Annotated in this window: 103 protein-coding genes and 4 pseudogenes (1 of these 107 cut by a window edge); 44 read left to right on the forward strand and 63 right to left on the reverse strand. The window is 63.1% G+C overall.

Translation table 11 applies throughout. From position 1 onward, the window contains the following. From NCS02_RS22045 to glgX, 6 genes and pseudogenes are all read right to left on the reverse strand, one after another. Positions 1-245: pseudogene (locus NCS02_RS22045) on the reverse strand (hypothetical protein); the annotation flags it as partial. A gap of 21 nt (positions 246-266) precedes the next feature. Continuing rightward, a pseudogene (locus NCS02_RS36490) lies at positions 267-494 on the reverse strand (DUF2950 family protein); the annotation flags it as partial. A gap of 88 nt (positions 495-582) precedes the next feature. Further along, positions 583-1254, reverse strand: a complete 672-nt coding sequence (locus NCS02_RS22050; RefSeq protein WP_008348510.1) for a VIT1/CCC1 transporter family protein — start codon at positions 1252-1254, stop codon at positions 583-585. Positions 1255-1264: 10 nt separating this feature from the next. Beyond that, positions 1265-2260 carry a 2-hydroxyacid dehydrogenase gene (locus NCS02_RS22055; RefSeq protein ID WP_008348512.1) on the reverse strand — a complete coding sequence of 332 codons (996 nt, stop codon included), beginning with the start codon at positions 2258-2260 and terminating at the stop codon, positions 1265-1267. Positions 2261-2302: 42 nt separating this feature from the next. Continuing rightward, complete coding sequence (locus NCS02_RS22060) at positions 2303-3892, reverse strand: aspartate-alanine antiporter-like transporter (RefSeq protein ID WP_250503335.1); 1590 nt, start codon at positions 3890-3892, stop codon at positions 2303-2305. A gap of 89 nt (positions 3893-3981) precedes the next feature. Continuing rightward, positions 3982-6081 (reverse strand): glycogen debranching protein GlgX, encoded by a 2100-nt coding sequence (glgX, locus tag NCS02_RS22065; RefSeq protein ID WP_008348515.1) that lies wholly within the window; start codon positions 6079-6081, stop codon positions 3982-3984. A 196-nt stretch (positions 6082-6277) separates the two neighbouring features. Here glgX and NCS02_RS22070 point away from each other — a divergent pair, with 196 nt between their 5' ends. Next, on the forward strand, positions 6278-8014 hold the full coding sequence (locus NCS02_RS22070; RefSeq protein ID WP_250503337.1) for a SulP family inorganic anion transporter: 1737 nt from the start codon (positions 6278-6280) through the stop codon (positions 8012-8014). On the opposite strand, the gene NCS02_RS22075 is transcribed toward NCS02_RS22070, so the two are convergent. The 3 genes from NCS02_RS22075 to NCS02_RS22085 form a co-directional block, all read right to left on the reverse strand. Then, positions 7996-9672, reverse strand: a complete 1677-nt coding sequence (locus NCS02_RS22075; protein WP_250503338.1) for a fatty acid--CoA ligase — start codon at positions 9670-9672, stop codon at positions 7996-7998. The two genes, NCS02_RS22070 and NCS02_RS22075, sit on opposite strands and share 19 nt — an antisense overlap. Before the next feature lie 16 nt (positions 9673-9688). Further along, positions 9689-10813 carry a porin gene (locus NCS02_RS22080; protein ID WP_175981191.1) on the reverse strand — a complete coding sequence of 375 codons (1125 nt, stop codon included), beginning with the start codon at positions 10811-10813 and terminating at the stop codon, positions 9689-9691. A gap of 162 nt (positions 10814-10975) precedes the next feature. Further along, on the reverse strand, positions 10976-13651 hold the full coding sequence (locus tag NCS02_RS22085) for a winged helix-turn-helix domain-containing protein (protein ID WP_250503339.1): 2676 nt from the start codon (positions 13649-13651) through the stop codon (positions 10976-10978). A gap of 136 nt (positions 13652-13787) precedes the next feature. Here NCS02_RS22085 and NCS02_RS22090 point away from each other — a divergent pair, with 136 nt between their 5' ends. Genes NCS02_RS22090 through NCS02_RS22105 form a run of 4 tightly spaced genes read left to right on the forward strand, consistent with a single transcriptional unit; the run spans position 13788 to position 16966 of the window. Then, the gene (locus NCS02_RS22090; RefSeq protein ID WP_008348524.1) at positions 13788-14519 is read left to right on the forward strand and encodes a universal stress protein; all 732 of its coding nucleotides are present in this window, start codon (positions 13788-13790) and stop codon (positions 14517-14519) included. Between the two features lie 38 nt (positions 14520-14557). Then, positions 14558-15538 carry a quinone oxidoreductase family protein gene (locus NCS02_RS22095; RefSeq protein ID WP_175981196.1) on the forward strand — a complete coding sequence of 327 codons (981 nt, stop codon included), beginning with the start codon at positions 14558-14560 and terminating at the stop codon, positions 15536-15538. 10 nt (positions 15539-15548) lie between these two features. After that, positions 15549-16397: a TauD/TfdA dioxygenase family protein gene (locus NCS02_RS22100; RefSeq protein WP_008348529.1), complete on the forward strand. Its 849-nt coding sequence runs from the start codon at positions 15549-15551 to the stop codon at positions 16395-16397. Positions 16398-16408: 11 nt separating this feature from the next. Further along, positions 16409-16966, forward strand: coding sequence for an RBBP9/YdeN family alpha/beta hydrolase (locus tag NCS02_RS22105; protein ID WP_175981198.1), 558 nt, complete (start codon positions 16409-16411; stop codon positions 16964-16966). Here the strand turns inward: NCS02_RS22105 and NCS02_RS22110 are convergent. Beyond that, the gene (locus NCS02_RS22110; protein WP_175981200.1) at positions 16963-18195 is read right to left on the reverse strand and encodes a Zn-dependent hydrolase; all 1233 of its coding nucleotides are present in this window, start codon (positions 18193-18195) and stop codon (positions 16963-16965) included. The genes NCS02_RS22105 and NCS02_RS22110 overlap by 4 nt on opposite strands. Before the next feature lie 21 nt (positions 18196-18216). Then, entirely contained in the window at positions 18217-19164 is a 948-nt protein-coding gene (locus NCS02_RS22115; RefSeq protein ID WP_250436924.1) for a GlxA family transcriptional regulator, read from the reverse strand. Between the two features lie 118 nt (positions 19165-19282). Here NCS02_RS22115 and NCS02_RS22120 point away from each other — a divergent pair, with 118 nt between their 5' ends. After that, positions 19283-20095, forward strand: coding sequence for an SDR family NAD(P)-dependent oxidoreductase (locus NCS02_RS22120; RefSeq protein ID WP_250503340.1), 813 nt, complete (start codon positions 19283-19285; stop codon positions 20093-20095). Here the strand turns inward: NCS02_RS22120 and NCS02_RS22125 are convergent. Together NCS02_RS22125 and garD are read right to left on the reverse strand one after the other, a co-directional pair. Next, a complete protein-coding gene (locus NCS02_RS22125) occupies positions 20081-21292 on the reverse strand; it encodes an MFS transporter (protein WP_250503341.1) in 1212 nt (403 codons plus the stop codon). The two genes, NCS02_RS22120 and NCS02_RS22125, sit on opposite strands and share 15 nt — an antisense overlap. 164 nt (positions 21293-21456) lie before the next feature. Beyond that, positions 21457-23049 carry a galactarate dehydratase gene (gene garD, locus NCS02_RS22130; RefSeq protein WP_250436816.1) on the reverse strand — a complete coding sequence of 531 codons (1593 nt, stop codon included), beginning with the start codon at positions 23047-23049 and terminating at the stop codon, positions 21457-21459. Between the two features lie 204 nt (positions 23050-23253). Between garD and kdgD the strand changes: the two genes are divergently transcribed. Both kdgD and NCS02_RS22140 read left to right on the forward strand, forming a co-directional pair. After that, positions 23254-24171, forward strand: coding sequence for a 5-dehydro-4-deoxyglucarate dehydratase (gene kdgD, locus NCS02_RS22135; protein WP_008348545.1), 918 nt, complete (start codon positions 23254-23256; stop codon positions 24169-24171). Positions 24172-24290: 119 nt separating this feature from the next. Then, the gene (locus tag NCS02_RS22140) at positions 24291-25643 is read left to right on the forward strand and encodes an MFS transporter (protein ID WP_008348547.1); all 1353 of its coding nucleotides are present in this window, start codon (positions 24291-24293) and stop codon (positions 25641-25643) included. A gap of 60 nt (positions 25644-25703) precedes the next feature. Here NCS02_RS22140 and NCS02_RS22145 read toward each other — a convergent pair whose 3' ends face one another. Next, positions 25704-26036 (reverse strand): DUF2322 family protein, encoded by a 333-nt coding sequence (locus tag NCS02_RS22145; RefSeq protein WP_008348548.1) that lies wholly within the window; start codon positions 26034-26036, stop codon positions 25704-25706. 82 nt (positions 26037-26118) lie between these two features. Next, entirely contained in the window at positions 26119-26565 is a 447-nt protein-coding gene (locus NCS02_RS22150; RefSeq protein ID WP_008348550.1) for an SRPBCC family protein, read from the reverse strand. 164 nt (positions 26566-26729) lie between these two features. Between NCS02_RS22150 and NCS02_RS22155 the strand changes: the two genes are divergently transcribed. The 6 genes from NCS02_RS22155 (at position 26730) to NCS02_RS22180 (ending at position 32825) form a co-directional block, all read left to right on the forward strand. Next, entirely contained in the window at positions 26730-28214 is a 1485-nt protein-coding gene (locus NCS02_RS22155) for an MmgE/PrpD family protein (protein WP_250523290.1), read from the forward strand. Positions 28215-28428: 214 nt separating this feature from the next. Further along, positions 28429-29304: a glycine betaine ABC transporter substrate-binding protein gene (locus tag NCS02_RS22160; protein ID WP_175981212.1), complete on the forward strand. Its 876-nt coding sequence runs from the start codon at positions 28429-28431 to the stop codon at positions 29302-29304. A gap of 154 nt (positions 29305-29458) precedes the next feature. Beyond that, complete coding sequence (locus NCS02_RS22165; protein ID WP_250503343.1) at positions 29459-30820, forward strand: MFS transporter; 1362 nt, start codon at positions 29459-29461, stop codon at positions 30818-30820. Positions 30821-30833: 13 nt separating this feature from the next. Next, entirely contained in the window at positions 30834-31805 is a 972-nt protein-coding gene (locus NCS02_RS22170; RefSeq protein WP_008348557.1) for a dipeptidase, read from the forward strand. 75 nt (positions 31806-31880) lie between these two features. After that, positions 31881-32441: a PAS and helix-turn-helix domain-containing protein gene (locus tag NCS02_RS22175; protein ID WP_250523291.1), complete on the forward strand. Its 561-nt coding sequence runs from the start codon at positions 31881-31883 to the stop codon at positions 32439-32441. Positions 32442-32642: 201 nt separating this feature from the next. Continuing rightward, on the forward strand, positions 32643-32825 hold the full coding sequence (locus tag NCS02_RS22180) for a hypothetical protein (RefSeq protein ID WP_008348560.1): 183 nt from the start codon (positions 32643-32645) through the stop codon (positions 32823-32825). A 77-nt stretch (positions 32826-32902) separates the two neighbouring features. Here the strand turns inward: NCS02_RS22180 and NCS02_RS22185 are convergent, their stop codons facing one another. After that, positions 32903-34882 (reverse strand): PhoX family protein, encoded by a 1980-nt coding sequence (locus tag NCS02_RS22185; RefSeq protein ID WP_250503345.1) that lies wholly within the window; start codon positions 34880-34882, stop codon positions 32903-32905. Between the two features lie 88 nt (positions 34883-34970). Continuing rightward, positions 34971-35249, reverse strand: a complete 279-nt coding sequence (locus tag NCS02_RS22190; protein WP_250523292.1) for a hypothetical protein — start codon at positions 35247-35249, stop codon at positions 34971-34973. 22 nt (positions 35250-35271) lie between these two features. On the opposite strand from NCS02_RS22190, the gene NCS02_RS36330 reads away from it, so the two are divergent. Next, on the forward strand, positions 35272-35406 hold the full coding sequence (locus tag NCS02_RS36330) for a hypothetical protein (RefSeq protein ID WP_284504372.1): 135 nt from the start codon (positions 35272-35274) through the stop codon (positions 35404-35406). Between the two features lie 108 nt (positions 35407-35514). Here NCS02_RS36330 and NCS02_RS22195 read toward each other — a convergent pair whose 3' ends face one another. After that, positions 35515-35847 (reverse strand): double zinc ribbon domain-containing protein, encoded by a 333-nt coding sequence (locus NCS02_RS22195; RefSeq protein ID WP_250441091.1) that lies wholly within the window; start codon positions 35845-35847, stop codon positions 35515-35517. Between the two features lie 27 nt (positions 35848-35874). Further along, on the reverse strand, positions 35875-37938 hold the full coding sequence (locus tag NCS02_RS22200; RefSeq protein WP_250503347.1) for a heavy metal translocating P-type ATPase: 2064 nt from the start codon (positions 37936-37938) through the stop codon (positions 35875-35877). A gap of 202 nt (positions 37939-38140) precedes the next feature. Between NCS02_RS22200 and cadR the strand changes: the two genes are divergently transcribed. Further along, positions 38141-38572, forward strand: coding sequence for a Cd(II)/Pb(II)-responsive transcriptional regulator (cadR, locus tag NCS02_RS22205; protein WP_250519985.1), 432 nt, complete (start codon positions 38141-38143; stop codon positions 38570-38572). A 20-nt stretch (positions 38573-38592) separates the two neighbouring features. Here cadR and NCS02_RS22210 read toward each other — a convergent pair whose 3' ends face one another. From NCS02_RS22210 to NCS02_RS22220, 3 genes are read right to left on the reverse strand one after another with little or no spacing between them, the layout of a single operon-like run. Beyond that, positions 38593-39621: an alpha/beta fold hydrolase gene (locus NCS02_RS22210; protein WP_250457516.1), complete on the reverse strand. Its 1029-nt coding sequence runs from the start codon at positions 39619-39621 to the stop codon at positions 38593-38595. A gap of 39 nt (positions 39622-39660) precedes the next feature. Next, entirely contained in the window at positions 39661-41166 is a 1506-nt protein-coding gene (locus NCS02_RS22215) for a M81 family metallopeptidase (protein WP_250503349.1), read from the reverse strand. 30 nt (positions 41167-41196) lie between these two features. Then, positions 41197-42522: an MFS transporter gene (locus NCS02_RS22220; RefSeq protein WP_008348574.1), complete on the reverse strand. Its 1326-nt coding sequence runs from the start codon at positions 42520-42522 to the stop codon at positions 41197-41199. Positions 42523-42657: 135 nt separating this feature from the next. Here NCS02_RS22220 and NCS02_RS22225 point away from each other — a divergent pair, with 135 nt between their 5' ends. Together NCS02_RS22225 and NCS02_RS22230 are read left to right on the forward strand one after the other, a co-directional pair. After that, positions 42658-43617: a LysR family transcriptional regulator gene (locus NCS02_RS22225; RefSeq protein ID WP_250519986.1), complete on the forward strand. Its 960-nt coding sequence runs from the start codon at positions 42658-42660 to the stop codon at positions 43615-43617. Between the two features lie 50 nt (positions 43618-43667). Further along, positions 43668-43925, forward strand: coding sequence for a hypothetical protein (locus tag NCS02_RS22230; RefSeq protein ID WP_033536295.1), 258 nt, complete (start codon positions 43668-43670; stop codon positions 43923-43925). A 5-nt stretch (positions 43926-43930) separates the two neighbouring features. Here NCS02_RS22230 and NCS02_RS22235 read toward each other — a convergent pair whose 3' ends face one another. From NCS02_RS22235 to NCS02_RS22255, 5 genes are all read right to left on the reverse strand, one after another. After that, entirely contained in the window at positions 43931-44554 is a 624-nt protein-coding gene (locus NCS02_RS22235; RefSeq protein ID WP_250519987.1) for a YajG family lipoprotein, read from the reverse strand. A 152-nt stretch (positions 44555-44706) separates the two neighbouring features. Continuing rightward, complete coding sequence (locus NCS02_RS22240) at positions 44707-46986, reverse strand: putative bifunctional diguanylate cyclase/phosphodiesterase (protein WP_250503351.1); 2280 nt, start codon at positions 46984-46986, stop codon at positions 44707-44709. A gap of 76 nt (positions 46987-47062) precedes the next feature. Next, positions 47063-49183 carry an ATP-binding protein gene (locus NCS02_RS22245; RefSeq protein ID WP_250503352.1) on the reverse strand — a complete coding sequence of 707 codons (2121 nt, stop codon included), beginning with the start codon at positions 49181-49183 and terminating at the stop codon, positions 47063-47065. A gap of 97 nt (positions 49184-49280) precedes the next feature. Continuing rightward, positions 49281-49919, reverse strand: a complete 639-nt coding sequence (locus tag NCS02_RS22250) for a Vgb family protein (protein ID WP_250503353.1) — start codon at positions 49917-49919, stop codon at positions 49281-49283. Positions 49920-49955: 36 nt separating this feature from the next. Next, entirely contained in the window at positions 49956-51176 is a 1221-nt protein-coding gene (locus NCS02_RS22255) for a helix-turn-helix domain-containing protein (RefSeq protein WP_250503354.1), read from the reverse strand. Between the two features lie 90 nt (positions 51177-51266). On the opposite strand from NCS02_RS22255, the gene NCS02_RS22260 reads away from it, so the two are divergent. Continuing rightward, on the forward strand, positions 51267-51578 hold the full coding sequence (locus NCS02_RS22260; protein ID WP_250503355.1) for a hypothetical protein: 312 nt from the start codon (positions 51267-51269) through the stop codon (positions 51576-51578). Here NCS02_RS22260 and NCS02_RS22265 read toward each other — a convergent pair. Continuing rightward, a complete protein-coding gene (locus NCS02_RS22265) occupies positions 51520-52518 on the reverse strand; it encodes an FUSC family protein (RefSeq protein ID WP_250523293.1) in 999 nt (332 codons plus the stop codon). The genes NCS02_RS22260 and NCS02_RS22265 overlap by 59 nt on opposite strands. A 287-nt stretch (positions 52519-52805) precedes the next feature. Here NCS02_RS22265 and NCS02_RS22270 point away from each other — a divergent pair, with 287 nt between their 5' ends. The 4 genes from NCS02_RS22270 (at position 52806) to NCS02_RS22285 (ending at position 57469) form a co-directional block, all read left to right on the forward strand. Further along, a complete protein-coding gene (locus tag NCS02_RS22270) occupies positions 52806-54362 on the forward strand; it encodes a methyl-accepting chemotaxis protein (RefSeq protein ID WP_033536236.1) in 1557 nt (518 codons plus the stop codon). 232 nt (positions 54363-54594) lie between these two features. Continuing rightward, a complete protein-coding gene (locus NCS02_RS22275; protein WP_250503357.1) occupies positions 54595-55890 on the forward strand; it encodes an MFS transporter in 1296 nt (431 codons plus the stop codon). A gap of 353 nt (positions 55891-56243) precedes the next feature. Beyond that, complete coding sequence (locus NCS02_RS22280) at positions 56244-56822, forward strand: PAAR domain-containing protein (RefSeq protein ID WP_250436837.1); 579 nt, start codon at positions 56244-56246, stop codon at positions 56820-56822. Beyond that, on the forward strand, positions 56822-57469 hold the full coding sequence (locus NCS02_RS22285; RefSeq protein WP_250503358.1) for a M35 family metalloendopeptidase: 648 nt from the start codon (positions 56822-56824) through the stop codon (positions 57467-57469). The genes NCS02_RS22280 and NCS02_RS22285 overlap by 1 nt, the downstream gene beginning before the upstream one ends. 677 nt (positions 57470-58146) lie before the next feature. On the opposite strand, the gene NCS02_RS22290 is transcribed toward NCS02_RS22285, so the two are convergent. Next, positions 58147-59070 (reverse strand): LysR family transcriptional regulator, encoded by a 924-nt coding sequence (locus NCS02_RS22290; protein WP_008348596.1) that lies wholly within the window; start codon positions 59068-59070, stop codon positions 58147-58149. A gap of 153 nt (positions 59071-59223) precedes the next feature. Between NCS02_RS22290 and NCS02_RS22295 the strand changes: the two genes are divergently transcribed. Genes NCS02_RS22295 through NCS02_RS22315 form a run of 5 tightly spaced genes read left to right on the forward strand, consistent with a single transcriptional unit; the run spans position 59224 to position 64676 of the window. Then, entirely contained in the window at positions 59224-60399 is a 1176-nt protein-coding gene (locus NCS02_RS22295; protein ID WP_250503359.1) for an L-rhamnonate dehydratase, read from the forward strand. A 46-nt stretch (positions 60400-60445) separates the two neighbouring features. Next, positions 60446-61744: an MFS transporter gene (locus tag NCS02_RS22300; RefSeq protein ID WP_175981250.1), complete on the forward strand. Its 1299-nt coding sequence runs from the start codon at positions 60446-60448 to the stop codon at positions 61742-61744. Between the two features lie 24 nt (positions 61745-61768). Next, positions 61769-62770 (forward strand): 4-hydroxythreonine-4-phosphate dehydrogenase PdxA, encoded by a 1002-nt coding sequence (locus tag NCS02_RS22305; RefSeq protein ID WP_250503360.1) that lies wholly within the window; start codon positions 61769-61771, stop codon positions 62768-62770. A 4-nt stretch (positions 62771-62774) separates the two neighbouring features. Further along, positions 62775-63731: an amidohydrolase family protein gene (locus tag NCS02_RS22310; RefSeq protein ID WP_008348604.1), complete on the forward strand. Its 957-nt coding sequence runs from the start codon at positions 62775-62777 to the stop codon at positions 63729-63731. Between the two features lie 24 nt (positions 63732-63755). Next, a complete protein-coding gene (locus NCS02_RS22315; protein WP_250457527.1) occupies positions 63756-64676 on the forward strand; it encodes a dihydrodipicolinate synthase family protein in 921 nt (306 codons plus the stop codon). On the opposite strand, the gene NCS02_RS22320 is transcribed toward NCS02_RS22315, so the two are convergent. Continuing rightward, the gene (locus NCS02_RS22320) at positions 64677-65588 is read right to left on the reverse strand and encodes a LysR family transcriptional regulator (protein WP_250436926.1); all 912 of its coding nucleotides are present in this window, start codon (positions 65586-65588) and stop codon (positions 64677-64679) included. A 94-nt stretch (positions 65589-65682) separates the two neighbouring features. Between NCS02_RS22320 and NCS02_RS22325 the strand changes: the two genes are divergently transcribed. Beyond that, positions 65683-66783, forward strand: coding sequence for an NADH:flavin oxidoreductase/NADH oxidase (locus NCS02_RS22325; protein WP_008348610.1), 1101 nt, complete (start codon positions 65683-65685; stop codon positions 66781-66783). A gap of 42 nt (positions 66784-66825) precedes the next feature. Here the strand turns inward: NCS02_RS22325 and NCS02_RS22330 are convergent, their stop codons facing one another. The 19 genes from NCS02_RS22330 to mdlC form a co-directional block, all read right to left on the reverse strand. Next, positions 66826-67512, reverse strand: a complete 687-nt coding sequence (locus NCS02_RS22330) for a substrate-binding domain-containing protein (protein WP_250503361.1) — start codon at positions 67510-67512, stop codon at positions 66826-66828. Between the two features lie 5 nt (positions 67513-67517). Further along, complete coding sequence (gene ligK, locus NCS02_RS22335; RefSeq protein ID WP_008348612.1) at positions 67518-68201, reverse strand: 4-carboxy-4-hydroxy-2-oxoadipate aldolase/oxaloacetate decarboxylase; 684 nt, start codon at positions 68199-68201, stop codon at positions 67518-67520. Between the two features lies 1 nt (position 68202). Then, entirely contained in the window at positions 68203-69228 is a 1026-nt protein-coding gene (locus NCS02_RS22340) for an amidohydrolase family protein (RefSeq protein ID WP_008348613.1), read from the reverse strand. Positions 69229-69243: 15 nt separating this feature from the next. Beyond that, positions 69244-70593: an MFS transporter gene (locus tag NCS02_RS22345; RefSeq protein WP_034472432.1), complete on the reverse strand. Its 1350-nt coding sequence runs from the start codon at positions 70591-70593 to the stop codon at positions 69244-69246. 74 nt (positions 70594-70667) lie between these two features. Then, positions 70668-71969 carry a gallate dioxygenase gene (locus NCS02_RS22350; protein WP_250503362.1) on the reverse strand — a complete coding sequence of 434 codons (1302 nt, stop codon included), beginning with the start codon at positions 71967-71969 and terminating at the stop codon, positions 70668-70670. 278 nt (positions 71970-72247) lie between these two features. Next, a complete protein-coding gene (gene dhaK / locus NCS02_RS22355) occupies positions 72248-73237 on the reverse strand; it encodes a dihydroxyacetone kinase subunit DhaK (protein WP_250503363.1) in 990 nt (329 codons plus the stop codon). Between the two features lie 14 nt (positions 73238-73251). Continuing rightward, positions 73252-73887 (reverse strand): dihydroxyacetone kinase subunit DhaL, encoded by a 636-nt coding sequence (gene dhaL, locus NCS02_RS22360; RefSeq protein ID WP_250503364.1) that lies wholly within the window; start codon positions 73885-73887, stop codon positions 73252-73254. Next, entirely contained in the window at positions 73884-74903 is a 1020-nt protein-coding gene (locus tag NCS02_RS22365; protein ID WP_250441112.1) for an ABC transporter ATP-binding protein, read from the reverse strand. Before NCS02_RS22365 ends, dhaL begins: the two co-directional genes overlap by 4 nt. Further along, positions 74896-76011, reverse strand: a complete 1116-nt coding sequence (locus NCS02_RS22370; protein ID WP_034472427.1) for an ABC transporter ATP-binding protein — start codon at positions 76009-76011, stop codon at positions 74896-74898. The genes NCS02_RS22365 and NCS02_RS22370 overlap by 8 nt, the downstream gene beginning before the upstream one ends. Positions 76012-76014: 3 nt before the next feature. Further along, positions 76015-76209, reverse strand: coding sequence for a hypothetical protein (locus NCS02_RS22375; RefSeq protein ID WP_008348936.1), 195 nt, complete (start codon positions 76207-76209; stop codon positions 76015-76017). Next, a complete protein-coding gene (locus tag NCS02_RS22380; protein ID WP_175982596.1) occupies positions 76206-77159 on the reverse strand; it encodes a carbohydrate ABC transporter permease in 954 nt (317 codons plus the stop codon). The genes NCS02_RS22375 and NCS02_RS22380 overlap by 4 nt, the downstream gene beginning before the upstream one ends. Continuing rightward, complete coding sequence (locus NCS02_RS22385) at positions 77156-78112, reverse strand: carbohydrate ABC transporter permease (protein WP_008348939.1); 957 nt, start codon at positions 78110-78112, stop codon at positions 77156-77158. Before NCS02_RS22385 ends, NCS02_RS22380 begins: the two co-directional genes overlap by 4 nt. A 72-nt stretch (positions 78113-78184) precedes the next feature. Then, positions 78185-79516 carry an ABC transporter substrate-binding protein gene (locus NCS02_RS22390; RefSeq protein ID WP_175982597.1) on the reverse strand — a complete coding sequence of 444 codons (1332 nt, stop codon included), beginning with the start codon at positions 79514-79516 and terminating at the stop codon, positions 78185-78187. Positions 79517-79630: 114 nt separating this feature from the next. After that, positions 79631-80650, reverse strand: a complete 1020-nt coding sequence (locus NCS02_RS22395; RefSeq protein ID WP_175982598.1) for a LacI family DNA-binding transcriptional regulator — start codon at positions 80648-80650, stop codon at positions 79631-79633. Between the two features lie 254 nt (positions 80651-80904). Then, on the reverse strand, positions 80905-82050 hold the full coding sequence (locus NCS02_RS22400) for an alpha-hydroxy-acid oxidizing protein (RefSeq protein ID WP_250503365.1): 1146 nt from the start codon (positions 82048-82050) through the stop codon (positions 80905-80907). Positions 82051-82207: 157 nt separating this feature from the next. After that, positions 82208-83584 (reverse strand): MFS transporter, encoded by a 1377-nt coding sequence (locus NCS02_RS22405; protein WP_250457533.1) that lies wholly within the window; start codon positions 83582-83584, stop codon positions 82208-82210. A 188-nt stretch (positions 83585-83772) separates the two neighbouring features. After that, positions 83773-84708 (reverse strand): ketopantoate reductase family protein, encoded by a 936-nt coding sequence (locus NCS02_RS22410; RefSeq protein WP_284502584.1) that lies wholly within the window; start codon positions 84706-84708, stop codon positions 83773-83775. 74 nt (positions 84709-84782) lie between these two features. After that, a complete protein-coding gene (locus tag NCS02_RS22415) occupies positions 84783-86234 on the reverse strand; it encodes an aldehyde dehydrogenase (RefSeq protein ID WP_175982602.1) in 1452 nt (483 codons plus the stop codon). A 37-nt stretch (positions 86235-86271) separates the two neighbouring features. Beyond that, the gene (gene mdlC / locus NCS02_RS22420) at positions 86272-87885 is read right to left on the reverse strand and encodes a benzoylformate decarboxylase (RefSeq protein WP_250503366.1); all 1614 of its coding nucleotides are present in this window, start codon (positions 87883-87885) and stop codon (positions 86272-86274) included. A gap of 242 nt (positions 87886-88127) precedes the next feature. Between mdlC and NCS02_RS22425 the strand changes: the two genes are divergently transcribed. The 5 genes and pseudogenes from NCS02_RS22425 to NCS02_RS22445 all read left to right on the forward strand — a co-directional run bounded on the left by NCS02_RS22425 (position 88128) and on the right by NCS02_RS22445 (position 92933). After that, positions 88128-89054: a LysR family transcriptional regulator gene (locus NCS02_RS22425; protein ID WP_250436857.1), complete on the forward strand. Its 927-nt coding sequence runs from the start codon at positions 88128-88130 to the stop codon at positions 89052-89054. Positions 89055-89493: 439 nt separating this feature from the next. Further along, on the forward strand, positions 89494-90039 hold the full coding sequence (locus NCS02_RS22430) for a fimbrial protein (RefSeq protein WP_175982605.1): 546 nt from the start codon (positions 89494-89496) through the stop codon (positions 90037-90039). Positions 90040-90138: 99 nt separating this feature from the next. Further along, positions 90139-90528, forward strand: a pseudogene (locus NCS02_RS22435) (fimbria/pilus periplasmic chaperone); the annotation flags it as partial. 141 nt (positions 90529-90669) lie between these two features. Next, a pseudogene (locus tag NCS02_RS22440) lies at positions 90670-91599 on the forward strand (ATP-binding cassette domain-containing protein); the annotation flags it as partial. 38 nt (positions 91600-91637) lie between these two features. Further along, a complete protein-coding gene (locus tag NCS02_RS22445) occupies positions 91638-92933 on the forward strand; it encodes a TolC family outer membrane protein (RefSeq protein ID WP_250519991.1) in 1296 nt (431 codons plus the stop codon). Between the two features lie 241 nt (positions 92934-93174). Here NCS02_RS22445 and NCS02_RS22450 read toward each other — a convergent pair whose 3' ends face one another. Further along, complete coding sequence (locus tag NCS02_RS22450; RefSeq protein ID WP_250503369.1) at positions 93175-93414, reverse strand: hypothetical protein; 240 nt, start codon at positions 93412-93414, stop codon at positions 93175-93177. Between NCS02_RS22450 and NCS02_RS22455 the strand changes: the two genes are divergently transcribed. After that, positions 93413-93718, forward strand: a complete 306-nt coding sequence (locus NCS02_RS22455) for a hypothetical protein (protein ID WP_008348961.1) — start codon at positions 93413-93415, stop codon at positions 93716-93718. The genes NCS02_RS22450 and NCS02_RS22455 overlap by 2 nt on opposite strands. Positions 93719-93723: 5 nt before the next feature. Here the strand turns inward: NCS02_RS22455 and NCS02_RS22460 are convergent, their stop codons facing one another. The 3 genes from NCS02_RS22460 to NCS02_RS22470 form a co-directional block, all read right to left on the reverse strand. Continuing rightward, entirely contained in the window at positions 93724-94815 is a 1092-nt protein-coding gene (locus tag NCS02_RS22460) for an NAD(P)H-dependent flavin oxidoreductase (protein WP_250523294.1), read from the reverse strand. Between the two features lie 25 nt (positions 94816-94840). Next, positions 94841-95755 carry a LysR family transcriptional regulator gene (locus tag NCS02_RS22465; protein ID WP_008348964.1) on the reverse strand — a complete coding sequence of 305 codons (915 nt, stop codon included), beginning with the start codon at positions 95753-95755 and terminating at the stop codon, positions 94841-94843. A 166-nt stretch (positions 95756-95921) separates the two neighbouring features. Next, entirely contained in the window at positions 95922-97433 is a 1512-nt protein-coding gene (locus NCS02_RS22470) for a CoA-acylating methylmalonate-semialdehyde dehydrogenase (RefSeq protein WP_008348966.1), read from the reverse strand. Positions 97434-97545: 112 nt separating this feature from the next. Between NCS02_RS22470 and NCS02_RS22475 the strand changes: the two genes are divergently transcribed. Then, the gene (locus NCS02_RS22475; protein ID WP_175982612.1) at positions 97546-98487 is read left to right on the forward strand and encodes a LysR family transcriptional regulator; all 942 of its coding nucleotides are present in this window, start codon (positions 97546-97548) and stop codon (positions 98485-98487) included. Positions 98488-98548: 61 nt separating this feature from the next. On the opposite strand, the gene NCS02_RS22480 is transcribed toward NCS02_RS22475, so the two are convergent. Then, the gene (locus NCS02_RS22480) at positions 98549-98851 is read right to left on the reverse strand and encodes a DUF4148 domain-containing protein (RefSeq protein ID WP_033536520.1); all 303 of its coding nucleotides are present in this window, start codon (positions 98849-98851) and stop codon (positions 98549-98551) included. Positions 98852-99108: 257 nt separating this feature from the next. Here NCS02_RS22480 and NCS02_RS22485 point away from each other — a divergent pair, with 257 nt between their 5' ends. Next, a complete protein-coding gene (locus NCS02_RS22485; protein ID WP_175982613.1) occupies positions 99109-100344 on the forward strand; it encodes an NAD(P)/FAD-dependent oxidoreductase in 1236 nt (411 codons plus the stop codon). A gap of 7 nt (positions 100345-100351) precedes the next feature. Here NCS02_RS22485 and NCS02_RS22490 read toward each other — a convergent pair whose 3' ends face one another. Together NCS02_RS22490 and NCS02_RS22495 are read right to left on the reverse strand one after the other, a co-directional pair. Then, positions 100352-101248 (reverse strand): fructose bisphosphate aldolase, encoded by an 897-nt coding sequence (locus NCS02_RS22490; RefSeq protein WP_250503372.1) that lies wholly within the window; start codon positions 101246-101248, stop codon positions 100352-100354. Positions 101249-101422: 174 nt separating this feature from the next. Beyond that, a complete protein-coding gene (locus NCS02_RS22495; RefSeq protein WP_250436863.1) occupies positions 101423-101821 on the reverse strand; it encodes a hypothetical protein in 399 nt (132 codons plus the stop codon). A gap of 305 nt (positions 101822-102126) precedes the next feature. Here NCS02_RS22495 and dacB point away from each other — a divergent pair, with 305 nt between their 5' ends. Continuing rightward, positions 102127-103779, forward strand: a complete 1653-nt coding sequence (gene dacB / locus NCS02_RS22500) for a D-alanyl-D-alanine carboxypeptidase/D-alanyl-D-alanine endopeptidase (protein ID WP_250519994.1) — start codon at positions 102127-102129, stop codon at positions 103777-103779. Between the two features lie 12 nt (positions 103780-103791). On the opposite strand, the gene NCS02_RS22505 is transcribed toward dacB, so the two are convergent. Beyond that, positions 103792-104661: an alpha/beta fold hydrolase gene (locus NCS02_RS22505; RefSeq protein ID WP_008348981.1), complete on the reverse strand. Its 870-nt coding sequence runs from the start codon at positions 104659-104661 to the stop codon at positions 103792-103794. Positions 104662-104765: 104 nt separating this feature from the next. On the opposite strand from NCS02_RS22505, the gene NCS02_RS22510 reads away from it, so the two are divergent. After that, positions 104766-105614, forward strand: coding sequence for a LysR substrate-binding domain-containing protein (locus tag NCS02_RS22510; RefSeq protein WP_008348983.1), 849 nt, complete (start codon positions 104766-104768; stop codon positions 105612-105614). Here NCS02_RS22510 and NCS02_RS22515 read toward each other — a convergent pair. The 3 genes from NCS02_RS22515 to NCS02_RS22525 all read right to left on the reverse strand — a co-directional run bounded on the left by NCS02_RS22515 (position 105592) and on the right by NCS02_RS22525 (position 108149). Continuing rightward, positions 105592-106653: a phytoene/squalene synthase family protein gene (locus NCS02_RS22515; RefSeq protein WP_250523295.1), complete on the reverse strand. Its 1062-nt coding sequence runs from the start codon at positions 106651-106653 to the stop codon at positions 105592-105594. The two genes, NCS02_RS22510 and NCS02_RS22515, sit on opposite strands and share 23 nt — an antisense overlap. Positions 106654-106745: 92 nt before the next feature. Beyond that, complete coding sequence (locus NCS02_RS22520) at positions 106746-107462, reverse strand: DUF899 family protein (RefSeq protein WP_250503375.1); 717 nt, start codon at positions 107460-107462, stop codon at positions 106746-106748. Between the two features lie 27 nt (positions 107463-107489). Continuing rightward, positions 107490-108149 carry a glutathione S-transferase family protein gene (locus tag NCS02_RS22525; RefSeq protein WP_250503376.1) on the reverse strand — a complete coding sequence of 220 codons (660 nt, stop codon included), beginning with the start codon at positions 108147-108149 and terminating at the stop codon, positions 107490-107492. A gap of 226 nt (positions 108150-108375) precedes the next feature. Between NCS02_RS22525 and NCS02_RS22530 the strand changes: the two genes are divergently transcribed. Continuing rightward, positions 108376-108879 carry a response regulator gene (locus NCS02_RS22530; protein WP_250503377.1) on the forward strand — a complete coding sequence of 168 codons (504 nt, stop codon included), beginning with the start codon at positions 108376-108378 and terminating at the stop codon, positions 108877-108879. Here the strand turns inward: NCS02_RS22530 and NCS02_RS22535 are convergent. Together NCS02_RS22535 and NCS02_RS22540 are read right to left on the reverse strand one after the other, a co-directional pair. Further along, positions 108854-109213, reverse strand: coding sequence for a hypothetical protein (locus NCS02_RS22535; RefSeq protein ID WP_250503378.1), 360 nt, complete (start codon positions 109211-109213; stop codon positions 108854-108856). The genes NCS02_RS22530 and NCS02_RS22535 overlap by 26 nt on opposite strands. A gap of 77 nt (positions 109214-109290) precedes the next feature. Further along, positions 109291-109569 carry a hypothetical protein gene (locus NCS02_RS22540; RefSeq protein ID WP_175982621.1) on the reverse strand — a complete coding sequence of 93 codons (279 nt, stop codon included), beginning with the start codon at positions 109567-109569 and terminating at the stop codon, positions 109291-109293. Between the two features lie 133 nt (positions 109570-109702). Between NCS02_RS22540 and NCS02_RS22545 the strand changes: the two genes are divergently transcribed. The 4 genes from NCS02_RS22545 to NCS02_RS22560 are packed head-to-tail and all read left to right on the forward strand — an operon-like array spanning position 109703 to position 113548. Next, positions 109703-110542, forward strand: coding sequence for an ABC transporter permease subunit (locus tag NCS02_RS22545; RefSeq protein ID WP_250523296.1), 840 nt, complete (start codon positions 109703-109705; stop codon positions 110540-110542). Then, positions 110539-111255: an ABC transporter ATP-binding protein gene (locus tag NCS02_RS22550; protein WP_008349001.1), complete on the forward strand. Its 717-nt coding sequence runs from the start codon at positions 110539-110541 to the stop codon at positions 111253-111255. Before NCS02_RS22545 ends, NCS02_RS22550 begins: the two co-directional genes overlap by 4 nt. A gap of 30 nt (positions 111256-111285) precedes the next feature. Then, entirely contained in the window at positions 111286-112290 is a 1005-nt protein-coding gene (locus tag NCS02_RS22555) for an NrtA/SsuA/CpmA family ABC transporter substrate-binding protein (RefSeq protein ID WP_033536495.1), read from the forward strand. 16 nt (positions 112291-112306) lie between these two features. Further along, positions 112307-113548: an acyl-CoA dehydrogenase family protein gene (locus NCS02_RS22560; RefSeq protein WP_250503379.1), complete on the forward strand. Its 1242-nt coding sequence runs from the start codon at positions 112307-112309 to the stop codon at positions 113546-113548. Positions 113549-113595: 47 nt separating this feature from the next. On the opposite strand, the gene NCS02_RS22565 is transcribed toward NCS02_RS22560, so the two are convergent. Next, on the reverse strand, positions 113596-114538 hold the 3' portion of the coding sequence (locus NCS02_RS22565; RefSeq protein WP_008349006.1) for an LLM class flavin-dependent oxidoreductase. Its footprint extends 113 nt past the window's final position; the window shows 943 of its 1056 coding nt (coding positions 114-1056); its start codon lies beyond the right edge, outside the window; it ends in the stop codon at positions 113596-113598.

Genomic DNA, 114538 nt, shown 5'->3' on the forward strand with positions numbered 1-114538 from the left:
CCGCCGACGCGCTCGCCGCCGCCCACAGCCGGTCCGCCTTGCGGTGGCGGCGCCGCCGATGCCGTCGCCGGGTCGATGCCCGTGTTGCTCTTCGCCCAGCTGTAGCACGCGCCGTCGTCGCTTTGCTGCTTCTGCGCGCTCTGTCCCTTGGCCGGATAAGCGATCGGCTTGCTCTGCGCAATGGCGTCGAGCGCCATCACGGCGATCACGATGGCGCAGCCGGCACGCAATCTCGTTGCATTCATGGCGACTCCTTGCCTGATTTCCAGAGTTGGCGATTCAAGATTCTTTTGATACACGACGCCGTCGTTATTGACAATGAAAGTCATCGCGCCGCTTGCGCCGGATTGCACGCGATAGTCTGCAATACAGACCACTCCGGATTCAGGAAGCGAACGCGTGAAGAACCTCTGACCAGAACAGCAAATTTGTATTCTCGTGTTGCCGTTTGTAGCTTGATGCGCGCCGGACGCAGCGCCGCGAAAAACATGCATATTCGAAGATATGCGAACGTCCTGGCGAATTCAAGAATCGCCGCATAGGTGTTTGTTCGCTGATTTGTCGAACGACTCGGGCTTTTAATTACCCGCCTAAAGCGATGATCGCCATCGTCAGAAGCACGCCGAGCGCCATCATCGCGAGACCGGCTTTCCAGCCGCGCCAACCCGCATAACCGCCCAGCGCGAAGCCGCAGCAAAACAGCATCGCGAGCGTGAGCACGCGCGATATGAAGAGCGCGGTCGGAACGTGCTTGACGAGAACAAAAGGCGCGGCGACCGGAAAGGTCGACAGTACGATGATGATGAAGATGCCCAGCGCCGCGAGAAAATCGTCGCGCACGAAGCGCGCGCGTTCCGGCAGGCTGTCGCTCGCGGCGATGCGCTTGCGGATGGATTCGAGATCGTCGTCGGAGATGAACGGATCGAGCGTCGCGGATACTCTCTCGCGCAACATGCGCACGCCCGCCGCCGCGTCGCGCTCGCGCTGGATCGCAAGCGCGAGCGCGTGCCTGCGCGCGCGGTCCGCGATCGTGCGAACGAGATACATGACGGCATCGGCGAGACCCCACGCGAGATTGCAGCCGAGCGCCGTGTAGAGCATCTTGTGTCCCGCCGCCTCGCCGCCCGTCGCCGCCGATACCGTGCCGACAAACGTCAGCGCCATGAAGAGGCCGAAGCACAGCTCCGACACGCGATCGACGGTGTCGAGCACCGGCGCTCGCGTGCGTTTGCCCGGCGAAGTCTCCTCGTGCATGAGCGCGCGGCTATCCGACCTTCACCTCGTTTTCCAGGGGTTGATTGTTCTCGAAAGCCGTGATGCTCTGCAGCGTGGTTTCGCAGATCGTCGTCAACGCTTCGCGCGTCAGATAAGCCTGATGCCCCGTCACGATCACATTCGGAAACGACACGAGCCGCTGGAAAACGTCGTCGGTGATGATTTCGCTCGAGAGATCGCGGAAGAAGAGATCGGCTTCCTGTTCGTAGACGTCGATTGCGAGGCCGCCCAGTTGTCCCGTCTTCAGCGCTTCGATCACCGCTTCGGTGTCGATCAGTCCGCCGCGGCTCGTATTGACGAGCAACGCGCCGTGCTTCGAACGCTTGAGCGATTCCGCGTTGATGATGTGATGCGTCTCTGGCGTCAGCGGGCAAAAGAGCGCGACGATGTCCGCCTTCTCGCCGATCTCGCCGGACGTCGCGTAACGCAACCCGAGCGCCTCGAACTGTTTCGACGGATACGGATCGTAGCCGATCACGTTGCAGCCGAAGCCCTGCATGATCTTCGCGAACACGCAGCCGATCTTGCCCGTTCCCACGACCGCGACGGTTTTGCCGTACAGATCGAAACCGATGAGGCCGTCGAGCGAGAAGTTCGAATCGCGCGTGCGGTTGTATGCGCGATGCACTTTGCGATTGATCGCGAGCAAGAGCGCGACCGCGTGCTCCGCGACCGAGTTCGGCGAATAGTTGACGACGCGAACCACCTTGATGCCGAGCTTCGCGGCGGCCGCGAGATCGACGTTGTTGAAGCCGGTGCAGCGCAGCGCCACGAGACGCGTGCCGCCTTTGTGCAGCGCTTCGAGCACTTCGGCATTCGCCGTATCGTTGACGAAGATGCAGACCGCGCCGTAGCCCGCCGCGAGCTCGACGGTGTCCATGTCGAGCGACATGTCGTGGTACCGGAGCTTGTGGTTTTCCTTCTTGTTCGCCTGGTCGATGTACTGACGCTCGTAAGGGGTCGAACTATAGATCGCCACTTCCATGATGCACTCCTTGAAAATTGTATTGACGGGCCGGTCAAGAGCCTAACCCGCGGCCAGCGATATGGCGATCTGCACGAATAACACCTTGACGATGGTCATCGACGGAAAAATCATCGCGTACATGATGTCCGGCTGATCCGTCGGCGCGACGCGGTTCGCGAACGCGAGGATCGCCGGATTGCCGGTCGCGCCGCAGATCACGCCGATCGACGTGTCGAACGGCAGCCTGAAAATCCACAGGCAGCATATCGCCGTGACCGCCACGAGCACGAATACCGTGATGATGCTGAAGACGAGCAGAATCGGCCCGGCGGTGCCAACGGTGTCGACGAACTTCGGCCCGCACGAAATGCCCACTTGCGCGAGAAAAATCGTGAGGCCGAGATTGCGCAAGACGAGATTCGCGGACAGCGGCATCACCCAGACGAACGGCCCGTTGCGGCGCGCCTTGCCGAGACACAGCGCGACCAGGAGCAGCGCGGCGAGACCAAGACTGAACGCGCCGAGGCCGGGAATCGGCAGCGGAATCGCGCCGGCAAGCAAGCCCAGCGCCGCGCCGATGCCGAGGCAGATGAAGCTCAGGTCCGCCGTGCCCTTGATCGAATCGCCGAAGAACGTCCGCATGGTCGCCTGATGCGCGCGATTGACGAGCAGCCCGACGCGATCGCCCGCTTCGAGGATGAGATCGGGCGTCGAGAGCATGTCCGCGTCGCCGCGCCGCACGTGCGCAATGGCGCAGTTCACGCCATCGGGAAAGCGGATGTCGCCGAGCGCCATGCCGACGACCGCCGGATTCGACGCGAACACGCGCATGTAGTCGAGGTCCTCGCGATGGCTCGTCATGCGGCCCGGCTGCATTTCGCCGCAGAGCGCGGCGGCTTCTTCGAGCAGACGGCGATCGGTGCTCGTGGCGAGCAGCACGTCGTCAGCGCGCAGCGTGAGGTCGGCGGCGGGCAACTGATTGTGATGCGCGCGCCGCACCGCCGCGATCGCCACGCCCGAGGGCAGCCGGCTCGACAGCTCCGACAACCTGAGGCCGATGAGGCCCGCGTTTCGCAGCGCGATTTCGGCCGTTTCGAGTATCTTCGCGGGCGGCTTCTGAATCTTTATCTTCAGCGCAACGTTGAGCAGATAGATGAGCAGGATCGGCCCGGCGACGCCGAACGGATAGGAAATGCTGTACGCGACGGCCGCATCGTTGCTTTTCATCGATGCGATCGCGACCTGCAGGCTCGCCGTGCTGGTTCCGCTGCCGGCGAACATGCCGAGCGCATCGGCGAGCTTGATGCCGAAGTGGATGAAGCCGCACGCCACGAGGCCCGCGACGATCACGCCGACGCACGCGGCGATGTTCGCCTTCATGCCCTCGCGGCTCGTCAGTCCGCGAAAGAACTGCGCGCCGTACTGAATGCCGATGCCGTATAGGAACAGCAGCAGCCCCAGCGTGCCGAGCAACGGCGGCGGTGCGGACTTCGGCGCGAACGCGCCGATTGCGAGCCCGACGAACAGCACCGCGCCGGAGCCGAGGGCCACGCCTTTGATGTTGATTTCACCGATCAGATAGCCCAGCGCGATCGTCAGAAAAAGCGCGAACAACGACTGATTCTCGAGGAAGGTTCTGACTGCATCCATGCCGCCTCCTGTGGGTGGACAAAGCAACTCGGCAGTACACGAACATTAAAGGCGCTTTGCGTCGCACAGTCCAGCACCGCCGTGCGCATTCAACGGGACTGAAGCACGACGACGCTGCGCGCCTCGACGCGGCACGCACCGCGCTCGACGAGCGCCGTTTCGACATTCGGAACAATGTCGTTCGGCGATTCGGCAGATGTATCGACGACGCGCAGCCAGCTCGAATTGTCCACCGCCGGCAGCGCGGCCTCGCGCGCATCGTCGTTCATGTTGAGGACGATGTGCAGCATCGGCTCGCCCGGCGCGTGGCCCGCGAGCGTGAACGCCACGAAGCGCGCGCCGGGGTCGTGCCACGCGGGCGCATCGAGACGTTCGCCGTGCCATGCGACATCGGGATGCGTCTGTCCGTTCGCCGGACGTCCCGTCAGAAAGCGTCGGCGGCGCAGGCTCGCGTGACGCTTGCGCAGCGCGATCATCTCGCGCGTGAAACGCAACATGTCGCGCGCGTCGTCGGAAAGTTGCCAGTCCATCCACGAAAGCGCGTTGTCCTGACAGAACGCGTTGTTGTTGCCGCGCTGGCTGCGCAGGAGCTCGTCGCCGGCGAGAAGCATCGGCACACCTTGGCTCAGCAGCAGGATCGCGATGAAGTTGCGCGCCTGCCGAAGCCGCAGTTGGATGATCGCGGGATCGTCCGTCTCGCCTTCCGCGCCGCAATTCCACGACAGATTGTCGTTGCTGCCGTCTCGGTTGTCCTCGCCGTTCGCCTCGTTGTGCTTCGCGTCGTAGCTGACGAGATCGGCGAGCGTAAAGCCGTCATGGCACGTCACGAAGTTGATGCTGTTCGCGGGCAGCCGGCCATCGTCCTCGTAGAGGTCCGCGCTGCCCGCGATGCGCGTGCACACTTCGCCGACGACGCCCGGCTCGCCGCGCACGAAGCGCCGGATCGCGTCGCGATAACGCCCGTTCCACTCGGACCAGTCCATGCCGGGGAACGTGCCGACGTGATAAAGGCCGCCCGCATCCCAGGCTTCGGCGATCAACGGCACGCGCGCGAGGATCGGCGATGCTTCCATCGCCCAGGGTAACGGCGGCGTGCGCAGCAATTCGCCGTGCTCGCCGCGAGCAAAGACGCTCGCGAGATCGAAGCGAAAGCCGTCGACGCCGAGTTCGCGCACCCAGTATTCGAGGCAACGCATGATGAACGCCGACACCAGCGGATGATTGCAATTGACCGTATTGCCGCAGCCCGTGTAATCGAGGTATCGCCGCGAATCGTTCGGGTCGGACTGATAGAAGGCGTCGTTGGCGAAGACCTTGAAGTGGATCAGCGGGCCGTTGTTGCCCGCCTCCGACGTGTGATTGAACACGACATCGAGCAGCACGCGAATGTCCGCCGCGTGCAATGCGTCGACGAGTTCGCGGAATTCCTGCGGCGCCCGCGCGGGCTCGACGCAATAGCGCGGATGCGGGCTATAGAAGCCATATGTGCTGTAGCCCCAATAGTTGCGAAGTCCGCGCTCGGCGGCGAAGGCGGGAAGGTCCTGTTCGTCGAAGGCCATCACGGGAAGCAGTTCGACATGCGTGACGCCGAGCGCCTTCAGATAGGGAATCTTTTCGATGAGACCTGCGAACGTGCCCGGATGACGCACGCCGCTCGACGCATGCCGCGTGAAGCCGCCGACATGCAGTTCGTAGATGATCGCGTCGTCGAGGGTGCGGATGTCCACGTCGTCGACGGGCCGATTCAACGGCTCCGTCACGATGCCTCTGAGCGACGCGTGTTCGGCGGCGTGCACAGCGGCGGCCTGCGCGCGATCGTAGAAGCGGTCGCTCACGCCGCGCGCTTGCGGATCGAGCAGTTCCTTCCGGCTCGCGGCTTCGTCGCTCATCTGGGGCACGTCGAGCGGGCCGTATGCGCGCCACGTATAGCAGCAACGCAGCGGCAGATCTTCGACGAACACATGCCAGAAGAAATACGTGCGGTTCGTTTCGCTCGTGAGCGCGATGACCTGAAACGGTTCGACGCTCTCTTCCGATGCGTACAGCAATAGTTCGACGCGCGTCGCGCGCCGGCAGAACGCGCAGAAGTTGACGCCGCCCGGCATGACCGTCGCGCCGAGCGGGAAGCGCGAGCCGGTCCGCGTGCGATAGCCCGCGTGATCGTGCGCGACTGCAGGAACATCGCTCATGGTCGTCTCCCGCTTCGCTTCGTCACACTGAGCAAGGATATGTGAGGCGTCGCGGATTACAAGTGGACGGCTCGGGCGCGCGTCGCATCGGCGGGTGTTAAGCGTTTCAATATTTCTGTCGGATCGTTTCATCCGCTTGACCCCATTCGGATTCCGGCTACAACGGAATCAGTGCACACGTTGCGTGGAATCGGTCATGCCATCCGAACAAACGTTACAAGAAGGCTCGAGCGGCGGCGGCGTGCAAGGCTGGTCGCGTCATGTGCCGTTGATCGCGTTGCTGCGCGACTATCGCGTGGGGTGGCTGAAGAACGACATCATCGCCGGACTCGTGCTGACGACGATGCTCGTGCCCGTCGGCGTCGCATATGCGCAGGCGTCGGGCGTGCCGGGCGTGTGCGGCCTCTATGCGACGATCGTCCCGCTACTCGCCTACGCGATCTTCGGCCCGAGCCGCATTCTCGTGCTCGGCCCCGATTCCGCGCTCGCCGCGCCCGTGCTCGCGGTCGTCGTGCTGAGCGCATCCGGCGATCCGTCGCGCGCGATCGCCGTCGCGGGCATGATGGCGATCGTCTCCGGTATGGTGTGCGTCGTTTTCGGCTTGCTCAAGCTCGGCTTCGTCACCGAGTTGCTCTCGAAGCCGATTCGCTACGGCTATATGAACGGCATCGCGCTGACCGTGCTGATCAGCCAGTTGCCGAAGCTCTTTGCGATATCCATCGAAGATCACGGGCCGTTGCGCGATCTCGCGACTCTCGCCAAAGGCATCGCCGCTGGCCAGTCGAACTGGTACAGCTTCGCCGTCGGCGCGGCGAGCCTCGCGCTCATTCTCCTGCTCAAGCGCTTCGACAAGGTGCCGGGCATTCTCATCGCCGTCGTGCTCGCGACGCTATGCGTGAGCGTGTTCCATCTCGACCAGCGCGGCGTGAAAGTGCTCGGGACCATCCCGCAAGGACTGCCCGCGTTCTCGCTGCCGTGGCTGAGCGATGCCGATTTCGTGCGCATCGTGCTCGGCGGCTGCGCGGTCGCGCTCATCGCTTTCGCCGATACCAGCGTGCTGTCCCGCACCTTCGCGGCGCGCGCCAATACGCGCGTCGATCCGAATCAGGAGATGATCGCGCTCGGCGTCGCCAATCTCGCGACCGGTCTGTTTCAGGGCTTCCCGGTCAGCAGCAGTTCGTCGCGCACGCCTGTCGCGGAAGCGGCGGGCGCGCGCACGCAGGTGACGGGCATCGTCGGCGCGGTGGCGGTGGCGGCCGTGCTGCTCGCCGGGCCGAATCTGCTGCGTCATCTGCCGAGCAGCGCGCTCGCGGCCGTCGTGATTGCCGCGGCCATCGGACTATTCGAGTTCAGGGATCTGAAGCGCATCTATCGCATTCAGCAATGGGAGTTCTGGCTGTCGATCTGCTGCTTCGCCGGCGTGGCGGTGTTCGGTGCGATTCCCGGCATCTGCATCGCCGTGGTGATCGCGGTCATCGAATTTCTATGGGATGGATGGCGGCCGCATTACGCCGTGCTCGGGCGCGTGGAAGGACTGCGCGGTTATCACGACACGATGCGATACCCGCAAGCGGAACAGGTTCCGGGCCTGCTGCTGTTCCGCTGGGACGCGCCGCTTTTCTTCGCGAACGCCGAGCTGTTCCAGCAGCGCGTGCTCGAAGCGGTGAAGCAGGCGCCGACGCAAGTCAAACGCGTCGTCGTGACGGCCGAGCCGGTCACGAGCGTCGATGTCACGTCCGCCGACATGCTGCGCGAACTGCATCGCGCGTTGCAGGAACGCGGCATCGCGCTGCATTTCGCCGAGATGAAAGACCCGGTTCGCGACAAGCTCAGGCGCTTCGAACTGACGCCGATCTTTCCCGATGCGTGCTTTCATCCGACGATAGGCAGCGCCGTCGACGCCTGGCTCGCCTGTCAGACGCCCGCCGCCTGAATGTCGGCGAAGCGCGCCCGGAGCGTCTTCTTGTCGATCTTGCCGACGCTCGTCTTGCTGATCGCGTCGATGAAGCGCACGTCGCGCGGCACCGCATAGCGCGAGATGCGTCCGGTTTCGGCGATGCCGCGCAGATATCGCGTGATCATTTCCTCCGTGATCGGCGCCGCGCAATCCGGCTTCTGCACGACGAGCGCGAGCGGGCGTTCGCCCCACTTCGCATCGGGCACGCCGATCACCGCGACCTCGGCCACGCCCGGCAACTGCGAGATCAGGCTTTCGACTTCGAGCGACGACACCCATTCCCCGCCCGACTTGATGACGTCCTTCGCGCGATCGGTGATGCGCAGATAGCCGTCGGCATCGACGTTGCCGATGTCCTGCGTATGCAGCGCGCCGCCTTCCCACAACGTCGCGGATGCCTCGTGATTCTTCAGATAGCCTTGCGTGAGCCACGGCGCGCGCGCGACGATCTCGCCGCACGTGCGGCCATCGCGCGGCGCTTCGCGCAGTTCGTCGTCGACGATGCGCAAGTCGACGAGCGGAATCGCGCGGCCCGTCGTGCAACGCAGGCGCACTTGCTCGTCGGCGTGGAGCGTGTCCGCGTGCGGGGGCAATTGCGCGAGACTCAGCAGCGGACCGCTCTCCGACATGCCGTATCCCGAGAACACGTCGATGCCGCGTCCGAGCGCCGCGCGCGCGAGTCCTTCGGTCAGCGCGCCGCCGCCGATCACGACCTTCCATCGGCGCAAATCGACGGCTTCGGCATCCGGGCACGTCAGAAGCATATGCAGGATCGTGCCGACGCAATGCGAGAACGTCACGCCTTCTTCCTCGATCAGACGCATGATGTTCTGCGGCACATAGCGGCCGGGGTACACCTGCTTCACGCCGAGCATCGTCGCGATGTAGGGCATGCCCCACGCGTGCACATGGAACATCGGCGTGAGCGGCATGTAGACATCGCCGCGATGAAAGCGCTGGCCGCTCGCCGGGCTCGCGAGCGCGGCCATTCCGGCAATCGTATGCAGCACGAGCTGGCGATGCGAAAAGTACACGCCCTTGGGCTTGCCGGTCGTGCCGGTCGTGTAGAACGTCGTGGCGCGCGTGTTCTCGTCGAAATCGGGAAACTCGCGCACGGGATCGGCGGCGGCGAGCATCGCTTCGTATTCGCGCGCGAACCCGATGCCGTGCTCCGGAACCGCGACGCCTTGCTCATCGATCCAGATGAAAGTACGCACGGTTTCGAGGCGCGTTCTGATCGCGTCGATCACCGGCAGGAAATCGGTATGCACGATCAGCATGTCCGCGCCCGCATGATTGAGCGTGTACAGAATCTCGTCCTGCGAAAGCCGCACGTTCACCGATTGCAGGACCGCGCCCATCATCGGCACGGCGAAATAGCATTCGAGATAGCGATGGGTGTCCCAGTCCATCATCGCGACGGTGCTGCCATGCTTCGCGCCGAGCGCGTCGAGGGCATTCGCGAGGCGCGCGACGCGCTCCGTCATCGTGCGATACGACTGCCGCACCGCGCCGCGATAGACGATCTCCTGATCCGGCGAATTCGCGAGCGGCGTGTGCAGCAACTGCTTGATGAGCAACGGGTACGAATACGCGTCGGGCGCGGCGTGCGGGTCGAAATACGTGTCTTGCATCCTTGTCTCCAAATATTCAGAAGTTGTGGCGCAGGCCGAGCATGGCCGCGGTCGTCGACTTGCCCGGCGCGGTCGGCTGGCCGTAGGCGATCATCTGGTTCATCGTGCCGTTGTTGTCGACGTGGCCGACTTCGGCATACGCGAGCGTGCGCTTCGACAGGTTGTATTCCGCGCCGATCGCGAATTCCAGCGAGTGATTCGACGACTGGTTCTTGTCCTTGATGTAGTAGACGCCGGTCGTCACGTTGAGATTGGGCGCGAAGCGATAGCCAAGACCGCCCGAGTACATGTCGAAGTTCGCGCGATCCGAATCGGCGGGGTTCTTGCCGTTCGCGTAGGACATCGAGATCGAGAAGCCGTGCGTCGTGTACAGGCCGCCGAAATACATCATGCGATTGTTGTTGAGTCCGGTGGGCACGGAGCCGGGCGCGGGATTCGCGTCGTGGCCGTTGTAGTAGACAGCCGTCAGCGTCAAGCCGAAGTTCGAGTACTTCAGCACCGCCGATTCGCGCGTGCCGCCCTGAAACTGTCCCGCCACGCCGCCGGGCGCATATTCGAGCGATGCCGACAAACCCGCATACGTCGGCGACTGATACACGAGCGCGTTGCTGTCGTAGAGCGCGCCGATCGAGCCGTTGGTGCTCGTGCCGGGCCAGCCGGCCGCCGTGTTCATGCCGAGCCATGCGGTCAGCACGCTGCCGAAATACTGCGCGCGGCGCACGTCGGTGTCGTACATCGCCCAGATCATCGGCACGATCTGGCGGCCCGCGTTGAAGGTGCCGAACGGGCCGGACACGCCGATCGTCGCGTATTGATTGAACATCGCGGTGGCGCCGGGCGTATCGGAGAGGCCGGTCTTGCCGGTGCCCGAATCGAACGAGCCTTGCAGCTTCACGTTGATGAAGTAGCCGCCGCCGAGATCTTCGCTGGCCTTCAGGCCCCAGACGCTCGAATAGATGCCGCCGTCCTTGAAGCGATACACCTTCCCCGTGTCCCGCGCGTTGCGCGCGAAGCTCGCCGCCGACGTGCTCTGATACATGAGGCCGGCGTCGAGCACGCCATAGAGCGTCACGGTGGATTGCGCATGCGCGCCGCCGGCGGCCAGCACGAGCCCTGCGGCAGTGGCGAATCTGAGCTTCATCGAGTCTCCTGATCTTGTTCTGGATGCGCCGCGCACCGATAGGGTCGCGGCGTCAGGAGGCAAGAATACGCATCGGCCAAGTGCCGAACCCCTCTCACGGAGAGAGGGGTAGGGATTGCGAGAGAGGCGGGAAAACCCTGCTGAAAACGCTTGAAAAAGGCGCTATTGCACGCCTTCGAGCAGGCCGAGCGCGATGGCGCGGCGCACCGCGTGCTTGCGCGAACTGGCGTCGAGCTTGCCGAAGAGATTCTTCAGATGCCACTTGACGGTGCCCTCGCCGACCGCCGCCGCGAGCGCGATTTCCTTGTTGCTCAAGGTGCGCGCGAGCAGTTCGAGAATCTCGCGCTCCTTCGGCGTGAGGATCACGCTCGGCAACGCGCGCGGCCCGCCTTCGCCCGAACGCGGCGGCACGCGCACGACATGCGGCGGCACGACCGGGCGCTCGCCGGCATCCACGCCGCCCGCTTCGCTCACGCGCCGCGCCCAGTCGGCGAGACCGGGATGCGCGTCGATCAACACGCGCCCGAGGTGATACGTGCGCGCGAGGTTCAGCGCTTCGAGAAACGGCGCGTGGCCGTCGCCCGTCGCGCGTTCCTGGGCGAACGCGCGCAACGCCATCAGCTCGATGCGCTCGCGTCCGCGCTTCATCGTCGCGGCGATCTGTTCCGCGCGCGCGAGCGGTTCGACCGCAGCCGGCCAGTCCTGACGCGCGAGCGCCGCGCCGCCGTGCGCCATCGTCTGCAGCATCTGCACGGAGCGGCTCCAGATCGGCCCGCGCGTGGCGATGTGTTCATCGACGATCGCGTCGATACGCTCGACGAGCGCATCGCAGGTCTGCGCGCGATAGCGTCCCGCATGCGCGCTCACCTGCTCCGCGAGGCTCGTCACGCAAAGACGCGGCAGATTGCGCGCGACGCCCATCGTGTAAAGCATTTCGAGCAGATCGAGCGCGCGATGCTCGTCGCCGCGCAACGCCGCGATGCGCGCCGCCGTGCGATATGCGAGCACGACGGTCTCCGGCAACGCCGCGCGTTCGAGCACGTCGAGACGGTTGGCGAGCAGCGCGGCGGCCTCGTCGATGCGATCGTCCTCATACGCGATCGACGCGCACGTCGCCGCGAACATGCACGTCAGCGGATGACGCCGCCCGAGGTCTTCTTCGGCGCTCGCGAGCGCGGGCAGCAGGACGCTTTCGGCGAGCTTCACCTGTCCTTCCTGAAGCCACGTCAGGCCGACCATGTGATCGCCCCAGCGCACGACATAGCCGAGCCCCTTGCCGATCTGCGCGCGCGTCACCGCCTGTTGCAGACGCCGCGCCTGCGCCGGCTCGCCGAGCAGCATCGCGCGGGCGGCGAGGCGGTTCGCATGCGACTGCGCGAGCCACGAGTCCTTGGGCGGCGGCGTCTGCGCCCACGGCTCGAAAAGCTTCAGGAAGCGGTCGGGATCGTCGGCGTACCACGCGGCCGCGCTCAGGATCAACGCGCATTCGTAACGCAAGGCGTCGTCCGCACCCGGCGATGCAAGCACGCGCTCGACCTGACGCTGCGCCTCGTGATGACGTTCGCCCAGCGCGAGCGCCCACGCGACCGCCAGACACAGGCGCGGACGCTTTTCCAGTTCCGCTTCCGGCAGACGTTCCAGCCACTCGAGCACGGTGCCGAGCTGGCCTTGCTTCACGGCGTCGTGCAGCGACTGCTCCGCGAGTTCGTACGCATGTTCGCGCTCGCCCGCCGCATGCGCGTGGCGCGCCGCCTGTTCGAGCATGCCGCGCGCGCCGAGCCAGCGGGCCGCGCGCCGATGCAGTTCCGCGCGCGCATCGTCCGCGAGCGCGGCAAAGCGCGTCTGCAGCACGTCGCGCACGAGCGGATGCAGGCGGCACCAGTCGCTCTCCTCCGCCGTCACGAAGACGGGCGTATCGCGCGTGAGACGTGCGAGGCGTTGCGGCGCGTCGGCGTCGCCGGTCAGGGCTTCGCACAAGTCGGGATGCAGCACGTCCACGACGCTGATGTCGACGAGCAGGCGTTCATCGGCGGATGACAGCTCGCTCAACAGCGCCGCGACGAGCGGTTCGCGCAAGCCGCGCGGGCCCGCCGCGAGATTGTCGAGCGCCGTGCGCGGGTCCTGCGCGCGCGCCATCGCGGTGAGCGCGAGTTGCAGGCCGAGCGGCCAGCCGCCGGTGATTTCGAAGAGGCGCGCGGCGGCATCGGCGTCGACGCGCGCGCCGAAACGCTGCGTGACGAGCGCGATGGTTTCATCGACGCGAAAACGCAGCGCGTCCGGCGCGACGAGTTCGGCCTGTCCGTAGGCGAGCAGTTCCGCCGCGGGCTTGTCGAGCCCCTGCCGGCCCGCCGCGACGATGCGCAGATTCTGCGGCGCGTTGTGCATCACGTAATCGAGCAGTTGCGCGCCGGGTTCCGGCAGACGATCGGCTTCGTCGACGATCAGCACGACATCGAGCGATAGCTGCGCAAGCTCGGCCAGCCACGCGGTGGCGAGATCGAACGCGCCGGCGGGCACGCCCGGATTTTCCGCGATGAGACGCCCGAACGAGGGCCGCGCGCAGCATGTCCGGATCGCGTGGACGAGCGCGCGCAGGAAGCGCTCCGCGTCGTCGCGATCGTCGGCGAGCAGCCACGCGACCGCCGCGCCGTGCGCCAGAAACTCGCGCCGCCATTGCGCGAGCAGCGACGTCTTGCCGTAACCCGCGCCGGCCTGCACGAGCACGATCTGGCTGCGTGCGGTGTCGGCGTTCAAACGGGCGCGCGCGAGCAGCCCGGACGGCGCGCGCGGCGCCATCGTCTTCAGAACGAGCTCGGTGGATGGGGAGTCGGTGGGCATCGGTAATTTTTTGTCTTCCATCTAGGATGGTTCGGATCGCGCGCGTGCGTCAAGCCCCTCCCGCCGCGAGAGGGGCGCTCGGCCGCCGCCCGCACTACGATTCGATCAACCGTGCAATTGAAACCGAAGGATCACCATGTACCGACATCTGCTCGTGCCCGTCGAGCGCAACGACGCCAGCGTCGAGGCGACTGGCCATGCGGCCGAGCTCGCGCGCTCGCTCGGCGCACGCATCACGTTCGTCAGCCTGCATGCGGGCGCGAGCGACGATGCGGCGCAGCATCGCCGGATCGCGGCCGCCCTCGCCCGCGCCGAAGCCGCCGCTCGCGCGCACGGCGTGCCGGCGACGGTGCTCGGCGTGCAGGGCATCGATTCGGCGGCGGCGAACGATTACGACCTCGTGTGCATCGCGCAAGGCAGCGCGGTGCCGCCCTTGCCGGGCGTGGCCGTGCTGATCGCGCCGAGCGACGCGCGCCCGATGGTCACGAAGGCGGCGGGCGCGCTGCTCGCCGTGCATCGGATGCGCTCGGACGCTTACGACGATGCATTGCGCACTTCGCGACCCGATGCGCGGACGATCGAGCGTCTTCGCGAAACACATCACGAAGAAACCGCGCTGACCACGGCATTGCGCGAGCGCACATCGACGCTCGATGCCGAACTCGACGAACTCGCGCGCCTCGCCGAACGCGAAGCGGCGCTGCTCGCGCGCGTCGCGGCATCGATCGCGAATGGGGAGGTCATCGACGACACATTGCTTGCGAGCGCGCGCTTCGCGTGCGAACGCATGGGACGCATCGAAGGCGTCGTGCTGCCGGCCGCGCGCCGCTATCTGCGCGACGCCGACTGGAACGCGCTCGCGCGCTGAACGCCATACAGGAAACAGAGACTCAAGGAGACGAAACAATGGCACATGCAATCCGCTTTCACGAAACCGGCGGTCCGGAAGTGTTGCGCTGGGAAGAAGTCGCCGTGGGCGAACCCGGCCCGTTGGAGGTCCGTCTGCGTCACGAGGCCGTCGGGCTCAATTTCGCGGACACGTATTTCCGCTCGGGCCTCTATCCGGTGCCGCTGCCTTCGGGCATGGGCGTCGAAGCGGCGGGCGTCGTCGAGAAGGTCGGCGCGAACGTCACGCATCTGAAGGAAGGCGATCGCGTGACCTACACTGGTTTCATCAACACGCTCGGCGCGTACAGCACGGAGCGCATCATTTCCGCCGCGCCGCTCGTCAAGCTGCCCGATGCGATCGACTGCACGCGCGCCGCCGCCATGACGATGCGCGGCCTCACCGCCGCCTATCTGATGACGCGCATCCGCCGCTTCGAGCGTGGCGACACGCTGCTTTTGCACGCGGCGGCGGGCGGCGTCGGGCTGATCGTGTCGCAATGGGCGAAGCTGCTCGGCGTGACGGTGATCGGCACGGTATCGAGCGAAGAGAAAGCGCGCGTGGCGCGCGAGCATGGCGTGGCGCACACGATCGACTACAGCCGCGAGGACGTGGCCGCGCGCGTGCGCGAACTGACCGATGGCAAGGGCGTGAACGCGGTATTCGACAGCGTCGGCAAGACCACTTTCAACGCATCGCTCGATTCGCTCGCGCGCCGCGGTCTGATGGTGTGCGTCGGCACCGCATCGGGTCCGATTCCGCCGTTCGATCCGCAATTGCTCGCGATGAAAGGCTCGCTCTATCTGACGCGCCCGGCGCTCGCGGATTACATCGCCGATCCGGCCGAGAAGAATGCGCTCGCCGCCGAACTCTTCGATCACGTCGCGAGCGGGCGCATTCGCATCGAGATCAACCAGCGCTATGCACTGCGCGACGCGGCGGACGCTCATCGCGATCTCGAAGCGCGCAAGACCACGGGTTCGTCCGTGTTCGTCGTCTGAGGAGACATTCATGCGTATCGAACAACTTACTTGCGCGATCGGCGCGGAACTCACCGACGTCAATCTCGCCGACGCCATTCACGACGACGCCCTCTTCGCCGAAATCCGCGCCGCGTTGCTCGCGCATCGCGTGCTTTTTCTGCGCGATCAGGAAATCACGCGCGCGGAGCACGTCGCGTTCGCGCGGCGCTTCGGCGAACTGGAGGATCATCCGGTCGCGGGAAGCGATCCGGACCATCCGGGGCTCGTGCGTATCTACAAGTCGCCCGATCAGCCGAACGACCGCTACGAAAACGCGTGGCACACGGACGCGACCTGGCGCGTCGCGCCGCCCTTCGGCTGCGTGCTGCGCTGCGTGGAAACGCCGCCCGTCGGCGGCGACACGATGTGGGCGAACATGGTGCTCGCGTATGAGAAGCTGCCCGCGCACGTCAAGGAACAGATCGCGGATTTGCGCGCGCGGCACAGCATCGAGGCGAGTTTCGGTGCGGCGATGCCTATCGAGAAACGCCTCGCGCTGAAGGCGCAGTTTCCCGATGCCGAGCATCCCGTCGTGCGCACGCATCCGGAAACGGGCGAGAAGGTGCTGTTCGTCAACGCCTTCGCGACGCACTTCACCAACTATCACACGCCGGAGCGCGTGCGCTTCGGGCAGGACGCGAATCCCGGCGCGGGGCAGTTGCTCGCGTATCTGCTGAGCCAGGCGTATATCCCGGAATATCAGGTGCGCTGGCGCTGGAAGAAGAACAGCATCGCCATCTGGGACAACCGCAGCACGCAGCATTACGCGGTGATGGACTATCCGCCGTGTCATCGCAAGATGGAGCGCGCGGGGATCATCGGCGACGTGCCCTTCTGATGGATCGACGCATGAACGCACCGACGATACTCATGGTCCCCGGCCTGCGCGATCACGTCGAGGACCACTGGCAGACGCATTACGCCAACGCGCATGACAACGTGCGTACCGTGCCGCCGCTGCAACGCGACAAGCTCGATCGGAGCGCGCGGGTCGCCGCGCTCGACGCGGCGCTCGCGCAGATCGACGGACCGGTCGTGCTCGTCGCGCACAGCGCCGGCGTGATGATTTCCGTGCACTGGGCGCAGCGGCATCGTCGCGAGATTCAGGGCGCGCTCTTCGTCACGCCGCCCGATTTCGATTCGCCGCTGCCGGAAGGCTATCCGTCAGTCGATGAACTCGAGCTGCACGGATGGCTGCCCACGCCGCGCGAACGCCTGCCGTTTCCGTGCGTCGTCGCGGCGAGCCATGACGATCCGCTCGCGCGCTTCGAACGCGTCGCCGGCATGGCGCACGACTGGGGCGCGCGGCTCGCCGATCTCGGCCGCGTCGGGCACATGAATCCGGCGTCGGGATTCGGCCTCTGGCGCGACGCCGGGCGATACATCGCGGAGATCACCGAGCGTTAAGCCGACAAGCTCGCGAGGATATTCGCCGCTGCCCGCGCCGCCACTTCGCAGCCGAGCACGATGTGCGACTCCGCCGTGTCCTCGATGAAATCGTGACTCACTCCGCCGATGCTCGGCACGAACAGCATGCACGCCGGCACATGATGCGCGATCACCTGCGCATCGTGCGACGCGCCGCTCGGCATGCGTTCCCACTGACCCGGCGCGAGCGCTTCGGCGGCCTCCGCGATATGCGCCTGCAAGGCGGCGTCCATCACGACGGGCGCTTCGGGCGGCTCGCTGTCCGTCATCGCGACACCGATTTTCCCTTCGGCATTGAAGTCGCGGATCAGCGCGGCGAGCGCGGCTTCCATCGCGCGCAAACGCTCCGCGCTGGCGTCGCGGAATTGCAGATACATGTCCGCCGCGCCCGGCACCACGCTGAACGAACCCGGATCGAGCTCGATGCGCCCGACGGTCCAGACGGTATCGGCATCGGCGATCGCGCGAAACGCTTCGTCCATGCGCGCGATGAACGCAACGAGCGCCGCGCCCGCATCGCGCCGGATCGACATCGGCGTCGTGCCCGCGTGATTGCGCTGCCCGGTGAAGCGCAGCTTCAGCTCGCGTATGCCGACGATCGTCGTCACCACGCCGATCGACTTGCCGTGCGCCTCCAGCCGTCCGCCCTGCTCGATGTGCGGTTCCAGATACGCCTTGTGCCGCGCCCTGTCGATACGCACGCGCGCCGCGCCGATGAGTCCGGCTTGCGCGAGCGCATCGCCGAGCAGGACGCCTTCGCGATTGCGCGCGTGGCGCAGGGCTTCATCGACGGCTTCGCCGACGAAACTGCGGCTGCCGAGAAAGCCCGAGAACGTGCCTTCCTCGTCGATCCACGATGCGACGTCCACCGCGAAATGACGCGTCGTTTCGCATTCGGCGAGCGCCCGCGCGATTTCGAGGCCGTAAATGACGCCGAGCGCGCCGTCGAGCCAGCCGCCGGTCGGTTGCGTGTCGGTGTGCGAGCCGATCAAAAGCGCCGGGCCGGCGTTGCGCGAGCGGCCGAACACGGTGCCGACGCCGTCGATCGTCGCGGCGAGTCCCGCTTCGTTCATGCGGCCCGCGAGCCAGCGGCGCGCGTCCATATCGACCGATGACAGCGAGAGGCGCACGACGCCCGGACCGGTTGCGCCGAACGTGCGCAGATGACGGAGGTCGTCGAGCAGGCGGGCGGGATTGATCTTCAGCACTGTTTGTCCTTGATGTAGTCGTTACGTTTGAGTGCGCGCCTCGCGCCGCACTTCCTGCGGCGGCACGCCGAAGCCGCGCATGAATGCTTCGCGCATGTGACGGCGGTCCCTGAAGCCCGTTTCCTGCGCGATCGTTTCGAGCGAATGCCGGCTTTTCTCGATCATCAGACGCGCCGCTTCGAGCCGCAATCCTTCGATGGCTTTCGCCGGCGACTGCCCCGTCTCCAGCGTGAAGACGCGGCTGAACTGACGCGGGCTCAGATGCGCCTCGCCCGCGAGCTCCTCGACCGTCAGCGGCCGGTTCAGATTCTTGCGCGCATAGTTCAGCGCATTCTGGATGCGATCGGACTTCGGCGCGAGATCGAGCATTTCCGAATGCTGCGACTGCCCGCCCGCGCGACGCTGATGCATGACGAGCTTGTGCGCGACCGAACGGGCGATATCGGCGCCGAGATCCTTCTCGACCATCGCGAGCGCGAGATCGAGCCCCGCGGTCATGCCCGCCGACGTCCAGACCGGGCCATCGACAATGAAGATGCGGTCTTCTTCCACTTGCACATCGGGATAAAGCCGCTGCATGTCGCGCGCGTAGGCCCAATGCGTGGTCGCGCGGCGATTCGCGAGCAGGCCCGCTCCGGCCAGCACGAATGCGCCCGTGCAGATGCCCGCGATACGCCGCGTGCGCTTCGCCGCGCGGCGCAGGAACGCGAACACGTCGGCGGGCGGCGCGATCGTGAGCGGCGTGGTGACGCCGACGGCGATCCAGGTGTCCATCTGCGTGCGCGCGGTGATCGCTCGCGTGTCGATCTTCATGCCGAGCGACGAGCGCACTTCGCCGCCCGCCGTCGAATAATTTTCGATGCCGTAGAACGCCTCGCCCGATACGTCGTTCGCCATTTCGAAAACCGTCTGCGAGGCGAGCGCCATGATCTGGAAGCCGTCGCTCAATAAATAGCCGATGCGGTGCATGTCGTTTTCCTGCCGCGCGATGTCACGAATCACTACCCTATACGTCATTTGCGTCACGGTCAAATCCGGCCAGAATTCACTCACGCAATCAACCACTTGTTTTCTGACGGAGTGAAACATGACGCAGACACACCTCGGCACCGCGCTCGTCACGGGCGCGTCTTCCGGAATCGGCGCGGTCTATGCGGACCGCCTCGCGCGGCGCGGCTACGACCTCATTCTCGTCGCGCGCAATCGCGACAAGCTCGCGGCGCTCGCCGAACGCATCACGAACGAGACGCGCCGCAGCGTCGAGATTCTCGATGCCGATCTGAACGACCGCAGCGCGCTCGCCACTGTCGAAGCGAAGCTGAAGAATGACGCGAGCATCACGCTGCTCGTGAACAACGCGGGCATCGGCACGCATACGCCTTTGCTCGACAGCGACGTCGACGCGATGACGCGCATGATCGATCTCAACGTGACCGCGCTCACGCGCCTCGCTTACGCGGCGGTGCCCGGCTTCGTCGCGCGAGGCCGTGGCGCGATCATCAACATTGCGTCGATCGTCAGCATTGCGCCGGAGATCCTCAACGGCGTGTATGGCGGCACCAAGGCGTTCGTGCTCGCGTTCAGCCAGTCGCTGCATCGCGAACTGGCGGGCAAGGGCGTGCGCGTGCAGGCCGTGCTGCCCGGCGCGACGGCCACCGACTTTTGGGAAACGGGCGGCCTGCCGATCGAGAATCTCGACAAGGCGATCGTGATGTCGGCGGGCGATATGGTCGATGCGGCGCTCGTCGGCTTCGATCGCGATGAGCTCGTGACGATTCCGTCGCTGCACGACGGCGCGAAGTGGGACGCGTACGAAGCGGCGCGGCAGGCGATGGCGCCGGAGTTGTCGGCGAACAAGCCGGCTGCACGGTATGTATCGGGCGCTTCAAGCCTTTCGTGACGCGGAATCCGCTCGCCGTGGCGCGAAGCACATGACGAGCGGTATCAGCGCGAGCGCGGCGCCGGTGTAGAAGGTCGCCGGCGCGCCATGGCGATCCCAGATCCATCCGGCGATCGCGCTCGCCAGCACCATGCAGACGCCGCTCGCGAGATTGAACACGCCGAATGCGGTGCCGCGCAGGGAAGGCGGCGCGGATTCGGCGACCATCGCCGCGAGAATGCCTTGCGTGAAGCCCATGTGCAGTCCCCACAAGGCGACGCCCGCGAACAGCGTGAGCATCGACGATCCCGCGCCGAGCAGCACATCGGCCGCGATCAGCAGCGCCAGGCCGCAGGCGAGCAACGCGCGCCGGTCCCATCGATCGGACAGCACGCCCGCCGGATACGCGCTCGCCGAATACGCGAGGCTCATCACGACCATCACGGCGGGAATCCACCCGATATCGAGTCCTGTCTGCTGCGCGCGCAGTACCAAGAACGCCTCGCTGAAGCGCGCGAGCGTGAAGGTCGCGCCGATCGCGACGACATACCAGTAGCGCCCAGAAAACTCGCGCATCGACCGCCAGTGCAGCGGCGAGCGGAAGCTCTCGCCTCGTGCGGACGCGCTTTCCGGCTCACGCACGCCGAACAGAATGATGATGACGGCGATGAACGCCGGCACCGTCGCGAACCAGAGCACCGTGCGGATGTGATCGGAGAACGCGAGCATCAGCACGATGGCGAGCAACGGCCCGGCGAACGCGCCGATCGTGTCCATCGACTGCCGCAGGCCGAAAGCGGCGCCACGGATTTCCGGCGGCGCGACATCCGCGACCAGCGCATCGCGCGGCGCGCCGCGAATGCCCTTGCCGAAGCGATCGACGAGACGCGCGGCCACGACCAGCGCGGGCGTTTCGGCGAGGGGGAACAGCGGCTTTGTCAATGCCGCGAGGCCGTAGCCGAAGAGCAGCAGGCCCTTGCGGCGTCCGAGCCAGTCGCTCAGCGCGCCCGAAAAGACTTTCACGATCATCGCGGTTGCTTCGGCTGCGCCTTCCAGCGCGCCGAGTGCGGTGACGCTCATGCCCATGGTCGTCACGAGGTAGATCGGTAGAAGCGCATGCACCAGCTCGGAGGACAGGTCCATGAACAGGCTGACGAGGCCGAGCGCCCAGACGGTGCGTGGGATCGGCGGGCGCGGTGTGGCGAAAGGAGATGGCATGGGCTCGATTCGTGTCATCGATTCGATGTCATCGTGCCAAAGAATGGCCCAGCGTGGCGGTCCGATCGCGCATTCCGCTCGCTCATCCGCCTCACACCGCGCCCGCAAAAAAAATCGCCCCGCTCAAAGCGGGGCGATTTCGTTTCCGGCGAGCGCGCATCGAATCACGTCACCGGCGCCGGATTGAACAACACAAGCGCGTTGTGCAGCTTCAACGCCTCGGCCTTCGTCTGCTTCTTCCCGCTCGCGACATCGAGCATCAGCCGGAACAGTTCCCAGCCCACATCGGCGATGGTCGCCTCGCCCGTCGCGATGGTTCCCGCGTTCACGTCCATCAGATCGTGCCAGCGGCGCGCGAGATCGGAGCGCGTCGCGACCTTCAGCACCGGCACTTCGGCGAGGCTGTACGGCGTGCCGCGCCCCGTCGTGAAGACATGAAGGTTGATGCCCGCCGCGAGCTGCAGCGTGCCGCAGATGAAATCGCTCGCAGGCGTCGCCGCGTAAATCAGACCCTTCTGCTTCACCTTCTCGCCCGGCGACAGCACGCCCGAAATCGTCGATGACCCCGACTTGACGATGGAACCCATCGCCTTCTCGACGATGTTCGACAGCCCGCCCTTCTTGTTGCCCGGCGTCGTGTTCGCGCTGCGGTCCGCGCCGCCGCGCTTCAGATAATCGTCGTACCACTGCATCTCGCGGATGATCGCCTGCGCCACCTCACGGTTCGCCGCGCGCGCCGTCAGTTGCGCGACGCCGTCACGCACTTCCGTGACCTCCGAGAACATGACGGTCGCGCCCGCGCGCACCAGCAGATCGGTCGCGAAACCGACCGCCGGATTCGCCGTCAGCCCGGAAAACGCATCGCTGCCGCCGCACTGCACGCCGACGACGAGATCCGCCGCCGAACACGTCTCGCGACGGCGATTGTTGAGGCGCTTCAGATGCGTCTCGGCCATCCGCATGATCGACTCGATCATCGAGCCGAAGCCGACGTGCGCCTCGTCCTGCAACACGACCGTGCCGCCGTTGTCGTCGTGCGTGTTGTCGCCGATATCGGCCACGTCTTCCGTTTCCGCCGATGCCGCCGCGATCGGAATCGTGCCCGGCGGCATCAGGCGTTCCGGTTGGAGCTTCTCGCAGCCGAGCGACACCATCATCACTTCGCCGCCGAAGTTCGGATTCAGCGCGATGTTGCGCACCGTGCGGATCGGCACCATCGCGTCGGGCGCGTCGATGGCCACGCCGCAGCCGTATGTGTGACCGAGGCTCACGACGTCATCGACATTCGGATACCGCGGCAGCAGTTCCGCCTTGATGCGCGTCACGGCGTGCTGCACGACGTCCGCGACGCATTGCACCGTCGTCGTGATCGCGAGGATGTTGCGCGTGCCGACCGAGCCGTCGGCGTTCCGATAACCCTCGAACGTGAAGCCTTCCAGCGGCGATTCGTCCGGCGCCTTGATCGTCGCAATCGGCAGGTCGTGCAGCTCGGGCGGCGTCGGCATGCGCGTGACGTGCTCGTTGATCCAGCTTCCCTTCGGGAGCGCCTTCGTCGCATAGCCGATCACGACGTTGTAGCGGATGACCGCATCGCCTTCCGCGAGATCCTTCAGCGCGACCTTGTGGCCCTGCGGCACGCGTTCGCGCAGCACGAGGCCATCGGCGAACGTGGCGCCTTCGCCGAGACCGCCGTCGTTCACGACGATCGCGACGTTGTCGTCCGGGTGGACGCGAATATAGAGAGGGGACTGATTCATTCTGACGAATCCTTGAGCAAACATACCGCGCGGCTGCGGCTTGAGTTATGTCATCCTACAACATAGACAATCACAATTGGTTAGTATTTACCCGTATCCATTGATTTTGCACGCGTAAATAGATTGTCTGACGTCAGTCTATGTTGTACGATGACTTACGAGATCGGCAATCGGCCGGTCGCCGAACATCGAGACTTCATCACCATGACGACACCGCAAGAACTGAAGCAAATCGTTTCCGAAGGCCTGCTCTCCTTCCCCGTGACGGATTTCGACCAACAAGGCAACTTCCGCGCGAACACGTACGCGGAGCGCCTCGAATGGCTGGCTCCTTACGGTGCTTCAGCGCTGTTCGTCGCGGGCGGCACGGGCGAGTTCTTCTCGCTGACGCAACCCGAATATTCGCAGATCGTGAAGACGGCCACCGAAGTGTGCCGCGGCAAGGTGCCGATCCTCGCCGGCGCGGGCGGCCCGACGCGCACGGCCATCGCCTTTGCGCAGGAAGCGGAGAAGCAAGGCGCGCAAGGCGTTCTGCTGATGCCGCACTATCTGACCGAAGCGTCGCAGGAAGGCATCCGCGCGCACGCCGAGGAAGTCTGCCGCGCCGTGCCGAACATGGGCGTCATCATTTACAACCGCGCGAATTCGAAGCTCAACGCCGACATGCTGGAGCAACTCGCGGATAGCTGCCCGAACCTGATCGGCTTCAAGGACGGCGTCGGCGAAATCGAGAACATGGTGACGATCCGCCGTCGCCTCGGCGACCGCTTCTCGTACTTGGGCGGCCTGCCGACGGCCGAAGTCTACGCAGCCGCGTACAAGGCGCTCGGCGTGCCGGTGTACTCGTCGGCGGTGTTCAACTTCATCCCGAAGACCGCGATGGAGTTCTATCGCGCAATCGCCGCCGACGACCACGCGACCACGGGCCGCCTGATCGACGAATTCTTCCTGCCGTACCTGAAGATCCGCAATCGCCGTGCGGGCTATGCGGTGTCGATCGTCAAGGCGGGCGCGAAACTCGTCGGCCACGATGCGGGCCCGGTGCGCGCGCCGCTGACCGATCTGACCGAAGACGAGCTCGAGCAACTCGACGTGCTCATCAAGAAGCTCGGCGCGCAGTAAAGGCACAGGCAGGAGACGGGCGAAGCGAGGACGCACGACGCCGTGTGACGCTTCGCCGATGAGGGCCGCGCGAGCGGCCCTCCGTGCATCTCGCACGTACGGAAAGAAAGGGGAAGTCCATGTCGATGAGCCGCACCGCGAATCCCGCGGACGTCATGAAGCGCACCAAGGTGCGCTATCTCATTCTGTTGCTGATCTTCGTGATCACGACGTTCAACTATGCGGACCGCGCGACCTTGTCGGTGACGGGCTCCGCGATGCGCGCCGAATTCGGTTTCGACGCGATCCGCATGGGCTACATCTTCTCGGCCTTCAGCTGGGCGTATGTGCTCTCGCAAGTGCCCGCGGGCTGGCTGCTGGATCGCTTCGGCGCGCGGCGCGTGTATGCGGCGAGCATTTTCCTGTGGTCGCTGTTCACGTTGCTGCAAAGTTCGATAGGCCTGCTCGGCAGCGCGGCGACCGCCGTGACCGCCCTCTTCGTGCTGCGCTTCGCGATGGGCGCGGCGGAAGCGCCCGCGTTTCCGGCCAATGCGAAGGTCGTCGCGAGCTGGTTCCCGACGAAAGAACGCGGCACGGCATCGGCGATCTTCAACTCGGCGCAGTACTTCGCGGCCGTCGTTTTTACGCCGTTGATGGCGTGGCTCACGCATGCTTTCGGCTGGCATCACGTCTATATCGTGATGGGCGTTGCGGGTCTCGCGCTCGCGCTGACGTGGCTCGCCGTGATGAAGAATCCGGCGGATCATCCGCGCGTGAACCGGCAGGAGCTGGAGTACATCGAGGAAGGCGGCGGTCTCGTGCGCGGTCATCAGCGCGCGGGCGGCGTGGCGCGTGGCACGTCCCACAGCGTGGGCTGGCCCGTCGTCAAGCAGTTGCTGACCAACCGGATGCTGCTCGGCGTGTATCTCGCGCAGTACTGCATCAACGTGTTGACGTACTTCTTCCTGACGTGGTTCCCGATCTATCTCGTGCAGGCGCGTCACATGACGATTCTGCAGGCAGGCTTCGTCGCGTCACTGCCGGCGATCTGCGGCTTCACGGGCGGCGTGCTGGGTGGCGTGATCTCCGATGGCCTCATCCGTCGCGGCAAGTCGCTCACTTTCGCGCGCAAGGTGCCGATCGTCGGCGGCATGCTGCTGTCGTCGTGCATCATCGGCTGCAATTACGTCGACACGGACTGGATCGTCGTCGCGCTGATGTCGCTGGCGTTCTTCGGCAAGGGCATCGGTGCTTTGGGATGGGCCGTGGTCGCGGATACGTCGCCGAAGGAAGCCATCGGGCTTTCGGGATCGATCTTCAACATGTTCGGCAATGTCGCGGGCATCGTGACGCCGATCGTCATCGGCTATCTCGTCGCGCAGTCGGGCTCGTTCAATGGCGCGCTGGCGTTCGTCGGGATCAATGCGCTGATCACGGTGTTCAGCTATCTCGTGATCGTGAAGGACATCAAGCGGGTGGAGTTGAGGGTCTGATCCGCTGCAAGCGATGAATCGGAAAAGCCCGTTCTGCTCATGGCAGAACGGGCTTTTGCTTTACTGCGCCCGAACCACGTCGACCCGCAACGCCTCGCCGCCATCGACGATCGCAATCAGCCGATCCACATTCGGATGCGCGCCCGGGCGATTGCGCGCATCGGCCGTATGTTCGGCGAACACGGCGAGACCATGCTCGGCGGCTTGCGCGTCCAGCGCGCCGAACGCCTGCTTCAGATAGTGATAGACCGCGAGCGAGCCCTGCTTGCCCGGCTTGTTCTCGATGCTCGCGACCACGTCACCTTTGCCATCGACCAGATCGATGCGCTCGATGCCGTCGATGGCGGGCAATTGGGCGAGGTTATCCTTGAATACGTTGCTCGGCTGGATCACGAAAAGCACTCCACGTTTTGAGTTGATGTTGCGGGGCGCCGTATCTTATCCGATCAACGAAAGGGCTCGATCGCGCGCATCGTCACTCGGGGATCACAGGCTCGACGAGCCGCGCGAGTTGCTCCAGCGACTCTTGCCAGCCGAGATAGCACATCTCCACCGGAATGACTTCGGGCACGCCCTCCTGAACGATGCTCAACTCGGTCCCGCACACGACCTGCTTCAAAGAAACGGTGACCTGCATTTCGCCGGGCAGGTTCGGATCGTCGAAGCGGTCCGTGTAGCGAATCTTCTCGAACGGCACCAGCTCGACGTACTCGCCACCGAACGAGTGACTATTGCCCGTGCCGAAATTGCGGAACGACATCTTGTGCGTGCCGCCCTGGCGCGCATCCATGTGATGGACCTGACATGTGAAGCCGTAAGGCGGAAGCCACTTCGCGATCGCATCGGGTTCGAGGAACGCGCGATAAAGACGCTCGGGCGTCGTACGCAAGACACGGTGAAGGCGGATGGTTCCGGTGGCCATGGTGTGCTCTCCTTTCGCGGAAAAATTGGACACATCTCTACGACGATGCATCGAAGCGTGAATCGACATGCAAGGGAATCGGGAAAACCCTTGGTTCGCCTCGTTGCCGCGGAATGATACTTGCGCGCGGTTTCCCACTTGTGCCATTTCAAGGAAACGACTCCATGCCCAACATCGATCGCCGTAGCTTTCTCATGACCAGCGCAGCAGGCGCTTTCGCATCGGCGGCAGGCACGACAGCGTTCGCACAGACAAGCAACGCCGCATCTGCATCCGCTTCCGCATCGGCCAGTGGCGCGCATGCGAAGCCGCCGCGCGTCACGCGCATTCTTGCGGACTTCATCGTAAGAACGGGTTATGGCGATCTGCCCGCGCCGGTGCGCAAGGAAGGCGTCAGGACGTTGATGAACTGGGTCGGCGTCGCGGTCGGCGGATCGCACGACGAGACCGTGAATCGCGCAGTCGCCGCGCTCACGCCGTTCTCCGGTCCGCCGCAAGCGAACCTGCTCGGCCGGACCGAGCGCTTGGACATCATGAACTCGGCGTTCATCAACGGCGTGAGCAGTCATATCTTCGACTACGACGACACGCATCTGAAGACGATCATTCACCCGGCGGGACCGGTCGTGTCGGCGATATTGGCGTATTCGCAATATCGCGCCGTCACGGGCAAGGACTTTCTGAACGCGCTCGTGCTGGGCGTCGAAACCGAGTTGCGAATTGGCAATGCGGTGTATCCGAATCATTACGATGTCGGCTGGCACATCACCGGTACGTGCGGCGTGTTCGGCTCGGCGGCGGCGACGGGCAAGCTGATGGGACTGAGCGTCGAGCAGATGGTCTGGGCGCTCGGTCTCGCCGCCTCGCAGCCGGTCGGCTTGCGCGAGTCGTTCGGCTCGATGAACAAGAGCTTCAATCCCGGCCGCGCCGCCGCGAACGGCATCTTCGCGGCACTGCTCGCGGGCCAGAACTACACGAGCTCGGACGGCATGATCGAAGCCAAACGCGGCTGGGCCAACACGATCAGCACGAAGCAGGATTATCGCGAGATCACGGAGGGCCTCGGTTCGCATTGGGAATCGACGTTGAATACGTATAAGCCTTTCGCGTGCGGCATCGTCATTCATCCGTCGATCGATGCAGCGATCCAGTTGCGCAATCAGGAACACTTGAGCGCGGATCAGATCGCGCGCATCGATCTTCGCGTGCATCCACTCGTGCTCGAACTGACGGGCAAGAAGACGCCGCAGATCGGGCTCGAAGGCAAGTTCAGCATCTATCACGCGGTGGCGATCGCGATCATCGACGGCGCGGCGGGCGAGAAACAGTTCAGCGACGCCAAGGTACGCGACCCGAAGACAATCGAGCTGCGCGACAAGGTGAACGCGATCGTCGATCCGTCCATCAAGCCGGAACAGGTCGACGTGACGATCACGCTGAAGGATGGCCGCAAGCTGCACAAGTACATCGAACACGCGATCGGCAGCACGCAAGTGCCGATGACCGACAAGCAGCTCGAAACCAAGTTCTCCGATCTGGCGGACGGCATCCTCACGCCGGAGCAAACGCGCGCGCTGATCGATAAATGCTGGCACGTCGAGCAACTGGACAGCGCAAGCGAAATCGCGACTTCGGCGCTGCCGCGATGATCGTTCATGCGAAGAGCGCCAGCTCGATGTATCGACGTTCCATCCGACGATATAAGCAAAGAACATTGACGTCGCGTTAATGCGCCCGAATACTGCGGGCTGCAGGGCGTCGCCTGCAATTGCTTAATCATCCGTCGCAAATGAATGCGTTATAGATCAGGAGAATCGATCGCGTCGCGTCTTCCATAAAACCTGTCGATGCAAGGAAACGTCAATGAAGAATGCCTTGTCCGTGAGCTTCGCCATGAAAGCTGCCGTTGCAGTCTCCACTGTCACGTTCGCGATGTGCGCGAGCGCCGTCGAGCCGATCAAGATCACGCTAGCCAATTGGGCCGATACGCAAGCGGTCGTCTATACCGCGAAGTACGTTCTCGAAACGAAGCTGCAACAACCGGTTACCCTGACCACGGCGGACCTCGGCATTCAGTTTCAGGGCATCGCGCGCGGCGATGTGGACCTGATGCTCGGCGCGTGGCTTCCGGTCACGCACGCGGCCTACTACGCGCGCTTCAAGAACGACATGGAAGATCTCGGCGTCATCTATTCCGGCGCGAAGATCGGCTGGGCGGTGCCGGATTACGTGCCCGAGAGCGAAGTGGCGTCCATCGGCGATCTGAACAAGCCCGAAGTCAAGAGCAAGTTGAACAGCACGATTCAGGGCATCGAACCGGGCGCGGGCGAGATGGTCGCTTCGGAAAAGGCGCTGAAGGAATACGACCTCGCCGGATATAACCTCATTCGCGCAAGCGAGGCCGGCATGTTGACCGCCGTTGCGCGCGCGTATCAATCGAAGAGCTGGATCGTCGCGACGGTGTGGAGTCCGCACTGGCTCTGGCAGAAGTACAAGATGCGCTATCTGAAAGATCCCAAGGGCGTGCTCGGCGGCGACGAGCAGATTCACGGCTTCTCTTCCAAGCAGTTCGCGACGAAATTTCCGCGCGCGAATGTCTTCATCCGGCACTTCAAGCTGACGCTGGCCGATGTCGAATCGATCGAGCTCGACGGCAACGCATCGAACGACTGGAGCGCGGCGGCGAAGAAGTTCGTCGACAGCCATCCCGAGAAGGTCCAGGCGTGGCTCCAGCAATAGGCGCGAAGCCGCGCCCGGCCTTGCACGCCGGGCGCGGCGGCGTCGTCGGACCGCCGATTACCTAGGTAATTGGCACGTATGGACCTAAGTAATTTGAGCACTTACGCTCCTTTCAATCCGGATCGAATCCGACACGCGAAAGGGGTGAAGCGCCATGCCACATCAAGCAACTCACGAGGTCGATACCAAAACGCTGAGACGTGTCATCGCGGCGGCGTCGATCGGAAACTTTGTCGAATGGTTTGATTTCGCGGCGTACGGCTTTCTCGCGACCATCCTGACGCGCGAGTTCTTTCCCAGTGGCGATCCCACGGTCGGTCTCCTGAAGACGTTCGCGGTCTTCGCGGTCGCCTTCGCATTCCGTCCGCTCGGCGGCCTCTTCTTCGGCGTGGTCGGCGACCGCATCGGCCGCAAGCGCACGCTCGCTTTCACCATCCTGTTGATGGCCGGCGCCACGACGCTGATCGGGCTGCTGCCGACTTATGCGAGCATCGGCTATTGGGCGCCGCTGCTTCTCACGATCATCCGCTGCGTGCAGGGCTTTTCCGCGGGCGGGGAATACGCGGGCGCGTGCGCCTATGTGATGGAGCACGCGCCGCGCCGACGCCGCGCGTTCTTCGGCAGCTTCGTTCCGGTCTCGACATTCTCTTCGTTCGCATGCGCGGCCGTTGTCGCCTATGCGCTCGAATCGTCGCTTTCGCCCGCGGCGATGGTCGACTGGGGCTGGCGCGTGCCGTTCCTGATCGCGGCGCCGGTCGGTCTCATCGGCGTGTATCTGCGCGTGAATCTGCACGAGACGCCGGCATTCCAGGCGCTCGAAGGCAAGCATGAAGTCGCGCATGCGCCGCTGATGGAAACCCTGCATTCGCAGTCCGGAAACATTCTGAAGCTCGGCGCATTCGTTTCGGTGACGGCGCTTTCGTTCTACACGTTCACGACGTATTTCGCGACCTACATGCAGGTCGCCGGACATCTGACGCGCGGAACATCGCTTCTCGTGACCGTGCTCGCGCTCTTCTTCGCCGCGGCGCTGTGCCCGCTCGCCGGTCTGTTCTCCGACCTCGTGGGCCGCCGCGCGACGATCGCGACGACGTGCATCTTCATCATCGTCTCGGTCTATCCCGCCTTCGCGCTCGGCGGATCGGGAAATCTGTCGCCTTCGCTGCTCGGCGTTGCGCTGCTCGCGGTGGGCGCGGTGCTTTCGGGCGTGGTCACTGCTCCGCTTCTTTCGGAAGTGTTCGCGACGAAGACGCGATACACCGCATCCGCGATCACGTACAACCTCGCGTACACAATCTTCGGCGGCACCGCGCCGCTCGTCGCGACGTGGCTGATCGCGGAAACGGGAACGAATCTGTCGCCGGCGTATTACCTGATCGCCGTATCCATCTTCGCGATGATCGGCGGCCTCTCGCTGCGCGAAACGTCGAAGACCGCGCTCGAAGAAGCAGGTTCGGCGAACAAGAGCGCAAGCAGTGGCCCGGCCGTCGAGCGCGGCATCAAGAGAACCATCTGAACGGATACACGCGATGAATAGCCTTCACGATTCGAGCATCATCATCGACGGACTGAACATCTCGAAGTTCGAGCGCTCCGTATTCGAAGACATGCGAAAGGGCGGCGTCACCGCCGTGAACTGCACCGTGTCGGTGTGGGAAGACTTCCAGAAGACCATCGATAACATCGCGGAAATGAAGCAGCAGATCCGCGAATACAGCGAGATTCTGACACTCGTACGCACGACCGACGACATCCTGCGCGCGAAGAAAGAGAACAAGACCGGCATCATCTTGGGCTTTCAGAACGCGTATGCGTTCGAGGATAACTTAGGCTATATCGAGGTGTTCAAGGAGCTGGGCGTGAATGTGGTCCAGCTTTGCTATAACACGCAGAATCTCGTCGGCACGGGTTCTTATGAACCGGATGGCGGCTTGTCGGGATATGGCCGCGAAGTGATTCAGGAGATGAATCGCGTCGGCATCATGGTCGATCTTTCGCATGTGGGCGCGAAGACTTCTTCCGATGCGATCGCCTGCTCGAAGAAACCCGTCACCTACTCGCACTGCTGCCCTTATACGTTGAAAGAGCATCCGCGCAACAAGACGGATGAGCAATTGAAGGAGATTGCCGAAGCGAACGGTTTCGTCGGCGTGACCATGTTCATGCCCTTCCTGAGACGAGGCGCCGATGCGACCGTCGACGATTATCTCGAAGCTATCGAATACGTCATCGATCTTATCGGTGAAGACAAGGTCGGTATCGGAACGGACTTCACGCAAGGCTATAGCACCGAGTTCTTCGACTGGATCACGCATGACAAGGGCCGTTATCGCCGTCTGACGAACTTCGGCAAGGTCGTGAATCCGGAAGGCATTCGCACGATCGGCGAGTTTCCGAACATCACCGCCGCGATGCAAAAGGCCGGCTGGAGCGAATCTCGCATCAGGAAAGTGATGGGCGAAAACTGGCTGCGCGTATTCGGTGAAGTCTGGAACGGTTGAAGCGAAAGTCCGTGCGAAAAGTGCCGAACCTCGGTGTTACAGTAACTTTTCGCCAGACGCGACAATCTTCCCGACATGACCAATTCGCCCAAGCTCGACTACGAGGACTTGTTCAGGCATTTGCCCGTGGCCGTCATCGTCGCGAGAGAGCGGATCATGGTCGACTGCAATGCACGCGCGCTGGAACTCTTCAGGGCAAAACGCAGCGATATCATCGAGCAATCGTTCTCGAAGCTCTATCCCGAGCAGAAGGATTTCACCACCACCGGTCATCGTCTGGCGCCGTTGCTTGCAAAGCATGCCGTATTCAGCGATGACCGCATCATGCGGCGCGTCGACGGAAGCTACTTCTGGGTGACGGTCGGCGGCTTCGGCTATAACCCGAAGCGGCCTTTCGAGCTTGCGGTCTGGACGTTCACGGATCTGTCGCAAGGCACGAAGCAATCAGACAACGCAAGCCTGCTGACCGAGCGCGAGCGCGACGTCGCCGCGCTGCTCGTGCATGGCATGACGAGCAAGGAGATCGGCAAGGAGTTGAACATCAGCCCGCGCACGGTCGACATCCATCGTGCAAGCCTGCTGCGCAAATACGGCGCGCGAGCCACACAAGACCTGATCGCGCGGCTCCTGGCCTGAATCGGCGCGAACTGCCGCAATATTCAGACGAAAGCGCTCGCGTAAAGAAACATTTTCCGATGCCGATAACCTGAAGCAGAAGGAGCCGGACGCCAGATCGTTCGCGCCTTTTCGACATTCATAACGCGTGTTCCGCAGCCATACGGCGCGGGCCGACGACATCCGGAAGAGAAAGAAGCAATGGTCTTCAGTTACAGGGACATGATGGTCACGCCGGCGGCGGTCCGGCACGGCGACGCGTTTGCCGCGACGGCGCGAATCCAGGATTTGAACGGGATGGAGCGTTCGGTGCGCTTGGCCGGCGAGTTTCCGAACGTGGAAGAAGCGATCCGCTATGCGATTGCGGCCGGCTTCGAATATATCGATTACGAGCAAAGCTGCTGAACTCCGCGAGGCGCGCCGCGTCCGCGACGCACCTCGAAGCTACGCATCGAGGGAAGCGTTGCGCTTCCCCTGGCTCGTCAACTCAGCTTGACCGAGGTTGCATCGGCGGTCAGATAGCCCACCGCCGCGCCGTAGCGATCCTTGTAGTTCGCGCGGATCAGCGGATCGAGCGTCGCCTGCACCTTCGAATGCAGCGGCGTTTCCCAGTCGCCCGCATGCTGGAAGTTGCTCATGATGTAGGTCCAGCCGTTGATCTCGTCGACCGCGTGGAGGCCCGTCGATTCAGCGCCCGACGGCGCCGACAGAATGCGCGACAGCGACTTCGTATCGACGTTGTATGCCCACAGGAAGTTGTTGACGTGCCGGCCGCTGTCTTCGCCGATGAACAGCGTGCGCAGCTTCTCGGAGAACTTGAGGTTATCCGGATTCGCGATGCGCTCCGGGTTGCCGATGTTGCCGAGCGCATCGGCGGAAATGTCTTCGCCGACGAGCGCGGCGGGCGCGGCCATGTCGACCGGAACCCATTCGCTGTTGATCGCCGCGCCGGTCAGATCCTTCTGTCCGCCCTTCAGATTGAACGCGTACACCGCGCCGGAGTTGATGGTCTTGTCGACGGCGAATTCGGCCGCGTGCGCGTCGCCCTTGACCATGGACTTGACGATCTGCGACATCGCCGAGTACACGATCTTGTCCTTCGCGTTGACCGTCGTGCCTTCGAGCTTCGTGAAGCACATGCTCGCGCCGCGCAATGCCGCGTAGCGATGCGTCTCCAGAAACGCGGCCGCCTTCTCCATGCCCGGCTTGATGCGAATCCAGTTGAACGCGCCGTTGTAGTTGATGCGCGTATAGCTCGCATCGAGCGTCGCGCCGACGGTCGCATCGCTGAGGACATCCATGATGTCGGCGAGCGTCAGCGTGTTGGCGAGGTTCTCGATTTCATCGCTCGTCGCGTGGCCGAGGTTCATCCACGTCAGATTGGCCGAGCCCGCGCCCGCCGATGACGTCATCGCGCATTTCGCGACGTAAAGCGTGCCCGCGGAAAGATCCGCTTCCTTGTCCGCGACGAACATGAAGACGCCGCCGTTGGTCGCGTCGTCGCCCATCATGACGGTGCGCTTGTCGGGCATCACTTGAATCAGCTCGTGCGAGATGCGGCCGAGGCAATAGTGCTTCTTGATCGTGCCGGTGCCGTCCGGGTTGACGGTGACTTCGGGCACATGGCCGTAGTGATACGGACGGGCCTTCGTTTGATCGCCGTAAAGGTTCCGGCTATACGCGAGGAACTGCGCGTCCTTCGAGCCGAGCGCCGCATCCGGCTCGTACTCTTCGCTCGACAAATGCGTGTTCCACGGCGAGAGGCTCGCGCCGCACGTGATCCACAGACCGTTCGCCTTCGACGTATCGACGTTCGCGTAGCTCACGAGCGTCAGCTTGCCGGTGGCCGGATCCTGATCGAGCGTCAGCACCGCGATCGGCGACGGCAGGCGGCCGTACATGCTCGCGGCGTTCTGGTCGCGCGTCGTGTATTCGAACTGCACGACGGCGAACACGGCGTTGCCCTTCACGCCCTTGACGGTCGTCTTGTCGAGCTTGATGAGCGACGTGCCGTCCGGGCAGTCCGAGAAGAACTGGCGCTCCTTGCCCGCCACCGACTTGTCGATGATCGGCTGATTGTCGATATCGAAATAGCCGCCCGCGACGATGGTGCCGCCGGCCGTGTTCGGCACGACATCGCCCGTCACGAAGAACGGCTGATACGCGAGCTTGTACGCGCGATTGCTGCCGTCGCTGAAGTTCACGGTCATGGTCGAGCCGACGGTGGTCTTCGCCATCGCCGCGGGATCGGCGAGCGTCGGCGCGGCCATGCTGCTGAACGTCGCCGTGGTGAACGCAGCCGTCGACGCGGGCGCGGACGCGTTCGTCGCCGCGTTGCTGTCGCTGCCGCCGCATGCGGTGGCGAGCAGCGAAGCGGCGGTCGCGCCGCCGAGCGGCAGCATCGGTGCGCCGGCGAGAATCTTGAGAGCTTTGCGGCGGGAGAGGTCGAGTGGCAGCGCCATGTGTGGTTCGAGTCCTTGATCGTGGGTTTGTACCGGCGATGAATGTCCCTGCTTCGGGCCGTTGCAGCCCGATGTGCCGGTTGACGCGCTACTTTAGGAAAGAAATGTGAAATTTGTTTGACAGGACGCTGTAATCTCTTGATTCCTCGACCGGAACGTAGAAATGTCCGCTGAGGCTTTGCCATCGGGCCGCTGGACCGACGGTTCCGATTCCGGCGGCGGCAATTTCAACGCCAACCAGGGCGCGCATTACGTCGTCGGCAATCGGCTGACGCTCGCCAAAGGCACGGGCACCCTCGCCTGCACCAATCTGATGGCCACGTCGCCCGATCGGATCCGACAGCAACGCAAGCGTCACGAAGGACACCGTCTTCGCGGGCGGACAGGTCATGGGCGGCGGCATGAACGTCATGTCGCGACTGATGGGCAACAATGCGACGCATCCTCTCATCGCGATCGTGTCCGCCGCGAAGCTGCCCAACACGGGAGACGTCACCGGCGCCGTCGTGCTGGCGTGCAACTGATCGCCGCGCGACCGTTCTGATCGCATCGCGAAGAAAGGCCACTCATCAGTGGCCTTTTTTTGGCTTCCAGTCTTGCGAAGGCGGCGCGTTCCCCACACGCTCCGACAATCAAACCACGCGCTTCCCGCAACTGACGCAGTACCGCGCGCCCGCCTGGATCGACGTGCCGCACGTCGGGCATCGGCTGGGATCGAGCGGCGTGTCGCACTGCTTGCAGACGGCCGTGTCCGGCGGATTCGACTTGCGGCATTGCGGGCAGATCACATCGGGCGGCAGCGGCGGAATCGAGCCGGGATGACGGCCCCACGATTCATCGCCGTCGTATTCCTGATAGCCGTCCCGATGACGCCGGTCATGCTCTCTCCGATGGCTGCCGTGCCCGCCGTGCCCGCCATGTCCGCCGAAGTGACCGTTCTCGAACAGCTTCCGCAAGAAACTCATGATTTGCTCCTTTTGCTGGTGAGGTGCTCAGTTGAAGCGCTTGTGCAGAATGCGCAGCCCGTTGCCGACGACGAGCAGGCTTGCGCCGACATCCGCGAACACGGCCATCCACATCGAACCGAGTCCGGCCACGGCGAGCGCGAGAAACACGCCCTTCACGACGAGCGCGAACGCGATGTTCTGCACGAGAATCGCGTGCGTCGCCGACGAAAGACGGATAAACGCGGCGATCTTGCGCAGGTCGTCGTCCATCAGCGCGACGTCGGCGGTTTCGATGGCCGTATCGGTGCCCATCGCGCCCATCGCAAAACCGATGTCCGCGCGCGCCAGCGCAGGCGCGTCGTTGATGCCGTCGCCGGCCATGCCGACCGCGCCGCCGTCCGCGCCGAGACTTTCGATGGTGCGCAGCTTGTCCTCGGGCAACTGGCCCGCCTCGACGCGATCGATGCCGACCGCGCTCGCGATGGCGCGCGCCGTGTGCGGGTTATCGCCCGAGAGCATCGCCGTCTGCACGCCGAGCGCGTGAAGCCGGGCGATCGCGTCGCGGCTCGATTCCTTCACGGTGTCCGCCACGGCGAAAAGCCCGAGGACGTTGTCCGCATCGGCGAGCATCACGACGGTCCTGCCTTCACGCTCCAGCGCTTCAGCCCGGCGCTTCGCATGGCTCGCGCCGCGTCCGATGTCTTCCATCATTCGCTGATTGCCGAGCCAGTAAGCACGGCCTTCGACGACACCGCGAACGCCGCGCCCCGGCACCGCTTCGAACGCCTCCACCGCGATGCGCGGCACGCCGTCCTGGCTCGCGGCCTGCGCGATCGCGAGCGAAACCGGATGATCGGAACGGCCCGCGAGACTCGCCGCGATCGCGCGCACGCGGCCTTCGTCCATGCTCCGGTCGAGCAGCGCGAAATGCGTCTGCACCGGCTTGCCGTGCGTGATCGTGCCGGTCTTGTCGAACGCGAGCCAGCGCAGGCGCCATCCGCGTTCGAGAAAGGTTCCGCCCTTCACGAGGATGCCGTGCCGCGCCGCCGCGGCGAGTCCGCTGACGATCGTCACCGGCGTCGAGATGACGAGCGCGCACGGACACGCGATGACGAGCAGCACGAGCGCGCGATAGATCCACGCGTACCACAACTCGTCGAACGCGAGCGGCGGCACGACCGCGACCGCTATCGCCACGAGAAGCACGAGCGGCGTATAGATGCGCGCGAAACGATCGACGAAACGTTGCGTCGGCGCCTTCGCACCTTGCGCGCTTTCGATCGCGCGGATGATGCGCGCAAGCGTCGTGTCCTTCGCCGCCGCCGATACGCGAAACTCGAACGAGCCGGTTTCGTTGACGGTGCCCGCGAACACATCGTCGCCCGGCGACTTTTCGACGGGCAGGCTTTCGCCGGTGATCGGCGCCTGGTTGACGGCGGAGCGCCCGGACGTGACGACGCCATCCAGCGCGATGCGCTCGCCCGGCCGCACGCGCACGACGGCGCCGCGCGTGACGGCGCTCGCTTCCATCGCGCGCCACAGGCCGTCGGCTTGCAGAACGGTCGCCGTGTCGGGCGCGAGCTTCATGAGTCCCGCGATCGCGTTGCGCGCCCTTTGCAGCGACTTCGCCTCGATGAGTTCGGCGATCGTGAAAAGCGCCATGACCATCGCGGCTTCCGGCCACTGTCCGATGACCATCGCGCCGGTCACGGCGATGCTCATCAGCGCGTTGATGTTGAGGTTGCCGTTGCTGATGGCGATGAAGCCCTTGCGATACGTCGAGAAGCCGCACGAAGCGATCGCGGCGAGCGCGAGCGCGACGACGAGCCAGGACGGTCCGCCGAACCCGCTCGCAGCCTCCGACGCCGCCGCCGCAACGCACGCGAAGGCGAGCATCCACACCGCGCGCTTGCCTGCGGGCGCGTCGTTGCGGGGTTCGGTGCGCGGCGTGAAGCCCAGTGCGCGCAACGCATCGAGAACGGATGCGAGCGCGTTGGCATCGTGTTCGACGGTCAGCACGCGACGCAGCAGATTGAACTCGACCGATCCGACTCCCGGCATGCCCGCGAGCTTCTTGCGGATCAGCGTCTCTTCGGTCGGACAATCCATCTCGTCGACGACGATCTCCGTCCGAACCGAAGCTTTCGTCTTTATTTCGTATTCCTTTAAATAATTTCGGACACGACGATCAGCCGGCTCAGGCCGGGGCTTGCCGATGCTCTCGGGACGTAACATACTGGCTCCTTTTCTTGACTTTTCCCGAATTGAACACCTTGGAGCCACTCCAGGGTCAAGAAAAAAGGATGCCGAAATGAAGATAGGGGAACTGGCGCGCATAGCGAATTGCACGCCCGATACGATCCGCTTCTACGAAAAGGAAGGGCTGATTCCGCCGCCTGCAAGGACGGACGCGAATTACCGGACTTACGACAAGACGCATGTCGAACGCCTGCGCCTTATCCGCAATTGCCGCGAGCTCGACATGACGCACGACGAAGTGCGCGCCCTGCTCTACGCATTGCAGGCGCGCTCGCCGGATTGCCGCGAAATCGATGCGCTCGTCGATGAGCATATCGGCCACGTAAGCGCGCGCATCGACGAATTGATGAGGCTGCGCGACCGGCTCACCGCATTGCGCGAGACATGCGGCGGCGAGCACGCCGTCGATTCGTGCGGGATCGTGCACGAACTGACATCGCAGAAGACGCCGGGACGCAGAACGAAGAAGTCACACGTCGGCTAGCGCTTCGTCCTGCATGCGCGTTACATGCGGCTTGCGTCGATGACCGCATCGGCGAATGCTTTCGGCGCTTCTTGCGGCAGATTGTGGCCGATGCCGCCCGCGACGTTCCGATGCTCATACTTGCCCGTGAACTTCTTGGCATACGCCGACGGATCGGGATGCGGCGCGCCGTTGGCATCGCCTTCCATCGTGATCGTGGACACGCCGATCGTCGGCGCGCTCGCGAGCCGCTGTTCGAGCGCGTCGTATTGCGCTTCGCCCTGCACGAGCCCGAGACGCCATCGATAGTTGTGAATCACCACGGCGACGTGATCGGGGTTATCGAACGATTTCGCGGAACGGTCATACGTCGCGTCGTCGAAGTTCCATTTCGGCGATGCGAGTTGCCAGATCAGCTTGTTGAAAGCGTGACGGTTCGCCTCGTAGCCCGCCTGGCCGCGCTCGGTCGCGAAGTAGAACTGATACCACCATGCGAGCTCGGCTTTCGGCGGCAGCGGCGCGCGATTCGCCTGCTGGCTGCCGATCAGATAGCCGCTCACCGAGACCATCGCCTTCACGCGTTCCGGCCACAGCGCCGCGATGATGTTCGCGGTGCGCGCGCCCCAGTCGAACGCGCCGAGCGTGGCCTGCTGAATCTTGAGCGCATCCATCAACGCGATGATGTCCACCGCGACCACCGCCTGCTGTCCGTTGCGCGGCGTGTCGGCGGAAAGAAAGCGCGTGGAGCCGTACCCGCGCAGATACGGCACGATCACGCGATAACCCTGCGCCGCGAGCATCGGCGTGACTTCCGCGAATGCGTGGATGTCGTAGGGCCAGCCGTGCAGCAGGATCGCCACGGGACCGTTCGCCGGACCCGCTTCCGCATAGCCGATGTTGAGCGCGCCCGCGTCGATCTGGCGAATGCCGGCGAAGCCCGCACTCGACGATGCGCGCGGCGCGGTCTGCGCGCGCACGAGGTCGCTGAAACCGAGCTGCATCGCGCCTACACTCGCGACCGCCGTGCCGAGCAAGCGTCGGCGCCGCGCGTTGATCTGATCGTCCGGCATCTTTTGATTCTCCTTGTCCATGTAGTCGATGAAAAACGTTCACGCAGCCGATGCGCGCAGTTCGGCGAGCGTCGGCCCGAGCGGTCGCACACGCATGCGCGAATCGAGATTGCGCCAGGGCAGATCGGCCGGATCGGCGGCCATCGGGCCGGGCGCTTTCGCGACGAGCACGCGCTCGGCGATCGGCTCGAAATCGGCGCGGAAATGCACCGAGCTCTTGTTCACCAGAATCTTCATGCGCTCGGGCTCGATGCCCGCAACGCGAAAGAGATTGCGGTCGAAGACCTGCATCTTGATGCTGCTCACCGCGATACGCACGCCGCCGATACGCAGGCAAGCGGTCGGTCCCAGTTCGCCCGACATGCCATTGAGCATCGGGCCGTCGAAGCGAAAGCGGCCATCCGACAAATACTCGACTTCGAACTCGCCTTCAAGCGGCGCGTCGCCGGGCACGTTCGAGCCGCCGCCCAGCGCTATCCTGATGCGCGCGCCGACGCCCGCGCGATGCGCCGCATGGGCCGCCTTCTCGTCCCAGATAACGCCTACCGCAGCGTCGCGCGCGTCGTGGCGCAGCAGTGCGCGGACCATGCCCATCGTGTTCGAATCGCCGCCGACGCCCGGATTGTCCTGCGTATCCGCGATGATGACGGGCTTGCCCGCATCGCGGCTCGCGTCGATCGCTTCACGCGCGGCTTCATCGGGAGAGAGGAACGGCACGTTCCAGCGCGCTTCTTCGTCCACGAGTTGCGTGTATAGCTTGTCGACCGCGAAGTCCGCCGCCTCGCCGTCGAGCGCGTAGCCCCAGAACACCGGACCGCATTCGTCGAAATCGGATGCCGGAAAGCCCGGCGCGAACGACAGCGACACGACATCCTTCTCCAATGTCTCGAGCATGGCGTACATGCCGCGCGCCGGTTCGACGAGCGTGCACATGCCGTTCACCGGAATCAGAAACGGGATGCGCCGCATCGCGCGCGCGAACGGCTTCCCGTGTTCGATGCGCTTTGCCAGCAGATGCGCCGCGCGCAAGCCCGTTTCGGCCATATCGACGTGCGGATACGTGCGATACGCGACGAGTGCATCCGCGAGTTCGACCATGCGCGCCGTGACGTTCGCATGCAGGTCGAGCGAAACGACGAGCGGCATCGCATCGCCGACGATGTTGCGCACGCGCGCCAGCAGTTCGCCTTCGCCATCGTCGAGATGTTCGGCGACCATCGCGCCGTGCAGATCGAGATAGATCGCGTCGAAGCCGCCTGCCTGCACGCGATCGACGATCGCGCCCGCGATGCGCTCGTATGCGTCCTGCGTCACATGCGCCGATGCGCTCGCGCCCGCCCAGATCACCGGAATCGGCTCGTGCCCTTGCGCCTCGGCCCATTGAATGAAACCGCCGATCGGCACGTTCACGTCGCGCAGCTCGAGGACATCGTCGCCGTGCGCCATCGGCGGAAAGCCTTCGCCCTGTATGAAGCTCTGGTAGCTCGCCTTCGTCGGCGCGAAGGTGTTCGTTTCGTGCTGGAATCCTGCGATCAGAATCTTCATGACCTTGTCCTTTCGAGTATCGATTGATGTTCAGGCCGCGCGTGCCGTGGCCGCGGCAGCCGTGCGCCTGTTCGCGAGAATCAGCACGCAGGACAGCGCCGCCATGCACGCCATCACGACGAGGCCGCCGTTCGTGCTGCCGGTCGCGGACTTGACCCAGCCGATCATCGCGGGGCCCCAGAATCCGCCCGACAAGCCGATCGTGTTGATGAGCGCGATGCCGCCCGCCGCCGCCGGGCCGGAAATCGTTTCGGAAGGAATCGCCCAGAACACCGTGTAGGCCATCCACATGCAGGCGGTGGCGAGCGTGAGCAGCGCGAGCGTCGCGACGACGTTGCCGTTCGCATACGGCGTCATCACGAGCAGCGCGGCGGCGGCGAGCGCGGGCACTGCGCTGTGATAGCGGCGCTCGCCGACCTTGTCGGAACGGCGGCCCGCTGCGTACATCGCGACGGCCGCGGCGACGTACGGAATCGCGACGTACCAGCCGAGGCGGATCGTGTCGTGCATGGAGCCGCTGAGACCCTGCTCCTTGATGAGCGTCGGCAGCCAGAAGCTGATCGCGTAGATCGGAAAGATGATGCAGAAGTACGCGATCGCCAGCAGATAGATGCGCGGGTTCTTCGCGATCTCCGCGAACGATTCGATGCGATGCGACGCGCCGCCGTGATGACCGACTTCCGCCTCGACGAGCCGCTGTTCGTCCTGCGTGAGCCAGCGCGCATCGGCGGGACGATTGGCGAGCACGCGCCACACGAGCGCGCCGAGCGCGATGCACGGCAGGCCTTCGACGAGGAACATCCACTGCCAGCCCGCGAGTCCGCCGACGCCGCCGAGCGACGCAATCAGCCACGCCGACAGCGGCCCGCCGACGACACCGCCGAGCGGCCCCGCGACGAACACGAGCGCGATCGCGCGCGCCATGCGCTTCGGGCCGTACCAGTTCGAGAGGTAATAGATCATGCCCGGCGCGAAACCCGCTTCGAAGACGCCGAGCAGGAAGCGCATCGCGTAGAACGCGGGCACGTTGCGCACGAAGAGCATGCACGCCGACGTGATGCCCCACAGCACGAGAATGCGGCTGAAGGTGAGACGCGCGCCGATCTTCGGCAACATCAGGTTGCTCGGAATCTCGAACAGCACATAGCCGATGAAGAAAATCCCCGCGCCGACGCCGTACGCTGCATCGGAGAAGCCGAGATCGCTTTGCATCTGAAGTTTCGCGAAGCCCACGTTCACGCGGTCCAGATACGCGAACATGTAGCACGCGATGAGGAGCGGCAGCAGCCGCCAGTTGATTCTGCTGTAGAGCGCCGAAACGGCATCGCCGCTGCGCAGGGTCTGGATCGTCGACATCCGCGTCTCCTTGTCTCGTCTTCCCTTTCTCGGGTAAGGCGATGTTGAGCGCGTGCGACCGTGCGAGCAAGAGCAACAAAGTTCACGTATCGTTGCTCTGCGAGCAACGCATTCCTTCCCATACGGACGACGACCATGCGCGAAATCAATCAGCAACGTCTGCGCTATTTCCACGAAGTGCTCACGCACGGCACGATTCGCGGCGCGGCGGATCATCTGAACACGTCGCCGTCGGTGATCGCGCGGCAGATCAAATTGCTGGAAAACGAACTCGACACGACGCTCTTCGAGCGCGAGCCGCGCGGCGTGCGGCCGACCGAAGCGGCGTTCCATCTGCTCGAATTCTGGCGCGGCTATCGTTCGCAGCAGGAGAAGTTCGAGGATCAGCTGCATGCGCTCAAAGGCCTGCAGCAAGGGCAGATTCGTCTCGCGGTGAGCGAAGGCTATGTCGATACGCTCGTCGACGATGTGCTCGCGCCGTTCTGCGCGCGCTATCGGCGCCTCGAAATCGACGTGCAGATGCTCGCGGTCGACGATCTGCTCGAAGAAGTCGCGCAGAGCCGCGCGCATATCGGGCTCGCGTACAACCCGCCGCCGCACGAGCGCATCGAGATTCGGGCAAGCTCGCCGCAGCCGGTCGTGCTGCTCGCGCGGCGCGATCATCCGCTGGCGGTGCGCGGCGGCGTCGCGCGGATTCGCGATCTGCTCGAGTATCCGCTCGCGCTGATGCCGCCCACGTTCGGCATCGGCCATGTCGTGAAGATGCTCGAAACCACCGACGATCTCGCGATCCGCCCGACGCTCACGACGAACTCGCTCGGCGCGCTGAAGCGCTTCGTGGCCGCGGAAAATTTCATGACGCTGATCGGCGAATTCGCCGCGTATCGCGAGCTCGCGAGCGGCGAGCTGACGACGATACCGGTCGCGCATCCGCTTTTCGAGAGCGCGCAGGCGAAGCTGCTCGTGAAAGCCGGACGTCCGCTCGCGGCCGGGCCGCAGGAACTGCTCGACTGGATTCTGACCCGCATGCCGATGTTCGCGCATGCGGCCGCCGCGCCCGTCAGACGAACGCGCGCTCGGGCGCGTCGCAAGTGATCGCGGAACGGCGCTTGCTGCGCTACGGAAAACATCTTCAGGAGAATGCGATGAACCGCGAACCGTCAGATCCCGTGCAGCGCGCCGACGAACGCCGCGAGGCGCTCGGCGAGGGCGACGTCAAGGAAAAAAGCGATGGCACGATCGAGCAGCGCGAGCACGGCAATATCGATCCGACGCTCGTTCCGAAGGGCAAGGATCATCCCGAGCAAGGGCCGTACACGCCCGAGCATGATCTGAAGGATCCCGACACCTCGCCGGACGCAAGCGCCGACCATCCGAAAGGCAAGCGCGACTCGGAAGCGTGAAACGCCTATTGCCCGCCGTCGAGCTTCGCCTTCTCCGCCGCGATCTGATCGGCGATCTTCGCGGCGAGCGCATCGAGCGAGGCAATCGACTGAACCTCGTTGATGACGAAGCGCGCCGCGGCGCCGTAGGGCTTCGGCGCGGCCGCCGATTTCTGCCCTTTCAGTTCGCCGCTCGTGTCGATCTGCGCCGGCGCGGCGTCCGGGCTCGCCGCAAGATTGGCGAGCTGCACGGTGACATGCGTGTTGGGCGTCTTGTCGGATGAACCCATCGACGGCAACGCGGAGCCGAATCCGCTCGACAGCGTTTCGTCGAACTCCCCGCTGACGAGCCAGCCCGATGCCGGCGGCGGCGAATCCGCCGTCACATGGCAAGCGGCGAGACCTTTCCCGTTCAGCGCCTTGACGATGCCATCCGCCAGCGCCGATGCGTTCTGATCCACCTTCACCGCATTGCGCGCCGATCGCAATCGCGAGCCGAGCACATGCGACGCGCCGCTTTCACGGCTGACGGCCGTGAAGTCGCGTACCTGTATCAGTTGGCCGGCCGCGGGCGGGCACTGCGGCGCGGACTGGGCGCATGCAAGCGAGCCGATCGCGGCCAGCGCAACGCCCAGGCAAAAGGTCTTCATGGGTGCTCTCCGTCGGAGAACGATCGTCGTCAACCGCCGCAGCAACACGCCCAACGCGAAGATCAGGTGGCTCATTGCGTCCATCCTCCGTTTCCGGCTCGCATCCGCGAATGCCGCGATGATAACGCCGGGCGGCCCGCGCGGGCACGCGTTTAGCGCACGGTCGCGGCGTCTTCTGCGTCTGTCCGCATCATCAGGCTCGCGAGCAGGACGGGGCGGCTCAACAGAAAACCCTGCACCTTGTCGCAGCGCACGTCGCGCAGCGTGTCGAGCTGCTCCTGCGTCTCGACGCCTTCCGCGACCACCGTCACGCCGAGCTTGTGCGCGAGATCGATCACGCCTTCGACGACCGTGCGCACCATCGCGTCGGTGGCGATGTTGTCGACGAAGGATTTGTCGAGCTTCAGCACGTCCGGCCGGAAGCGCGCGAGATAGCTGAGGCTCGAATAGCCGGTGCCGAAATCGTCGATGGCGATGCGTACGCCCATCGCGCGAACGTTCGACAGCACGACCTGCGCATCATCGACGTTGTCGATCAGCGCGGATTCGGTGATCTCGAGCGTGATGCGGTTCGAATCGATGCCGGCGCGCCTGATCGCGTGCCGCAGAACCGACACGAGGCGCGGATCGCGGAACTGCTTCGGCGACACGTTGAGCGCGACCGAGCAAGCCTGCGGCAGCGCGAGCGCGAGTTGCGACCCGGCCTGCACGGCCTCGCGAATGACCCAGTGCCCCGCCTCGACGATCAGCGCGCTCTCTTCGAGCACCGGCACGAACGCACCCGGACCGAGCAGCCCGAGCTGCGGATGATTCCAGCGCAACAGCGCCTCGACACCGACAAGCGCACCGGAATCGACGCGATATTGCGGCTGATAATGCAGCACGAACTCGTTCTCGCGGATCGCGCCGTGCAGTTGCGCTTCGAGATGCGCGCGCGCGAGATCGTCCTTCTCGCGATCGCCGAACACGCGAAACGTGTTGCGGCCCGCGCGCTTCGCGGCGTACATCGCCATGTCGGCGCTGATGAAAAGCGCTTCGGGCGTGCGTCCGTGTTCGGGATAGAGCGCGACGCCGATCGAGCACGTCATCGTCACGCTCTTGCAGTCGATCTCGATCGGACGATGGCACGCGAGCGAGAGCTTGCGGCACGCGCGCTCGATGCTTTCCTGATCGAAGCTGCCGGGCAGGATCACGGTGAACTCGTCGCCGCCCGGCCGCGCGGCCACGGCGCCATCGGGCAGCGTTTCCGCGATGCGTCGCGCGATGGTGCGCAGCACCGCATCGCCGGCGATATGACCGGCAGTGTCGTTGATCGACTTGAAGCGATCGATGTCGATGAAGAGATACGCGAACGGCGCGAGCGCTTCACAGCGCTTCACGAGCGCGTCCATCATCGCGTTGCGATTGGCGAGTCCGGTGAGGCTGTCGGTGTTCGCGAGCCGATGCAGTTCCTGAAGGCGCTGGCGCTCGTCGGTGGCATCGACGCACACGCTCACGACGCGCGACACCGCGCCGTCCTCGATGACCGGATAAATATCTGCGCGCACCCAGCGCGTGCGATCGTGCGGCAGGCAGAGACGAAAATAGCTCTGCGTGGCCGCGCCCGTGTTCACGGCGGTACGCATTTCGTCGCGCAGCGCGGGCAGGTCTTCGGGATGCACGCTTTGCGACCAGGCGGTCTGATCGGCTTCGAGCGCGGACATCGGCATTTCCCACATGCGTTCGAACGCGGAGCTCACATGCAGAAGCTCGCGGAAATCGCGCGTCGCGGTCCAGAAGACGGCATCGACGTGATCTTCCATGTCCTTTTGCACGCGCGCGTTGCCGCGCAATTCGTCGATGAGATTGCGCTCCGCCGTGATGTCGCGCGACTTGCACAGCACCGCGCTCACCCGTCCGTGCTCGCCGTAGACGGGCGCGAAGGTCGACGTCCACCATTTCAGCGTGCCGTTCATCGTGCGGCAGGCTCCGGAGAACGACGTCGATTCACCCGCTTTCGCGCGTTCGAAGGCACGCCGCGCGTCGGGGCCGTCCCAGAGCGCGAGCCAGTCGACGCCGATGAGATCGTCTGCGTGATCCGCTTCGATGAGCTGCCCGCCGACCTCCGAAATGCACATGATGCGGCCTTCGAGCGACAGCAGCTTGAGACAGTCCTCGGCGATGGCGAGCAGCCCATGCGCGACCTGACGTGCGACGAAGATCTTGCGATTCGCTTCGTGCATGCGATGCACGACGAACGCCGCGCCGAAGACGAGCACGCCGAGCAACACGTTCCACGGCAGCGGCACGAAGATGGTTCCGCACGCGGCGGCGAGCACGCCGAGCGGCGCGAGACCGAGCGCACCGAAACGGCGTGCGCGTTCGATGTAAGGCCGGTTCCTGGCGATGGTCTCGCCGATGGTCCCGAGGAAATCGTTGGCGCCTCTCTGCACCGTTCTGGCCCTGTTCTATTGATGGGTTTGATCGGTGTTTATCGGCGCGGAGAAGAAAGTCTTGAGAAAGGAACCGCTACGCCGCGGCCTGCAACGCCCCCGCGATTTCCTTCGCCAGCGCCTCCGCGCGATACGGCTTGCCGAGCAAGGTCACGTTCGGCCGCAGCACGCCATCGCGCGAGATGATGTCGCGCGTATAGCCGGAGACGTAGATCACCGGCACGGGCCGCTCCTGCGAAAACGCCCATTCCGCGAGATCGGCGCACTTCACTTTGCCGGGCATCACGACGTCGGTGAGAATCAGGTCGACGTTCACGCCGCTTTCGAGCACGCTCATCGCGGCATCGCCGTTAGCGGCGCGCAGCACCGTGTAATGCATCGCTTCGAGTATCGCGACCGTCGACATCAGCACGGCGGGATCGTCATCGACGACGAGCACCGTCGCGCCGCCCGTGTGCGCCGTCATCGCATCGACGCGCAGTTGCGCGGTTTCATCGTCGAAGCTGCGCGGAAAGAACATCTCGACCGTCGTGCCCACATCGACCGAACTCGACACCGCGATATGCCCGCCCGACTGCTTGACGAAGCCGAACACCATCGAGAGGCCGAGACCCGTGCCGTGCCCTTCCGGCTTCGTCGTGAAGAACGGCTCGAATGCGCGTTCGAGCACGTCGGGCTCCATGCCCGCGCCGGTGTCCGATGCGGACAGCTTCACGTATTCGCCCGGATGCAGATCCTTGCCCTCGCACGCCGCGGCATCGAGCGCTTCGTTCGAGCAGACGAGCGTGAGCTTGCCGTCGCCGCGCATGGCATCGCGCGCGTTGATCGCGAGATTCAGCAGCGCGTTTTCCAGTTGATTGCGGTCGACGCGGAAGTTCCATGCGTGCTCCGCGAGCAACGTGTTGATGCATACCGACGGTCCCACTGCATGCTGCAAGAGCTCGCGCATCTCTTTGAACAGGCGCTGCGGATTGATCACGACCGGCGACTGCGGTTGCCGCCGCGCGAACGACAGCAATTGCGAAGCGAGCTTCGCGCCGCGCTGCACGGCTTCCATCGCGGCGTGTACGCGCTCGGGCACGCGGCTGTCCGTCGGCGGCAAATACTGCAGCAATTGCAGGTTGCCGCTGATCGCCTGCAGCGTGTTGTTGAAGTCGTGCGCGACGCCGCCCGTCATCGCGCCGAGCGCTTCCATTTTCAGGCTCTGACGCAATTGCGCCTCCACCGCGATGCGCGCGGCCACGGCTTCGGAGATCTTGTCTTCGAGACCGCGCGTCAGTTCCCGCAAGGTCTCTTCGGCGATCCTGCGATCGTGAATGTCGATGATGACGCCGGGAAAGCGCATTGGTCTGCCGGTTTCGTCGTGGTCGCAGCGGCCGGTGGCGAGAATCCAGGTCCATCGCGCATCGCCGGAAAGGATGCGGTATTCGGCGCGAAACGGCTCGCCGTGCTGCAGCGTGCGCACGATAAGCCCCCTGACGCGTTCCAGATCCTCGGGATGAATCTTCGCGAACGCCGCCTCGATCGGCATGCCGCGCGCCACTTCGTCGAGCGAAAACGAAAACGTGCGCGCGAAGCGCTCATCGCCTTTCACGCGATTGTCGGGAATGTCCCACACGAACGTGCCGAGCACCGCGCCGGAATTGAGCGCGAGTTGCAAGCGCTCATCGGCTTCGCGAAACGCGCGTTCGGCTTCGGCGCGCGTGCGTTCGAGCAGCACGCGCCCGGTCGTTTCGACGACGATCGCGAGCACGCCGACGGGCACGCCTTCGTTCGACGCGACCGGGCTGTAATGCAGATCGAGCCACACTTGCGCATCGCGACCGTCGCGCGGCAACGTAAAGCTCATGTCGCGATACGAAAGCGATTCTCCGCGCAGTCCCGTATCGAGCACATTGCGATTGAACTCGGCCGCCTCGGGCCACGCCGCTTCGATCGGCATGCCGAGAATGCGCGGATGACGCCCGCCCGAAAAACGCGCGTATGCGTCGTTATAGAGCAGCGTGCCTTCGTCGCCCCATAGCACGGCCATCGGCAACGCGTTGCGCAGCATCATCTGCACGACGGAGCGCAACACTTGCGGCCATGCGTCGATGGGACCGAGCGGCGTCGCGCGCCAGTCGTAGTCGCGAATGGCGCGCGCTGTTTCGCCGACCCAGGAATCGAGCTGACGGTGATCGGAGATATTCGAAGTCAAAACCGGCCTTAACTGTCTGAAGAATCGCGTGGTCGTTCGCGAATTCGACAGCATAAAGGCTATTCGTTCAGACCTGAAGCGCTACCCGCCATGCCTCTTATCCGCGCTTCGGTTTGCGCACCGCGCGCACCTTGCCCGTGCGCCCGCCGCCGCAGAAAAAGCGGTCGCGTCCATCCGATTCGAGTCCCGACACGCCCACGCCTTCGGGCATGTCGAGCCGCTGGATGACTTCGCCCGATTGCGCATCGATGTGCCGCAACTCGCTTTCGTCGCCTTCCCACGTCGCGTGCCACAGTTCGCCGTCGATCCACGTCACGCCCGTCACGAAGCGATTCGACTCGATCGTGCGCAGGATCGCGCCATCGTCCGGATCGATCTGATGAATCTTGCGTTCGTTGTACTGCCCGACCCAGAGCGTGCCCTCGGCCCACGCGAGCCCCGAGTCCGCGCCGCCGCCCGGCGCGGGAATCGTCGACACGACGCGACCGGTTCGCGGATCGATCTTCTGGATGCGGTCCTCGGCGATCTGAAACAGATGCTCGCCGTCGAACGCGGTGCCCGCATGCGCCGCGACTTTGAGCGTTCGCGCCTTCTCGCCGCTTTCGGGATCGAAGGCGTTGAGCGTATCGCCGGCGGCGAACCACACATGCTCGCCGTCATACGTGACGCCATGCACGCCGTCGATATCCGGAAAAGGCCCATATTCGCGGATGATTTCCGCCTTCGCGCGTTTCATCGCCGTCCTCCTGATGATTGATTCGATGGCTTCATGCTAATCACTCGCGAGATCGACGGGGAGTAACAAGGCCGTCGCGAATCCGGGCATCGGCGGCGTGGTCCAGCGGCGCGCACGGCCGCGACCGAATGATTGCACCTTGCCGCTCGCGGCGAGCGCATCGAGCGATCGCTGCACCGTGCGCTGACTCGCGCCAAGCGCAATGGCGAGCGCGGAGCTGGACCACGATTCGCCATCGGCGAGAAACGCGAGCAGCGGCGCATGTTCGTCTTCGACGGGCAACGCGAGCACCGCAACGTCGCGCGCGTGACGCGGCTTCAGCACGAAGCCGCGCGGCGTCGCATCGATGTTCGCGTGTGCGCGCAGCATCGTGCGCAGCCGGCCCATCTCGACGCGCAAGCGCGCGCGATGCGTTTCGTCCGCTTCACGAATGCGAAACGCGCGCAGGATCAGCGCGTCGCGAGGCACATCGCCGGGCCACGCTTGCGCAAGCATGCGCGCGAGCGTGAAGAGCACGGGGCGCGTCGCGAGCGACATCGACGTGCCGTTTTCGCGCACGCAAAGACGGCACGCATCGACGACGAAGGCATTCGATGCGAACAGCGCTTCGACTTCATGGAGCCGGAGCAGCCGCTCTTCGCCCTGCGCGATGAGACGCGCGGCGGGCGCGTTGAGGATGCGCCACGCGCTGTCGACTTCGGCGGCGAGCGCGGGAATCGCAGCCTCACGCGCGGCGAGCGTCGCGCGTTCCAGCGCCGCGCGCGCCGCGTGGGTCTGCAGACGGCGCATCGCGATGCCCGCATCGATGAGTTCATGCGCGGCCCGCGATGCAGCGGGCAGCGCCGCATGATCCAGTTCGACGAGCATGCGTTGCGCATCGCCGATCCGTCCGATGAGAAGCGCGCGCCGCACTTCGAGATAGCGCGCGTGCGCGGCGTTGACGTGATCGCCGTGCGCTTCGAGAATCGCGCGCGCCTGATCGAGCGCCTTCGCGGGCCACGCGAGATCGCGCGATGCGAGCGCGATTTCCGCTTCCGCAACGATGCAGCGCGAACGCGCCAGCGCCTCTTTCGCGCCGAACGCGCGCGCCGCGCTTTTGACGAGCGTGCGCGCCCGAACGAAGTCGCCGAGCTGCGCCATCGCGATGCCGCGCAACGCGAGCGCATTCGCATCCTCGCGCAACGCGATGCGATTCAGCGCGCCGAGCGGATCACCCGCCGCGAGCGCGCGCGCCGCCGCCGTGATCAGCGAATCCATGCGAATCCCGACACACTTGTCACTCCTTTGCCGTGCACGCCCGCGACTAATCTAACACCGTACTCGACGTGCCTTGGCAGGAAGGACATCATGAACATCGAACGAGAGAGCAGCCGCTTCGTCGCGATCATCGCGCTCGTCGTCGTGGCGAGCGTGATCGCGATTCATGCGATGCACATGCCGATGTCACCGATGAGCGAGTGGCCGATGCCCGGCGGCTGGATGTCATCGCCCGCCTTCACGCCGATGTGCGGCCGCGCATGGTTGCGCGCGATGGCGGCGTTCATCGGCATGTGGCTCGCGATCGTGAAGGCGACGCGCTTCGTCTTCGATCCGCGGACATTCAACGCGACATGCGACGCGCCAGCACATGCGCGCCCACCACGCACACGATGCCGATGACTCCGCCCGGGAGCACATGCGTGAGCCGCTCGAACGCATCGGCGGCGGACTGATTCGCCAGCATGATTGCAAGCGCAACGAACATGCAGCGAAAGAAGTATCCGACGATATAGCGCTGAAATGCGACGAGCGTGAGGAACGCGGCGAGCGTCGCGAGCGTGACGGCCATGCCCGAATGCGGCACGACGAAGCGCCCGAGCACGATGCCGATCGGCACGCCCGCGATCACGCCCCACGCGCGGTTCCGCAGCTTCGTGCGCGCCGTATCGACCGAACCGGTGACGATGCTCGCCGCGCCCCAGATCACCCAGTTCGCGTGATCCATGTGCGCGTACACGACCATCATCGCGGCAATGCCGACGCTTGCGAGCATCGCCGCGAGGTCTTCGCCGAAGGGCGCGCGTTCGCCGAAATCATCGAGATTGGACCAGCGTGACGCGGGCTTGCCACGCGAGCGCATATGCGCCGACAACATCGCTGGCACGAGCGCGGCAAGGAGATAAGGCAACCAGGCGGGCGCGGCGTGCAACAACGCATCGACGGTGCGTCCGCCGTGCAGTTCGTTCGCGAGAATGAGCACAGGAATGAAAGTCCAGTTGCCGACCGTGCGAAGTTTCGACCCGCGCGATGCCAGCAGAATCACGCACGCCGCGAGCGTCATGCACGCAACGACGAAGAACGCCGGCACGAGTTCGGCAAGCAGCAGCAGATACGTCCCGGCGATGACCGCGAGTCCGTGCGAGACGACGCCAGGCGGTCTCAACGCGAGCTGGTCTTGCGCGATTGTCGTGGCGATCGCGAGCAGCGACGCCTTCATCCATAGCGCGTTGCCGGTGGCGAGCGCAAGCGCGACGAAAGGCAGCAGCGCGATCGTTGCGTGCGCGAGCGGCCAGAGCTTGATCTCGCTGGCGATACGAAGATGCGGTGCATCGGCGGACATGCGCTGTGGCCTCTTCGTGAGTTCGCATGAAGTTTAGTCGTCGGTCCGGGCCGATGTGAACAATCGCTCGCAATGCGCCGTCGATTCCCGGTTCGCTACGGCAAAACCCTTAAAACAAGGCTTCTTCGCATGACCGTGCTAAAACATCATTTAAACGTTTTCTAAAGGACTTTGCGCTGCGGTCGTTATACAGATCAGCCGATGCACTCATCGGCGGCGCAGCAGACGAAGCATCGCCGTCACCGCTCGCGCACGCGCCCTTGCGATGCAGCCACCTTGAGAGAGCTATGTTTTCCACAATCAAAGGCCGACTGGCCTTGGCCATGATGCTTCTGAGCGCACTTCTGATCGCGGTCGGCATGGTCGGACTGATCGGCATGACTCAGTCCAACACGGTCACGCACGACCTCTTCACGAATGAAATGCCGAGCGCGGTATCGGTCGGCAATGCGGAAATGTTCGTGGCGCGCGAGCGTCTCTCCTTCGATCGGGCGGCGCTGAACGTGGGCACGCCCGCGGCGGAAGAAGCCATCGGACGCGGCGCGTTGATGCGCAAGTCTTCCGACGAAGCCTGGACGAAGTACTCCGGATTGCCGCAGGGCCCGGAAGAGAAAGTGCTCGCCGAGAAGTTCGGCGCGCAGCGTCTCGCAGTGCAGAAGCTGCTCGACGAAGGCTATGCCGATATACGCGCGCAGGATCAGGCGAAGATCGTCGCCGATGCGAACGCGATGCAGGTCTCGTTCAACGAGCTGGCGAAGACGGGCATCTCGCTGCGCAAGCTGCAATTCGATCAGGCGAAAGCCGCCTATGACAACGGCCAGCAAGTCTTCGGCATGTTCCGCATGGCGTCGATCATCGCGATCCTCGTGGGCATCGCCGCTTCGTTCTATTCGTGGGTGTCGCTGCGCCGTCGCATTTCGCGTCCGCTCGATGTGGCGCTTGCGCAGTTCGATGCGATCGCGAGCGGCGATTTGCGCAGCAACGTGAAAGTGACGTCGAACGACGAAATGGGCCAGTTGTTGCGCGGTCTCGCGACGATGCAATCGAGCCTCATCGATACGGTGCGCACTGTGCGCGGCGGCAGTGAGTCGATTGCGTCCGCAACCAAGCAGATCGCGGCGGGCAATGTGGATCTTTCGTCGCGCACCGAAGAACAGGCGTCGGCGCTTCAGGAAACCGCGTCGAGCATGGATCAGCTGACCGGCACGGTCAAGCAGAACGCCGACAACGCGCGCCAGGCGAGCGTGCTTGCCGCGAATGCGTCGGAGATCGCGGGCAAGGGCAGCCATGTCGTGTCGCAGGTCGTGACGACGATGGGCGAGATCAACCATAGCTCGTCGAAGATCGCGGACATCATCACGATCATCGAAGGCATTGCGTTCCAGACGAACATTCTCGCGTTGAACGCAGCCGTCGAAGCGGCGCGCGCCGGTGAAGAAGGCCGCGGCTTCGCGGTCGTCGCTGGGGAAGTGCGCTCGCTCGCACAGCGTTCGTCGGCGGCGGCGAAAGAGATCAAGGAGCTGATCGACAACTCCGTCGAGCGCGTGCAATCGGGCGCCGCGCTCGTCGATGAAGCCGGCCGCACGATGACGGAGATCAGCACGGCGGTGCAGCGTGTGACCGACATCATGGGCGAGATCGCGGCGGCGTCGGAAGAGCAAAGCAGCGGCATCGAGCAAGTGGCGCGCGCCGTCACGCAGATGGATGAAGTGACGCAACAGAACGCGGCGCTCGTCGAGGAAGCGGCGGCGGCTGCGCAATCGCTGGAAGATCAGGCGGGCGCATTGCGCACGGCGGTGGAGACCTTCCGTCTTCACGATGAAGGCATGCGCGCGACGGTCTGACGCCCTTTCGCGTCTCGATCATGCACGGCTCGCGATCCTTCGGTACGCGAGCCGTTTGTCTTTTGCCGAGCCATAACCGCCGGTAATCACCTCATGAGGCGAATTCAATAGACGGCTATCGCTGTTTTCGCGAGACTGCGGAGCGTCGGATCGACATGCGGTCCGTCCTCGATAAAAGAGCGCGCGCAACGAATCGGCCAGCGCGCAACAAGCCTCGGAGGAGACATAGAAGATGCTGCATCGACCCAGAGTCACCCGCTCCGTGCTCGCGCTGATGTGCGCGATGTCGTTCATCATGTATCTCGATCGCGTGAACCTGTCCGCTGCGGCGGGCCTCATACGCGACGATCTTCATCTCACCAATACCGACGTCGGCCTCGTGTTCGGCGCGTTCGCCTATACGTATGCGATCTGCCAGGTGATCGGCGGATGGTTCAGCGATCGATTCGGCGCGAAGACGACGCTCGTGCTGTGCGCGTCGATCTGGATCGTCGCGACGATCGCGACGGGTTTCGCGGGCGGCGTCGCGTCGCTGTTCTGCGCGCGCATGTTGCTCGGCGTCGGCGAAGGCGCGGCGCTGCCGGCGCAGGCGCGCGCGCTCGTCAACTGGTATCCGGCGAGCAAGCGCGGCTTCGTGCAGGGGCTCACGCATTCGTTCTCGCGTCTTGGCAACGCGCTTACGCCGCCGTTGATCGCGTTGCTGGTCGCGTTCGCTTCGTGGCGTGCGTCCTTCGTGCTCGTCGGCGCGCTGACGGCCGTGTGGGTGATCGTTTATGCGTGGTACTTCGCGGACAATCCGCGCAAGCATCGGCATATGACGGCCGAGGAAGAAGCGGAGTTGCCGCCGGAGAACAAGGTCGCCGTCGACAAGACGCGCGAACCGACGCCGTGGGGACGCCTGCTCAAGCGCATCTCGCCGACGATGCTCGTCTACTTCTGCTATGGCTGGACGGGCTGGCTCTTCTTCACGTGGCTGCCGACGTTCTTCATGCATGGACGCGGGCTCGATCTGAAGAGTTCGGCGTTGTTTTCGGCGGGCGTGTTCTTGTCGGGCGTCGTCGGGAATACGGCGGGCGGCGTGATCTCCGATCGCATTCTGAAGCGCACGGGCAGCGTGGTTTCGGCGCGGCGCAACATGATCATCGTCGCGTTTCTCGGGGCGCTCGTGTTTCTCGCTCCGGTGATGTTCGTGAAGTCGCTGCCGGTCATGGCTGCTTCGATGAGCCTGTCGTTCTTCTTTCTCGAGATGACGATTGGACCGATCTGGGCCGTGCCGATGGACATCACGCCGAAACATGTCGGGATTGCCAGCGGGCTGGTGAATGCAGGGTCCGCTATCGCGGGGATTTTCTCGCCGATCGTGTTCGGGTTTGTCGTCGATCGGACCGGGAGTTGGACTTTGCCGTTCGCTGGATCGTTGGGGTTGCTCGCGGTTGGCATCGTGATGACGTTTTTTATGCGGCCGGATATTGCGTTGGATAGCGCTGGTGCGGCGGCTTCTGGGAGGGAGTTGGGGTTTGCGGAGTAGCGGGTTTTTGCGGTCATTCGGCTGTTCGGATTTCTTTCGCCGGATCCCGGTTTCGTCCCCGGTCGTCGCTAAACACAGCGGCCGGGGTGACGTCAAGCATCGCCACCACGTCCGTCGAAGGATGCTATTCCGATGTTGCAATCTCGGACGGCGCTCACCTATCGACTGCAAATTCGCCATTGCGCAGTCACGTTGCATTCAAGCATACGCCCGGGTAGATCATCTCTTCTGACACGGCTTGTCCATCGTTTTCGAAAGGATCGTAGCTCGTCAACATAAAGTTACGCCTATCTATTCCGTCGGATACCTAAATCCGCTACGTTCGTTATCTCCGACAAAACAGATTGACGAACATGCAAGAACGCGACGTACTCAATGGCCGGGGCACGAGCAGTGAGCTTTCCATTGCTGGATCCGCCATGCGTAAAGCCGCAATACGAGAGGGCGATCCAACGACAACAGGTGGCTATGTCATCGCTGGTACATCAACAATTCGCGACGGCAAGAGAAAGGTTGCTCTCAGCGACGACCAAGCGACATGCGGGAACTGCGAAGGCACTTACAAAATACATGGGACCGGACAGGGCATAAAGGAGAAGGGCCGTCATGCGGTGGTTGATAACGATATCGTGCTCTGTCCGTGCAAACAGAATCGAGTCGTAATCGGGAAAAGACCGGGCATTTTCCTCAAGAGCGGCGCGGGTAGTGGCAACGCGCACGGCGCGAGCATGCCAACCATCGCTTCCGTTTTCGACGAACAATACGTCTTTCGCGACAGAACGAACGGTCGCCCCCTCGCTAACGTGTTCTATCGCCTGGTCAGCAGCAACGGCGTGACCGTGGAAGGTGTGACAGACCAAGCAGGACGGACGCAACGCATCAAAACCAGCTTAACCGAAAAAGTCGTGGTCGAGATTGAAGAAGCAGAATAATGGCAAAAGAGATATTTGAAGTTCATTCCTCGATGACTAACGCGGTCAAAGGCTCGTCCGTGGATGTGTATGTCAATACGCAGCGCATCTGCCCGAACATGACCAATGCGCAATTTAGGGAATTGGTCTTCTCTTGCAGAGACGAAGCGGTTCAGATGACTGATGCCCGTCTGAACGACCTTCGCCGATGGAATCAGGCGGACAAAGCGCGTGTCGACATATGGTTCGGGAGATGTGACGAAACGACTCGACAAACTCTGATCAGGGGCCTTTCTGCCATCTCGCGCGTTCTTAAGACTTTGAAGGCCGAAAACTTTGTGCGATGGGACCCCGATCACGCTACACATATTTCGTGCTCACCAAACTTGAGTAACGCCCTTGGCGCAGTGGCGGAAGTATGTGCCCCAGATACGGAGACGCACACCATCGCGATACGCGAGGCCTTCTGCGAAATGCGATCGGTGTCATATGCAAAGGACTCGATGGTTTCCACACTGATCCATGAGGCTAGTCACTTCAACGACACTATGGCGACCAAAGATTGGAGATACTTCATGAGAGAGTGCCTTCCGCTCGGCAAGACCAACCCAGAACAAGCCATCGAGAATGCAGACAGCATTGCCGGTTATGTCATCTACAGTATGTAAAGCAGTATCGAGTCTGCTTCTCGCCGCGTCGACAGGTGTGCTCGCCTGCGTTCCAAGCGAGAACTTCGACATCTACTTCAATCAGGACAGCGCAGAGGTCCCGACCGCGGAAGTGCTTCGGCTCGCAGGGTGGGTAGCAAAACAGCAGTTGGCGTATGCCCAACACGTCACGAAGGAGATAACGCAAATTAGCGGACATGCAGAAACGACTGAGCGCGATCCGCAAAGGCTCGCCGAGGCGCGTTTAGTTGCGGGAAAGCGGTTGCTCACACAACTTGGCTTCGTTAGAGGAGAAGTCGAAACGGATACTCATATCTATGAACATTCTCGCCTGACCAACGGCAAGCGGGTCGAAGTCTCATTCCTTCCCGAGTGCCCCAACGTGTGTTGTCCGACAAGTTCGGGTCTTCCAAGGAATTAGGCAATGTCGCGGTCCGCTGTGGCGCGTCTGCCGGCGCACGAGTACGCGCCGCCCGCTCACTTCTCGATGTTTGTCTTCTCGTCATGTGCAGCATTGTGTGCCGGCAATTGGATGTGAGCTTAGCAAGGACGCAGTAAATGCCGCCAACCCCGACGCACTGTCCCATAGGACTCGCCGGCCGGCTCCCGCACAGGGGCAACGCCAATAGACCACTAAGAAAACGAGATCCGGCGAGAGCAAAAATAAAACCAAACCCTCAAGCCTTCCGGATAGCCTCAATCACCAACTGCGTGGCAGGACTAATCCGCCTGTTCTTCCTGAGAATCAACCCATAAGGCGCGAGACGCCCCCGCAACGGGGTTGGCAAAGAAGCGATGGTATCGAGCGCAGCATAATAATCCGCGACCGAGCTAGGCAACACAGCCAGCATGTCCGAATCCCGCAACAGCGACAACGTGGTCAGAATCGAAGAAGTCTCCACGGTACTCACCGGGGGCGCCACACGCGACTCACGAAACGTCTGGTCGATGATCTGCCGCATCGGACTCGGATGCGGCTGCACGATCCACGGATACTTCGCGAGATCGGCGAGCTTCGGCTTGCCCGCAATACCAACAGAAGGATGATCCGGCCGCGCAACGATCGCGAGCGCCTCTTCCGACAAGGTCTCGAACGTCAGGTCCAGCGCTGAAAAGCCATAAGGAATGCGCCCGACGACAATATCCAACTGATCCTGCTGCAAGGCCTGCACGAGCACATCGCTCGTATCGATCTGCACGCTGATCTGCAAGCGCGGATGCGCTTCCTTCAACTCCACGATCACCTTCGTCAGCAAGTCAGGCGCAGGCGCCATCACCGCGCCGATCCGCACCTTGCCGATATCGCCCGCCTCGATCGCCGCGAGCTCATCGCGCAATTCATCGAGGTCCTCGAACACGACGCGCGCATAGCGCATCACCGCTTCGCCGTAGATCGTCGGCTCCATGCCTCGCGCATGACGCACGAACAGCGACGCGCCGATCGTGTCTTCCAGTTCCTTCAACGCCTTCGTCGCGGCAGGCTGCGTCATCGCGAGTTCGTCGGCGGCGCTTCTGAGCGATTCGGTTTCCGAAAGCGCCATCATCAATTGCAGATGACGCAGGCGCAGACGTTTGCGGATGGTCGAAGCGGGCGCGATCATGCGAGTGATAACTCCAGGAAATAGCCTGATTCAAATTATTCAATGGTCAGTTATCGCGGAGTTTCGCACACTAGCGCTACCCGAAACAGCCGCGCAAACCCTCGCATCATGCAGTGCGCGCGGCATCAATCGAACCACACGGAGACACCGAAGATGAAGATCAAGCATGTCCGCGCGCGCGTTTTCGAATGGAAAGGCAAGGTCGTTCCGCCGCAATCGCATTTCTGTACGAACGCCGTCGATATCCTCTACGAGCGCGGCGATGCAATGGGCTCGTTCCGCTTTCACGGCTGGCTCGTCGTCGAGGTCGAATGCGACGACGGCACCGTCGGCATCGGCAATTGCGCGCTCGCGCCGCGCGTCGCGAAGCAGATCGTCGATGAATATCTCGCGCCTATCGCCATCGGCGAAGATCCGTTCGATCACGAATACATCTGGCAGAAGATGTATCGGCGCACGCTCGCCTGGGGCCGCAAGGGCATCGGCATGGCGGCGATCTCGGCGATGGATATCGCGCTGTGGGACATCATGGGCAAGGCCGTGAAGAAGCCCGTCTTCAAGCTGCTCGGCGGCCGAACGAAAGAGAAGATCTGGTGTTATGCATCGAAGCTCTATAACAACGACGATCGCGACGCGTTTCTCGCCGAAGCGCAAGGTTATCTCGATCAAGGTTTCACCGCGATGAAAATGCGCTTCGGCTATGGCCCCAAAGACGGTCCGAAAGGCATGGCGAAGAATCTCGAACAAGTGCGCCTGTTGCGCGAGCTTGCCGGCGATGACGTCGACATCATGCTCGAATGCTATATGGGCTGGACGCTGGAGTACGCGCGCCGCATGTTGCCGCGCCTTGCCGAATTCAATCCGCGCTGGCTCGAAGAACCGGTGATCGGCGACGACGTCGAAGGCTATCAGGAACTCAAGAAGATGAACATCGTGCCGATCTCCGGCGGCGAGCACGAGTTCACGAGTTATGGCTTCAAGGATCTGCTCGAACGCCGGGCCGTCGATGTCATTCAATACGACACGAATCGCGTCGGCGGCATCACGGCGGCGCGCAAGATCAACGCCATGGCCGAAGCGTGGTCCGTGCCGGTCATTCCGCACGCGGGCCAGATGCACAACTATCACCTGACGATGTCGAGCACCGCGAGCCCGATGTCCGAGTTCTTCCCGGTGTTCGATGTCGAAGTCGGCAACGAGCTTTTCTATTACATCTTCGACGGCGAACCGCAGCCGGAGAACGGCTATCTGCAACTCTCCGATGAAACGCCGGGCCTCGGCATCACGCTGTCCGACAAGCATCTGAGCGACTTCAACATCATCGAATGACGATGCGACCTCGGGACCATGCAGCCCGAGGCGACAGGAGACGAACATGGAAAGCAGAATCGAAGCGCACACGGCGCACGACGCCGCCTCGTCCACACACGCGACGAGCGTGCGCTGGCGCATCTTCGGCGTGGTGTTCCTCATCACGCTGATCAATCTCGTCGACCGCATCTCGCTTTCCATCGCGATGCCCACCATCGCCAAGGAGTTCGCGCTCTCGCCCGCGATGCAAGGGCTCGTGCTGTCGAGCTTCTTCTGGTCATACGCGCTGTTGCAGATTCCGGGCGGCTGGCTCATCGACAAACTCGGCCCGCGCAAAGTAGTTGCAGGTGCAACTGTCTTGTGGGGTCTCTTCCAGACGCTGATGGGCGCAGCCACCGGCGGCATGTCGATGTTGCTATTGCGCGTGGGTCTCGGCGGCGCGGAGGCACCGCTCTTTCCCGCCGGCAGCAAGCTCAACGCGCTGTGGCTGTCGCGCAAGGAACGCGCGCGCGGCGCGGTGCTGATGGATGCCGGATCGCCGCTCGGCGCCGCGATCGGCGGTCTCGCGATCTCGAACCTGATCCTCATGTTCGGCTCGTGGCGCACCGCGTTCGTCGTCGCGGGGCTTGCGACCATCGCATGCGGATGGCTCGCATGGCGCTATCTGCGCGACGATCCCGCGAAACATCCCGGCGTCAATGGCGCGGAACTGGCGCATATCCACGACGGCGCGCCGCCCGCATCGAAGGCGATGCACGCAAGCCAGGACGATGCGCCGCTGCCGCTGCGCTCGACCATCGCGATGTGCGTCGGCCGCATGAGCTGGGCGATGATCTTCTTCGGCTTGCTCACGTGGGGCCCGAGCTATCTGACGCAGGCGCGCGGTCTGAGCCTTTCGCAGATCGGCGCGGCGACCTTCTTCATCTTCCTCGCGGGCGCGCTCGGTTCGCTTTCCGGTGGCTTCCTGTGCGATGCCTTGTGCGGGATGAATCTGTCGCGCGGTAAAGTCGTGAAGACGATGATCGCGGTCTCGGGCATCGCAACGCTCGCCGTATTCGCCGCGCTGCCGACGATCACTTCGCCCGTCGTCGCGGTCGCCGTGCTGTGCGGCGCATCGTTCCTGCTGATGTGGGGCAGTCTCTACTGGAGCCTGCCTTCGCTGCTCGCAAGCCCGGGACGCGTGGGCCTGCTCGGTGCATGCATGAACTGCGCGGGCAGCGTCGGCGGCATTTCGATTCCGCTCATCACCGGCTTCATTCTTCAGCGCACCGGCTCTTTCGATGCGGTGCTGCACTTTTACGGCGCGTGCGCGCTGGTGTATATCTTCGGTTCGATCGCAATCGATCTGCGCCGCACGCGTTAATAACCGACAACGGACCATACAGACATGAAACCTCGCATCGCAGTGCTTCTCGGCGATCCCGCCGGCATCGGTCCCGAACTGATCGCGCGTCTCATCGCGAAGCCCGAGAATCGCGCGCGCGCCGATCTGCTCATCATCGGCGACAAGCGTGAACTCGATCAAGGCATGGAGATCGCGCAGCAACGCTTCGAGTATGGAGTCATCGACAACGAAGCGGCCGCCGCGCGCGATACCGGCGTGCCCTCGCTCATCGATTTCCGCCTGCCCGACGATGCGCCTTACGAGCGCGCCGTATCGACGGAACGCGGCGGCCGTTATAGCCTCGAAGCCTTCAAAGAAGCGCTTGCGATGACGCGCGCAAACCGCACGCAAGCGATGCTGTTCGCGCCCGTCAACAAGACTTCGCTGCACATGGCCGGCATGGAAACGAACGACGAGATGGAATGGTTCGCGCGTCAGCTCGACTATAGCGGCGCGTTCTGCGAGTTCAATGTGCTCGACGAATTGTGGACCTCGCGCGTGACCTCGCATATCGCGCTGAAGGACGTGAGCGCGAAGCTCACGCCCGAGCGCATCGTCGGCGCGGTGCAACTGATTCACGATGGTCTGAAGCGCGCGGGCGTGGACAAGCCGCGCATCGCGGTGTGCGGCTTCAATCCGCATAACGGCGACAACGGCGCGTTCGGCCGCGAGGAAATCGACGTGATCGCGCCGGCCGTCGAAGAAGCGCGTGCGCGAGGCTATGACGCGCAAGGCCCCTTCCCCGCCGACACCATCTTCGTGCGCGCGCGCGATCAGAAGGTCTTCGATGGCGTGGTCACGATGTATCACGATCAAGGCCAGATCGCGATGAAACTCATGGGCTTCTGGCGCGGTGTCACGGTGCACGGCGGCCTGCCCGTTCCGATCACGACGCCCGCGCACGGCACCGCGTTCGATATCCACGGCCAGGGCCGCGCCGATGCCGGCGCCACGCAAAAGGCCTTCGACATCGCCGTGCGCATGGCGCAAGACCGCGTGAGCTGACGCCATGATGCAAGAACGCATCGAAGCATTGCGCGAACGCTTTCTGCAAAGCGGCGACGACGCCGATCTGCCCATCGTCGACGCGCATCATCACTTCTGGGACGTGTCGCGCAACTATCATCCGTGGCTGCGCGATCTGCCGCGCATCGCGTTTCGTTACGGCGATTACGCGTCGATCTGCAAGAACTTCCTGCCCGACGACTACTTCGCGCAGGCGGGCAATCATCGCATCGTGAAGACGGTGATGATGGAAGGCGAATGGGATCCGCGCGACGTGCTCGGCGAAGCGCGCTGGGCGACGGCGCTGCACGAACGCACCGGCTTGCCGAACGCGATGGCCGCGCAGATCTGGCTCGATCGCGACGATGTCGCCGATGTCATCGACGCCTATCGCGAGATGCCGCTCGTGCGCAGCGTGCGTCATAAACCGAAGACCGTGCCCCGCGCGGAACATCGCGCGGATTTCGCCGCGCCCGGCTCGATGCGTTGCGAACGCTGGCGGCGCGGTTATGCGTTGCTCGCGCAAAGTGGCCTGATGTTCGAACTGCAGGCGCCGTGGTGGCACTTCGAGGAAGCCGCAGAACTCGCGCGCGACTTTCCGCAGATGAAAATCATCGTGAACCATGCCGGCCTGCCCGCCGATCGTAGCGAGGAAGCGCTAACGGCTTGGCGCGCCGCGCTCGATGCGCTCGCGCGATCGCCGAACGTATGGCTCAAGATATCGGGGATCGGCGAACCTGGCGTAAGCTGGCGTGTCGAGCGCAACGGACGCATCGTGCGCAATGCGATCGAAAGCTTCGGCGTCGCGCGATGCCTCTTCGCGAGTAACTTTCCGGTCGATAGCCTCGTCGTCACGCTCGATGATCTTTTTACCGGCTTCAAGACGATCGTCGCAGCGCGCTCGCGCGAAGAACGTCTCGCGCTATTCTTCGACAACGCGTGCGCGCTGTACCGGATCTAGACCAACCAAAGGAGACTTACTTCAATGGCTGCACCTGTTTATCGCGGCGTCTTTCCCGTCGCTCCGACCATCTTCGACGATCAGGGCCGCCTCGATCTCGAGGGCCAGAAGCGCGCGATCGATTTCATGATCGATGCCGGCTCGCACGGCGTATGCATACTCGCGAACTTTTCCGAGCAGTTCGCGCTATCCGATGCGGAACGCGACACCGTTCAGCGCACCGTGCTCGAACATGTGGCGGGCCGCGTGCCGGTGATCGTCACGACGACGCATTTCAGCTCGCGCATCTGTGCGGAGCGCAGCCGCGCCGCGCAGGACGCGGGCGCCGCAATGGTCATGATCATGCCGCCTTATCACGGCGCGACGATTCGCGTGGGCGAGCGCGGCATCCACGAGTTCTATCGCGAAGTATCGAACGCGATCGACATTCCGATCATGATTCAGGACGCGCCTGTCGCTGGCACGCCGCTCTCCGCGTCGTTTCTCGCGACGCTCGCGCGCGACGTCGAGCATGTGTCGTACTTCAAGATCGAAACGGCGCAGGCTGCATCGAAGCTGCGCGAGCTGATCGAACTCGGCGGCGATGCGATCGTCGGTCCGTGGGACGGCGAAGAGGCGATCACGCTGATGCCCGACTTCGACGCGGGCGCGACCGGCGCGATGACGGGCGGCGGCTACCCCGACGGCATCCGCAAGATCGTCGATGCCTACTTCGCGGGCGATTCCGACAAAGCCGCCGAGCTGTATCAGCAATGGCTTCCGCTCATCAACTACGAGAACCGTCAGTGCGGTCTCGCGGCGTGCAAGACGCTGATGAAGGAAGGCGGCGTGATTCGCTCGGATGCAGTGCGTCACCCGCTCGCGCCGATGCATCCTGCCGTGCGCGAAGGCTTGCTGAAAGTCGCGCGCAAGCTCGATCCGCTCGTGCTGCGCTGGGGACATTGACTAGCGCCGACGCTTCTTCTTCGAATCGGCCTTGATTGTGGGAACGCCCACACGTTCCCGCAAATACTCCACGGTCCGCGCGCAACGCGCGGGCAGCGGCCATTCCGCGCGGCGGATGAGCCACAGCGTATCGATCACCGGCGCGCCGCATTCGACCACGCCGATCGCTTCCGGCTGGCCGAACGCGATGCGCGCATAACGCGGTATCACCGTGAAGCCGAGTCCGCGCGCGACGAACTCCAGTATGAGGCTGATCTGATTGCTGAAGCCTTGCCGGCGCAAGCTCGCGACGCCTGGATTGCCCGGGAAGCGGCGGCTCAGCAGACGGCTCGCGGTCATGTGCGCTTCCGGATAGTCGATGAAGCCGAGCCGTTCGAGATCGCTCCATTCGTGTACGTCTTCGTTCGCGGGCACGACGAGTTCGAGCGGCTCCTCGATGAACTTGCTCGCCGCGAGACGCGGATCGTCGGGCTTCAACGCGACGATGCCGAGGTCGTAGCGGCTCTCCAGCACGGCTTCGAGCACTTCCGAATCGGGCGCGAAGCGATGACGCATCTTCCATTCCGGGCGCTGCTGCTGCAAATCGAGCAGCAGCGGAAACAGCACGAGCCCGATGCTGCCCGGCGTGATGAGGCCGATTTCGCCAGCTTCGTCTTCGCTATCCGACAGCCGGGAAGCGAGACGCTTGCCCGCCAGTTCCATCTCGTTGCAATAGTCGATCAACGCCCTGCCCGCCGGCGTGAGTTCGATGCCGCGCGGACGGCGAATCACGAGCAGGCCCAGTTCGTCTTCCAGATGACGAAGATGCTGGCTCACGGCGGCCTGCGTCAGATCGAGCCGCTCGGCGGCGCGCGTGAAGTTGCCGAGGTCGACGAGCGCGAGAAAGGTGCGCAGCCATTGCGGATTGAGCATCACGAAATTTTATCGAACCGATAATCTGCAGATAGTTTTCATTATGACACTGAACGGTTAATCTGAACGCCTTCATTGATACAGAGAACCACAGATGTCAGCACTCTTCACTCCTTTCAAATTGAAGGACGTTACGCTGCGCAACCGCATCGCCATTCCGCCAATGTGCCAGTACAGCGCCATCGACGGCTTCGTCAACGACTGGCACCTGAGCCATTACGCGAGCCTTGCGCGCGGCGGCGCGGGCCTCGTGATCGTCGAGGCGACGGGTGTATCGCCGGAAGGCCGCATCACGCCGGGATGCACGGGTCTTTGGGACGACGCGCACATCGAAGGCATGAAGAACATCGCGGCGGCGATCAAGGCGGCGGGCGCGGTGCCCGGCATCCAGATCGCGCATGCGGGCCGCAAGGCGAGCGCGAATCGTCCGTGGGAAGGCGACGATCACATCCCGTCCGACGATGCACGCGGCTGGGACACGCTCGCGCCATCGGCGGTCGCATTCGGCGGCGGGCTGCCGAAAGTGCCCAAGGCGATGACGCTCGACGACATCGCGCGCGTGAAGGCCGACTTCGCGGCGGCCGCACGTCGCGCACGCGAAGCGGGTTTCGAATGGCTGGAACTGCACTTCGCGCACGGCTATCTCGCCCAAAGCTTCTTCTCCGTCGATGCCAACCAGCGCGACGATCAATACGGCGGCGATCTCGCGGGACGCAGCCGCTTCATCGTCGAGACCTTCGACGCGGTGCGCGAAGTGTGGCCCGAGAACCTGCCGCTGACGGCGCGTTTCGGCGTCATCGAATACGACGGCCGCGATGAAGCCACGCTGAACGAATCCATCGAACTGACGAAGACGCTGCGTCGCAAAGGACTCGATCTGATGAGCGTGAGCGTCGGCTTCTCGACGCCCGATGCGCGCATTCCATGGGGACCGGCGTTCCTCGGCCCGATCGCGGAACGTGTGCGCCGAGAAGCGGAGATTCCGGTTGCGTCGGCGTGGGGCTTCGATTCGCCGCCGAACGCGGAACACGCGGTCGAATCCGGTCAACTCGATCTCGTGATGATCGGCCGCGCGCATCTGTCGAATCCGCATTGGCCGTATCAGGCAGCCAAGCAGTTGAAGGTCGAGAAGCCGTCGTGGGCATTGCCCGCGCCTTATGCGCATTGGCTCGAACGTTACGCCGTCGCTGAATGACGTCGTGAAATGAAAAAAGCGCGCAATGGTTGCGCGCTTTTTTTAGTAGACCGGCTCCATGCCGTGTTTGATTTTGGTCGCGTCGGTATCGCTCGAACCGAGAAACGCCAGGAACGCGCGAGCATCTTTCGATGCGCTTGCGTTCGCACCGATCGCGCCTTCGAATACCGTCTGCGTTTGAATCGCCGGCGGCAACATACCGAGCACGTCGATGCCTTCGACGCCGATCATCTCGCTCAACTGCTGGAAGCCGAGTTCGACTTCGCCACGCGCGATGAGCGCGCCGACAGCGACACCCGGCGGCGCCTGCACGATGCGCGATGCGATGCGTTGAGCGATGCCCCAACGCTCGAACAGACGCGTCAGATAGACACCGCTCGGCCCCGTCGAATAGCCGATGGTGCGCGCCGCGAGCACGGCTTCGCGCACGGCGGCTTCATCGTCGATGGCAGGACGCCGCGCGCCCGCTTTCACCGCGATCGCAACGCCCGAACGCGCGATCCGCACGCGACTCGCTGCGTCGACGTGTCCTGATGCCGCGAGCCGATCGATCGCATCCGAAGCGAGCACGACAATATCGAACGCTTCGCCCGCTTCGATACGCCTGACCGCCGCGACGCCGCCCACCGATACGATCGCAACGCGCTGGCCCGACTGCGCTTCATACGCGCAAGCGAGATCGTTCAGCACTTGGCGCGTGGCCATCGAAGAGATACCGGTGATGCTCATGCGCGTCAGTCGATATAGCGCAGGCCCGCTTTTTCCAGCGGTCCGCGCATCTTGTACATGTCGAGACCGAGCACGCCGCTTGCGAGCTTCGCGCGTTTTTCTTCCTCGAGCGCCTCGCGCGCAGTGGCTTTATCGAGCACCTGTTGCGCCGATGCGGACGGCACGACCACGACGCCATCGTCATCCGCGACGATCACATCGCCCGGCGTGACCCATGCGCCCGCGCACACGACCGGAATGTTCACCGAGCCGAGCGTCGCCTTCACCGTGCCCTTCGAGGAAATCGCGCGGCTCCATACGGGGAAGTTCATCTCCGTCAGCACGCGCACATCGCGCACGCCGCCGTCGATGATGAGCGCACGCGCGCCGCGCGCCTTGAAGCTCGTCGCGAGCAGATCGCCGAAGAAGCCGTCGGTATTGTCCGTCGTGCATGCGGCCACGACGATATCGCCAGGCTGAATCTGCTCGGCCGCGACGTGCATCATCCAGTTGTCGCCCGGTTGCAGCAACACGGTCACGGCCGTGCCGCTCACTTGCGCGCCCGCATAGATCGGCCGCATGTAGGTCTTCATCAGGCCGACACGGCCCATCGCTTCGTGCACGGTCGCCGAGCCGAGTGCGCCGAGCCTGGCGGCCGCATCCGCATTCGCGCGATTGATGTTGCGATACACCACACCCAGTTCGTACATATCAACGTCCCTTTGCTTTGAGCGCCGCATCGAGGCGCGGATACACGCGGCGCGCGTTGCCTTCGTAAATCTTGTAGCGCGCTTCCGGCTCGATCTGCGCGGCTTCGACGTAGCGCTTCGTATCGTCGAAATAGTGTCCCGTTTCAGGATCGATGCCGCGCACCGCGCCGATCATTTCGCTTGCAAACAAAATGTTGTCGACGGGAATCACGCGCGTCAGCAGATCGATGCCCGGCTGATGATAGACGCAGGTATCGAAGAACACGTTGTTGAGCAAATGATCCTTCAACAAAGGCTTTTTCAGCTCCTGCGCGAGTCCGCGGAAACGCCCCCAGTGATACGGCACCGCGCCGCCGCCATGCGGAATCACGAACTTGAGCGTCGGAAAATCGCGGAACAGATCGGACGTGAGGCACTGCATGAACGCGGTCGTGTCGGCGTTCAGGTAATGCGCGCCCGTCGTGTGAAAGCACGCGTTGCAGCTCGTGCTCACATGAATCATCGCAGGGATGTCGTACTCGACCATCTTCTCGTAGATCGGATACCACGAGCGATCCGAAAGCGGCGGGCTCGTCCAGTGCCCGCCCGACGGATCCGGATTCAGGTTGATCGCGACATTGCCGTATTGCTCGACGCACTTCACGAGCTCGGGAATGCACGTCGATACGTCGACGCCCGGGCTTTGCGGCAACATCGCCGCCGGAATAAAGCTATCGGGAAAGAGTTCGCTCACGCGATAGCACAGCTCGTTGCAGATCGCGGCCCAAGTGCTCGACACTTCGAAGTCGCCGATGTGATGCGCCATGAAACTCGCGCGCGGACTGAACACGGTGAGATCGAGGCCGCGTTCGCGCATCAGGCGCAATTGATTGCTTTCGATCGATTCGCGCAGTTCGTCGTCGCTGATATGCAACTCCGAAGCAGCCGGCATCTCCGATGGATTACTGATGCCGGCGATCTGCCGGTTGCGCCACCCTTCGAGCGCTTTTGGCGCGGTCGTGTAGTGGCCGTGAATGTCGATGATCATCCCTTACTCCAGGTACTAGTGTGCTGCAGTCGTTTGTGCGTGTGCTTCGTCGGCACGCGTGCGTTGTGCGACGAGAATCGATATTGCCGCGAGCGTCGCGGGCACGGCGAGCATCGCGAGGATCGCGCCGAACTCCCAACCGAGGCCGAGCAACGCGCCGCCGAATGCGGAACCGAAGATGCTGCCGAAGCGGCCCATGCCGAGCATCCAGCTCACGCCGGTTGCACGCGCGACGGTCGGATAACGTCCCGGCGCGAAGGCGTTGAGACCGGTTTGCGCGCCGCTCATGCAAAAGCCCGCTGCGAACACGAGCACCGCGAGCGACGACGACAGCGCGCCGATCCACGCCAGTCCGAGCACGCACACCGCGCCGCCGAGATACGCCGCGCTGATGACGGGCGCCGGACGCGCCTTGTCCATGATCCATCCGACGATGATCGCGCCGATCGTGCCGCCGATCTGGAACATCGCCGTGACGTTCGCCGCTGCGGAAACGGTGAGGCCCGCGTCCTTCATGAGCGTCGGCAGCCAGCCGGTCAGCAGGTAGATCACGAGCAGGCCCATGAAATACGTGACCCACAGCGCTGCCGTCATCAAACCGTAGCCGTGCGAGAACAACACGCCGATGGGCTTCTTCGTCGGCAGCGGAGGCTCGTTCGATACGAACGTTTCGCTACCATCGAAACGCGCCCCGCACACGCGGCCAAGCACCTTGCCAATGCGTTGCGAGGTCGCGCCGCGCACCGCGAGCAGACGCGCGGATTCAGGCAGCAGCCAGATTTGCAGCGGGATCAGCAAGAGCGGCAGCGCGCCGCCGAAGATCAGCACCGAACGCCAGCCGTGCACCGGAATCAGCCAGCCCGCGACGAAGCCGATCAGCGCGGAGCCGAGATTGAAGCCCGTGAACATGATCGTGATGAGCAGCGCGCGCTTGCGTTGCGGCGCGTATTCGGAGAGCAGCGTCGTCGTGTTGGGCATCGCCGCGCCGAGACCGATGCCGGTCAGTACGCGCAAAAGCGCCATGCTGGAAGGCGAATTCGTGAACGCGGTCGCGATCGTGAAGACGCCGAAGAGGAATACCGAGGTAATCAGAACCCACTTGCGCCCGATGCGATCCGATGCCGGTCCCGCCGCCAGTGCGCCGATCACGAGACCGATGGGCGCCGCGCTCATCACGAGGCCGAACGCGGGCCGCGAGATATGCCAGTCCGCGATGATCGATGGCGCGACGAAGCCCATGATCGCCACGTCCATGCCGTCGGCCGTCACGATGAGAAAGCACAGCGCCACCAGCAGCCACTGGTAGGCGGAAATCGGGCGTTCGTCGATGAAGCCCTTGATGTCGATGGTTTTACCGCTAGTCATGTTTGTCTCCTGTCCCCTGTTGGCCGGAGTCGGTGCTTCTGCGCTTACTCCGGTCCCATGCAACGCGTTCGTGTTTAGCTTCTGGCCTTTTCCGCTTTGTCCCAGTCGAGCTTCTCCGAGCCTTTGCCCGCGACCGAATACAACGCGCCCGGTGCGTTGCGCGTCTTTTGAAACGCTTCGAGCGTTTCGCCGCGCATCGCGGCGTAGATATGCAGATTCGATATGCCCGTCACCGCGCCGAGCTTTTCGAGCATGAAGAAGATCACGCCGTAATGAAGCAGGCCGCGCCAATCGCGCCGGCGAATGAGATCGCGCTCCTGCTCGGAAAGGCCCGCTGCTTCGAAGCTCGCTTCTTCATCGGCCTTGAATGCCTCGCGATGCGCGGGCTCGACCATGCGATGCAGATAATCGTTGATGCGATACGCGCGCACCGCCGTTTCGATCGAGAACGGATACGTGCCTTCGAGCTTCTCGACATCGGTGAGCTGAACGGCCATCTTCTGACGATGACGCTCGACGATCGCGGGCTTGGTCTCGCTGTCCTCGCCTTCGTAGATCGCGGTGGCGATGCCTGCCATCGACGGAAGGTAATAGCTGCGATGCTTGCACACGACGTTCGACGAAAGCGCACCGCGCATCGTCAGCCACATGATGACTTCGGCGCCTTCGTAGCCGCCGAGCGCCGCATATTCCGCGATGGTCATGTTCGCGAGCTGCTCGGGATCGCGCTCGAAGAGATCGAGGAAGCGCGCGTCCCATTCCGTGTTGTTGAAGCCCGAGCGCTCGCCGTGAACCTGATGCGAAAGACCGCCCGTCGCGAGAATCGCGACCTTGATGTCTTCCGGATAACTTTCGATCGCGCGGCGCAGCGCCTGCCCGAGCTTGTAGAAGCGGCGCGCGCTCGGCACGGGCAATTGCAGCACGCCCATCTGCAGCGGCACGAGCTTGACCGGCCATTCGGGCTTGTGCGGGCACAGCATCGAAAGCGGCGAGAAGCAGCCGTGATCGAGCGCCTTGTTCTGGAAGAACGACATGTCGAATTCATCGGTCATCAGCGAAGTGCCGATGTGCGCGGCGAGTGCGGGATGACCTTTGATCGGCGGCAGATCGCGCGCGCCGCCGCCTTCGTCCGCGACGCGCCATTCGAGACCGACGCCCAGCGCGAAGGCCGAATAGTGATCGAAAAAGAACGACGTGACGTGGTCGTTGTAGATCGTGACGATGACGTCGGGCTGCTTTTCCGCGAGCCAGTTCGCGAGCGGCGCGAAGTTCTCGAAGATCGGCGCCCAGACGGGATCGTCGCGCTTGTTCTTGTCGAACGCGAAACCGATGGTCGGCGTGTGCGAGGCGGCGATGCCTCCGATGATCCGTGCCATGTGCGCTACTCCTTCAGAATGCGTGGCCGAGCGGGCTTGCTTTAGGGAAACTGAAGCCGAAGGGTAGCGAGGAAGGAGGCAGGCCGGGTACTACGCGTAAACCAGAACTTTGCCTTTACGCATGGGGTTTTAGAGGCGCGGAAGGCCGCTGGGACGCGGCGCGCGGCGAAGCGCGCAAGGGCCGCGTCGCCGATATGCCGATAAACAAAACTGATGGCTCGTGAAAGAGGACGCAATTCCGGCCGAGCGACCGGACGATTGAAAACGTTCCGGCGAATCTACATTCCCCACCTGAGCGATGGCGTATGCACGGGGCTGTCCCAATGCCGCTTCATTTCATCGTCCAGCACGCACAAGGTGATCGACGCACCGGCCATTTCCAGCGACGTCGTGAGCGATCCGACCTGCACGCGCGTGACCGCGAGACCGCGCTGCTGCAGCCACGAGCGTGTGGAATTGAACAGCAGATACAGTTCGCCGAGCGGCGTGCCGCCCAGCCCATTGATCAAGACCAGCAGGTCCGAGCCGTTCCCCGGTTCCAGATCGGCGACGATCGCCGTCAGCAGTTCTGCCGCGATCGCGTCGGCGGCGGCAAAGCGCGTTCGCCGCCGCCCTGGCTCGCCATGAATGCCGACGCCGACCTCCATTTCATCGTCGCCGATCTTGAACGTCAGCGTGCCCGCTGCGGGCACGGTGCAACTCGAAAACGCGACGCCCATCGACGCCGTATGCTTGTTGATCCGGTCGCCGAACGCCTTGCATTGTTCGAGATCGGCGCCGCTCTCGGCGAGACTGCCCACCAGCTTCTCGACGATCACCGCACCCGCCACGCCCCGCCGGCCCGTCGTATAACTGGAGTTTTCGACCGCGACATCGTCGTTGATCAGCACCATCGCATTCGCCAACTCCGACATTTCGGATGCCATTTCGAAGTTCATCAGATCGCCGGAATAATTCTTCACGATGAAGAGCGTGCCCGCGCCCGTATCGACGGCCTTGGCGGCTGCCATCATCTGATCGGGCGTCGGCGAAGTAAACACCTGGCCAGGGCACGCGGCGTCCAGCATTCCGTACCCGACGAAGCCGCTATGCAAGGGCTCGTGTCCCGAGCCGCCGCCCGAGACCAGCGCGACCTTGCCCGGCTTCAACGTCTTGCGCCGCACGAACACAGGTTCGTGATTGAGCACGACGAGATCGTCATGCGCGGCGGCGAATCCGGCAAGGCTCTCAGTCAGAAAGTCGTCGACATGGTTGATGAACTTTTTCATGGCCTGCGCTCCTTTCACTCTCTGTATTGCGCGAGCCGCGCGCATACCGCACCGATCATCAACTGGCTCGACCGTGCGCCGGGATCGATGTGCCCGCGCGCGCGCTCGCCGAGAAACGACGCGCGCCCCTTGGTCGCGAGCATGTCGCGCGTCGCGAGCATGCCTTCTTCAGCCGTCCGCGGCAGCGCATCGAGCACGGCTTCGCGCGGCGCACTGCGCACGGCCAGTTCCATGAAGCGCGACGCGACAGGTATAAGCACGTCCATCATCGTCTTGCTGCCGGTGCCGGCCTTGCCGCGCTGGGCAACGGCATCGACTCCCGCGGCGAAGATCCGCGCCGCGTCCGCCACACTCAGGGTGTCCGCGTTCTGCGCCGCCTTCGCCATGCCATGCAGCAACGAAAAGAACAGCGGCCCCGACGAACCGCCCACCGTCGACAGCAATTTGGAGGCGGCCTGGTCCAGCGCGGGCGCAAACGCCTCGGCCTCGATAGCGGCGCGCATCGCAAACAGCGCATCCATGCCCCGCAACAGGTTGAAGATATGATCGCCGTCGCCAATCTGCTGATCGAGCGCGGCGATCTCGTCCGTATGTTCCTTGAGCGTCGCGTGCGCGGCTTCAATGCACGCCATGACCGTTTTCCCGTTCATGCCGGAATCCTCCTGCCGTCGGAGCGGAAATAGAGAAGACTGCGCAGAGGTAGCGACACGCCGACTGTCTGCCCCGGCGTGAAATTGCGCTCGGTCATGGTTGTCGCGACGATGGCGGTGCCGTCGCGCTCCATGATCAACAGATGCCGCAGCGGAGAATATTCGAGCACGCGAAGATTGAGCCCGTCGCGCGTATCGTGCGCGTGCAGCACGATGTCTTCAGGACGGATCGCGACCGTCGAGGTGCCTGCGGGCATCGTGGCAGGATCGAACAACACGGGCGGCAGCAAGTTGATGGGCGGTGAGCCGAGACGTTGCGCGGCGCCTAGCGAAGCCGGATTGCCATATACGTCGCGCGGCGCGCCCACCTGCACGATGCGCCCGTGTTCGAGAATGCCGATGCGGTCCGCGAGCGTGGTGGCTTCGACCTGATCGTGCGTCACGTAGATGATCGTGGCGCCGATCGTGCGATGCAGCCGCTTCAGTTCTATCCGCAGTTCCTCGCGCAACTTCGCGTCGAGCGACGACAGCGGCTCGTCCATCAGAAACACCTTGGGCTGACGCACGAGCGCGCGTCCGATGGCCACGCGCTGCATCTCGCCGCCCGACAGACGCGTCGCCAGATTGCCGAGCTTCGACTCGATATGCAACATCTGCGCGACCGACTGCACGCGCGCGGTGACTTCCGCCTCGCTCACGCGCCGCCGCGGGGAGCGCAGCGGAAACGCCAGGTTGCCGAACACCGTCAGATGCGGATACAGCGAATACTGCTGAAAGATGAAGGCGACGTCGCGGTCCGCGGGATGCATGTCCGTCGCGGCGGCGCCGTCGATGAATATCTCGCCATCGTCGGGCCGCTCGAGACCTGCGATGAGCCGCAACGTAGTAGTCTTGCCCGCGCCGCTCGGACCGAGCAACACGACGAACTCGCCCTCCTTCACGTCGAGCGACACATCATCTACCGCGACGATATCGCCGAATCGCTTCGTCACGCCATGCAAGCGAATTTCAGACATAAGCGCCTCCGTTGCCGCTTCCGTTGACGGCCATCTGCCGCGCGGCGCCGGGCAGCAGCTTGCCGCTCGATGCGTCGTAGAGGAGCGTGCGCTCCTTGGCGAACGACATCCCGACCTGCGACCCCGCCACCAGTCCTTCGTCCTTGCCGACCCGCACGCGCATCACACCCAGTGCCGTTTCGACGACGAGAATCTGATGCGAGCCGAGATATTCATCCGCGATCACGCGTCCACGCAACGCACCGCGCTCGTCGATCACGACATGCTCTGGCCGCACGCCGAGCAGCGCTTTCGCCGCGGACGTAGCCGTGCGCGGCACGGACACGGCGACGCCGGAGAGCGAGACCGATTCCGCGCCTGCCTCGACGCCGCCATCCACGGCCAGGAAATTCATCGGCGGGCTGCCGATGAAGCTGCCGACGAACACGGTCGCTGGAAAGTGATAGACCTCATGCGGCGACGCCGATTGCAGCACCTCGCCGCCGCTCATCACGACGATGTCGTCGGCCATCGCCATCGCTTCGCGCTGGTCGTGCGTCACGTAGACCGTCGTCGCGTTGAGCGCGTTATGCAGCTTGCGCAACTCGAGGCACATCAGTTCGCGGAAATCCGCATCGAGCGTGCCGAGCGGCTCGTCCATCAGAAAAGCCTTCGGGTGCCGGACGATCGCGCGGCCCAGGGCGACGCGTTGCCGATCGCCGCCCGACAGCCCGCCCGTCTTTCGGTCGAGCAGACTTTCGATGCGAAGCATATGCGCGGCCGCATCGACGCGCGCGGCAATCTCGCGGCGCGCAATACCCTCGTTCTTCAGCGGAAAAGCGATGTTGTTACGTACCGTCATATGCGGATACAGCGCGAACATCTGGAACACGAATGCAATATCGCGCTGACGCGCACGCAGCCCCGTGACATCTTCGCCGTCGATCAGAATCTGGCCCGAAGTCGGCAGTTCGAGCCCGGCGATCATGCGCAACGTCGTCGTCTTGCCGCAACCGGAGGGTCCGAGCAGCACCACGAAGCGGCCGTTGCTCACGGTGAGATTCGTATCGTGTACGGCAGTGAAGTCACCGAAGCGCTTATGAAGGTTGGATAGAACGATCGTCGACATGGCTCACTCCGGGAAGTGACTCGTCACGACGAATGCGAGCGCACCCGCCAGAATCACAGGGAACGACCAGGTATAGAGATCGACCGTGAACGGCTGGACGAGCATCGCAATGCCGAGGCCGATCAGCACGGTCGATGCGCCCTCGCCGTAGCGCCTGCGGAACAGACGGCGGCGCGGCATGACGGGCTGGGCTTTCATTTGCGTACCGCTCCGAAGGTGATCCCGCGCAACAGATGCTTGCGCAGCACAACGGTGAAGATCAGGATGGGCAGCACGAACAGCGTCGTCGCGGCCGCGACCGCTGGCCAGTCCTGCCCGCCCTCGCCGATGATGAACGGAATGAACGGCGGCATCGTCTGCGCGTCGCCGCTCGTCAGCAGCAATGCGAACGCGTACTCGTTCCACGCAAAGATCAGACAGAAGATCGCCGTCGCAGCAATGCCGGTGATCGCCTGCGGCAGCACGACCTTCACGAAGGCCTGCAACCGCGTGTATCCGTCGACAAGCGCCGCTTCCTCATATTCGCGAGGGATTTCGTCGATGAATCCTTTGAGTAGCCACACCGCCAGCGACACGTTCACGGCCGTATAGAGCACGATCATGCCGAGGTAGCTGTCGGCGAGGCCGAGCGTGCGATACATGAGATAGATGGGAATCGCCACCGCGATGGGCGGCATCATTCGCGTGGACAGTATGAAGAACAGCAGATCGTCGGCGAGCGGCACCTTGAAGCGCGAAAACGCATAGGCGGCCAACGTGCCGAGAAACACCGCAAGAAAGGTCGAGCCGAACCCGATCACGAGCGAATTGACGAAGCGCGGCAGGACCTTCGACGGCCCTGCAATCACCATGTTGCGCTTTCGGACATCGCGGTCGTACCAGGTCTCTGCGGGCGGCAAACTCGCGATGAACTCCGGCGTCTGCCGCGAGCGGATCGTGAAAAGATTCACGTAACCTTCCATCGACGGATGAAACACGACGACGGGCGGATACGCGATCGCATCCTCCTGTGTCTTGAAGCTCGTCAGGATGATCCAGACGATCGGCAGCGTCGCGATGAGCGCATACGCGATCACGACGACTGCGGCAAACGTCTTGCTGCGCGGCGATGCAGCCACCACCGACTGTTGAAGGGCGAGGTCTGTCATCGCTGTTTCACCCGGTTGAGCGCCTTCACATAGATGTTCGCCGCACCGAACACGACAACGAACAGAATGATCGCGAGCGCGGACGAATAACCCGTCCTCCACTTCTCGAAGGCTGCGCGCTTGAGCGTGATCGACACGGTTTCCGTCACGGAGCCCGGCCCGCCCGATGTCAGCAGGTTCACCATGTCGAACATCTTGAAGTTCTCGATCCCGCGAAAAAGGATCGCGAGCATCAGAAACGGCAGCGTCATCGGCAGTGTGATCGACCAGAACTGACGCCATGGCGAAGCGCGATCGACTTCGGCCGCTTCATAGATGTAGTCCGGAATCGATCGCAATCCCGCCAGGCAGATCAGCATCACGTAGGGCGTCCACATCCATGCATCGACCATGACGATCGTCCACGGTGCGAGCGGCACATCGCCGATCATCTGGAACGAGTTCGGCGGAATGCCCGTGAAAAAGCCGACGATGTCGTTGAAAAGACCCGTCTGCGGTTGCAGCAAAAAGGTCCAAAAGTTGCCGACGACAGCGGGCGAAAGCATCATCGGCAGCAGAATCAGCGTGGTCCAGAAACTATGGCCGCGAAACTGCCGGTTGATCAGCAGTGCGAGCCCGAAGCCGAGCAGCACTTCGAGTCCGACCGACCAGAAAACGAAGCGCGCCGTCACCTGCATCGCGTACCAGATGTCTTCGTCGGTGAGTATGTCCGTGTAATTGTCGATGCCGACATTGCGCGCGGGCACGCTCGGCATATTCGACTTGAAGTTCGTGAATGAGAGCCGCAATGCCCAGATCAACGGAAAGATGTTGATGGCGAGCAGCAGCACGATAGTCGGAAGAATGAACAGCCACGCGATGGTTCGGTCAGACAGTCCGCGCAAGCGCGCGGCCGCGCGCGTCTGCGCTTTGGTCTGCAACCCTTCCGGAGGAAAAGGCTTGTTTGCCAACATGCCTGACTCCTTGTTGTCGCGGACCGGCGAGATCGATCGGCTCGCCGGCCCGCGCGTTCATGTGCGGTAACGCTAGTTCTTCCCTTCCGCCTTGAATACTTTGTTCCAGTCCTTGACGAGCAGATCGAGCGCTTCTTTCGCCGTGCCCTTATCCGCAACCACATAGTCGTGCACGCGCTTTTGCATATCGAGCAACAACTCGGCATAAGTAGGCTCGGCCCAGAAGTCTTTCACTATCGACATCGACTTCAGGAATGCAGGCGCAAATGGCGCGCTCTTCGGAAAGTCCGGCGCGTCCACCACCGACTTCGCCGCGGAGTAGCCGCCGAGTTGCCACCACTTCTTCTGCACATCGGCTTGCGCGAACCACTTGATGTATTCGAGCGCGTCGGCCTTGTGATCCGAGTACGACACGACGGATATGCCTTGACCGCCAAGCTGCGTGAACTGTTTCGTTTCCTTCGGATTGACGAAGAAGCCGATCTTGTCGCCGCCGACATTCGGATCCTTGTACAGGCCGGGGAAGAAGGCGAACCAGTTCATCTGCATCGCGACCTGCCCCGACTTGAACGCATCGAGCCCTTCCTGCATGTAGGCGTTCGTCATGCCGGGCGCCGTGCAGCACTTGTAAAGCGCCTTATAGAATTCGAGTCCCTTTATCGCGCCTGGCGAATTCACGAAGCCCTCCAGGTGATACGGCTTCTTCGGGTCCTGGTATTCGAAGCCGAAGTTATAGAGCATGTTGGTCACGCCCATTGTGATCCCTTCCGAGCCGCGCTCCGTGAAGATATACACGCCATACACGGTTTTGCCGTCGATCTTTCGTCCCTGAAAGAACTCGGCTGTCTGCTTGAGTTCGTCCATTGTCGTGGGCGGCTCGAGTTCGCGCTTGTACTTTTGCTTGAACTCCGCGCGCAGTTCGGGCCTCGCAAACCAGTCTTTGCGGTAGGTCCAGCCCACGGCGTCCGCCATCGCGGGCAGCGCCCAGTAATTCGGCGTGTTCTTCGGCCACTCTGCGTAGCCGACGACGGTCGCCGGCACGAAGTCGTCCATCGAGATTTTGTTCTTGTCGAAGAAATCATTGAGCTTGACGTAGTGTCCATTGACCGCGGCACCGCCAATCCACTGACTATCTCCGATGATGAGATCGCACAGCTTTCCATGCGAATTCAGTTCGTTGAGGAAGCGGTCCGCATAACTCGTCCACGGCACGAACTCGAACTTCATTGCAATGCCGGTTTTCGCCGTGAAGTCTTTCGATAATTCGACGAGCGCATTGGCGGGGTCCCATGCGGCCCAACATAGCGTCAACTGCTTGCCCTGCGCATGCGCCGCCGATCCGAAGCTCAGTCCCAGCGACGCGACGAGCGCCGCTAATACCCTTGATGACGTAAGACGTAACATGTGTCTTCTCCTTGTCTCTGTCGGGTCTCAAACTGATGACAGACAGCGCCCATGCGCCGGACGCTGCATATGAGCTCTGGCGGACCGAAGCGAACTGTCCGCGTGTCGCGAGCTTCAGGCATGCGCATTCTCACGAAGATAGATACGGGTTTCGGGCGTCGGGATGGAAGGCACGCCGCGCACGTCGTTCAGGAAGTTGAGAGCGGCGAGACCGGCCCAATGGACAATGCCGCGCACGTCCTGATCGAGGATCACGTCGATCGCCCGCTCCGACAGCAGCGCCCGCGTATCGGCCGTGCACTCGTGGCCGATCAGTACGACGCGCGCCTTGTCGCCCGATTCCTGCAGCGTCGACGCGATGCCGGAAATGCCGCCGCACGTCACATACACGCCGACCAGATCCGGATGTCCCGCCGTCAGTCCTTGCACGGCGAGTCCGGCGCTGTCGTCGTCTTCGGCGAAATCGGGCTCCGTGAGCCAGCGCAGGTTGCGAAAGTCCTCTTCGAGCACCTGGGAAAAACCCGTCCGACGCTCGAGCTGATCGTGCAGACGCGACGACGCCGACAGCACGGCGACCGTGCCGATGCGCGAACCGACGAAGCGGCCCATCAGCAGACCCGCCGTTCGTCCGGCCATGCGGTTATCGACACCCACGTACGTGGCGCGCGCACTCGACGGCAAATCTGAAAAGACCGTAACGACGGGCACGTTGGCATCCATCATGTCCTGAATCATCCGCTCGACCCATGGGTAATCGAGCGGCACGAGCACGAGCGCGTCGTAGTCGATCAATTGCTGTGCGAGTGAGATCGCGTCGCGCTGGCTGGACAGGTCGCAACGGTAAAACGACGAGACAAGACGATGCTCGCGAAAGAAGCTGGCGGACAGCGCGATATCGCGTTCGACTTGATCGAGAAAGCGGGAATTGATTTGCGGTAAGACGAAGGCGACCCGGAACGATGTGGTTTTCGCAGGCCTGCCGCGGCTTGCGCGTTCGTCGCGCAGCGTGGCCAGCGCGAGATGTACACGTTCGGCCGTTTCGGGGCGCACCCCCTGGTCTTCGCGCAGCACACGATCGACCGTTGCCACGCTCACCCCGGCGCGGCGCGCAATCATCATACGTGTAGCTGGCATGGGTCTCCTCCGGTGCCAGGCGAAGAATCATTTTATGAACTCAAGATAGTTTTCTGCGCGGAGAATGCAAGCTTTTTTCACGCGTTAAATGCATCATTTTTGCCAGCATGCACCGTTGGATTTTTTCTCTATGTGCTTAATGTCGGCGCTTGCCTCGGCGTTGGATTCGCATCTGTGTGCCGATCAGAACGGATCTGTCATTAGTCATCCTTATAACGTCAAGAAAAGGGTGAACCGATGGCTGCCCCCCTCCGCTACAATGGCCGCCGAGCGACACAACTCCGATTGACTTCCATTATCGAACTGGACCCGATGAGGGCGAGGGTCCGGTCGATTTCCTCTTTGATCATCGCGATGACATCGGACACACCGGCCTCGCCTTTCGCGGAGAGCCCGTACAAAGTGGCGCGCCCAAGCATCACGGCCGTCGCGCCCAATGCGACCGCCTTCACCACATCGGCCCCTCTTCGGATACCACTGTCCAGAATGAGATCGGTGGTCGGCTTCGCATCGGAGATGCCCGGCAATGCGTCGATCGGCGCAGGAAGATCCGCGAGCTGTCGTCCGCCATGATTCGAGACTATGACACCGTCGGCGCCGATTTCCACGCATCTCGCGGCATCTTCAGCCGTCACGACGCCCTTGACGAGCAGCTTTCCGGGCCAGTCGTCGCGCAAGCGACGGAGGTCGTCCCAGCTAAAGCTCGCGTCCATTTCCCGCCGCAGCACCGCAGCCTGGGAGGCGGTATCAGAGGCGTCATCGGTCGCGAAGTTCTTCAACTGCGGCATACCATTCGTCAGGTAGGACCACAGCCAGCGGGGATGCGAAATGCCATCGAGAGCGCCTCGTGGAGTGACTTTGAATGGCATAGCAAACCCGTTTCGCAGATCGCGCTGCCGGAATCCATTTACCGCGACGTCCGTGGTCAGGATCAACGTCGAATAACGAGCCTCTCGCGCTCTCGTGACCAAGCTCTTCGCCACATTCCGGTGTACTACGTATAACTGGAACCACAAGTCTCCGTCCGCTCCCCTTGATACCTCCTCGATCGACATGTTCGACGCGGTAGAGAGTGCGAACGGGATCCCAGCCTTGCTTGCAGCGCGTGCAAGCGCAAGATCTCCGTCGGGCCAGAACGCACTATTCAGACCTGTCGGCGCGATCACGAGCGGCGACGAAATTTGTCTCCCCAGAAGGTCGGTAGACTGCACACGCTCGCTCACATCGACAAGACGCCGGGGACGCAATTCCCACTTGTCAAAGGCGGCACGATTGTGCGTCAGGCCGGACTCGTCGTCGGCCCCGCCTTCGAGATAGTCGAATACCATCCTCGGCAACCGACGCCGAGCCGCGGAACGATAGTCACCGACGGAGAAGATATGGGGAAACGCTCTTGCCATGATTGTGTCTTGCTTGACCGAACTGGAAACGTGGGGAAGAAAGCAATTTCTTGGCGTGTGTCACGGGCCGTCGAGCGACGACAGAGGAAGACCAACCGCAGTTGCGACTGGCAGACGGAGCGAGAATGCGCCGCTCATGCCAGTCGCCGACCTCGCGCTACTCAGTGACGACTTGCGTGACCAGCCGCTTCTGACGAAGCGCCGGGATATGGTTTCTGACCTGCGACAGCGAGATCAGTACCAACAGCATGGCGACCCCGAGCATCGCGAGATAAAGGGACGCTCCGCCCACGGTGATGACGACGGCGCCAGCGAATGCGCTGAGGATCGCACCGAGTCGTCCAAACGCGAGCGCCGAAGCGAGGCCGGTTGCTCTCACGCGAGTCGGATAGACATACGCACACAAGGCGTACATCGTCGACTGAACTGCATTGACGAAGAGACCGTGGACGCCCAGACCGATAACCAAGAGGCTCGTGTGACTCGCCACATCAACGCCTCGCAGAAAAAAGGCGCTCGCACATCCTCCGGCGCAGCACACCAGGAGCGGCCAACGCGAACCAAAGCGCGTGATGGCCAAGGCGCAGATGAGTGCCCCGAAGACGCCGCCGAGGTTATATGCGGTCAGGCCCGAACCGGCAAGTGCCACGGGAAGCCCTTCGGATGCGAGCATGGTCGGCAGCCAGCTAAAGGCGGCGTAGACCGCGAGCAGGCACATGAAAAACGCACTCCAGATAGCAATCGTGTTACGTCGCTGAGCCGGCTCGAAGAGCGACCCGAAGCCGTCGCGTTGTTCGAGCCTTTGCTCGGCGGCGTCGACGAAAGTCGTCTGCGCACTAATCGGCCGCGACATTCTCGCAAGGAGCGCACGCAACTCGGTCCAGCGCTGTTCCTTGCGAGCGAGAAAGCGGGGAGACTCCGGGAACACGAAAAACAGCAGAATGCCAAGGGCCAAGGGGATCGTGCCACCGATGAAGAACAAGCCACGCCAACCGAAGGTCGGCAAGACGGCACCGGCGAAGAACCCGGCAAGCATGCCCCCGAGCGGCACGCAAACGATGGTAGACGTAACGGCGAGCGTGCGGCGACGTGCCGGGGTGAACTCTGCGGTCATCGTCGTGGCACTGGGAAGCGCTCCGCCGATGCCCAGGCCCGCGATAAAGCGAAGCGCGGCGATCATCGGTATGTCTTGCGCAAGCCCGATGGCGCAGGTTGCCGCGCCGAACACCACGACGCTACCGATGAGCGCCCAGCGCCGGCCAAACCTGTCGGCGAACAAGCCAGCGCACGCGCTCCCGACGCCCATGCCAACCAGACCCGCCGCCACGGCCGGCGCGAACGCATTGCGCGTTATGCCCCATTCTTTGATGATGGTGGGAATGGCGTAACCGATGAGCTGGCCATCGAAGCCGTCCATGATGATCGACAGTGCGGCCAGGCAAACGACGAACTTCTGAATGAGCGTAAAGGGGCCGTCGTCGAGAAGACTGCCAATGTCAGCAGTCTTCGAAGCGCTGAAGGTCTGCGGATTCATTGCTCGACCTCCGCGCGCACATTCGATGGTCTGTCGATTGCAACAAGGTCCGCGACGTCGCGCGGGAGCATGGCAAAACATATCTTCATGGCGATGTCTCCTGGGTACGCTGCGCCGGGTCGATCGGCGCGTCTTTTGATGCATGATCGCGGACGTTTGTTGTTCTCGGTTGACGTGCCCGCGGCTACCTACTTCGCAACGGCTGATGCGTTTCGCGCGTCGATAAGCCTGACGAGCTTTGCCAATGTCTCCGTGTGCGGAACGGACACGTTGATGCTGCGGGCCACTTCAACGACTGCGCCGTTGATGCCTTCGATCTCTGTCTTTCGCCGGGCCAGAACGTCTTGCAGCATCGACGGCTTGTGCCCCTTGTGCTGTTCGATCGCATGAACGATGTTTGTCGAGCACACGCTCAGATCCGCGGAAACGCCGCTGGCGTTCGCCACTGCGATGACCTCGGCGGCCACGGTCAGTGCCAGGCTCTTGCTGTCCTCCAGCAGTCCAAGCTGGTCCACCGTCGTTCCAGTGACCGCACAGATGCTGTTGAGCGCAGCGTTGAACGCCACCTTTTCCCAGATAGCTGCCCAGACGTTGTCGTCGATCTGACAATTCAATCCGGCGGAATTCAGAGCCTCGGCGACGGCATTGACTTGGGAAGTGCGTTCACCGTCGGCGCTCATCATGCGAATTTTCCCTTCGCCGTGACTGCTCACCGAGCCAGGACCGACAAGGTCCGCCGGCCACGTGGTAACGCCAACAAGCACGTTGGAGAGCGGCACGAAGTCTCGAATCGCTTCGACGTTCCCGAGTCCGTTTTGCAGCGTGAGCACGGCGGTTGTCTCGCCGAGCAGATGCTCGATGCCGGACAAGGCCGCGCGCGTGTGCATCGACTTCGTGAAGAGCAACAGCAAGTCAGGCGGTTTATCCGTAGCTTCGGGTCGTATCGCGTTGATGTTCGTGATTGCGCGAGTATCGTCATCCATCTCCAAGCGGAGGCCCTTCGCACCGATAGCGTCCAGATGCGGTTGATTGATGTCGATCAGCGTGACTGAGTGACCGGCTTCCGCCAGGCGGCCGCCGAACAACGACCCCATCGCTCCTGCACCGAGTACGGCGATTTCCATAGTTGACATGTCGACCGCGGCTGCGGTCTTACCTGAGTTGTCGAACGAGTTGACGAGGGTGACAGGGACGTAACTCAGAACGGATAGTGTCGCGGCGACGTTTGCACAGTGACCCAGCGCAAGTCGGTAAAAGCGGCAATGCCTGCCTGTCCGCCGAAGTGGCCAAAGCCACTACCTTTGACGCCTCCAAAGGGCATCTGCGCTTCGTCGTGGACGGTTGGCCCGTTGACGTGGCAAATCCCGGATTGGATGCGGCTCGCCACCCGCATCGCGCGCGCGACATCGCGACTGAACACGGCCGCAGCGAGACCGTATTCGTTATCGTTAGCGCATCGGATCGCTTCTTCTTCGCCGTCGACGCGCACGATTGCCTTGACAGGGCCAAACGTCTCTTCGTTGTAGATCCGCATGTTCGGTCCAACGTTATCGACGAGCGTTGCAGGCATAAGGGTGTTCTCTGCTTTTCCCCCGCAGACCATCGTCGCGCCTTTGTGCAAGGCGTCATCGATCAAGGCGTTGCATCGTTGTACCGTCGCCATATCGACAACGGAGCCCAACACGACCGGCCCCTTTCGAGGGTCGCCGAGCGGCAGCGTCTTAACCTTTTCACCGAGCTGAAGAACAAACTCGTCGGCGATCGCGCGATCGACGATGATGCGCTCGGTGGACATGCAGATTTGTCCTGAATTCGCGAAGGCGCCGAAAGCGGCAGCATCGACCGCTGCCGCTATGTCGGCGTCGTCGAGCACGATCAGCGGGGCCTTTCCGCCCAGTTCGAGAACAGACGGTTTGAGATGCCGTGCGCAGCTTTCCGCGATGATTTTCCCGACCTTTGTCGAGCCCGTGAAATTGACACGTCGGATAGCCGGATGCGAAATCAGCGCTTCGACAACCGGACCTGCATCGGCAGGCGCGTTCGTGACGAAGTTGACGACGCCTGCGGGCAATCCAGCATCCATGAAGGCTTCCGCAATGAGTGCGTGCGTCGCCGGGCAGATTTCCGAGCCCTTCAGTACCACCGTGTTACCGCAAGCGAGTGGAAGCGCAACCGCACGCACGCCAAGGATGACAGGCGCATTCCACGGCGCAATCCCGAGGCATACGCCTGCGGGTTGCCGAACCGCCATCGCCACGCTGCCGGGGACGTCGGACGGAATGACTTCGCCTGAAATTTGCGTGGTCAGTGACGCTGCCTCCCGCAGGCCGTCAGCGGCCAATCGCACATTGAAGTCGGCCCAGATGCGCGAAGCGCCCGTTTCGGCCGCCATCGCGGAAGCAAACGCCTCCGCCTTCGCTTCGAGCGCTTGCGCCGCGCTAAGGAGATAGGAACGACGCTGGGTCGGGCCCTGCTGAGACCAATGAGCAAACGCGACGGCAGCTGAATCCACTGCATCACGAACGTCGTCCAGCGTACACGCGGGGGCCACGCTTGCGACGTCCTGATCCAAGGGGTTAGAACGTTGGAATGTCGCGCCATTGCTCGCGCCGACATGCGCTCCGTTGATAAGCATCGAAATCGTCTTCATAGTCTCCGCCTTATGTTTCTCTTTTCCTGTAGGCCCTTCAGGCAATCACGACCTCGACAAGACGCGGCTCGCCCGCCTCGAGGGCTTCCTTCAACTTGTCCGCGAGCTCCGCGGCGTTCGCGACACGGAGACCTTTACAACCCATGCCCTGGGCAAGCGACACGAAATCCAAGCCGGGAAGATCAGTGCCCTGAACAGCGTCGTCGGAAGCGAATCCAAACACCGGCGCAAACTCTTGAAGCGCGGCATAGCGCTGGTTGTTCAGAATGACGAACGTGATCGGCAGACGCATCTGCACCGCGCTATAGATCGCCTGGATCGAGTACATGCTCGAGCCATCTCCGATCAATCCAATCACTTTGCGATCGGGAAGAGCGAGCGCGACGCCGACCGCTGCAGGCATGCCGTAGCCCAAGCCGCCGCTAGCCATCGTGAAAAACGTATTGCTCTTTGTGAACGGCAGATACCGTTGCATGACCGGGCGAGAACTCGGTGCCTCTTCAACGACAACGTCGTTCGGATCGCGAACCTCCGCGAGGGTTTGCAGCGCGAAGGCGACCGACATCACGGGCGACGGCTCGGCACGAGGTGCTCTTGGCCGAGGCTCAGGCAAAGGACGCGTGTCTGGCGCCGCACGCGCAAGCAAGTCAAGCAAGCCGAGGCGGACGTTGCCGACCACCGCAGCCCCTCCGGGCGTCCACGCCGCGACGTTGGGGTCGTCGATGAGTTGATAAAGCGCCGCGCCCGCCGGCACGTGCGGGCCTGTACCTTCGACGTGATACGAAAAGGCAGGCGCGCCAAGGACGCAAACGACGTCATGCCCATCGAGCAGCGAGACGATCTTTTCACGCATCGCGGGGAGAAATCCCGCGAAAAGTCGATGGTCCTCGGGGAACGAACAACGCGCGCTCATCGGCGCGACAAAGACGCGTGCGTTATGTCTCTCGGCCAGCTGAACGACTTCCTTCCATGCGCCCGCCCGGTCGACTCCCGCACCTACCACGAGAGCCGGCGTTCTCGATGCGTCCAACGCTGCGCCGAGTTTCGCCAATGCCTCCGGGTCGGGACGAACCGAGTTGCTGACAGTCGCGCGCTCATGAAACTCCGCAGGCTGGTCCCAGTCATCCACGGGAATTGAAACGAAGACAGGCCCACGCGGCTCCTGCATTGCGATGTGATACGCGCGCTCCAGCGCGCGCGGCACGTCTTGCGCACGCGCGGGTTCGATCGCCCACTTCACGTATGGCTTGGGCAACTCGACTGCCTGTGCGGCGGAAAGGAACGGGTCGAACGGCAAGATCGAACGGGCTTGTTGACCCGCCGTGATAACGAGCGGCGTCTGATTCTTGAATGCCGTGAAGATATTGCCCATCGCGTTGCCGACGCCGGCCGCAGAATGAAGGTTCACTAACGCTGCGTTTCCAGTTGCTTGCGCATAGCCATCGGCCATCCCGACGACTGCCGCTTCTTGTAAGCCCAGGACGTATCGGAAGTCGGCAGGGAAGTCCCGAAACATTGGAAGCTCCGTCGATCCAGGGTTAGCAAAGATCGACGTCATCCCCAGTTCGCGCACGAGCTTAATGACGACATCCCTGACGGTGGCGTGTGTCGACGGACTGCTTCCTTCGCCTTGTTTGTCGCTGCCTGTCATTGCGATTCCTCTTTGGTTCAAGAGCGTTTCTGCTCTTCGGTGAAACGAGTATGGGTTTCCAAGACATGCTTGAATATTGCTTTTTTTCGCGAAACCCTTTACCTTCAGGTAAAGGCTCGGAGCTTTTGCGAAATGTCATATGTTGAAGTAAGTGGCTGTTTTTGATGCTCTTTTCCAAGCCCAATTTGAGTTGATGGCCAATGCCCTAGGCCAGTGTCCCTAGGGAACACCCCAACGAACTCATGAGCTACAACCTCCATCAATTGCATGCTTTTACGACCATCGTGTCGTCCGGCAGCCTCGGAAGGGCCGCAGCATCGCTCAATGTGACTCAGCCAGCACTCAGTCGAACGATCAAGCGCCTGGAGGAAGATGTGGGCGCGCCGCTCTTTGAGCGGCACGTCAAAGGCATGCAGTTGACGGATATTGGCGCTGCCTTGCTGCCGCATGCTCAGCTTCTATTGCGGGAGGCAGAAAATGCGCGCGAAGAGATCGACGCGATGCGCGGACTCGCCAAAGGAACGATCAAGGTGGGAGCGGTTGGCAGTCTCGCCGCCCACTTCCTTCCTTTGGCGGTCGATCGTGTCTTGGGGAAATGGGGCAACTTGCACGTCGAAATCATCGAAGGCGTGTGGGACCGCCTTGCGGAGGGGCTCATCAATTACGAGATCGACCTCGCTCTAAGCACGGCCACTAATGACAGCGACGAGATCGTGGCCGTACCTGACTGCCGATGGGAGGACAACAGCTTCGTCGTAGCGGCTTTCAGCCATCCATTGCGCAAGAAACCGAAGCTCGCTCTCGCCGACACATTGACCGCGCGGTGGGCCATCCCGCCCAAAGGTACAGCCCCTTATGAACACATGCGAGAGACGTTTCTCTCTCGCAACCTCGACATGCCGGATATTGCCGTCCGGACGCGCTCGGTGACCGTGCTTAAAAGTCTGGTAGCCGAATGCTCGTTTCTGAGCTGGATGCCGGAACCGATGTACGACTCCGAAAGCAAGGCAGGGATCATGGGGACTCTGCCTATTCCGGGCGTTCGCGCCGCCAGAACATTGACAGCGTTTCAGCGCCGCGACGGGATACTGCCGCGTCCAGCCGCGCGTCTGCTCGACGAACTCAGAAGCCTGACCGAGGGCGGCATGGCGTTGCGGACCACGCGATAAGCCAAAGATTGCCATCGAGTTCGGAATCTCGGGAACTGCGTTAGGAAATAATCTAAATCCTCCGCCTGATTCGATTTAGTCTGCGCAAGCGCCCAGCGGCCGGGCCAAAATCAGTTTCAAATACCAAGTTAGAAATAGTTCTAAATGCGGCTTTAGAATTATTTCTAACTACTGCTTTAAGGCATTTATTAACGGATAATTATTTAGGATTTCCAGACTTTCTATTTTCATTTGGAACCCTTAATATCCGTTTCCAGCATTTGGCCTGGGATCGCAGGATTCGAGAAGGCACGTTATCCCCAGATAACCCACCTTTACGACTCTCGTCCAGTGCAAGTTCGTTGCATCAGTATGAATCCAACGTCTTTAACGATCCGGAATTCCGGAGGCCCCTCCACGGCCATATGCTGAAACCAAACATTCCTGGGAGCATTGCTTTATGAAGTCTTTCGCTATTTCCACTTTGATGGCCGCTATTTTGGGAGCTACTGCAGGTAGCGCTCTCGCCGCTGATGGAACGATCACGTTCAATGGAGCCTTGACGGCTTCGACATGTGAAATCAATGGTAATGACACGTCGTCCAAAGACTTTACGGTCAATCTTCCGACGCTGTCCACGAATGCCTTGACGAAATCGGGCGATACGGCAGGCGCCACTTCCTACCATATCGCGTTGTCCAAATGCACGCCGGTAACGTCGACCAGCAAGGCTTCGGTCTTCTATGAGGCGGGCGCCACCGTCGATCCGGTCGATGGACGTCTTATCGTCGCGCCAGGCGGCGCTCAAAACGTCAAGCTGCAAATCAACAACAGCGACGGTTCCCAGATCAAGGCCGGCTTTTCGACCGATCTGCAGAACTCCAAAGCGGCCGATATCTCGAGCGGCGCAGCGACGCTGTACTACCAGGCTGAATACTACGCAACGGGCGCCACGACTGCCGGCGCGGCCAATTCGTCTGTCGTGTACAGCATCGATTATCAATAAGTCGAGAAGCACCGGGACCTCTCAGTTGTCAGGGAGGTCGGGAAGCGGGGCGGCTGCCCCGCTTTTCCAATCGAATGTGGCATTGAATTTCTTCGCGCAATGAAACTGATCCGCAAGACACTTACCTTCGCAACGATCTGCCTGTCGATCGCTGCATTCGCCCCGACCGCCATTGCATCCGTGGTGATTGCCGGTACGCGAATCGTTTATAACCAGAACGATTCCGAAGTTACCGTCAAATTAACAAACAACGGAAAGCTCCCGGGGTTGACCAAGGTATGGATCGACCGGGGCGATCCGAACGCGAAGCCCGACAGCATCGAGGTGCCTTTTACCATCATGCCGCCCATCATGCGGATCGATCCGGGTAAATCGCAAACCTTGCGGATCATGAGTACCGGTGAGGAGCTTCCTGCCGACAAGGAATCCCTCTTCTATCTGAATGTGCTCGAAGTGCCGCCGAAGCCAACCGGGGATGAAGCAAGCCCCAATCAACTGCAACTGGCTTTCCGTACGCGCATTAAGCTCTTCTTCCGGCCTAACGGGCTCAAAGGACAAGTCACGGATGCGCCTGCTCAGGTGATCTGGCATTTGAAACACGATGGCGATCAAAACATGATCGAGGCGACTATCACATACATGGCGGCACGGCTCATGCTCGGCGGCGTCGTTTCGGTCGGCGTGTTCTATTCGTTCCTGATCTACAAGTCGTTGATGTCGGAGCGTTTTGCCAACGCCATCAACGCGATGTTTCAGTACTTCATGTTGAGCGTGCCGGTCGCGCGGGTCGACGACATCGTCGAAGCACAGACCGAAACTTACACGCCATTGAGCGCGAGCGAACGGGCGACGGAGATACGCGATTTCTCGAGTATCGAAATGCGCAACGTGACGTTCAGCTACGGCGTATCCGATAAACCCGTGCTGGCCGATCTCGATCTTTCGATTCGCAAAGGCGACAAGATCGTCATCACCGGTCCTTCGGGGAGCGGCAAGTCCACGGTATTCAAGCTCTTATCGGCGGCCGAGCCGCTGCGGGAAGGGCATATCGAACTCAACGGAATCGCGTGGCCGAATCTTGCCGTCGATGAAATTCGGCGCCACATGGCTCATATGCGCCAGGGCGACATCATCCTTCACGGCTCGATTGCCGACAATATCACCTTGTTTGCGGCGAATCCCGACGACGACCGCATACACAGGCTGCTTTCCGACGTGGGCCTTCTCGACGATGTCATGCGTCTGCCGATGCGCACGCGAACCGTCATCAGCGACACGATTGCCAACATCTCTGCGGGGCAGCGTCAACGTCTTTTGCTGGCGCGCGCGCTCTATCAACAACGCGAGATACTGATGCTCGATGAGCCTACTTCGAATCTCGATCCCGCATCTGTGAAGCACATTGCGCAACTGCTTCGCAGTCTGAAGCAAACGGTGGTGGTCATCACCCACGATATGGCTTTGGCATCGGCATTCGACATGCGCTATGCATTCGCCAATGGCGGGCTCGTGCCTGAACACGTCGTGCAAGCATCTGATCCGGTGCTGGTGGACGCATGAACAAGCCGGGATTCTCAGCAGTCTTGGTTGCGGTCTGCATGACGCTGGCTAATCACACATGCGCGAGCGATCTGCTCGATATGGTGAATGCGTCGCTCTCACAGGATGCCGATCTCGCGCAGGCACGCGCCGCCTATGAGGCGTCGAAGCAGGCCATTCCCATTGCGCGAGCTGCCTTGCTGCCGCAGATAAGCGGAGGATGGGGCCGTGCGTATAACGAAATCAAAACGGACGGTTTTCCGCGTCAGAGCTATTGGCAAAACGGATGGACTTTTCAGGCCGCGCAGCCCCTCTTCGACTGGGCCAAATGGACGACCTATCAGCAGGCCGATCTGGTCGTCGCTCAAGGCGCGGTGCAATTCGCGGCCGCGCAGCAAGCGGCGATGCTCAAGGCGGTTCGCGCCTATTTCGATGCGCTCGCGGCGGAGGACGAACTCGAACGTACGAGCGAATATCTCGCCGCCATCGATGAACAGCACAGGCAAACGCGCCGTAAGCGCGCCGCCGGCGAAGCGACTGTCATAGACGAGCGCGATATCGATGTCGCTCTCGCCCAGGCGCGGATTCAAAACGCCGACGCGCGTCAGGACATGGAGGTGAAGCGTCGCGTTCTACAGCAGATGAGCGGCAAGCCATTCTCGCCGCTTGCGGGTCTTGCAGCGGGCACGAAGCTGCCGCGTATCGAGCCGGAAGATCCGGATGTCTGGGCCGGTCAGGCGAGTTCGAGCGGCTACGATGTGCAATCGAAACAGCTCGACCTCGAAATCGCGAAGATGGATTCGAAAAAGGCGCGTGCGGCGCACTATCCGGTCGTCTCGCTTACCGGCACCTACACGCCGGCTGGCGCAGCGTCGGGCTATGCGCGCCCGACCACCACGACCACAGCCATGCTCCAAGTGATGATGCCGCTCTTCTCCGGCGGAGAGATACAGGCGCGATTGAAGCAAAGCCTGGCGCAGCAGGACAAAGCGCAGGACGCGATCGAATCCGCGTCCTTCACGGCCGAGAAGGATGCGCGTGAAAACTACGCTGCATATCTAAAGGCGCGCGTTCGGAGTATCTCACTCGAACAGCTATTGCAGACATCAAAGGAAGCATTGGCCGCAACCGAAACGGGCTTCAAGGTCGGCAGCCGGACGCAGGTCGACGTTCTGCGTGCGCTCGACTCGTACTTTACGGTTCGCCGCGATCTCATGCGTTCTCGATACGAGGTTATCGTTTCCTCGTTGCAATTGAAGGCGAACGTTGCGTCCCTGACCATCGACGATATTTCCTACGCAAACACGCTGTTGTGCTGCGCGAAAACATCGGACAACGGACCATCCTTACGCTGACTGTGCAAGAGTGCATTGACGTGCCGAATACCTTGAGTTCGTTTGCATAACCCTTCTGGCTTTGCCAGAGCAGTTCGCTCTAATACGCTTGAAACGCGCATCGGGAATTTCCCATTGCGCGTTTTTTGTTGCCTAAAAGGATCGACATGAGTTATTTGCATGCCGTCTCGCAGGCATCTATCAAATCTCAAAAAAGATTTGCTCCAAAAATAGGATGCGTCTTATTATGTTCTTAAGCTGATTATGTTCGCGCAGCGCGCAGATAAGGAATCCCGAGCACAAGAAGTTTCATTACAGGGGCCGAGATGAGAAAAGCGAAGTGGTTGAATATTGCCCGGCACGCGCTGCGCTGCGCCGTCGTGAGTTCCCTTGCCGGGCTTTGCGTGCCGGCTTTCGCGACGCTCGTTCCGGGCGGCACGATCACGTTCAGAGGTGCATTGGTTGCGCCGCCGTTTGACATCGCTGCCGGATCTGCTTCCATGCTCGGAACCAGTGGATTCCAGAACGATTCCGCTGATGTGAAAGGCGTACGTTCCTCCGCCGTTGTCACCTATTACGCGCCACCGCACAATGCGCCGAGCGCGGAGGTTTCGTTGGTCGTAGTGGGCGATCGTGCCGCTGCGGTGAGTTCGCATTTCATCGACGGCGCGGGACAGCGCGTCGGGCCGTCCCTGGGCCGCTCATATCACGTAGGCCCGGCAGGCGGCGCGCTTCTGATACGGCGATCCGAAAACGCGCGCGCCGAATCGACGACGCTCGTGACCGTCGTCACCCAATACAACTAGCGCATTCAACGCGATGCATATCGCTGCAATCCCGCGATGCTTTCCCGCAGTTCGTCTTGCAGCCGCGCCATCAATTCGGCGGCGGGCAACTCGCGCGCGAGCGCGGCGGCTTGCCCTGCCCATTGCGCGCCGTAGCCGAATTCGCTCTTTGCTTTCGCCGCTGCGTGCAATGCCTTGCCTGCATCGTAGGTAATCGGATACGCGGGAATGGCAGGCGCTCCTTCGGCGCGCCCGAGTTCGGTGAACTTGTTGACGAGGCTGCGCGCCTTGCGCCCCGAAATCGCCGATGTGAACGTCGTGCGTTCGGCCGCATCGGTCAAGATCGCGCGACGGTAGCCCGCATCGATCGACGTCTCCGTGCAAGGCACGAACGCCGTGCCCAATTGCGCGGCCTGTGCGCCCAGCGCAAGCGCCGCCGCAATGCCCGCGCCGTCCATGATGCCGCCCGCCGCGATCACGGGCACGTCGAACTTGCTGGCGAGAAGACGCGTCAGCGCGAACGTGCCGAGGTTGTCGTCGTCGGCTTGCGGATCGAAGATGCCGCGATGTCCGCCCGCTTCGATGCCCTGCGCGACGATCGCATCCATGCCCGCCGCGACGACCTGCTCCGCCTCACGCAAATTGGTTGCGGACGCAATCAGTTTGATGCCCGCGTTGCGCAACGCATCGATGTATTCCTTCGACGGCAAGCCGAAGTGAAAACTCATGATCGCGGGCTTCTCTTCGACGAAGACCCGGAGCATGGCATCATCGACGACGAAGCTCGTATAAATCTCGCTCAGCTTCGCGGGCGGCGTCGCGCCGTATTGCGCGAACACCGGCGCGAGCCAGTTCGTCCATGCCTGCTCGATAGCGGCGTCGGCGCGGGCCGGCTCATGACAGAACACGTTGATGTTGAACGGCTTGCTCGTCAGCTCGCGCGTCTCGCGAATCACCTTGCGCGCGCCTTCCGCGTTCATCGCGCCGACGCCGAGCGAGCCGAGCCCGCCCGCATTCGATACGGCCGCCGCGAGCGCGGGCGTGCTGACGCCGGCCATCGGCGCCTGAATGATCGGCACGTCGATGCCGAGTAGCGATGTCAATGCGTTCTTGCTCATGAATGTGCATCCTCTGAACGTTGATTCAACGCGTGCCGAGCTTCTCGACGACGAAGTCGACAAAAGCCCGCACGCGCGACGACAAATGTCTGCCGTGCGGATACAGCAGGATGAACGGCCTGCTGCATCCGCCGTAATCGCGCAGCACCTCGACAAGCGTGCCCGCGCGCAATTCTTCCTCGACGGTGAAGCGATAAATCTGGAACAGACCCGCGCCGTGACGCGCGAGCGGAATGCCCGCGAGCGCATCGCCGGACGTGCCGTAGCCGCCTTGCGTCGTGATTTCCACGAGTTCGCCGTTCTGCATGAAGAGCCACGGCACGGGCCGTCCGGTACTTGGCATCTCGAACTGGATGCATTCGTGCGCGAGCAGATCTTCGATTGTTTTCGGCACGCCCGCGCGCTTCAGATAAGCCGGCGACGCCACCGTGACCAACTCCGCATCTTCGAGCTTGCGCGCGATCAGACCGGAATCGCGGGGTGCGCGTCCGCGTATCGCGAGGTCGAAACCTTCATCGGCGAAGTCGATGTTGCGGTTGCTCAGATGCGCTTCGACCGTGACATCGGGATAACGCTCTCTGAACTCCGCAAGCAACGGCAGCATGCGGTAATGCCCGTAAGGCGTCGGCATGCTGATGCGCAACACGCCCTTCGGCGTCGTCTGCTGGCCGGTGGCTTCGCGCTCCGCTTCCGCGAGACGATTGAGCGCATCGCGACATTGCTCGAAGTAGCGACGGCCTGCATCGGTCAGTCGAATCTGGCGCGTCGTACGCACGAAAAGCCGCACGGCGAGGCGCTTTTCGAGTCGCGCGACCGAGCGGCTCACGGCCGCCGGCGTGACGCTCGCAGCGGTCGCCGCGAGCGTGAAGCTGCCGAGTTCGGCTGCAAGGCAGAAGAGTTCGATGCTGCCGAGAAGAAGGTCGTCGAATTGCCGCTGCATGTCGATTGGCTTCGCGTCGCTGTCGTTTTTGCTGCATCTTCGCCGCTTGCACATGAACGGTCAACCGACGGCGTTTCATACGGTTCGGCGCGCCGGGGCACAAAAACGAACGCCCGCTTCTTCCACACGGAAAAAACGGGCGATTAGTTGCAAGCGTAACGATCGATTACTTCGCGGTCGGCATCACGAATTCCGCGCCCTTCTCCGTGCTCTCGGGCCAGCGCTGCATGATCGACTTTTGCTTCGTGTAGAAGCGCACGCCTTCTTCGCCATACGCGTGCATGTCGCCGAAAAGGCTGCGCTTCCAGCCGCCGAATCCGTGCCACGCCATCGGCACCGGAATCGGCACGTTGATGCCGACCATGCCCACTTCGATGCGACGGCCGAATTCGCGCGCGATATGACCATCGCTCGTATAGCAGGCGACGCCGTTGCCGAATTCGTGCTCGTTGACGAGATCGACCGCTTCGCTGAAGTCCTTCACGCGCACGCACGCGAGTACCGGGCCGAAGATCTCTTCCTTGTAGATGCGCATGTCCGGCGTGACATGATCGAACAGCGTGCCGCCCGTGAAGAAGCCGTCTTCGTGGCCCGGCACCTTGAAGCCGCGGCCATCGACGACGAGTTTCGCGCCTTCTTCCACGCCCAGCGCGATATAACCTTCGATGCGTTCGAGTGCCTGGCGCGTGACGATCGGACCCATTTCCGCGTCGTCTTCCATGCCGTTCTTGATCTTGAGTTGCTGCGCGCGCTCTGCGAGACGCGGCACGATCTTGTCGGCGACATCGCCCACGAGCACCGCGACCGAGATCGCCATGCAGCGCTCGCCGGCCGAGCCGTAGCCCGCGCCGATCAACGCATCGACGGCCTGATCGATGTTCGCATCGGGCATCACGACCATGTGATTCTTCGCGCCGCCGAGCGCCTGCACGCGCTTGCCGTGCTTCGCGCCGGTCTCGTAGATGTAGTTCGCGATCGGCGTGGAGCCGACGAAGCTGATCGCCTTCACTTGCGGATGCGCGAGCAGCGCATCGACGACGACCTTGTCGCCCTGCACGACGTTGAAGATGCCATCGGGCAAACCGGCTTCCTTGAGCAGATCGGCCATGAACAGCGACGCCGACGGATCGCGCTCGCTCGGCTTCAGAATGAACGCGTTGCCCGCCGCGATCGCGACCGGGAACATCCAGCACGGCACCATGCACGGAAAGTTGAACGGCGTGATGCCCGCGACGATGCCGAGCGGCTGGCGCGTCGTCCAGTTGTCCATGCCCGTCGAGACCTGTTCGGTGTAGTCGCCCTTCAGCAGTTGCGGAATGCCGCATGCGAATTCGATCACGTCGATGCCGCGCGACACTTCACCCTGCGCATCCGAGAAGACCTTGCCGTGCTCGGCGGTGATGATCGCGGCGAGTTCGTCGCGATGCTTGTTCATCAGTTCGAGGAACTTCAGCATGACGCGCGCGCGGCGGATCGGCGGCGTGTCGCGCCAGGCCGGGAACGCGGCTTTCGCGCTCGCGACGGCTGCATCGACATCGGCGGCTTCACCGAGCACGAGCTTGCGCGGACGCTCGCCCGTCGCGGGATTGAACACCGGCTGCGTGCGCGTGGCCGAGCCATGCGTGCGCTCGCCGTGAATGTAATGAACGACGTCGGCGGTGTCGTTGAACGCTTGCATGCTGTCTCCTCTCACGGACTGGTTTGGCAATTGACACAGTGTAGGAAGCGATGCGCCCCTTGCAAAGACGCTATGATTGAACTCATTGTTTATATTGGCAAACAATCGGTTGATGGACGAGCAAAAGATCGAAGGTCTGTGGACCCATTTGCACTGGCTCACCGTGCTTGCGGAACAAGGCAGCTACACGGCCGCCGCCGCGCGGCTGAACGTATCGAAAGCGGCGATGAGCCAGCGCATCGCCGAACTGGAGCGCGCGGCGGGCGTGCCGCTCGTCACGCGCACGACGCGCAGCGTGCGTTTCACCGAAGCGGGCCGCAGGCTCGTCGACGATACGCGCGAGCAGTACGAGCGCATCGCATCGAGCTTCATGAGCGTCAAGGAGATGGCGGGCGTCGCGCGCGGGCTCATCCGCGTAACCGCGCCGATGGCCTTTTCGCGGCAGCAGCTCGTGCCGCGCATGGCCGGATTTCTGCACGCGCACCCCGATGTGCGGGTGCAACTGGAGGCATCGGACCGGTTGAGTTCGATCGCGACCGAAGGCTTCGATCTCGCGCTGCGGCACAGCGCGCAGGTGCCGGATACGCACGTCGCGTGGAAGCTGTGCGATACCCGTTCGGTGATCGTCGCGACACGCGCCTATCTGAAGCGGCGCGGCACGCCGGCGACGCCCAACGATCTCGTCACGCACGATTGCCTGGTCTATCCGCGGCCGCAGGCATCGAGCATCTGGTCGTTCGAAAGGAAAGGCGGGCGCAAGACTTCGACCGGGCCTCATACGCTCGCGGTGAGCGGTCCTTTCGCGGCGAACAACAGCGAAGTGCTGCGCGATGCAGCGCTCGACGATCTCGGCATCGCGCTCTTGCCGGATTTCACCGCGCAGGCCGCCGTGCAAGCGGGAAAGCTCGTCGTGCTGTTGCCGGAGTGGCGTCCGGTCGGCGCGTTCGCGGATCAGCTATTCGTGGTGCGGCCTTATGCGCCGCATGTGCCACGCGCGGTCGCGCTTTTCATCGGATATTTGCGCGAGACGTTCGCAGGCGGCTTTCCGCTCTAGAACGAAAAAACGCGCCGGTCCGAGACCAGCGCGTTTCGTGATGCGGCTTGCTGCTTGCTGCTCAGTGATGCGCGAACGTCGGGAAAACGTCGGCTTGAACCGCGTTGACGCGAGCGCCCGATTGCGCTGAACCATCCGCCACACCGCCATATCCGTTTTGCGCGGCGACGCGCGCTTCGGCAGCTTGAACGTCGGCGGGATACTTCGAATCGCTGATGACGTTCGGGTTATAACCGGCCTTTTCCAATTGCACGATTTGCTCGCGGACTTCGGCGCGCGTCAAAGGCTGATTCGACTGCGCGAACGACGCGACCGGCGCGGCAAAAGCAAGAGCGACCGCTGCGATACCGATGAACTTGTTCATGATGCTTTCCTCCATCCATAAGTTTTGAGTTGCCGCTCACGCTGCCTTGTTTGCTTCGTGCGCGACCGTTGTACAGAGTTTAGGTATCGCACGCCCTAGGGTAAATACCTAAACGGCGAAATCACTTTTGGCGAAAACCCGACTAATACGGGCACGCGCGATGAGAACCAACGCCTTGCGAATCGCCTATAACCAAGAACGGAGCGCCGCTCTACGCGACGCATAGCACGAACGATCGTTTAATCAGGGGAATGGCCTTGAAACGAATCCTTGTGATTGGCGCGGGTTTCGCCGGTCTGTGGAGCGCGCTGTCGGCGGCGCGCAAGCTGGACGAACTCGGGCACGCCGACGAAGCGGAAGTCGCCATCGTCAATCCGGTGCCTTTTCATAGCGTGCGGGTGCGCAACTACGAACAGCCGCTCGACCCGACGCTCGTGCAACTCGATACCGTGCTCGGGCCCGCGGGCGTGCACCTGATTCAGGCGAAGGCGACGAGCCTCGACAGCGCGAATCGCCGTGTGACGATCGAACGCGACGGAGCATCTGAGACGCTCGGCTACGACCGGATGATCCTCGCGGCAGGCAGCGTGCTCGTGCGTCCGCCGATTCCGGGCCTCGATCGCTATTCATTCGATGTCGACACCTACGCGGGCGCGTGCAAGCTGCAGGCGCATCTGCTGACCTTGCCCGCGCTGCCCGACACGCCCGGCCGCTATACCGCGGTCGTGGTCGGCGCGGGACTGACGGGCATCGAGTTGGCGGCGGAATTGCCCGCGCGCCTGCGCGAGATCGTCGCGGAAAAGGATCGCGGCAAGGTGCGCGTCGTGCTCGCGGATCGTTCGGCGCGGATCGCGCAATCGATGGGCGGCGCGCAGCATGTCATCGAAGGCGCGTTGCAGACGCTCGAAGTCGAGATGCGGCCAGGCGTGACGCTCGAATCGGTCGATGGCCAAGGTCTCACGCTCCACGATGGCGCGGCGAGCGAGCGCATCGAAGCGGCGACGGTCGTCTGGTGCGGCGGCATGCACGCGAACGCGCTCGCGGCGCAATTGCCGGTCACGCTGGACCCGCTCGGACGCGTGCCCGTCGATACGTTTCTGCGCGCGGAAGGCGTGCCGGGCGTGTTCGCGGCGGGCGATTGCGCGCGCATATTGATCGACGGCACGCGGCCATCGGTGATGTCGTGCCAGCATGGCCGGCCGATGGGACGTTACGCGGGCAACAACGCCGTCTGCGATCTATTCGGGCTGGAGATGCTGCCGCTGTCGATCGACTGGTACACGACCATCTGCGATCTCGGGCCGTGGGGCGCGGTGTATACGGAAGGATGGGACAGAAAGCTCGTCTCGGAAGGAGAGACGGCGAAGGCGACGAAGCGCACGATCAACGGCGAGCGCATCTATCCGCCGAAAAGCGGCACGCGCGAGGACATTTTTCGGGCGGCGGCGCCCGTCGTGCAAACGCCGCCGCCTACCGAACGCGCCAACAAGTAACGAAGCGTCAGACCTTCTTCACGGACGCTTCGTAGATCTCGTCGATCGACTGCTCGAGCGTCTTGTCGAACTCGCTGTCGCTCATGTCCTTCTTCAGCTCGTTGATGAGCGCGCGCGAGAAGCTCGCGATCATGCCGTGGTTCTGCGCGAGCTTCTTGCACGCGTCGCTGCGCGTATAGCCGCCCGACAGCGCGACGACGCGCACGACACGCGGATGCTCGATCAGCGGACGATAGAAATCCGCCTCGTCGGGGATGGTCAGCTTGATCATCACGTTGCTCGATTCCGGCAGCGCGTCGAGGCCCTTCAGCAATTCTTCGCGCAGAATCTTTTCCGCGCCTTTCTTGTCCGGGCTCTTGATCGAGACTTCGGGTTCGAGAATCGGCACGAGACCGTGCTTGATGATCTGCGCGCCCACTTCGAACTGCTGCTTCGCCACGGCGGCGATGCCCTTTTCGTCGGCTTGATGGATCACCGAGCGCATCTTCGTGCCGAAGATGCCGAGCTTCACGGCGCGCGCCAGAAGATCGTCGAGACCGGGGATCGGCTTCATGATCTGCACGCCGTCGGCTTCGGCTTCGAGACCCTTGTCGACCTTCAGGAACGGCACGACGCCGCGGTCTTCCCACAGGAACGTGGGAACGGGCTTGCCTTCCGCTTCGCCGTCCATCGTGCGCTCGAACAGAATCGCGCCGATCACCTTCTTGCCCGTGAACGAAGGCGCCGTGATGATACGCACGCGCATTTCATGCATCAGCTTGAACATTTCGGCGTCGCCGTTGTAGGCGTCGTCCGGAATTCCGTATTGCCGCAGCGCGCCGGGCGTCGATCCGCCGCTCTGATCCAGAGCAGCGATGAAACCATCCTTCTCAGCCATTTGCGCGAGCATCTTTTCGTTAGCCACGAACATTTCCTCCTCGAAGTTCAAACACCGGACTTGTGCGCGCACAGTCCGGGCTTATGGTTCAGCTTCTGCAAGTGTAAAGGTTTTGACGGGCGCTCAAGTCGTGCAAATCCGCCATTTGCGCGCAAATGGAGTGATGTCGTGCGCTGGCGCACGGCCCGCGACAAGAAAACTTCAGGAAGGAGCGGAATTGAGGCCGCCCGCGTTGCCGGATCGCCAGACGATGCCGAGGGCGCGCTTGAAGAGCGATGGCGCGCGCGTGAAGTCGCCGGCTTGCGGCAGTTGCGCATGATCGTTCGATGCTTCCGATGCAGCTTCGATCGCCTCCGGTTCGGGAACGGGCTCCGGAACAGGCGCGAGCTTTTCGCGCGCGTCGCCGCAACGCTGGTTCAGCACGCGGCGCATGTCGGGGTCGTCGATCAGCGCTTGCGCGGTCGCCATGCCGCGCTCGAATTGCAGCGCATAGGCGATATCGGTGAAATCTTCGTAGCGGCCGCTATCGGCCAGCTCGTACGCCAGTTCGAGCGTGCGCCGGCGTTTCCATGCATCGAGATCGTCGTGGGCCGTGCTCAAGGTGTCCTCTTCTTCGCGATGAGGTGCCGAAGATGTTAGCCCGCGCCAAACTTTTTTCCGTTGTCGCGTCACAACAAGCAGACGAAAAGCATTCACGATTTCAAACAAAAAGCGCTTGCCTGAAGCACTGGATTCGCGATAGTCCTCGCTTGACAAGGCTCGTGTAAGGTATTTAATTCACTCACCCGCCTCGCTGCGAAATGATGGGCGGCCGCCGACATGTCCTGTCTGCGCTGTGAAGCAGTCCCGACGTATGGATGTTCGCTCCGGTGCGGAGCGCGATGTGCCTTTATCGGAGCCGCGTCATGAACCCGCTTTCAGGAAGTCCGGCACGCGTGGCCGCTCTCGCTCTCGGCTGCGCGCTCGTCACGTCCGTAACCGGATGCGGCGGCTCCGATTCCACCGATACGTCCGTCCCCGACGCCATCACGCAGATCATGAAAAAGCCCATGTATCAGGGCGCGACGTGGGCATTGCGCGTCGTCGATCTGAACTCGGGCGATCTCGTCTACGACATGAATTCGAACGCGCAGGTGTATGTGGCGTCGGTGCGCAAGGTGTTTTCGCTCGGCGCGGCGCTCGATCAATACGGCGCGCAGCATCAGTTTCAGACGCCGGTGTATCGCACGGGAACCGTCGATGCGGCCGGCACGCTCAACGGCAATCTCGTGCTCGTCGCGAGCGGCGATCTCTCGATGGGCGGCCGCACGAACGCCGACGGCACGCTCGCCTGGACCAACTTCGACCACAACGAAGCGAACAATCTCGGCAACGCGCAGATCACCGCGCCCGATCCGCTCGCGGGCTACGACGCGCTCGCGGCGCAGGTGACGGCAGCGGGCATCAAGCAGGTCAACGGCGAAGTCGTCATCGACGATCGGCTTTTCGAACCCTTCGACTTTCGCGGCGAATTTCAATTGCGGTCGATCTTCGTGAATGACGATGTCGTCGATACGATCATCTCGCAGGGCAGCGCCGGCTCGGCGACGCCGGTGGACTATCGGCCGAAATCATCGGCGTTCACGGTGCAATCCACGTTGATGACAGCGGCGGCGGGCACCGAGGCGAAAATCACCGTCACGCCGACGGACCCGACCTGCTTCGGCTCGCTTGCCTGCACCGGCACGATCGGCGGTTCGATTCCGGCGAATTACGTGCCGCCGATCGTGCCGAATTTCCCGGTCATCCGCACGTTCCGCATCACCGCGCCGCAGAACTATGCGCGCACGGTGCTCATCGAGGCGCTCGCGCGCGCCGGCGTGAGGGTCACGGCGCCGGTTGTCGAAAACAACCCGACGCAACTTCTGCCCGCGAAGAATTCATATTCCGCCGATACGCGCGTCGCGCAGCTCACATCGCAGCCGTACAGCGAATATTCGAAGTGGATTCTGAAGGTCAGCTACAACATCGGCGCGGACACGAGCCTCATGCTATTCGGCGTCGCGAACAACGGTTCGACCACGCTTCAGTCGGCGCTCGCGGCGGAGAACGCGAAGCTATCCGCCGCGCCGTTCAACGTGCCGATGAGCCAGACGCATTTCATCGACGGCAGCGGTGGCGGCGAAACGACGGCGACGCCGGTCGCGGTCATCGCGATGTTGCGCGCGATGAACGGCCGTCCGGCGTTCCCGGCGTATCTGGATTCGATGCCTGTTCTCGGCGTCGACGGCTCGCTCGCGAGCACGACCGACTTCGAAGCCGATCCGACGCTCGCGGGCGCGAAAGGCAAGGTGTACGCGAAGACGGGAACGTACGTGACCGGCACCGAAAACCCCGACGGCACCGCGACGACCACGCTCAAAGGTCAGGCGCTCGCGGGTTATATCGACGCGAAAAGCGGACGAAGGCTCGCGTTCGCGCTGATCGTGAACAACGTGCCGATCAGCGACGTGCCCGACATCATCAACGTGTTCAACGACGAAGGCACGATCGCGGCGAACATCTGGAAGCTGCAGTGAGCCGCTTTCGACTCACCATGCGCCGGCGAACGCCAGCACCGCGCGATTGAACGCGCCGGGACTCGCGACGTTCATGCCGTGCGATGCGCGCGCGATCGTCTGACGCTCCGCGAACTCGATCCACTCTTCGAGCTTCTCGACGTTGTTGCGGAACATGCGCGGGCTTTTCTCGCCGTCGATCAGCAGCGTGCGGCACTTGATGTCGCGCGCCGCTTCGCGCGTGTATGCGGGCAGCGGATCGCGGAATTGCTTCGGCAGCGTGAGCGCGTTATCCAGCGCCATGCGACGGAAGCTCTCCGTGCTCTTCTTCCAAAAGCCCGGCATGCTGACCGAATCCACGAACATTTCGAGGCCGCGGTCGAATTCGCCCTGTTCGATCAGCTCGGCCACGCGCGTGCGCAGCGCGTTGGTCGCGGGCGGCAGCGTGGCGGGCGTGGCCTGCGGCGAGGTTTGCAGCGGACCGCCCGGATCGGCGAGCGTGAGCGTCTTCACGAGCCGTGGATACTCGCGCGCCAGATGAAACGCGACGCAGCCGCCGCGCGAATGCCCGACGAGATGCACAGGCGCGAGATCGAGCGCCTCGATGAACTCCGCCATTTCCGCGACATGCGCTTCCCAGCCGAATTCGCCTTGCACGAAAGCATCGACGGCGGGCCAGTAATGCGACAGGCTCGGCGCGATCACGCGGAAATGCTTCGCGAGCGGCAAAATCTGCGCGTCCCAGTAGCGGTAATCGCACAGCGAGCCATGCACGAGAACGAGCGGCTCGCCCTCGCCGCACTCGATATACGGCACGGAAATGCCCGATTTCGTCGTGGCAAACGACGGTTCAGGCAGACCTTGCACGGCAGTGAGGACGGAGAGATCGGTTCGCGCGTTCATGAGTTAGCTCCTTGGATGCGACTATGCGCCGCGGCGAAGCAAAAGAAAAACGCATAATTTTGATAGAATCGTTCAGAATTTCTGATAGCAACCGGTCGCTCACCATGAAAGCGCTCGATCTGGACGTCCTTTCGATGATCATCGCGGTCGCGGATACCGGCAACATCAGCCGCGCGGCGGAGCTCGTGCATCGCTCGCAGTCGGCGGTCAGCATGCAGATCAAGACGCTGGAAACCGCGCTGGGCAAGGCGCTGTTCGTGCGCAAGCCGCGCAGCGTGGTGCCGACGCAGGACGGCGAAGTGCTCCTCACCTACGCGCGGCGCATGATCGCGCTGCGCGACGAGGCATGGGCGGCGGTCGTGCGGCCGGACGTGACGGGACGCGTGGTGATCGGCGTGCCGGACGATTACGCGTCGTCGCTTTTTCCGCCGATCCTCAAGAAATTCTCGGCGACGTATCCGAAAGTCGAGATTCAGGTGGTCGGCCTGCCGAGCGTCGCGCTCGCGCCGATGGTGAAAGACGGCTCGGTCGATCTTGTCTGCGCGACGCGCGTGAAGGGTTTGTCGGGCGAATTTCTCCGCCACGAGCCGATGGTCTGGGCCGCCGCGCCCGGCACCGAGATCTGGAAGGAGCGGCCCTTGCCCATCGCCGTGTTTTTGCCGGGCAGCGTCGCGCGCGAAAACGCGATCCGCAGCCTGGAGCGCGCGCGCATCGGCTATCGCACGTCGTATGAAAGTCCGAGCCTGCTCGGTCTGCTGACGATGGCCGAAGCCGGTCTCGCCGTGACGCCGCTCGCGAAATGCGCGGTGCCGGCGCATTTCACGCTGCTCGGGCCGGCGCAAGGCCTGCCCGATATCGGCACGCTCGAAGTGGTTCTGGCGCGCAGCGCGGCGTCGAAACGGCCGCCGTGCGACTTTCTCGCCGAACGCATCATGGCCGAGTTGCGGCGCTGATCTCGGCTTGGATTGCCTGAACACGGCGCGCGGTCCACGCGCGCAACATGCCGTTCGATACGACCATCGGCAACGATGCCGCCATGATCCGGTACACGTCGTTGCGGCGCACCTTCGAGACCTTCCGCGGATCGAGCCACGCTTCGTTGCGGGCGAGCAGGACGAGCGTATCGAGGCCGATCATGATCGGCCAGAGACACGCGAGACGCAGACGGATCGCGCTCGCCGGAATCGCGAGCGTGTAATCGACGGCGTCTTCAAACAGCGCGAGCGACGTGCGCAGCAATTCGAAAAGCACGGGCCGCGCGCGCGCCGACGTTTCGGGCCGCAACACATCTTGCGGCGTGAGGCCATGCCGCGCGAGCATCGATTCGGGCACATAGCATCGGCCGATGCGCAAATCCTTCGCGCAGTCGCGCAGCACGTTGGTCATCTGCAGCGCCTTGCCGAAGCGCACGCCGAGCGCGAGCATCGTGTCGGGCGCGGCTTTCAGCGTGCCGGGCATATGCGCGTACGTCATCTTCGTCCAGAATTCGCCGACGCAACCCGCGACGAGATACGTATAGCGATCCAGTTCGCCGAATTCCCGCAACGCGACGATCTCGCCCGATGTTTCGTCGGGAAACGTGCGCAGATCGAACTCCATGCCGGTGGAAAGCGTCGTGACGATGTCGCGCACGGCGGCCCGGTCGTCGGCGTTCAATTGCGGCAGGATCGCGAGCGCCGCATCGAGCGATTCGAGCAGCGCGCGTTCGTCCGGCTGCGCCTGCTGCCCCGCGACCTCACCCGCGATGCGCGCGAGCGCGCCGTCGTCGGGCGCTCCGTTGATTTGCGCGCGCAGCGAGAGCAGCAATTCCAGCCGACGCTGCGGCGAAATCAGCGATGTATCCGCGATCGTATCGGCGGCGCGCGCAAGCAGATACGCGAGCCCGATGGGGTCGCGCATGCCCGCCGGCAAAATGCGCAGCGTGAGATAAAACGACCGCGACACGCTCTTGAGAAGCGGGCCCAGCAGGAAGGCCCGGGGCGAATTGTTCATGACTTGGATCGGATGACTCGGCCGGAAGCGCGTTGGAAAGCGCGCCGCGGCATTGTATCCGTCCTCGTCGATTTCCTCCGGCAGCGACCGGCTCAGTCACGCGGCCCGTAATCCAGCTTCGGATACCAGTTCGTCCCGCGTCCCTCGGGCGTCATGTCGAGCACGGTCCAGAGCGGCATCAGATCGGGCGCGCCGCGCGGATCCTCGTTCGGATCGGCGGTCGAAAAATCCATCTCGCCGCTCCAGAAATGACGGATCACGCCGTCACGCCGCGTGAAGACGTTGAGCGCGGGATCGTCGCCGCCTTCCTTCGATATCGCGTGATAGTCGCGGCTGAAATTGCCGTTCGTATCGGAGAAAAGCCGCAGGTCGCGCCAGCCGCGCTCCTTCTTGAACGCGACGAGTTTCGCGAGCGGCGAACGCGCGATCACCGCGAGCGCCACGCGCTGCTCGATATCGCGCGCCTCGCCGTCCCACGCCGACAAGAGCGACGTGCACATCGGACACGGCCGCTCGCGCTGCGGCCCGAACATGTAGCTATACGTGACGAGCGTGTCCTTGTCGCCGAAGAGCCCGGCGAAATCAACCGCGCCACGCTCGCCGTCGAATCGATAATCGCCCGTCACTTCGCCGCCGGGCGGCAACGCGCGACGCATCTGCGCGACGCGCTCGATATGCCGGCGCAAGTCGATTTCCTCGGCCAGCAACGCGGTGCGCGCCCGGCGATATTCGGCGCTTTCGTTGGGAAATCTCATCGTCGCGCGCTGCGCGAGTTCATCGGCGGGAATGTACTTCGTGGTCGTGCTCATATCCGATCTCCTTTCAGAATGGGCGATTCAGTCGCGGTCCGGCGCGCCGAGCGGAAACAGCGACCGGTAAGGCCGCGCTTCGTCGACGGCGCGCGCGAACGACGGCCGCGCGAGCAGCCGCTTGCGATACGCGATCACGTTGGAATACCGCTCCGCGATGCGATGACACCAGTCCGCATAGAACAGGAACGGCGCGGCGCCGCAATCCGCGAGGCTGAACGCGTCGCCCGCCGCCCATTCGCGCGCGGACATCTTGCGATCGAGAAACGCGTACGACGTGTCGAGCATCGCGCGGGCATCGGCGACGCCGCGCGCGTCGCGCTCGTGCGGATCGCGCATCGCGTCGAAAACGATCTTCTGCTGCGGCGTGGACACGTAGTTGTCGAAGAAACGATCCATCCAGCGCGTTTCGAGCGCGGCGCGCGGATCGTCGGGAACGAGGCGCACCGGGCCGGCGTGATACAGCCCGAGATATTCGATGATGACCGTCGATTCGATCACCGGGCTGCCGTCGTCGACGAGCACGGGAAAGCGCTTCATCGGCCAGATTTCGGCGAGTTCGGCCATTGGATGCGGCGTTTCGGGTGTCAGCGCGCGCCATTCGAACGGCGTGCCGTTCTCGTACAGCGCCACCAGAACTTTCTGACAGTAAGACGAAAACGGATGTGCATAGAGTTGCAGGCTCATCGGGCTGTCTCCAGATAGTCGAGCGGATTGCGGACGCGGCGCAGCGATCGCGACATTTGCAGCGCCGGCTACTTCCACGACGAACGGCAGCGCTACGGATCGACCATGAATCGAGAAATTTTGTTGTGCGCCGCAGCGTGAACGCTGCCGATTTGCTAACGTGCGCGCTCGAAGAAATTCCAACCCGGACATCGTGTGCATTGTCCGTCGAGGCCGGTCTAAAAGAATGAAGCGCAAAAGCAAAATCGAGATCGTCTTTGCCGACGATCGCCCCGTCGTTTTATATGGGCTGCAAAGCTGGTTCGAGTCGAATGACCGGTTTCGGGTGTCGGCTTGCGTCAGGAACGCCGATAAATTGCTCGCGAGGCTGAAGACGACGAGCTACGACGTAATCGTGCTGAGTTGCGGCATGGAAGGCTCGCCGGCTGACGACTTCGCGTTTTTGCGGGCGATGCGCGCGGCGTGTCCGGATACGCCGGTCGTCGTTTTCACCGACGGAACCAACGCCCACGCGCTCGCCGAGACGCAGCGCGCAGGCGCGGCGGGCCTCGTGAGCATGCGCGAGGGCGCGGGCGAGTTCGAACGCGTATGCGAGCGCGTGCTTTCCGGCGCGACAGGGATCGTCTCGGCGCGCATCGCCGCTTATCGCGACGCCGCCGTTTCTTCCGATGCCGCGCCCGACTATTGCGGCGAAAGCATGAGCGTCACGCAGTTGACCGTGCGGGTCTGACTGCGGCGACGTTATCCGCCGGTACTCTGGCGATTTCGTGCGGATTCTTGCTCTTCGGGAATCCGACGTCTCGCCCGTCTTCGAATCCCTTTTCGTATGCGCGCTGATCGAGCGACTTGAATAGCGGCTCGATTTCGTCGACGTGCATGCGGATCAGTTCCATGAGCGGCTTGACGAGCGCGGCGCTGTCCTCGGTTTCTTTTGCATGGCTGACGACTTGCACCATTGCGCGCAGCGTTTTTGCTCGTTGAGCGCAGTAGTCGCTCAGCGGCATCGAATACGTGATGACTGCATGACCGTGGTCATTGACCGAGACGTTCATTCTGGATTCCATGGTCACTCTCCATCGGACGTTGTGGGAAGCCACACTGTAGACGCCTCCCCCCGCCACGGACCACTAGACAATTCCGATCATGCGCGCAGATACGTGGCTACCACCGCGCTCTTGAGCCGATCGAGTGCTTGCTGCCGCCGTTTCAATACCAGAAGAGATTCGACCATCATCAGATCGTGTTTCAGGCGATCGTCCATTATCGAGGCGGCTTCGATCTGTTTAATCAGCGTGTAAATCCGAACCGCGCACTGTTTGTCGCTCAAAAGCGACGTGTCGAGCTCTTGTTGCAGACATTGAATGGCGCTGACGAGGTCATATTGATTCATGCGGCGGGCATAAGCGAAAGAGGTTTGCAAGCGCGTCTCTCGTAGTAGGCAATGCGTATGCCCTAACGCGGTGAAGCGTGAAAAGCAAAGCACAATAAAACGTTTGTTGCGTGCATTCCGAAGCTTTCTAATTACAGGCTCGAATTCACGACGAGCCGACAAGATGGCTGACCTGACATCCACGCGCGACACCTATCGCTCGGGACACGCGTCTCGCGCGCTGATTTCCAAAGACGTGCTCTACCGATGGCTCTCCTGGACCATCCCCGCAATCGTGGTGCTGCTATGGGAAATCGCGGCGCGCCTCGGACTGATCGCGCCGCAGGTCCTCCCGGCACCGAGCAGCGTCTTCGAAACGGCCGTCCACATGGCGCAAAACGGCGAACTCTTCGTGCACCTGGGCGTGTCGCTGCTGCGCGCCGCGGGAGGCTTCGTCATCGGCGGAACGATCGGGCTCGCGCTCGGCATCGCCGTCGGATTCTCGCCGCTCGCGCAGGCGCTCCTCGACCGCTCGATCCAGATGATGCGCGCCATTCCTTTCCTGGCGATGCTGCCGCTCGTCATCGTCTGGTTCGGCGTCGGCGAAATCGCCAAGATCTTTATGGTCGCGCTCGCGGTGCTCTTCCCGATCTACATCAACACGATGCTCGGCATTCGCCAGATCGATTCGAAACTGATGGAACTCGCCCGCGTGATCGGCCTGAACCGAACGGCGATCGTGCGACGAATCATCCTTCCCGGCGCGATGCCGTCGATCCTCACCGGCGTGCGTTACGCGCTCGCCCACGCGTGGCTCGCGCTCGTCATCGCCGAGACGCTGGCCACGACGAAAGGCATCGGGTTCCTCGCGATGGACGCCCGCGAATTCCTGAACACCAACGTCATTCTGCTCACCATCATCATCTACGCGATCATCGGCGTCGTCGCGGATGCGCTCGTGCGCCTGCTCGAAGCCCGCTATCTCTCGTGGCACGCGAACTACGCAAAAGGGGCGCGCACATGACGGCCATCGTTACGCGCCGCGACGCGCGCGTCGGTTCGCCGGCGCTGGCGGTGTCCGTGCGCGGACTGCAAAGACGCTATGGCAGCCGCGTCGTCATCGATGCACTGGACCTCGATATTCGCAAAGGCGAATTCGTCGCGCTGCTCGGCGAAAGCGGATGCGGCAAGACAACGCTGCTACGCGCGCTCGCGGGGCTCGATTCCCCCGACGCCGGGTCGATCCGCGCGCCGGAACGTCCGTCCGTCGTGTTTCAGGAGCATCGCCTGCTGCCTTGGTCGACGTTATGGCAGAACGTCGCGCTCGGCTACGAGAATACGATCGGCCGGACGGGCGCGGCGCGCGCGCTGGCCGAAGTCGGACTCGCCGGCCGCGAGGACGACTGGCCGCGCAATCTGTCGGGCGGTCAGGCGCAGCGCGTGGCGCTGGCGCGGGCGCTCATCCACGATCCCGCGCTGCTGCTGCTCGACGAGCCGTTCGCCGCGCTCGATGCGCTCACGCGCATCCGCATGCACGGTCTCGTCAAGGAACTCGTCGCGCTGCATCGGCCAGGCGTGCTGATCGTCACGCATGACGTCGACGAAGCGCTCACGCTCGCCGACAGGATTCTCGTCATGCGCGCCGGACGCATCGCGGCGTCATTCGAACCCGGCGAACACGCGCCGCAGGCACTGCGCCCCGCCCTGCTCGCGGAACTCGGCGTCCGGTCTCACTGATCACTTTTCCATAAGACAAGAAGGACGAGCATGAACGACTCATCGCTGAGCCGCCGCCGGTTGCTGCGCGCGGCGGGAGGCCTCCTGGCCGGCGCCGCGACCGGCGGATTGTTCCCGGCACGCGCGGCCGAGCCGCGCAAGCTGACGCGCAACACCGATACGGTCCGCATCGGCTGGGGTTACGGCAGCCTGCCCGACATCGCGAAGCAGCGCGGCGTGTTCGAGAAGACGCTCGCCGCGAAAGGCATCAAGGTCGAATGGGTCGGCCCTTTCCCGAACCATGCGCCTTCGATACAGGCCGTGGTCGGCGGCAGCGCCGACTTCGGATTCTGGGGATCGACGACTCCCGCACTCGCCGCGATGCTCGCCGGCTCGCCGATCGTCTTCACCGCGTTCGACATCTATTCGCCGCGCTCGACGGCCATCATCGCGAAGAAGTCGAGCGGCATCGAATCCGTCGCCGATCTCGCAGGCCGCAAGGTCGCCGTCAACCGGTCGGGGCTTGGCGAATTCCTGTTGATCGCCGCGCTGGAGAAGCATCGCGTCGATCGCGACAAGGTCCAGTTCGTCTATCTGAATCCGCCCGACGCGGCGCCCGCCTTCGCGCAAGGCAAAGTCGACGCTTGGTCGATGTGGTCGCCCGGCGTCGACATCTCGCGCTTCTCTAACGACGCGAAAGACATCTTCAACGAAGGCCGCGATCTGGATTTTCTGATCGATTACAGCTCGCTCGTCACGCGCCGCAAGTTCACCGAGGAGAATTCCGAGCTGATCCGCGCGGTGATCGATGCGTATTACGTGGAAGGCGCGTGGCAGTCGGCGCATTCCGCCGAAGCCGAATTGCTCGTGCAGCGCGAGGGCAAATATCCGGATCAGGTGCGCGACTATCTCGCAAGCCTCAAGCGCGTCAATCAGTTTCACGAGCCCGACGATGCCGCTTTCATCGCGCAATTTCAGCGCGCCGCCGACTGGCTGGCCGAGCGCAAGATCATCAACTCGCGCATCAAGGTCGCGGATTACAGCATCAAGGTGTGAATCGAGGAGCGCACGAATGTCTGACGTCAACTATCCGACGAGCGCCGGACCGACGCTCGTCTCCCCGCTGTCCGCCGCGCTCGGCTTTTCGGAGATCATCGGTGACATCGCCGCGACTGCCGCCGAGCGCGAACGCGGGCACCGGCTGCCGCACGAAGAGATTGCAAAGCTCAAGGCGCTCGGCTTCGGCGCGCTGCGTCTTCCCGTCGATGCAGGCGGAAGCGGCGTTTCGCTGAACGGGCTTTTCATCGTCGCACGCGATCTCGCCGCGGCGGATTCGAACATCGCCCACGCGTTTCGCAATCATCTGTGGCAAGTGGAAGCCGCGCTCCGGAGACGCGAGCAACCGTTCCATACGCGCGTGCTGGAGCTGACCGCGCAGAAGAAGACCATCGGCCTGAGCTTCGTCGACAGCGACGTGGTCGCCGCCGGCGCGCGCCCGACCAAAGTCCTCAGTCGGCTCGAATGGGATGCGTCGCGCGACGTGTACGTCGGCTCCGGCGACAAGATCTACGCGACGGGTAATCTGTATAACGACGCGTTCACCGGCCTCGCCGTGGAAAGCCGCGCGGGCCGCACCGTGCAGTACGTGCTGGAACGCGGCGCGGGCGTCGACGACGACGATGACTGGCAAGGCTTCGGCCAGCGCCTCACAGGTTCGGGAACGGCGCGGTTTCGCGATGTGACGGTTCCAGCCGCGCAGCTTTATCCGCCCGATCCGCCGAAGTCCGATGAAGCCGCGCCCTGGGGCTTCACGTTTCATCAGGTTTATCTCACCAACTGCATCGCGGGCATCGTGCGGCGCGTGGCGCTGGACGCCGTCGACTTGCTGCGCGCGCGCGGACGCAACTTCTATCACGGTGAAGCCGCGCATCCCGTCGATGAACCCGTGCTGCAATCGCTGCTCGGCCGTATCCGCGCGTATTCGGCGAGCGTCGAAGCGATCGCGGATCGCGCGGCCGGCGCGTTGCAGCGCGCATGGGATCGACACGGCACACGCGACGAATACGAGGCGACGCTCGCGGCCACGCTCGCGGCATCGGAAGCCAAGGTCGTGATCGACGATCTCGCCCCGCAGATCGCAAGTTGGCTGATCGATCTCGGCTCGGGCTCCGTCGTGTCGCGCGTCGGCGCGCTGGACCGGCACTGGCGCAACATCAAGGTGATCGCGTCGCACAATCCGCGCGTCTACAAGGAACGCTTTCTCGGACAGAACCTGCTGACCGGACAATTGCCGCCCACGGGCGCGTTCTTCTGATCGCGCGCGCCGTCCCTTGTCGAAGGCGGACGGGACGGCGCGCTTTCTTAGTCGAGCAGACGTCGCACGCGCGGCACGACTTCGTGCGCGAAGCGGGCCATGTCGGCCTCGAAGGGCTGGAATTGCAGCATGAAGAGTTCGATGCCCGCGCGATGAAAGTCGACGATGCGCCGCGCGACCGTGTCGTAATCGCCGACGAGGTCCGCGGCCGTGCCGCCGTTCGACCCGACGCGCGCCGATCGCGCGAAGGTCTGGTGCATCACCGCGTTCGGATCGGTATTGGCCTTTTGCCGTTCGCGCAGCGGCTTGTCGAGTTCCGCCAGCGCGAACAGATGTTCGAGATGAGCCTGCGCTTCGTCCTGCGTCTCGCGCGCGATCACGAACGCCGACAGGCCGAAGCGCAAAGGCTCGTGCCCCGCCGGGCGCGCGCGGGCGGAGACATCGGCGATCAGGGCCGCAACGTCGTCGTGCGGCTGGCCGTTGATGAACCACACATCGCCATGCGCCGCGACGAGCGAGCGCGCCGGCTCCGACTCGCCGCCGACATAGATGCGCGGACGCGCGCGAAACGGATCGGCGGGCCGTAACTGATAGTCGTCGATCCGGAAGTTGTCGCCGCGATGCTTCACGGCTTCTCCGCGCAGCAACGCATCGACGACCGAGATCCACTCGCGTCCGTACGCATAGCGCTCGTCATGCTCCGCGAAGCCGATGCCCGCGCGCTCCAGCTCCGGACGATTCCACGCATTGACGAGGTTGATCGCGAAGCGTCCGCCGCTGATGTGCTCGATCTGCTGCGCCATCTTCGCGAGCACGACCGGATGATAGAGATAAGGCTTGATCGCCGCGATGATCTCGATGCGCGACGTAAGCGCAGCCAATGCCGCCGATGCCGTCCACGCTTCGAGCTGATCGAGCGAAGGATCGTGCGGATTGATCGTGTGCTGGGCGACGAGCACGGAGTCGTAACCGAGGCGCTCGGCCTCTAGC

Source organism: Caballeronia sp. NCF2 (genome assembly GCF_023631205.1).
Taxonomy (GTDB): Bacteria; Pseudomonadota; Gammaproteobacteria; order Burkholderiales; family Burkholderiaceae; genus Caballeronia; species Caballeronia zhejiangensis.

Excerpts from the sequence above, each read along its gene's own strand:
- NCS02_RS22050 (WP_008348510.1), bottom strand. The coding sequence starts at position 1,254 with ATGCACGAGGAGACTTCGCCGGGCAAACGCACGCGAGCGCCGGTGCTC.
- NCS02_RS22055 (WP_008348512.1), bottom strand. The coding sequence starts at position 2,260 with ATGGAAGTGGCGATCTATAGTTCGACCCCTTACGAGCGTCAGTACATC.
- NCS02_RS22060 (WP_250503335.1), bottom strand. The coding sequence starts at position 3,892 with ATGGATGCAGTCAGAACCTTCCTCGAGAATCAGTCGTTGTTCGCGCTT.
- glgX (WP_008348515.1), bottom strand. The coding sequence starts at position 6,081 with ATGAGCGATGTTCCTGCAGTCGCGCACGATCACGCGGGCTATCGCACG.
- NCS02_RS22070 (WP_250503337.1), top strand. The coding sequence starts at position 6,278 with ATGCCATCCGAACAAACGTTACAAGAAGGCTCGAGCGGCGGCGGCGTG.
- NCS02_RS22075 (WP_250503338.1), bottom strand. The coding sequence starts at position 9,672 with ATGCAAGACACGTATTTCGACCCGCACGCCGCGCCCGACGCGTATTCG.
- NCS02_RS22080 (WP_175981191.1), bottom strand. The coding sequence starts at position 10,813 with ATGAAGCTCAGATTCGCCACTGCCGCAGGGCTCGTGCTGGCCGCCGGC.
- NCS02_RS22085 (WP_250503339.1), bottom strand. The coding sequence starts at position 13,651 with ATGCCCACCGACTCCCCATCCACCGAGCTCGTTCTGAAGACGATGGCG.
- NCS02_RS22090 (WP_008348524.1), top strand. The coding sequence starts at position 13,788 with ATGTACCGACATCTGCTCGTGCCCGTCGAGCGCAACGACGCCAGCGTC.
- NCS02_RS22095 (WP_175981196.1), top strand. The coding sequence starts at position 14,558 with ATGGCACATGCAATCCGCTTTCACGAAACCGGCGGTCCGGAAGTGTTG.
- NCS02_RS22100 (WP_008348529.1), top strand. The coding sequence starts at position 15,549 with ATGCGTATCGAACAACTTACTTGCGCGATCGGCGCGGAACTCACCGAC.
- NCS02_RS22105 (WP_175981198.1), top strand. The coding sequence starts at position 16,409 with ATGAACGCACCGACGATACTCATGGTCCCCGGCCTGCGCGATCACGTC.
- NCS02_RS22115 (WP_250436924.1), bottom strand. The coding sequence starts at position 19,164 with ATGCACCGCATCGGCTATTTATTGAGCGACGGCTTCCAGATCATGGCG.
- NCS02_RS22120 (WP_250503340.1), top strand. The coding sequence starts at position 19,283 with ATGACGCAGACACACCTCGGCACCGCGCTCGTCACGGGCGCGTCTTCC.
- NCS02_RS22125 (WP_250503341.1), bottom strand. The coding sequence starts at position 21,292 with ATGCCATCTCCTTTCGCCACACCGCGCCCGCCGATCCCACGCACCGTC.
- garD (WP_250436816.1), bottom strand. The coding sequence starts at position 23,049 with ATGAATCAGTCCCCTCTCTATATTCGCGTCCACCCGGACGACAACGTC.
- kdgD (WP_008348545.1), top strand. The coding sequence starts at position 23,254 with ATGACGACACCGCAAGAACTGAAGCAAATCGTTTCCGAAGGCCTGCTC.
- NCS02_RS22140 (WP_008348547.1), top strand. The coding sequence starts at position 24,291 with ATGTCGATGAGCCGCACCGCGAATCCCGCGGACGTCATGAAGCGCACC.
- NCS02_RS22150 (WP_008348550.1), bottom strand. The coding sequence starts at position 26,565 with ATGGCCACCGGAACCATCCGCCTTCACCGTGTCTTGCGTACGACGCCC.
- NCS02_RS22155 (WP_250523290.1), top strand. The coding sequence starts at position 26,730 with ATGCCCAACATCGATCGCCGTAGCTTTCTCATGACCAGCGCAGCAGGC.
- NCS02_RS22160 (WP_175981212.1), top strand. The coding sequence starts at position 28,429 with ATGAAGAATGCCTTGTCCGTGAGCTTCGCCATGAAAGCTGCCGTTGCA.
- NCS02_RS22165 (WP_250503343.1), top strand. The coding sequence starts at position 29,459 with ATGCCACATCAAGCAACTCACGAGGTCGATACCAAAACGCTGAGACGT.
- NCS02_RS22170 (WP_008348557.1), top strand. The coding sequence starts at position 30,834 with ATGAATAGCCTTCACGATTCGAGCATCATCATCGACGGACTGAACATC.
- NCS02_RS22175 (WP_250523291.1), top strand. The coding sequence starts at position 31,881 with ATGACCAATTCGCCCAAGCTCGACTACGAGGACTTGTTCAGGCATTTG.
- NCS02_RS22180 (WP_008348560.1), top strand. The coding sequence starts at position 32,643 with ATGATGGTCACGCCGGCGGCGGTCCGGCACGGCGACGCGTTTGCCGCG.
- NCS02_RS22185 (WP_250503345.1), bottom strand. The coding sequence starts at position 34,882 with ATGGCGCTGCCACTCGACCTCTCCCGCCGCAAAGCTCTCAAGATTCTC.
- NCS02_RS36330 (WP_284504372.1), top strand. The coding sequence starts at position 35,272 with ATGGGCGGCGGCATGAACGTCATGTCGCGACTGATGGGCAACAATGCG.
- NCS02_RS22195 (WP_250441091.1), bottom strand. The coding sequence starts at position 35,847 with ATGAGTTTCTTGCGGAAGCTGTTCGAGAACGGTCACTTCGGCGGACAT.
- NCS02_RS22200 (WP_250503347.1), bottom strand. The coding sequence starts at position 37,938 with ATGGATTGTCCGACCGAAGAGACGCTGATCCGCAAGAAGCTCGCGGGC.
- cadR (WP_250519985.1), top strand. The coding sequence starts at position 38,141 with ATGAAGATAGGGGAACTGGCGCGCATAGCGAATTGCACGCCCGATACG.
- NCS02_RS22210 (WP_250457516.1), bottom strand. The coding sequence starts at position 39,621 with ATGCCGGACGATCAGATCAACGCGCGGCGCCGACGCTTGCTCGGCACG.
- NCS02_RS22215 (WP_250503349.1), bottom strand. The coding sequence starts at position 41,166 with ATGAAGATTCTGATCGCAGGATTCCAGCACGAAACGAACACCTTCGCG.
- NCS02_RS22220 (WP_008348574.1), bottom strand. The coding sequence starts at position 42,522 with ATGTCGACGATCCAGACCCTGCGCAGCGGCGATGCCGTTTCGGCGCTC.
- NCS02_RS22225 (WP_250519986.1), top strand. The coding sequence starts at position 42,658 with ATGCGCGAAATCAATCAGCAACGTCTGCGCTATTTCCACGAAGTGCTC.
- NCS02_RS22230 (WP_033536295.1), top strand. The coding sequence starts at position 43,668 with ATGAACCGCGAACCGTCAGATCCCGTGCAGCGCGCCGACGAACGCCGC.
- NCS02_RS22235 (WP_250519987.1), bottom strand. The coding sequence starts at position 44,554 with ATGAAGACCTTTTGCCTGGGCGTTGCGCTGGCCGCGATCGGCTCGCTT.
- NCS02_RS22250 (WP_250503353.1), bottom strand. The coding sequence starts at position 49,919 with ATGAAACGCGCGAAGGCGGAAATCATCCGCGAATATGGGCCTTTTCCG.
- NCS02_RS22255 (WP_250503354.1), bottom strand. The coding sequence starts at position 51,176 with ATGGATTCGCTGATCACGGCGGCGGCGCGCGCGCTCGCGGCGGGTGAT.
- NCS02_RS22260 (WP_250503355.1), top strand. The coding sequence starts at position 51,267 with ATGAACATCGAACGAGAGAGCAGCCGCTTCGTCGCGATCATCGCGCTC.
- NCS02_RS22265 (WP_250523293.1), bottom strand. The coding sequence starts at position 52,518 with ATGTCCGCCGATGCACCGCATCTTCGTATCGCCAGCGAGATCAAGCTC.
- NCS02_RS22270 (WP_033536236.1), top strand. The coding sequence starts at position 52,806 with ATGTTTTCCACAATCAAAGGCCGACTGGCCTTGGCCATGATGCTTCTG.
- NCS02_RS22275 (WP_250503357.1), top strand. The coding sequence starts at position 54,595 with ATGCTGCATCGACCCAGAGTCACCCGCTCCGTGCTCGCGCTGATGTGC.
- NCS02_RS22280 (WP_250436837.1), top strand. The coding sequence starts at position 56,244 with ATGCAAGAACGCGACGTACTCAATGGCCGGGGCACGAGCAGTGAGCTT.
- NCS02_RS22285 (WP_250503358.1), top strand. The coding sequence starts at position 56,822 with ATGGCAAAAGAGATATTTGAAGTTCATTCCTCGATGACTAACGCGGTC.
- NCS02_RS22290 (WP_008348596.1), bottom strand. The coding sequence starts at position 59,070 with ATGATCGCGCCCGCTTCGACCATCCGCAAACGTCTGCGCCTGCGTCAT.
- NCS02_RS22295 (WP_250503359.1), top strand. The coding sequence starts at position 59,224 with ATGAAGATCAAGCATGTCCGCGCGCGCGTTTTCGAATGGAAAGGCAAG.
- NCS02_RS22300 (WP_175981250.1), top strand. The coding sequence starts at position 60,446 with ATGGAAAGCAGAATCGAAGCGCACACGGCGCACGACGCCGCCTCGTCC.
- NCS02_RS22305 (WP_250503360.1), top strand. The coding sequence starts at position 61,769 with ATGAAACCTCGCATCGCAGTGCTTCTCGGCGATCCCGCCGGCATCGGT.
- NCS02_RS22310 (WP_008348604.1), top strand. The coding sequence starts at position 62,775 with ATGATGCAAGAACGCATCGAAGCATTGCGCGAACGCTTTCTGCAAAGC.
- NCS02_RS22315 (WP_250457527.1), top strand. The coding sequence starts at position 63,756 with ATGGCTGCACCTGTTTATCGCGGCGTCTTTCCCGTCGCTCCGACCATC.
- NCS02_RS22320 (WP_250436926.1), bottom strand. The coding sequence starts at position 65,588 with ATGCTCAATCCGCAATGGCTGCGCACCTTTCTCGCGCTCGTCGACCTC.
- NCS02_RS22325 (WP_008348610.1), top strand. The coding sequence starts at position 65,683 with ATGTCAGCACTCTTCACTCCTTTCAAATTGAAGGACGTTACGCTGCGC.
- NCS02_RS22330 (WP_250503361.1), bottom strand. The coding sequence starts at position 67,512 with ATGAGCATCACCGGTATCTCTTCGATGGCCACGCGCCAAGTGCTGAAC.
- ligK (WP_008348612.1), bottom strand. The coding sequence starts at position 68,201 with ATGTACGAACTGGGTGTGGTGTATCGCAACATCAATCGCGCGAATGCG.
- NCS02_RS22340 (WP_008348613.1), bottom strand. The coding sequence starts at position 69,228 with ATGATCATCGACATTCACGGCCACTACACGACCGCGCCAAAAGCGCTC.
- NCS02_RS22345 (WP_034472432.1), bottom strand. The coding sequence starts at position 70,593 with ATGACTAGCGGTAAAACCATCGACATCAAGGGCTTCATCGACGAACGC.
- NCS02_RS22350 (WP_250503362.1), bottom strand. The coding sequence starts at position 71,969 with ATGGCACGGATCATCGGAGGCATCGCCGCCTCGCACACGCCGACCATC.
- dhaK (WP_250503363.1), bottom strand. The coding sequence starts at position 73,237 with ATGAAAAAGTTCATCAACCATGTCGACGACTTTCTGACTGAGAGCCTT.
- dhaL (WP_250503364.1), bottom strand. The coding sequence starts at position 73,887 with ATGAACGGGAAAACGGTCATGGCGTGCATTGAAGCCGCGCACGCGACG.
- NCS02_RS22365 (WP_250441112.1), bottom strand. The coding sequence starts at position 74,903 with ATGTCTGAAATTCGCTTGCATGGCGTGACGAAGCGATTCGGCGATATC.
- NCS02_RS22370 (WP_034472427.1), bottom strand. The coding sequence starts at position 76,011 with ATGTCGACGATCGTTCTATCCAACCTTCATAAGCGCTTCGGTGACTTC.
- NCS02_RS22375 (WP_008348936.1), bottom strand. The coding sequence starts at position 76,209 with ATGAAAGCCCAGCCCGTCATGCCGCGCCGCCGTCTGTTCCGCAGGCGC.
- NCS02_RS22380 (WP_175982596.1), bottom strand. The coding sequence starts at position 77,159 with ATGACAGACCTCGCCCTTCAACAGTCGGTGGTGGCTGCATCGCCGCGC.
- NCS02_RS22385 (WP_008348939.1), bottom strand. The coding sequence starts at position 78,112 with ATGTTGGCAAACAAGCCTTTTCCTCCGGAAGGGTTGCAGACCAAAGCG.
- NCS02_RS22390 (WP_175982597.1), bottom strand. The coding sequence starts at position 79,516 with ATGTTACGTCTTACGTCATCAAGGGTATTAGCGGCGCTCGTCGCGTCG.
- NCS02_RS22395 (WP_175982598.1), bottom strand. The coding sequence starts at position 80,650 with ATGCCAGCTACACGTATGATGATTGCGCGCCGCGCCGGGGTGAGCGTG.
- NCS02_RS22400 (WP_250503365.1), bottom strand. The coding sequence starts at position 82,050 with ATGGCAAGAGCGTTTCCCCATATCTTCTCCGTCGGTGACTATCGTTCC.
- NCS02_RS22405 (WP_250457533.1), bottom strand. The coding sequence starts at position 83,584 with ATGAATCCGCAGACCTTCAGCGCTTCGAAGACTGCTGACATTGGCAGT.
- NCS02_RS22410 (WP_284502584.1), bottom strand. The coding sequence starts at position 84,708 with ATGGAAATCGCCGTACTCGGTGCAGGAGCGATGGGGTCGTTGTTCGGC.
- NCS02_RS22415 (WP_175982602.1), bottom strand. The coding sequence starts at position 86,234 with ATGAAGACGATTTCGATGCTTATCAACGGAGCGCATGTCGGCGCGAGC.
- mdlC (WP_250503366.1), bottom strand. The coding sequence starts at position 87,885 with ATGACAGGCAGCGACAAACAAGGCGAAGGAAGCAGTCCGTCGACACAC.
- NCS02_RS22425 (WP_250436857.1), top strand. The coding sequence starts at position 88,128 with ATGAGCTACAACCTCCATCAATTGCATGCTTTTACGACCATCGTGTCG.
- NCS02_RS22430 (WP_175982605.1), top strand. The coding sequence starts at position 89,494 with ATGAAGTCTTTCGCTATTTCCACTTTGATGGCCGCTATTTTGGGAGCT.
- NCS02_RS22445 (WP_250519991.1), top strand. The coding sequence starts at position 91,638 with ATGACGCTGGCTAATCACACATGCGCGAGCGATCTGCTCGATATGGTG.
- NCS02_RS22455 (WP_008348961.1), top strand. The coding sequence starts at position 93,413 with ATGCTCGGAACCAGTGGATTCCAGAACGATTCCGCTGATGTGAAAGGC.
- NCS02_RS22450 (WP_250503369.1), bottom strand. The coding sequence starts at position 93,414 with ATGGAAGCAGATCCGGCAGCGATGTCAAACGGCGGCGCAACCAATGCA.
- NCS02_RS22460 (WP_250523294.1), bottom strand. The coding sequence starts at position 94,815 with ATGAGCAAGAACGCATTGACATCGCTACTCGGCATCGACGTGCCGATC.
- NCS02_RS22465 (WP_008348964.1), bottom strand. The coding sequence starts at position 95,755 with ATGCAGCGGCAATTCGACGACCTTCTTCTCGGCAGCATCGAACTCTTC.
- NCS02_RS22470 (WP_008348966.1), bottom strand. The coding sequence starts at position 97,433 with ATGCAAGCGTTCAACGACACCGCCGACGTCGTTCATTACATTCACGGC.
- NCS02_RS22475 (WP_175982612.1), top strand. The coding sequence starts at position 97,546 with ATGGACGAGCAAAAGATCGAAGGTCTGTGGACCCATTTGCACTGGCTC.
- NCS02_RS22480 (WP_033536520.1), bottom strand. The coding sequence starts at position 98,851 with ATGAACAAGTTCATCGGTATCGCAGCGGTCGCTCTTGCTTTTGCCGCG.
- dacB (WP_250519994.1), top strand. The coding sequence starts at position 102,127 with ATGAACCCGCTTTCAGGAAGTCCGGCACGCGTGGCCGCTCTCGCTCTC.
- NCS02_RS22505 (WP_008348981.1), bottom strand. The coding sequence starts at position 104,661 with ATGAACGCGCGAACCGATCTCTCCGTCCTCACTGCCGTGCAAGGTCTG.
- NCS02_RS22510 (WP_008348983.1), top strand. The coding sequence starts at position 104,766 with ATGAAAGCGCTCGATCTGGACGTCCTTTCGATGATCATCGCGGTCGCG.
- NCS02_RS22515 (WP_250523295.1), bottom strand. The coding sequence starts at position 106,653 with ATGAACAATTCGCCCCGGGCCTTCCTGCTGGGCCCGCTTCTCAAGAGC.
- NCS02_RS22520 (WP_250503375.1), bottom strand. The coding sequence starts at position 107,462 with ATGAGCACGACCACGAAGTACATTCCCGCCGATGAACTCGCGCAGCGC.
- NCS02_RS22525 (WP_250503376.1), bottom strand. The coding sequence starts at position 108,149 with ATGAGCCTGCAACTCTATGCACATCCGTTTTCGTCTTACTGTCAGAAA.
- NCS02_RS22530 (WP_250503377.1), top strand. The coding sequence starts at position 108,376 with ATGAAGCGCAAAAGCAAAATCGAGATCGTCTTTGCCGACGATCGCCCC.
- NCS02_RS22535 (WP_250503378.1), bottom strand. The coding sequence starts at position 109,213 with ATGGAATCCAGAATGAACGTCTCGGTCAATGACCACGGTCATGCAGTC.
- NCS02_RS22545 (WP_250523296.1), top strand. The coding sequence starts at position 109,703 with ATGGCTGACCTGACATCCACGCGCGACACCTATCGCTCGGGACACGCG.
- NCS02_RS22550 (WP_008349001.1), top strand. The coding sequence starts at position 110,539 with ATGACGGCCATCGTTACGCGCCGCGACGCGCGCGTCGGTTCGCCGGCG.
- NCS02_RS22555 (WP_033536495.1), top strand. The coding sequence starts at position 111,286 with ATGAACGACTCATCGCTGAGCCGCCGCCGGTTGCTGCGCGCGGCGGGA.
- NCS02_RS22560 (WP_250503379.1), top strand. The coding sequence starts at position 112,307 with ATGTCTGACGTCAACTATCCGACGAGCGCCGGACCGACGCTCGTCTCC.